Consider the following 115,343-nt stretch of genomic DNA (forward strand, 5'->3'; position numbering starts at 1 on the left):
ATTTAGGCATTTGATTGTAATCGATTGGTAACGGATTTTGGTTAAACATATGTTCAACAGCTATTACACCTTCTTTAGCACCAACATGCGCTAGTTGAAGATGGCCAATAACATCGCCAGCAGCATAAATGTGTGATTCATTTGTTTCCATAAATGGGCTTGTCTCAATTGTCTGACGCTGATTTAGCTTAACTTTTGTATTATTTAGTCCGATATTTTCAACATTTGCCTTTCTCCCTACAGCAACTAAAACTTTTTCAGTACTAAACTTTGAATTCTCAATATTAAAATTGACTTTATCATGCTCAATCTCAATGTTTTCATCTTCTAGAGATACTTGAGTATGTATATGAATGCCATCTTTTTCAAAGCTCTTTTCTAAAGCTTGACTAATTTGTGGGGATTCATTGATGAGCAATCGTTTTGATGCTTCAATAATATGAACCTCAACCCCCATTTCATTTAGAAAAGAAGCGAACTCAACACCAATAACGCCGCCACCAATAATTGTGATTGATTTCGGTAAAGACTCCATATGCATCATATCATCACTGTTTAAGATTAATTGATGATCAAATGGTAGAAATGGCAACTCTGTTGGTCTAGATCCAGTGGCTATTAAAACGTAATCATTAGGAAGTAAATCAGATTCACCATTTTCGTATTCTACAGATACTGTACCATTTTGGGGTGAAAAAATAGAACTGCCTAAGAGCCTACCAATACCGTTATAGACATCTATTTGTTTACTTTTAATCAATGCTTCAAGACCACTATAGATAGATTGAATAGTATAATCTTTCCGTTTGATTACATCAGGGAAATGGACGTGTGCTTCTCCAGTACGAATACCAAACGTCTTTGCATTTTTAATATATCGGTATATTTCAGACGTTTTCAAAAAGGATTTTGTTGGAATGCAGCCTTTATGCAAACAAGTGCCGCCTAATTTGTCTTGTTCAACAAGGGCAACAGTCTTACCTAATTGATGTGCGCGAATAGCTGCTGAATAGCCTGCTATACCGCCTCCTAAGACTACCAAATCATATTTTTCTTTTGCCATAGTTTAACTCCTTGATATTTGATTAAAATGATACGTAAAAAAGTTTATATTCAGAGTGTAAATTAAAAACTTTATTTTTATGAATTATAAAAAGCAAGGTTGGAACATTAAAATATGTCATAAAAATCATACGTATGAAAAGTGATAGCTTCATTTTATTTTCATATTAAAAATGATTTGATTGATTCTTCATTGTTCCAACCGTATTGTGATTAAAATATTTATAGCTTTTGATTTTGTTCAATCATTTCTTTTGCATTTTGTTTTGTTAACTCAGTGACTTTTGCGCCAGAAATCATTCGAGCTACTTCTTCCACGCGTGCATCATCATGTAACGTTTGAACACTTGTTATAGTTCTATCGTTCAATTCTTGTTTAGATATATAGAGGTGATGATTGCTCATTGATGCAACTTGTGGTAGATGAGATATACAGATAACTTGAATCACTTTGGCGATTTCCTTCATTTTTTCTGCCATTTTTTGAGCTGCCTGACCTGATACACCTGAATCAACTTCGTCAAAAAGTATTGCTGTTTGACCTCTAGAGCGAACAAAAATACTTTTTAAAGCGAGCATGATACGAGATAACTCACCGCCGCTTGCAATCTTATTCAAACTTTTTAGTGGTTCACCTTTATTTGGACTTATTAAAAATTCTATTCTTTCAAGTCCATCTTTTTGAGGAGATTCATAAGGCTTAAACGAAATTTCCAAGTTTGCATCTTTCATTTGTAAATATTGAATTTCGGTGACAATATGATCTCTAAGTGTTCGTGCAACTTTCCGTCTTTCTTTTGATAGCTTTTCTCCTTCAAGCTTTAATTGAGTATTTAATTCTTTAATTTCATCTCTTAAATTAGATGTGCTTTCTTCAAAGTTTTCAATTTTATTAATCTCTTCACTGATTTTAGCTTGATAATGAATGAGCTCAGAGATATCTTTCCCATATTTTCGCTTTAAATTGTTGAGCAGGTTCATTCGAGACTCAAGTTCATTTAAATAATTTTCATCAAACTCTGTCTGATTGATTTCTTCATAAATTTGATGTTTGGCATCTTCAAGTAAATAGTAAAATTGATCAACCTCTTCTTTTAATTGTTGAAACTTTTCAGGAACGATATGATTGATTGTTTGTAACTGAGAGCTTAGTTCATATAAACGATCAGGAATAGCATGTTCATCAGTCAAAGTTACATAGGCTGCATTTAAAGAAAGACTTAGGTTTTCAGAATTCTGGATACGTTTGATATCTATTTCAAGTTGCTCAATTTCGCCTTCTTTAAGCTTAGATTCTTTTAATTCATCATATTGAAATCTGAGTAAATCGAGTCGTTGTAATAAAGCTTGATCAGCAGATTCTAGCTCTTTGAGTTCGCTTATTTTCTCTTGATGGGCATTGAATAAGCGTTTGTATTGATCCAAATGTTGTTCGTAGATACCATCAGCATATTTGTCTAGTAATTCAACATGATATTTTTGTTTTAATAAGGATTGCGTTTCGTGTTGACCATGTATGTCTAATAGTTCTTGCATCACTCGGCGTAAATCTTGTAAAGTGATAGTTTGGTTGTTAATGCGACATATGCTTTTACCAGAACTAAAAATTTCACGTTTTACAATTAGAAAGTCTTCATTAACATCTATACCTAAAGTTTCTAAAACTTCGATTGCTTCATTCGCATTATCAATATCAAAAACCCCTTCAATAATTGCTTTTTTTGCACCATGACGAACAAAATCAGAAGAAGCGCGAATGCCTATTAGTTGACCGATTGAATCGATAATAATAGATTTACCAGCACCAGTTTCTCCACTTAAAACAGTCAATCCATCGGTAAATTGAATTTCAAGTTCTTCAATAATAGCGAATTGTTTGATTGATAAACTTTGTAACATCTTTAAATCGCATCCTTACCTTACAACATATTGAAAATTCTAGATTTAATTTCACTAGCAGCTATTTCGTTTTGACAAATAATGAGACAAGTATCATCACCACAAATAGTACCTAAAACCTCTTCCCAATCAATTTGATCTAAAATTGCTCCTATAGACTGAGCGTTGCCGGGTAATGTTTTGAGTACGAGAAGATTATCAGTCCCATCAATTTTGACAAATGAGTCCATTAGATAGCGACCTAATTTTTCTAAAGGATGGTAACGACGATCATTAGGTAAACTATAGATATATTGTCCGCTTGGTGCAGGGACTTTAATAAGTTGAAGTTCTTTTATATCTCGAGATACTGTAGCTTGAGTTACATTCATTTCATAATCATTTAATCTTCGAACAAGATCATCTTGAGTTTCGATTTGTTCATTTGAAATGATTTCTCTAATCTTAATATGTCTAACTGATTTTTTAGGCATAAGGAACACCTCATAACGAATATTTATACAATGATTTTATCACATAATGAATAATTAACCTAATATTGATAAAGAGGAACATGCAAGTAGTTAGAGGTTAAGCAACAAATAAAAGCGATAAAGAAGTATTTTGATATGTAAGCACTTCCCAAATACTTAATATATTTTAGGAAGTGCTGTTGGATTAGTATATGATATTTGAAGTGATCAATTACAATTGTGATTCTTTTGAGTTGATAAATAGCTCGGTCGTATTTGCGATAGCGCCTGAAGCTAATCCTAAATCATCTAATATTTTATTAACATCACCATGTTCAATATATTCATTATTGATTCCAAGGCGTTTAATTCGATTTGTGTATTCATGGTCAGTTAAGTAATTGGCAATTTGACTTCCCAAACCACCATTTAACATACCTTCTTCTACGGTAATGACAGGAAGGTTTGATTGACCAATGCTATCAAGCATTTCAAAGTCCATAGGCTTAATATAACGAGCATTTATAACAGTTGCGTATATCCCTTTTTCTTTGAGGATTTTAGCAGCTTCTTGAATGGATTGAACAGTAGGTCCGTAACTAATCAAGACTACATCTTTACCAGATGATAGTTTTTCCCAAGAACCAATAGGTACATGGGCTCTTTTATCATTGATAGTGACACCTAATCCATTACCTCTTGGATAACGTATAGCTATTGGACCTTGTTCATAATGCATTGCTGTGTAAACTAAATCTTTAGCTTCGTTTTCATCTTTTGGCATCATTACAATCATATTTGGAAATTGTGTAAGAAAGCCTACATCGTATATCCCTTGATGTGTTTCACCGTCTGCTCCAACTAAACCTGAGCGATCCACCCCAAAAATGACATTAAGGTTTTGACGGTCTACATCATGTAAAACTTGATCATAAGCGCGTTGTAAAAATGTTGAATAAATAGCAACATAAGGCTTCATACCTTGAATCGCAAGGCCAGCAGCCATTGTGACTGCGTGTTGCTCAGCTATACCAACATCGAAAAATTGGTCTGGTAGTTCAGATTGAAATTTTGTTAATTTTGATCCTACTGGCATAGCTGGGGTGATAGCTACGATGCGTCTATCATTTTTAGCGTAGGATAATATTTCATCACTCATCAGTTGACTCCAAGACGGTGCATTCGTTTGACCTTTAATTTGTTCACCTGTTTCTAACTTATAAGGTCCGAGTCCATGCCATGTACCAATTTTATCATTTTCGGCAGGACGATAACCTTTCCCTTTTTTAGTAACAACATGAATTAAAACAGGTTTATTAATCGAGTCAGCAGCTTTCAATGCATCTTCAAGTTCTTCAAAACTATGTCCATCAACAGGCCCGATATAGCGGATACCCAGCTCTTCAAAAAACGCACCATCAACAACTAAGTACTTGAGGCTATCCTTGATGCGATCGGCAGATTCACGTAATCGACTGCCTCCAGGTAATTTACTAAGGACATGTTCAGCATCTAACTTTAAACGATTGTACCCTTGATTCATTCTGATGCGGCCTAGCATATTATGCATTGCCCCTACATTAGGTGCAATACTCATTTCATTATCATTAAGTATAATGGTCATATTTGTGCGATCATGACCAATATTATTGAGTGCCTCTAAGGCCATGCCACCTGTCAGAGCACCATCACCAATTACAGGAACAACGTGGTACTGATCTTTTAAGATGTCACGAGCTTTAGCAATTCCCATTGCTGCTGATAATGATGTGGAGCTATGACCAGCCTCCCAGACATCATGTTCTGATTCTTTTAATTTTGGAAATCCACATAATCCTTTGTACTGTCTTAAAGTATTGAATTGAGTGCTACGACCAGTTAAGATTTTATGGATGTAGCTTTGATGCCCCACATCCCAAATAATCTTATCTTTTGGGCTGTTAAAATGTTTGTGTAAAGCGATTGTAAGCTCTACAACACCCAAGTTAGCTCCAATATGCCCCCCCGTAATTGCACACGTTTCAATTAAAAACTTTCGTATATCTTCACTTAGTTCTTTGAGTTCTTCAATAGAAAGTTCTTTTAAGAATGAAGGATTTTGTATATGTTTTATATCCATTTATATCACCCTTAATTAATATGTCGTTATGATTATAACACTTCATTGATATACTTGATACAAATTTATTAGTGATGCCGTTGATGGAATAAATCGAGTAATGCTTTTAAATCATTGGTATGGTATGAAGTTGATAAATCTTTTAAGATTGATTCAGCTTTATTGACATGTTGAGACAACTCTTTTTCAGCATTTTGTTGCCCTAAAAGAGTAACATATGTACCTTTATGATTGGTGATATCACTGCCAACTGGTTTACCAATTTCAGTAGCTTCTCCATAGACATCTAGTAAATCATCTTTAATTTGAAAGATAACTCCTAAATGTTCAGCGAAACGTATCAGTGTTTGTGATAGTTCTTGCGGTATTTGAGCAATAATTGTAGCGGCTTCAACAGCAAAACGTATAAGTGCTCCAGTTTTATGTGAGTGAATTTTTTCTAGTGTTGGTAAGCTTATGGGTTGATTTTCACTTTGCATATCTAAAGTTTGGCCTCCAACCATACCTAAATGTCCGCTTGCTTGACCTAAAAGTTGAACGAGCTTGATTTTCACTTCAGCTGAATTGGTATCATCACTTGCTATGATTTCAAATGCTTTAGTTAACAAAGCATCACCTGATAAGATTGCCAACCACTCGCCAAACACTTTATGGTTTGTCGGTTTTCCTCTTCTCAAATTATCATCATCCATTGCAGGTAAATCGTCGTGTATAAGAGAATAGGTATGAATCATTTCTAATGCTAGCGCAGTTTTCATACCTTTTTCAATAGACTCAGGTTGCAACATTTTTAGAGTAGACAATAACAAAAGTGGTCTAATACGTTTTCCGCCAGCTTCTAATGAATAACGCATGCTTTTCTCTAGATTCGTATTTAATGTGGAGTCCTCAATAGCGTCATTTATCATATGATTGAATGCTTCAAGTATATTATTCAGACTGTGATTCATCACTTTCATCTGCCTCTTTTTCGATTAATTCTGATACTTTTTTTTCGGCATCCTTCAATGTTGATTCACAAGCTTTAGATAACGCCATTCCTTTTTGATACAATTCTAAAGATGCCTCTAATGAAATTTGATCGTTGTCTAATTGGTTGACAATTTGTTCAAGTTCTTGCATCATTTCTTCAAATGTTTTATTTTCTGTCATTTTCTTGCCACCTAACTTTCTCAATAATTGCATCGATAGATCCATCTTTCATTGTAACTTCTATTAAATCATTCGTTTTTAAGTTTTTGACACTCGTAACGACTTCATTATTTTGATGTACTATAGAGTAACCTCTTAACATGGTATTCGTGGGACTCAAATTATTGAGCAATGTTAAATGATGAATAAAAGATTGTCTTTTTTGTTTGAGTCGATTTGATATTGAATGATTAAGAGAATGTTGCAGCTGTTTAACTGTCATTTGCTCGCGCTGAATGGTATTTTTGAAATTTTTATATCGTAAACGTTGTTTGATAGATGTGAGTTGCTGATTATATAATTCTAACTTTCTAGACATCGTCTGATGCAATAATCGATCCAAATCATCTCTCTTTTGTACGTGTTGTTCATATAATAAAGTAGGTTGTTTAAATTTATAATAATTCTGATAATGCTCTAATTTTTGGTAATTCTGCTTTAAATATTGTTTGATAAACCGATTTAAAATGGTTTGAGTTTGACCTAAAGCCTCTAGTAAATCGTGCTGATCAGGTGTGGAGATCATAGCTGCTTGTGTCGGTGTTGCCGCTCGTACATCAGCAACAAAATCACTTAATGTCGTATCCGTTTCGTGTCCCACTGCAGAAATAACAGGTGTTTTACAATTAAATATAGCTCTAACAACGTCTTCCTCATTAAAGTTCCACAAGTCTTCAATTGAACCACCACCACGACCTAATATAATGATATCAACATCTAACTGATCCGCATAAGCCAATTTTTCAATAATATCAAACTTAGCATTTTCACCTTGTACAAGTGTACTAATTTTAATTTGTTCTACTAAAGGATAACGATGATAGAGTGTGTTTTGAATATCACGTATGGCTGCTCCTGTGCTAGCAGTTAATATTGCAATTTTACGTGGGTAGCGAGGAATTACTTTTTTATGAGTTTTATCAAACAAACCTTCTTTTGATAATTTGAGTTTAAGTTGTTCAAACTTTTGATATAAATTCCCTACACCATCAAGCTGCATTTTATTAACATAAATTTGATAATTGCCCCGTCTTTCATATACTGACACACGAGCTTCAATAAAAACTTGATCGCCTTCTTTAGGATCAAACGCAAGTGAATTTGCTTGTGATTTGAACATCATCGCATTAATGACTGTTTCTTCATCTTTAACTGCGAAATAAAGATGACCACTACTATGTCTTTTAAAGTTTGAAAGCTCGCCTTTTATTAAAACAGATTGTAAATGCGGATCTTTATCAAATTTGTATTTTATATATTTTGTTAGTGCAGATACTGTTAAATACTTCTCCATTTTATCACTCAATCTTTATGAATATGACTTAAGACACCATTAACAAAACGGTAATGATCATCATCACTAAATTGCTTTGTCAGTTCAACAGCTTCATTAATAATTACTTTTTGAGGCGTATCACTATTTAAAATTTCGAATGTAGCCATTCTTAAAATGATACGGTCGCTCTTTAGCAATCGACCAATTGTCCAACCATTTAAGTGCGCAGATATTTTTTCATCTAATATAGATTCATGGTCTTTTACACCTGTTACAAGCCAATGTATAAATTCAAAATCAAGGTTTGGATAATCATCTTTAATAAATTCAATCGCTTCTTCAATTGTTAAATCAGAATTTTTCATTTCTAATTGGAACAACGTTTGAAAAGCTTGGCTTCTTGCTAGTTTTCTACTCATAAAAATTCTCCATTCTTTGATTACTAACTTTTAGGTAATCCCATTTCGATATGAGAAATATGGACATTTATTTGTTTTGGTGTTAAAGCAGTCATAGTTTTGATAGCGCTATGAATAGATTCTTGAATTTTTAATGCGGTATCTGAAATTTTAGTACCGTAATTTAAAGAGCAATAAACATTGATGACAAGTTCATTGTTTACTGTTTCAACTTTGACACCTTTACTCAAATTTTTACGTCCTAAGCGCTCTAATGTACTGTTCTTTAAATCAGAAAACATTCCGTGAACACCTTTAACTTCAGACGTAGCGATACTTGCGATTATCGAAATGACTTCAGGCACAATTTCAACATTTCCTAATTTCGGATTATAATTCTCAATTGATTTAACCATAATTACACGCCTCCAAGAGATTAATGTTCTTCTTTCATAATATCATGCATTTCTAAGAATTTTGTGCTAAAAAATCCTTCGTTAAATACTGGGTGATTTAGTACGTTAATGTGAAATGGTATTGTAGTATCTATGCCTAAAACAACAAACTCTCTTAAGGCTCTTAATCCGACTTGAATGGCTTCTTCTCGTGTTTGTTGATGAACAATTAGTTTTGCAACCATTGAATCATAATACGGCGGAATCGAGTAATTTGTATAGCATGCGGAATCAATGCGCACACCAAATCCACCAGGTGTTAAATATTGTGTGATTTTACCTGGAGAAGGCATGAAATTCTTATACGGGTTTTCTGCATTGATACGGAATTCAATTGCATGACCATTGACAGTAATTTCATCTTGAGTATATGGTAAACGTTCTCCCATTGCGACTTTAAGTTGTAATTTTACTAAGTCAACACCTGTTACCATTTCGGTTACAGGATGTTCAACCTGTATGCGTGTATTCATTTCCATAAAATAATACTGGTTATCATTCAAATCGTATATAAATTCAATCGTTCCAGCATTATAATAATTGACAGCTTTTGCTGCTCTTACGGCTGCTTCGCCCATTTCTTTTCTTAATTCTTCCGACATTATAGGAGATGGTGATTCTTCAATTAATTTTTGCATGCGTCTTTGGATTGTACAATCTCTTTCTCCTAAGTGAATGACATTGCCATGTTCATCACCCATCACTTGAATTTCAATGTGTCTAAAGTTTTCAATGAACTTTTCGAGATATAAACCGCCATTTCCAAATGCGGTTTCAGCTTCTTGTTGGGTCATTTTGTATCCATTGATCAGTTCGTCTTCATTGCGAGCTATACGAATACCTTTACCGCCGCCCCCTGCAGTAGCTTTTATGATGACTGGGTAACCAATTGAATTTGCAGTTTCAATGGCTTTATCAATTGTCTCAACTAACCCATCACTACCCGGAACGACAGGCACATTTGCACGTATCATCTCTTCTTTTGCAACATCTTTAATCCCCATTTTTTGAATCGATTTATAGCTAGGACCTATAAACTTTAATTGTACTGCTTCACATAATTCGGCAAAATCTCCATTTTCAGCTAAAAATCCATAACCAGGATGAATACCGTCACATCCGGTTGAAGTTGCGATGGATAAAATATTTGGTATGTTTAAATAAGAATCCTTGGATTGCTTAGGACCAACACAGTACGCTTCATCAGCTAATTGAGTATGTAATGCGTCTTTATCGCCTTCTGAATATATTGCGACTGTTTGAATTCCCAATTCATGACATGCACGAATAATACGGACGGCAATCTCGCCACGGTTAGCTATTAATACTTTTTTCATATTATTTCACCTTAAACAATGCTTGGCCATACTCAACCATTTGTCCATCTTCAACTAATATTTCTACGATTTCGCCAGATACTTCGGCTTGAATTTCATTAAATAACTTCATTGCTTCAAGTATGCAAACTGTTGTGTCTGGTGAGACTTGATCTCCTTCTTTAACATATGCGCTTTCTTCAGGAGATGGTGATTTATAAAAAGTTCCGACCATTGGAGCAGTAATTGTTTTTAAGTTTTCATCAACTGAATTTGTTGTATTTGACTCAGTGCTTTGCGTGTTTTCTACTGAATGTTGTGTTGGTACATGAGTAGTCGATTGTGGTATTGGAGTATGTGTTGTTACAATTTCTTTTTCTTTTTTTAGATTAACAATTGACCCTTTATTTTCAATGTTGATTTCAGTCAAATTAGAGTTGTTTAAAATCTCAATCAACTCTTTTATTTCTTTAAAATTCATATTGGTTACTCCCTTGTAGTTGTTTTATTCTATTTATCCATTTTACTTTACGAAAAGAGCCAATTCAAGCAAAGACTCAAATCTAATATCTTCTTTAAATGAACAAAAAACAGTTGAGTATGAACGTATAACTCAACTGTTTGAATACCTCTATATAAGTTTAAGCACGTGATACATAGCTACCATCTGAAGTGTTGATAACTAAGATGTCACCTTCATTTACAAATAAAGGAACATTTAATGTATATCCAGTTTCTACTGTTGCAGATTTAGTTGCACCAGTTGCTGTATCTCCTTTGATACCTGGCTCAGTTTCAGTCACTTCAAGCTCAACAGTTTTAGGTAATTCGACACCGATAATTTCGCCATCATACATTTGAACTTGAACATCCATATTTGCTTTCAAAAACTTTAATTCATATTCAATATATGATGTTTCTAATTCAATTTGGTCAAATGACGTATTATCCATAAAAATGTGATTGTCACCATCGGCATATAAATATTGCATACGACGATTTTCAATCATAGCCTGCTCAACTTTTTCACCAGCGCGGAATGTTTTTTCTTGAATAGCACCTGTTCTTAAATTACGTAATTTTGATCTTACGAAAGCAGATCCTTTACCAGGTTTAACATGTTGGAATTCTAAAACCTTCCAAATACCATTATCAACTGAAATTGTCAAACCTGTCTTAAAATCATTTACAGAAATCATTAAGCTTCCTCCTCGTGTATCACTCTTCTTTTAAAATAATAAGGTCTTTTGTGGAATTAGTAAAGCGTTGGCCGCCATTTTTTGTAATTAATACATCATCTTCAATTCTAACGCCACCTAAACCTTCAATGTATATGCCAGGTTCTAACGTGACACAGTGATTGATTTCAAGAGTATCTTGTGATTTTGGTGAGAGTGCTGGTTGTTCATGTACATCTAACCCGATGCCATGACCTAATGAGTGACCAAAGTATTGGCCATAGCCCTCTTGATTAATCACATCACGTGCAACTTGATCAATGGCTTTTCCTGAAATACCAGGTTTAATTTGTTGTAAAGCAGCTTCTTGTGCTTTTAACACAATATTATAAATCTCAATCATTTTTGGGTCAGGCTGGCCTACTGCAAATGTACGTGTAATATCTGATGCATAACCATTATAATAAGCACCAAAATCTAATGTGACCATGTCTCCAGACTCAATCACTTTATCGGACGCTACACCATGTGGTAATGCGCCGCGGTAACCAGAAGCCACAATTGTATCGAAAGATGTATCATCAGCTCCTAAATGTAGCATCTTACTTTCAAGGTGAGCTTTCACTTCTTTTTCTGTCATGCCAGGTTTAACAATTGTCAAAATATATTCATATGCAGCATCTACAATATCAGCTGCTTTTTGGATAATGGCTATCTCGTCTTCATCTTTGACTTGTCGTATTGTTTCAATTTCTGTGCCTAATGAAATTAAGTCATGCCGTCCTTTATTTAACTTCAGAAATGAATCATATGAAACTAAATGACCTTCAAACCCAATATTAAATAAGGATTGATCTTTAAACAGTTGTATGAGTTCATCAAATAGATTTTCTTGTTGTTTAATGATATCAAAATATGGCGCTTGTTCAGTTGCCTGTTTAATATATCTGAAATCAGTAATCAATTTTAATGTATCTTGAGTAATCAGCAAGGCGCCACTTGTTCCGGTAAAACCAGATAAATAACGTCTATTATAATCACTTAAAACAACCAAAGCGTCAAGATGTTTATCAGTAAGTATTTTTCGGATTTTAGAGATTCTATGGTTCATAATATATACCTCCATATATTTGTGCTTATTTATATGATACCTTAAAATAAATAGATGTATAATAAAAACAATTGAAATATAGGAGTTATATATGAAAAAAATAATAGCTATTAGCGCGGTTACTACTATATTATTGTCAGCATGTGGTAATCAAAATTTACTTCCGCTTGAGGAAAAAAGTACAGACCTAAGTGATAAGAATCATGAAATCAAACTCGAAAATCAAGAATTAAAGAATGATATTAACAAAAAAGAAAAGCAACTGAAGTCGTTAAATATTGATAAAAAGAACACAGATCAAGCTAAGAAAAACCAAAAAATCTCAGGATACTTAGATGCTTCATCTGAATATTATAATGAGGTAACGAATATCATAAAAGATTATAATCGCATTGATCAAGAAGTAATAAAAAATAAAAAGGATAAAGATATTGTGGAGCGTTTAGATGTATTAATTGAAGATCATAAATCAGCTATCGATAGCTATAAAATGACATTAGACAAAGAGATTATTAAAAAAGATGAACAACTTAAAGCTCAAGATAAAGATATTCAAAAATTACAACAGGATATTAATAAGGCATTCATGAGTATTCAAACTGGATATAAGAAAGAGAAAAAAGAAGAAATTCAAAAAGGTAGAGAAATGCTGATGAATTTACAGATAAAAACAGAAAAAGACAAACAGACTAATTATTAAGGAGTATTGATATGTCGTTATCACAAAAAATTATATTTGGAGTTATCATTATAATTGCTTTATTAGGATTGGTTTTAAATTTAGATTTACTTTTATGGAGTATAATGCGTACTATTATCTCTGTTGGTGTAATGATAGCAATCATTTATGCTATTTACTTCTTTTTCTTTATGACACCGACTCAAAGAAAATATAAAATGACGTTATGGAAAAATAAATTTAAATGGCGTAAGTAGCAAACAAACACAATCGGCACACATTTTGAAACTTTCTAAAGGTGTGTGCCGATGGATTTATTCGTTATGAAACTAAAATTTCAGCTCAGATTATAGGCTTAATAGGTCAAAATTACTTGCGGTATAAAAATTCATCTGAGCGATATTTTTTTTCGAGTTCATGTACCTCTTGTTGTTGTGCTTTAGTTAATTCGAGAGGCTTGAAGTTAATATTTAACCCTTTGGCGAACCCTTTTTTAAATGCATCTTCCATTTCTGATAGTGTAACATGTTTATCAGACAAATCATTGATAGCGATTGCTTTTTCAACAAATGCGTCTTTCATTTTAGATTTCAATCTATCATTTTTATAGATAAACATATCAAATAAATCATCGATATCAATGGACTGTAAAATTGAACCGTGCTGTAAAATAACCCCTTTTTGACGGGTCTGTGCACTTCCGGCAATTTTTTTACCTTCTACTACAAGTTCATACCAACTTGGTGCATCAAAACATACGGAACTTCTAGGCTGTTTAAGTTTTTCTCTTTCTTCTTTAGATCTTGGAATGGCAAAATAGGCATCAAACCCAAGTGATTTAAAACCTTCCAATAAACCATTTGAAATGACGCGGTATGCCTCAGTCACTGTTTTAGGCATTGCAGGGTGCGATTCAGGAACAATTACACTATAAGTTAATTCTTTGTCGTGAAGAACGCCTCGACCACCAGTTTGTCTTCTTACTAATCCGTAGCCCTTTTTTCGAACCATATCAATATCGATTTCTTTTTCTAAACGTTGGAAATAACCTATTGATAAAGTTGGTGGATCCCATGTATAAAAGCGTATGACTGGATCAATTTCCCCTCTAGATACGAAATTTAATAGCGCTTCATCTAATGCCATATTATAATAAGGGTCATGTTGTCCTGTATTAATAAAATGCCACGTTTCAGTCATTTGAAAATCCTCCAAACATTAATGTACATAAAAAATAAAGCTTTAATTTTATTTTTGGCAGCAAAAAAATTTTGATAATTTATCTTATCAGCTTTATAATAATAATATCGGTATTTTAGGGAGGATGCAAGATGACGAACTCATTGATTATTGCTTTAATTATCTTAATTGCCATTATTTTGTGGATGGTTATTCAATACTTTTTAAATAAAAAATCAGTAAATGAATTAAATCAGGCACAATTCCAAGAAGGCTTGAGAAAGGCTCAAGTTATAGATTTGAGAGAGAAAGCCGATTATGATTATGGTCACATCAATGGTGCCCGAAACATTCCAATGACAATGTTTAGACAACGTTATCAAGGACTACGTAAGGATCAGCCTATTTATTTAGTGGATGCTAATGGAATTGTAAGTTATAGAGCAGCGCGTCTGTTAAAAAAGAAAGGTTATAAAGATCTGTATATGCTTAAAGGCGGATATAAAAAGTGGACAGGTAAGATCAAATCGAAAAAATAACCTATAAGTATATTGTAGGAAAGAGACTGTGAGATAAATATCTCAGTAATCGAAAAACTTCGAGGCTTTCGTAAGAATTTGCGAAAAATCTCGAAGTTTTTCCTTTAATGATAGATTTATTAGCATAATGTGCTACTAATATTTTATATTTAATGCCATACTTTTCGTTTTACTTTATTCAGTCCTCGAACCGCCATGCGATTGAATTCCAAAACAGACCCTACATCAACTTTTCTTTACTTATTAGATTCTGTGTGTTTTTAGTTTAGAAAGCTTGGGGGTGTCTCCTCGGAAAGCGAAACCATATCATACAAAGTTATATCATAAAAGGAAGGCTCTCAGTCAAATTGGACTGGTCGCATTAAATTAAGGCGTTATGCAATAATAGATTGCTTAACTTCTTTTTCGTTGTGTGATCATAAAGTCTTGAACATTAATGCCTCTTTTAATACAACATAAATCAGTAAAATTGAGTTGGTAAAACATACTTTATAACTTAGGGGTGTGAATAAATATAACAAATTTGATTGTTTCCTAAGCCGAGACTTCTGAGGCATCTTGCCGTAACCGAAAAACCATTTTAAGATTAGGTAAGTTCAATCTTAAAATGAGTTGAGGTGAGGCGCCTAGAAAAGCGAGGCTTTATGGAACAATCAAATAATGAAATTATTTATACACCAGTCCGATTTACTATAGAACCAAAAGGAAACGCTAAGACGTATTTTTATTAAAATCATCTTAGCGCTATTTGTTTTGGGATTGATGTCCCAGCTTTTTCTTTTTATGTTTTATATTTATTTTTCAGCTTTTAACTGTTCAAACTTTAATATTGGTTTACGTGCAGCGGTAGTTTCATCTAATCGATCAATAATTGTAGTGTGGGGTGCTTCCAATACTTTGTCTGGATTTTCTTCAGCTTCTTGAGCGATTTGTAATAAAGCTTCTATGAAATGATCAAGTGTTTCTTTAGATTCCGTTTCAGTTGGTTCAATCATCATACCTTCGTCAACAATTAATGGGAAATAAACAGTTGGTGGATGCACGCCAAAATCTAACAATCTTTTTGCCATATCGAGCGTACGTACCCCTAATTTTTTCTGCTTAGTACCACTAAGGACGAATTCGTGCTTACAATATTGATCAAAAGGAATAACAAAAGCATCTTTTAGCCTAGCTTTAATATAATTAGCGTTAAGAACAGCTGCTTCAGACACTTCTTTGAGTCCTTTATAACCCATAGTTCTTATATAAGTGTAAGCACGTAGGTAAATACCAAAGTTACCGTAAAACGGCTTAACACGTCCGATTGAATGTTTAATATCATTATCATATTGGAAGCGGTTGCCATTTTTAACTACTAATGGTTTTGGTAAATATTCACGCAACTCTTTTTTTACACCGATAGGTCCAGATCCAGGGCCACCACCACCATGTGGTCCTGTAAATGTTTTGTGTAAATTTAAATGAACTGCATCAAACCCCATATCTCCAGGGCGCACTTTGTCCATGATTGCATTTAAATTGGCACCATCATAATATAATAAGCCACCTGCTTCATGAACTATATCACGAATTTCCATTATATTCGTTTCGAAAATGCCAAGAGTATTTGGATTAGTTAACATTATTGCGGCAGTTTTTTCACTAACAACCTCTTTTAAGTGGTCAATATCTACTTCGCCTTTTTCATTAGATTTAACTGTAACTGATTTGAAGCCAGCAAAAGCAGCAGAAGCTGGGTTTGTTCCGTGTGCTGAGTCAGGAACAATGACTTCATCACGCTCAGTATCGCCGTTATTTAAATGATACGCTTTAAAAATCATTAACGCTGTCCATTCTCCATGGGCACCAGCAGCAGGTTGTAAAGAAATTTCATCCATTCCTGTAATTTCTTTTAATTCCTCTTGCAAACTATAGATGATTTCTAGTGAACCTTGTACTTGTGATTCATCTTGTAACGGATGAGACTCTGCAAAACCATTAATACGTGCTACTTTTTCATTGATTTTAGGGTTATACTTCATTGTACATGAGCCTAACGGATAAAAGCCGGTATCTACACCAAAGTTTTTATTTGAAAGTTCTGTGTAGTGTCTAATTAAGTCTAATTCAGAAACTTCAGGGAATTCCGCTTTATCCTTACGAATAAATTTTGGATCTAATAGTTTATCTGCTACTTTGTTGTCAATTTCTTTGGGTGGTAATGAATATGCAAATCGACCTGCTTTAGAGCGTTCAAAGATTAATGGGCTTGATTTACTTACCATTCAGCTCACCTGCTTTCTTAACAAATGTATCAATTTCTTCTTTCGTGCGTAATTCAGTAACTGCAACTAACATATGTTTGTTGAATGAATCATTAACGACACTTAAATCAAATCCACCAATTATTCCCTCTTCGATTAATGCTTCATTGACTTCGGCGATTGGGCGATCAAATTTTACAACAAATTCATTGTAAGAAACATCTTCATTCACTTCAAATCCATTAGTTTTAAATTGTTCTTTTGCATAGTTTGCATTTTCTAGGTTTTGAATTGCAATATCTTGTAATCCTTGTTTACCAAGTGCAGACATTGCGATTGAAGAAGCTAATGCATTTAAAGCTTGGTTTGAACAAATATTTGATGTTGCTGTCTCGCGACGTATATGTTGTTCTCTGGCTTGTAAAGTTAACACAAAGCCCCGATTACCATGATCATCTTGAGTTTGGCCAACTAAACGACCAGGTATTTTACGCATGAGCTTTTGAGTTGTTGCAAAATAACCACAATGAGGTCCTCCAAACTGAGTCGGTATGCCAAACACTTGTGTATCACCTACAACGATATCTGCGCCAAATTCTCCAGGAGGCGTCAGTAATCCGAGAGATAGTGGGTTTGCATAAACAATAAAAAGTGCTTTTTTATCTTCAATATATGATTGAATCGTTTCTAAATCCTCAATCGAACCAAAGAAGTTAGGATATTGTACAGCAACAGCTGCTGTATCATCATCGATAGCATCTTTCAGTTTGTCTAGGTCTGTTATAGTGCCATTTAATTCAACCTCTACTACTTCATATTGGTCGCGAATCTGAGAATATGTGTGTAAAACTTGAAGCGCCTGATAATGCAATCCTTTAGACACTACAATTTTTTTCTTTTTTGTTTTTGACCACGCTAATAAACAAGCTTCAGCAAAACTCGTCATACCATCATACATAGATGAATTTGCTACATCCATACCCGTTAACTCACAAATCATTGTTTGGAATTCAAAAATGGCTTGTAGTTCACCTTGTGATATTTCAGGTTGATAAGGTGTGTACGCAGTATAAAATTCAGATCTAGATATTAATGCGTCCACCACAGCAGGAGCGTAATGATCGTATACGCCAGCCCCTAAAAAGCTTGTGTGTGTTTCTTTAGTCACATTATTTTGAGCTACTTTATTTAAGCGCTTCAATAATTGAGTTTCAGGTTCTGCATCTGCGATTTTTAAATCTCTATTTAATAAAATGTTTTCAGGTACGTCACTGTAAAGATCGCTAATTGATTTAACACCTATCGTATCTAACATTTCTTTTTCATCTTGTTCAGTTAATGGAATATAACGATGACTCAATGTCTACACCCCTTATTTTTCGATTTGATTTTTCTTAACAATTTTCGCTTTAACTTGTCGTTTTCTAATTTGAATGATAACTTCTTTACCCATTTCAAAAGATTCACGTTTAATAAGTCCTAATGCAATAGATTCACCAGATGATGGTGATTGTGTACCTGAAGTGACTTCACCAATTTCATTTCCATCCAAATCTAAAATAGTGTACCCAGTTCGCGGAATGCCTTTTTCAATTGTACGTAGTCCAATAGTACGTCTAGGGGCACCATTTTCCTTTTGAGATTTAAGTACATTTTTCCCTATAAAATCCTCTTCGATGAGTGGCTTTGCAGCAAATGCAATACCACCTTCATAAGGTGTGATGCTCTCAGTAAGGTCTTGGCCGTGTAATGGCAGTCCAGCCTCTAAGCGTAATGTGTCACGCGCCCCGAGACCGCATGGAGTGACGTCGTATTTAAGGATAGACTCCCAAATATCAATCACGTCATTTTTATGACAATAAATTTCAAATCCGTCTTCACCTGTATAGCCTGATTGAGATAAAATGACATTTTTACCGAAGACTTCTACATTTTTTAAAAATTCAAACATTTTCAATCCACTAACATCAATATCAGTATTTTCTTGAACAATTTCACGTGCTTTTGGCCCTTGAAGCGCAAGTTGTCCATATTCGCTTGAAACATTTTTAACTTCAGCATTAAAATTATTTTTGTTTTTATTAATCCAATCAAAATCTTTTTCAGTATTTGCCGCATTAACTATAAGTAAGTATTTATCATGATTCAACTTATATATAACTAAGTCATCTATAACACCGCCATCTTCATTACACAGCGCTGTATATTGTGCTTTATTATCCGTTAATAAATTGACATCATTTGAGAGTACATATTGGACTAAATCTTTAGCATCTTCACCTTCAACCAAAATTTCTCCCATATGACTCACATCAAATAGCCCGACATTAGTACGAACGGCGTTGTGTTCTTCTTTAATACTTGAAAACTGAACTGGCATTGCCCAACCACCAAATTCAACAATCTTAGCTCCAACATCAACATAATGTTGATACAATGGTGTCTTTTTCAAATCTTGAACCATAGCATACCCTCCTACAATAATAATAAAAAAACAGAGTGTATTTAAAAAATACAACCCTGTTGTGATACCTTCAGGAATGCGTCACAATATTATCCTTTTGCCTGAGAGATTCGTATAAAATACTTGCTCCTTCGGCGATGGATTAACCATACTCTCTAATATTGGTCATTCGCAGTAAATATGTGATTGAGTTCATCAAGTGTTTTTGACAATATAATATTGGATTGTAACTTAATGAATGCGATTTCATTATACCGTGAATAACGCTTGAAATACAAGTTTTTTATAGCGTTATAATCTTGATTGTGTGCATTAGGTCGATTTGAGTCATCCTTTATGCGTTCATATAAAATTTCAAATGGTGCATCAACCCAAACAATGTGAGGGCTTAATGATTTTAGATAAGTAAAGGTATTTTTATTTTCTACGATTCCTCCACCTGTGGCTATAACATCATAGGAATTAATGGTTTCTTTAAGATATTTCAATTCTAAGTTTCTAAAAGTTTCTTCCCCATTTTCTTTAAAAATTTCAGGTATTGATTTGTTTGTTTGATTTACAATATAATCATCTAAATCTACGAATTTTAAATCATGTTGTTCTGAAAAATACGAACCTAATGTAGTTTTACCTGACCCCATAAAACCGATTAAGATTAACGGTAATTTACTTTTCTTCATTGCTATCCCCTTTTTGCATAATTAATTGAATTTCATGATTATAGTAGTCTATCAATGCATCTAAAGATTGTATTTTCATTGTGTATATTACTAGATAAAAGGACATAAAAAAAGTATAAGTACTAAATATTATGAATAACAGAGGGAGTGTAAATCCAGATTTAGAATAATATTTCTTTATCATACCATTTTTCTCCTTCCAAATATTTAAATGACATTATTACGTGTTTATGAGGTAGCTTTTTATAACTTATATGTTTTACTTGATTAAGTACGGTAATATTCCCTTTATTGTTAACTGTTTTAATTAGTTTGAAGTTTTTCTCTTTAAACGTAATAAATTCTGTATTTATTTTAACTGTTATTTCATTTTGTTTAGGAGGTATTGATATAAAATTTGCGGAATGTATTTGTGAAGCAACTTCTTTTGCCATCAACTCTATTGTATAAGTATTATCATCTATGATGAAACTTTTGTAATTTTGAAGTGTATAAATCAGTATTGGGATTAGTATCACTATCAAAGAGTGTATAAAGAGTGCAAAAATAGATTCAATGAGAGTAAAACCATTAGTAATTGTGACAAATCGTATTTTGGTTATGATTATTTTGAATACATATTTTATTTTTTTGAGGATAAACTTCATATGATTGAATGATGGTCCTTTCTGAGGGGATGTCCTGCTTTAAAACATTATAAAGTGTTCTATTTAATTCTAATTCCGACTTAATAGTATTATAACTGTTTTGGATTGTATTTAATGAATAGATAATTGTAAAACATAAAATGCTTACTATAAATAGTGAAAAAGTAGCTTCTAAATATGTGTAACCGTTCTTTAATTTGAATAAGATATTCTATACCTCCCTTGTTCAATATGAAAAATAATATTAAAATGCTTATTTAGATATGTGAAACTTAAAGTGCCAAATTTTTTGATATTACCATTTGAATCAAACGCCAAATAAGTTAAATTTGATTGTGGTAATAAATGAAGAGGATATAAGGTTTCGTAATGCGTTGTGTTTGGATCGCTCATCATCACTTTTATATCATTTTGTTTTTTTCTAAAAACTAATAAAACCGGCTTTTTAGACTTAATGGCTTGGGATTGATAAAATTCAATTTTTGAAGTTAATAGTTTAATCTGATATTCGATTTGATTTTCAGATAGTATGCGAGGGGGATGAGTAATCATTAAAGAAAGTGACAATACAATTATAGATATTACAAAAAGCATTTCTAATAGTGTAAAACCATCATTATGACGCAACAGCTTTTCCGCCTGAGATTGATATAGTTTCACCGGACTTACATGATTTTTGATTTTCTTTTATATAGCCTTCTCTTACTAATTCTTCAATTGAACTTGGTTTAGTGTTATATTTTAATGTATATGCCTCTATTTGACTATCGACAAGTTTAAGCTGTGCATTACAACCTGTTTTTTGAATGTGTTCAGATTGTTTGGCAATATTAGGTATGATAAGAATTAATAAGACACTAATAATTAATAGTACTAATAACATTTCAATGAGTGTAAACGCTTTGTTATTTTGGATTTTATTTTTCCAAAAACTTTTCATAGTATTCATCTCCTAATTTTGTATAGTTTGAATCATTTCAAATATCGGTAGCATCATGACTAAATAAACAGATAAAATTAAAGAACTAATTAATAAAAACATGACAGGTTGAATCCACTTAATATGCTTCATCATAAAACTTTCTATATGATCAATAAGAAAATTACAATAAATATTTAGTTCTATGTCTAGTTTATCTCTTTTCTCCCCTTGTTCAATATAGCTTATGAAGTTAGAGTCAAAACAGTTTAATTTTGAAAGTATAGCCGAAAAAGGAATTCCCTGCTTAATATTTTTTTGCAATTCATAACCGATATATTTAAAGAACGCGTTTTCATTTTGATTTATATATATATGCACAATATCATTTAAAGAGATACCATTAGCTAAAAATAAAACGAATTGATTCGCAATTTGATAAGTCATTATAAGCTTATAGTATTTGTTGAAAAGCGGGATACGTGAAAGGATATAAATTTGATAGTTTATATTTTGTTTAGCAAGCCAATATCTAAATGAAAGTACTGAAATTACAACTGTGATTATAGTGATTACAAAAATGATAGGAAAATTAGAGATAAACTGTTTTAAAATGATTTGTGCTGTAGAAACATTAACTTGCATCGAATCATGCATTTGATCGAATTGAGGCATCACAGTGTAATTTAATACAATGATTAAAATCAAAAAAATTAATAATAAAGTGAGAGGATATTGAATGGTCTTGATTAACTTTTGTTTTAATTTACGATTTTTACTGTAATATACATGACAGCGCTCTAAAGTATCTAATATTGTGCCGTATTTTTCAGCAAAATAAAGTTGCATCAGGATGGTTCGGGGATAATCAAGTTGTTTAAAAACGTCATAACAATTCGCACCTTTTGTGAGTTGATTTTGCACATCATCATATAATGTTTGATCTGCTATTTTCAGTTGTTTGATAATAAAGCTCATCGCCTCCCCTAGTGTGAAACCGTGACTAAGCAATTGTTTCAATCGATCAATAATAATTAAATGATGTTGAATGATTAATTTCCGTGCTCGCTTATTTTTGATATTTTCGTAAAGTTGTTTCATCAATAACGCCTTCTTTTTCTAATGAAGATAGCTTATCTACTAAGCTTATAAATTCATTAGGGAGTTGATAATTATGCGTAAGAAAATATTGTATTTCTGGATGTCTCATCGTTTCGTAAACAAGTTGTCGATCATAACTCTTTGTGGTAACTAATCTTTGATTGATTACAAGATTAACAGCTTGAGTTAAATCTTGCTTTGTAATCCCCATCTCAAGTAACCTAAGAAGAACGCCACTGCAATCTGTAGCGTGGATTGTTGATAAGACGAGATGTCCACTCAAACTCGCTTGTATCACATCTTTGGCAATTTTTGCGTCTCGTATTTCGCCGATTAAGATAACATCTGGATCACATCGTAATATCGCTTTTAATGAGGTTCCATAAGTAATATTTGCTTTTTCATTCACTGAAATTTGAGTAATGCCATTTAAAATCTGTTCCACGGGGTCTTCAATGGTAATGATATTGAGGTTTAAATGCTCTTTTGCATACAACACCATCTGATACATCAATGTACTTTTACCAGCACCTGTTGGACCACTAAATAAAATTAATCCTTGTTTTTTCTCCATAATTTTCTTGATATCATTTGTGGCTTCATTGGAAGATGATTGAAAGTATTGAGGAGTTATACGGATGACACAACTTTCTATGCCTAAATTAAGTGGCAGTGTAGATACGCGTAAAAAATAAAGCGATTGATGTTCATAAATATATCGACCACTTTGAGCTTTGTGACGAGAAGATACATCTAAACCTGCTTGATATTTTAATAGTGTAATCAATTTTCTGTATGTATCTATATTTAATGTGTCATATAAAATCAGTGCATCTTTAACTCTTAATTTCACTTCAACTTGTGAATGAGATGGAATAAAGTGAATGTCTGAAGCATTTTGGCTTAGTGCGTATTGTAAAACGTTATCTAATAATAGTTGCATAAAAAATCACCTCTCACATATAAACACGTAAGAGGCGTCAACATTACTTTGTATTTTCTTTATTTATCCGTGAAGGTAAGGATTCATAAGTTCATTTTCAACAGTCGTTGACGGCCCATGACCAGGGTATAATGGTAGCATGTCGTCAATGGTGAAAATTTTATCTTGTATCGAATCAATCAAAGTTTCATAATCACCTTGATATAAATCTGTTCGGCCGATTCCATTATTAAATAGCGTATCCCCGACAACAGCAAATTCTTCAAAAACATATGTCAAACTACCTGGAGAGTGTCCGGGTGTATGCATTACTTTAAAAGTGAAACTACTTATTTGGTGTGTGCCTTCATCAAGTGTCTTAGCTTCTGCATTACTTTGAATCACAGGTAATCCGTATGATTTAAACTGAGCTGAACCATTTTTTTCAGGAGAGGTTAGAAATGTTAATTCATTATGATGGACATACACATCAACCGGATAAACGTTTAATACGTCATCTAATGCGCCGATATGATCAAAATGTGCGTGGGTTAATAAGATGCCCACTAAAGGTTTGTTAATCGCTTTAATTTTATCAATAATTTTATCGACATCTGCTGATGGATCAACCAATAAAAGTTCATGTTCATTTTCAATAAAATAAGTATTTGTACTCACAGGACCGAGTGTAAGGTATGAAATAATCATGTTAAACCTCCAATTTTAAACATTATTTTAAATGTTTTTCGACAGATTTTAACTTGTCATTCATTTTCCTAGATTTATCCCTTCTATCATCGATTCGGATATTTGTGCATACACGGTCTAAACCTTTATTAAACGGAAGCTCATGAATTACTTGTATGACTTCAAGTAAATCTGTTAAGTCCCCTTCAATTAGAGTGTTCATTGGTGTAAGTTGATAATCAATTTTCCCTTCTTGTTTAAAAGATTCAAGTTTTGTTTGTATTTCTGCAATGTATTGGCTAACACTTGGACCTTCAGTACCTACTGGTATAACGACTACATCTACAATTGCCATTTTAATTACTCCTTGTCTATAATATAAGTTTTAATAAGACCTGCTGCACCAACCATTCCTGCGTCATTACCTAATTCTGCCCGAACAATTTCAGTATTTTCTTGGGCTGGTGTAAAAGTGAGGTGACGATATTCAGTTTTGATGTTTTCAATGAGAATATCACCAGCATCTGACATCCCACCGCCTAGGATAATATATTTTGGATTAGTTGTCACACTAATAATACTTGCCAAATATGCGATGTAATTTGCAACTCTTTCTGTGATAAAAATACAGAATTGATCTCCAGCTTTAGCAGCATCAAAAACAGCTTTTGCTGTAACAGTTTTATTTTTAATCAGTTCTAAAATAGAAGATTTAAATGTTAATTTAGGATAATAAAAATTAACTAAATTAATAACACCAGTTGCAGACGCTACAGTTTCAATACAACCAGACTTTCCGCAATTACATTTAAATCTTTGGTCGTGATCAACTCTAAAATGCCCTAATTCAGCGCCTGAGCCATTATGCCCGTGAACTATTTTACCATTTGATATAATTCCACCGCCTAGTCCAGTACCTAGTGTAATAGCAACTACATCATCGGCATCTTTACCAGCGCCATTAAATTTTTCACCTAAGGCTGCAACATTGGCATCGTTATCTACAATAACTGGAAAATCAACAAAGGTTTTCATAATATTAATGACATTGACTTTATTAGGCCAGTTTAAATTGACCGCTCCATGAATTGTGCCTGTCTCAAAGTCAACAGGTCCTGGGATACCAATGCCCATGCCGATAACATCTTTCATGTTTAAGTCTTGAGTTTCAAACTTTTGTACAAATGCTTCGTATATTTGTCTTAAAATTAATTTTCCTGTTGAGTCCGAAATATCAGTGTCAATAGACCATTTATCGATCATTTCAAGTGATTGATTAAAAATACCAAGTTTACAAGTAGTGCCGCCAACATCAACAGCTAAAATTAAATCTTTGCTCATTTACTTTCCATCCTTCTTTGATTAATTAATAATTTAGATTGAATAAATGTCTCTCTATTTATTAATTTGTGATGATACAGATTTTGTATTTCACTTTCAATCATGGTGAGTCTGTCTTCTTCTTTATCAAAATAAATAATAAATCCATATTTTTTTAAAAGTTGCAATACGTCATAAAAAGTATTGAGTTCAGTTTGCACTTGCATCATCCAATTCTTTTTTTAAATTTTTGTAATTTTTATTATTAGGCTCTACTTTTAAAGCTTTATTGATATGTTTTTTAGCACTTTTTGTATCCGCTAAAGATCGATTCGCTAATGCCATATGATAATTTAAAACGGAAGAGTTCGGAAACACACGTAACCCCTTCTCCCACTCATTCATCGCCTCAGCTTTGGAGTCTTGAGTTGCGATAATCATGCCAGATAAAAAATATGTTTCATCGTCATCATAGTGATGTTTTAAAGTATCTGATACCATATTTCTAGCTTCTCTGTAATGACCTTGATGCATCTCATTTTGAATGATTTGATTATAGATATTTGTACTCTGTGTCAAATATATTTTGATTATCAACCCTAAAGTAACTAAGATTGTTATACCTAATACTAGAAAAAAGTGGCGTTTATGCTTACTTTTTAAATAGCCTAAATATAAAATAAGGAAACCACCCATTACTCCTGCTAAATGTGCAACAATATTAACATTTCTGACTAATAAAGTAATGACGGCCATAATTAAGATGGCTGCGATTGATTGCAATAAAGCTTTCCGCGTGAATCTTTGACTGATAACCATTAAAGCAAAAATCGCACCTAATAAACCAAAAATCGCGCCACTTGCCCCGACGGAAAATCCAGAAGGCAGGAGTGCCAATGACACAATATTACCGAAAATACCTGAAAAGAAATAAACAACTAGCATTTGCCAGTAACCTATATTCGCTTCAACTATTTTTCCGAAAATATAAAGTGAAAACATATTAAAAATCAAATGTTCAAAATCTAAATGTAAAAACATTGAAGTGATAAGACGATACCATTCTCCATGAACAACATTAAAATGAGAAAGTGCCCCAAGATTTATAATTTCAATATCGGTTCGATGAGGTGTAAAGAGTAATATAAATAACCATATTAATATATTAATCGTTATTAGGCTATATGTCACCGGCGTAAATTGATACATTGACTGTTCTATTTTATTTTGATTTAAAACACGTCTTTGATAATGTTTTATACTTTTTTTATCATTATTTGCTATCCAATATTTAACAATTGGATGATGTGTGATTTGATGTAAATCTTTTTTTGAATGAATAGAGTGAAAACGAACTTTGACAGGGTTCATAGTATTAAATGTGACCGGATCAAAAGGCTTATCCGTAATGATATAAATGTCATATTTTAATACTTTGAAACTAAGGTGATTTTGTAATTCTTCGTGGTGTTCAATGATTCGTGATTTATCAAATTCAAGTTCTTGGGTTGTAAATGAACCATATTTAAATATATTGATATGACCTGTTTGAGTATGTGAAAGCCAAACTTCTTTACGTTCTGGATCGTAATGAATACATTTATATTTAAAATATCGAACCCATAAATATGCTGTTTTCCATAATTGCTTTTCTTCAATCATTCGATATCCTCCATTATTATGTGGTTGCAATAATTAATTCTGACACAGGGTAGTCATATTCATCAATAGGTAGATTTTCACATAATTGAATATCATACAGCAAACTTAAAGTTTCTGGTTTGAATGCTGCTAAATATCGATCAAAAAAACCACCGCCATAACCAATACGATAGCCATTTTCTGAAAAAGCGACCCCTGGAACAATAACTAAATCTAAATGATTATTAATGATACTGTTTTGATTAACGTATCGTATTCCTTTTTCATCAACGCCAATTTGGTTCAATGATGTCAGCTTTTGAAAATCCATTGTTTTATGCTGATAATTTGTTCTAGGTACATAGACAGATTTATGTAAGTTAAGTGCGCATTCAATAATTGAATCTGTTTCGACTTCGTGAGGCATTGATAAAACGATACCTATTGAATGAGCTTTTTGAAATTGCTCATGTGCAATGACTTGTTTTTTTAGCCATTGATCGGCTTTTTCTTTTTTTCGAACATCTAAAGTTTTCATTGCGTGAATTTTCCGTGCACGTATTTCTTTTTTAGTCACATGACTCGCCTCCTCACTTACAACTATATTATACAATTCTTAAAAGTTGATGTCATGATATGAGGCGATAAATGTACTTAAATAAAAAAGACTAGAACAATGTGATGTTCTAGTCCAAGATTATTGATTATTTAGTTTCACGATGTAAAGTGTGTTTGTTATCACGTGAACAGAATTTTTTCATTTCAACACGCTCAGGATTATTTCTTTTATTTTTTTTAGAAATATAGTTGCGGTCTCCACATTCTGTGCATGCTAATGTTACATTAACGCGCATATTAACCCTCCTAATCTTCAAAATACGACCTTATTATCATATCATCTAATATGAAAATTGGAAAGTACTATTTTTCATATGATTCATAATGCTTACCAGTATAAAAGTAGTAGATATGCTCAGCTATATTAACAATATGATCACCAATTCTCTCGAGATAACGTGCAACTAAATTTGCTTGTCCAGCGACGAAAGGGTCATTGTCAATAAGATAAGTTGTATTGATGATGTCTTTGTATAAATCATCGATATCGACGTCACGCTCAATAATTTCTTTGACTAATTCAATATCTCTGTTTTTGGTAGCATTGTCTAAGTCTTTAAGCATAAGTAAAGCTAATTTCCCCATCGTTTCGAGTCTCATTATAATATATTGATCTGTCAATTGTGCACGAGTTCGAAGTTTTGCAATATTTGCTGCATTATCGCCCATTCTTTCAAACTCATTAGCTATTTTTAAAGCAGAAATCATTAACCTCAAATCAGTAGCAATGGGTTGTTGACGAGTAATAAGCATAATAACTTTATCGTTAATTTCATATTCTAATTCGTTAATTAATTTGTCCCGCTTAATCAATTTTCTAGCGTGTGTGATTTGGCTATCGGTTAATACTTGAATCGACTGATTAATATTAAAATAAACTCGAAGTCCTAATTTGCGTAAATCTTTGTAAAGTTCGTTAAGCTGATCTTCATATCTTTTTCTAATAATAGGCATTAACCAAATCGTCCTGAAATATAATCTTCAGTTTGTTTATCGCTCGGATTCGAAAATATTTTATCAGTATCATCATATTCATTAACATAGCCATTTAAGAAAAATGCAGTTTTATCAGAAACACGCGCTGCTTGTTGCATATTGTGCGTAACGATGATGATAGAATAATCTTTCTTCAAGTCTTGAACAAGTTCTTCAACTCTTAATGTAGAAATAGGATCTAGAGCAGATGTTGGTTCATCCATTAAGATAACGTCTGGTTCAATAGCTAAACAACGCGCTATGCAAACACGCTGCTGTTGACCACCTGATAATCCATATGCATTTTGGTTTAAACGATCTTTTAATTCATCCCAAATTGCAGCGCCTCTTAAAGACTTTTCAACAATTTCATCTAATATTTTTTTATCTTTAATACCATGAATTTTAGGTCCATATGTGATATTGTCATAAATCGACTTTGGAAATGGATTAGGTTGTTGAAACACCATACCCACATTAGTACGCAATTTTTCAACTGGATATTTCTTATCGAAAATATTTTGATCACGGTATAAAATTTTTCCAGATGTTTTCACTCCAGGTACTAGCTCAACCATTCTATTTAAAGTTTTAACATAAGTTGATTTACCTGATCCAGATGGTCCAATTATGGCAGTAACATTTTTTTCTAAAATATCTAAGTTGACGTTTTTCAAAGAATGTTGCTCGCCATACCAAAGGTCAAGATTTTGTGTTGAATATACAATACGTCTTTCATCATCGGTAAGTACATCTTTTTTTTCATGCTGTTGAGTAGTCGTAAATGGTGTGTTTACATTTTCGTTTTTATTTTCATTTACAGTTTTAGTATTAATCATATTATAAAACTCCCGTCTTAAATACTTTATCTCATGTTATTTGTATATTTATTTCGAATAAAGATTGCAATACCATTTAATATCAATAGAATAATCAGTAAAACGATAATTGCCCCAGAAGATAGTGCTTCGAAATCTACACCAGGTTTACGTGCCCAATCATAAATTTGGAGTGGCAACGTTTGAAAAGAATCGAGAATACTATTAGGTGTGCGTAACAAAATGGTAGGTATGCCAATTGCTACTAATGGTGCTGTTTCGCCTATTGCACGAGAAATTGATAAAATTACCCCAGTAACTATTCCTGGAATAGCAGCTGGAAGTACAACATTTTTAATAGTTTGCCATTTATTTGCACCCAAGCCATATGATGCTTCTTTAACAGATTGAGGAACGGATCTTAAGGCTTCTTGACTAGCGACAATAATGACCGGCAAAATCAGTAATGCAAGCGTTAAAGCAGCAGCAAGAACTGAATTACCAAGGCGTAATAACGCTACAAATATTGTTGCGCCTAATAATCCATAAACAATGGACGGTACAGATGCAAGATTTGATATATTAATTCGGATAAATCGTGTTAATGCATTGTCTTTTGCATATTCTTCAAGGTAAATTGCACTGCCAACACCCAACACGAGTGCTATAGGTATAAGTGTCATCATTAACCAAAGTGTACCTATGAATGCCCCTTTGATACCTGCAGAACTTGCTGATGAAGATGAAAAATGACTAAAAAAGTTTAGATTCATCACAGGAAGTCCTTTTCTTAAAATATCAATCATCAAAATTGCAAGAACAATGAGACCAATTAAAGTACAAGCAAAAAATATACCTTTAAAAACTTTATTTTTAGCCATACGTGCAGAGAGCTTTTTTTCAACAGCAGTTTGATCAATTAATCCCATCCTAATACTCCTCTCTGAAACGTTTTGTTATCCATTGTGAAATAATGTTCATTATTAATGTGAAAATAAACAATGTAAAACCTACTGCATAAATACTATAGTACAAGTCAGAACCATTTGTAGCGTCCCCTTGAGAGACTTGGACAATGTATGCAGTCATTGTTTGAATAGAGTTTGTTAAACTTAAATCAAATGATGGACTAGATCCAGCTGCTAAAGATACAATCATTGTTTCACCAATTGCACGTGAGATAGCTAAAACAATTGAAGCCATAATCCCAGAAGTAGCTGCAGGAATAATGACTTTGATAATCATTTCTAACTTGGTTGAACCTAATCCTAATGCGCCTTCTCTTATTTTATTTGGGACAGATGACATGGCATCTTCACTCATACTAGCAATCATTGGGATTATCATTACGCCGACTACTAATCCTGGACTAATCGCATTAAAACTTGCAATATTTGGGAATATAGCTCTTAAAATAGGTGTTACAAACGTTAATGCAAAAAATCCATAAACAATTGTTGGAATACCTGCTAGAACTTCTAAAATAGGTTTAATGATTTTTCTAACCTTAGTCGAAGCGAATTCACTAAGGTATATAGCGGCTCCTATTCCAACGGGTACTGCAAATATAGTTGCGATGACTGTAATTTTTAAAGTTCCTATAATTAAAGCCCAAATTCCATATTTAGGATCAGATGAAAAAGGATTCCAATCTGTCTCTAAAAAGAACTTATGAATGGGTACACGTGTAAAAAATGTAATTGTTTCAGTTAATAATGTAATCACAATTCCAATTGTTGTTAAAATTGAAATGATTGCAATTAAAAATAAAATAACCGGCATAACTTTATTGCTAATCGATGTGCTTGAATCACTTTGCTTACGAATCATATTGCGTATTTTTTGTTGAGAACTCATTTTTCATACTCCTTTTACATAGAAAAAGTGAGAAGCTATATCAAATTAATTAGGATTGCATCCTGATTTAACACCTTACTCACTTTGGAAAGTCAATATTTAAAACTCCCAAAAGGCTTGTTAAACGATTAATGGTTGAGACAAAAGCGTATTTTCTAAGCGTCTCTGATTTACAGTGCCTTAGAAGTAGGATTCATTAGTCAGAACGTTCACGCTCGACAAAATTGAATAATCATTTTGTGCATCGCTTAGTTCTACACAAATCCTAACCGCTTTTGTCCCAACCTCCTCTACTAGAGTGTTAGTTTAAATGTGTTTGATATGCTTATTTATCGTCACCTGTTAGTTTTTTAAGTTCTTTTATTTGTTCGTCGTATTTTTCATCTTTTAATGCAACATAATCAACAGCAGAAGCAGCTTTTCCTTTATCTTCTAATGTGTAGTTCATGAATTGAGCGAACGCATCATTGTCTTTTAATTTTTGATTATTAGCATAGATGAAAAGTGGTCTACTTAATGGGTATGAACCATCTTGAATTGTTTTTTCATTTGGCTCAACGGCTTTATTATTTTTATCTACAATTTTGACAGCTTTTAAATCATTTTCATTTTCTTTAAAGAAGTTATATGCGAAGAATCCAATACCGTTTTTGTTATCTTTAACAGAGCTAACGATAACATCTGTATTTTGATTCTTTTCTGCTTTAATTTCAGCATCTCCCATTACTTCTTCAGTAAAGAAATCATAAGTACCGTGTGATTGATCGGGTGAGAAAGCTTTAATTTCTTCATCAGGCCATTTTGAGTTGACATCTGACCATTTCTTTGACTCACCTGAATAGATTTTTTTCAAATCATCTAAAGATAATTGATCAACGAAATCGTTATCTTTGTTGACAGCTACTGTCAAGCCATCTTGAGCTATTTGAAATTCAGTATAATCGATATTTTTATCTTCTAACTGTTGTTTCTCTTCATCTTTGATTGGTCGAGAGGCATTTGAGAAATCAGTTTTACCAGCAATAAATTGTTTGAACCCATCACCAGTACCTGATGTAACATTTTCAAGTGTTACTTTGTTAAATTTAGAAGAAAAATCTTCATTTAACTTTTCGATTATAGGAGCTACTGTTGAGGAACCATTTCCTTTCACTGTACCTTCAACATTTGTATTTTCAGAACCTGAGCTATTGTCACTACTCGATTCTTGTCCGGCACCACCACATGCGCCTAAAATTAATGAAGCTCCTAAAACTGTTGTCCCTACTAATTGCCATTTTTTCATTGAAACATCCTCCTAGAATAATAATCACTCGCAATTGATTACACTTCTAGAATACGCATCTTATGTAAATACATAATCAAGCTAATGTAAAGTTTATGTTAATTTAAAAAGCCTTTATACATTAGCAATAAATGAAACGAATCATTCATTACTAAGTATAAAGACTTTTATAAAACTATTTAAAGTAATCGTTAATGATATCGCGACCTAGGTCACCGCCATTCAGCCATGGTTCTGGAACAGGCTGATTTGAGTAAACAATTGAAAAAGAGAGTTCCGGATCGTCAGCAGGAGCGTAACCTACATATGTAGCATTAACTCTAGGTTCTCCATCTTGAAAAACTTCAGCAGTACCTGTTTTACCAGCTGACTTTACTTTTGTGTCATGAAAGCTTTTATATCCAGTACCTTTAATTTCATTGAAAACCATATCAAACCCTTTTTGAACCTGACTAATCTCTTCTGGCGAATTGTTTAAACGGTTAAGTACTTTTCCTTTAATGGCATGTTTTACTGGACCTAATTCATCATTATTTGTTGCTTTACGGATTTCTTTACCTAAATGTGGTTGAATTCTGTAACCATCGTTTGCAATCGTTGATACATATTGAGAGAGTTGTAGTGGTGAATACGTATCATATTGTCCAATTGCTAAGTCTAAGTAGTTTCCAGGATTGCTTGTTAATGGTTCAATTTGACCACTGACTTCATTAGGTAAGTCGATACCAGTTTTGACGCCTAAGCCGACCTGATTTAGCCCTTTTCTTAACTTTTGACCAGCTTCAGAAACATCTTGTGGCAATGCCATGCCTTGGCTAAAGTCAAGTCCTGCAATTTTTAAAGCCGTTTTAAACATATAGACGTTAGATGAATGCATTAAAGCTTCTTTATCATTAATAAGTACGCTACCATCTTGATTGAAATAAGAATGTTTCAAAAGACCACCGCTAAACGTTAACGGCTCATCAACCATTTGTTCTCCAACTTGTATAGCATGGTTTTGATAGCCTGCAAGTAAAACACCACCCTTTACTGATGAACCAACAGCATATTGAGAGGTAAACGTGCCTATATCATAATCAGTTAGAGAACCATCTTTGTCGATTTGTTTTCCGACCATTGCTAATATGTCACCATTATTAGGGTTTTGAATCACCATCATTGCCGAATCCATATCAGTAGCGCCTTCTGAACGCAATTTAGAAATTTGGCGCTCCATGTACTCTTCGGCTTTTTGTTGTAAGTTGATATCAATAGTTAAAACTAAATCATCTCCTCGAGAACCTTGATTGATGACTTCAGAATCAATAATAGCACCAGATTTGTCTGTGGTATAACGCATCTCTTTCTTTTTACCTCGTAATATATTTTCATATTGTAATTCTAGGTAGCTTTTACCAACTCTATCATTTCGTGAATACCCTTTTGATAAATACATTTGAGTTAATTCTTTAGGTAAACCTTCTTCAGGTGTCGAGACAGCGCCTAATATGCCTCTTAAAGTATCACCATATGGATACTTTCGATCCCAATCCATACTTGTGTTAATACCTGGTAATTCTGATAATCGTTGTGATACAGCTGCATATTCTTCATTAGATACATTTTCATTTTTAATCGTTCTTGGACTTAAAGTTGACCCTTGCATCATTTCACGATAAATTGCCAAGACTTGCAAATCGTTTTGCGATAAGCTTTTTAAATCTTTTGAAGTGATTTTATTTAATAATGCTTTATCGTAATCATCTTGAGACAAATCACCGCTATCATATAACTTTTGTTCAGTTTTCATGAGCTGTTCAACTTTATCAGGATTTTTAATAATCCAAAAATCTTTTCGATCGCGCTCTGTAATTTTATTCGTATCCATTTTAATCAAATGAGATAATTTTTGGGCAGTTTCGAGTATTTCGTGCTGATTTGTTTTTCGACTTCTCGTATATGTAATTGATTTTTTAGACGTATTATCGACTATTATATTGCCATTTCGGTCTAATATACGCCCTCTTGGAACGGATTCATTGACTGTTACATTTTCACTTTCGCGTATCATTTGATTGTAGTGAGCCCCTTGAGCTATTTGTAAGTAACCCAACCGTAATACGATAATGACGAAAGATAATATAACAATACCGAATAAAAAGTTGATACGCTTATTCATATGGTTGCGCATTTTTTCATCATTAGTTTTTTCTTTTAATCGTTTTAGCAATACTACCTACCTCTATTCGAACTGATTCTCTGTATAAATGATATATGATATTGTAACGTTTGGCTAATGTTTTGTTAAATACTCTTGCATCTTTATGAATTATTGTCATGCTTTATCGATGGAGAGTCTGTGATAACACAGAATCCCATTTATAATTATGACATTTAAATATAAAAAAAGACAAACCTTTTTGTATGAAAGGTTTGTCTAAAAACTGAGAGATTGAGACAAAAGAAAAGTTGTTGTGTCTCAATTCTGTTTATACCTAATAGCATTATTTAGCTTTATTGTATAATTCATCTACTTTTTCCCAATTTACAACATTCCAGAATTGTGAAATGTAATCAGGACGTTTGTTTTGATATTTTAAATAGTAAGCATGCTCCCAAACATCAAGAGCTAAAATTGGCGTTTTACCTTCAGACAATGGATTGTCTTGGTTAGGTGTTGAAACAATTTCTAATTCACCATTGTTCACAACTAACCATGCCCAGCCTGAACCAAATCGACCAGCAGCCGCATCGCCAAATTCTTTTTTGAATGCGTCTAATGAGCCCCATTTTTCATTGATTTTATCAACTACTTCACCTTTTTCTTCAGAATTAGGTGTTAAAAGTGCCCAGAAGAATGAGTGGTTAAGATGACCGCCACCATTATTACGTACAGCTGTTTTCTTGTCTTCTGGAAGACTATCTACATTGGCAATAAGATCTTCAAGAGATTTATTTTCTAAATCTGAACCTTCTACTGTAGCGTTTAATTTTGTAACATATGTGTTATGGTGTTTGCTATGGTGAATTTCCATAGTTTCTTTATCGATGTGTGGTTCTAATGCATCATAAGCATAAGGTAATTTTGGTAATTCAAAAGCCATAAATAATCATCCTCCTAATATTAATTCCACATTAATTGTACCAACTTTATGCTAGTCCTAACAATAAATATGCTTACAACTCAAGTTGCGCATATACTATTTTTATTACTAGTATATATATTATCTCATTTGCGCTATTTTAAACATGTCAACATGCGAAAACAGATTGTTTTGTATTATAGTGTGTCCTTATTGTATAATAATCAATAGCATTGAAACATTTGCTTTTACAAAAAGTGCATTTTCAATATTAATTCAAGTAATAAAGGAGTCTCTAACATGTCTGAAATTACACATCGTAAAAATACCCGACCTGTTAAAGTTGGTAATATAACGATTGGTGGCGCTGACGAGGTAGTTATTCAAAGTATGACGACTACAAAGACACATGATGTTGAAGCAACTGTAGCTGAAATCAAAAGACTTGAAGAAGCAGGTTGCCAAATTGTACGTGTTGCATGTCCTAATGAAGAAGATGCACATGCGATTAAGGATATTAAAGCTCAAATTAATATTCCACTTGTTGTTGATATCCATTTTAATTATAAATTAGCATTAATTGCTATTGAAAATGGTGCGGATAAAATTCGTATTAATCCGGGTAATATTGGTAGACGTGAAAAAGTAGAAGCTGTAGTAGAAGCTTGTAAGGAAAAAGGTATTCCAATTCGAATCGGCGTTAACGCTGGTTCGCTTGAAAAACATATTTTAAAGAAATATGGTTATCCTACTGCAGATGGAATGGTAGAAAGTGCATTACATCATATCAAAATACTCGAAGATTTAGATTTTCATGATATCATTGTATCAATGAAAGCAAGTGATGTTAATTTAGCGATTGAAGCATACACTAAGGCTGCCAAAGCCTTTGATTATCCGTTACACTTAGGTATTACTGAAAGCGGGACATTATTTAATGGTACAGTCAAATCCTCTGCAGGTTTAGGTGCTATTTTAGCTTTAGGAATTGGTAATACGTGTCGAATTTCGTTATCAGCCGATCCTGTTGAAGAAGTTAAAGTAGCCAAATCACTGTTAAAAGCATTTGGTTTGGCGAGTAATGCTGCTACATTGATTGCTTGCCCTACTTGCGGTCGAATTGAAATTGACTTAATTTCAATTGCGAATGAAGTTGAAGACTATATTGAAAAACTCAAAGTACCTTTAAAAGTGGCAGTATTAGGTTGTGCTGTAAATGGTCCGGGTGAAGCGCGTGAAGCCGATATTGGTATCGCTGGAGCTAGAGGCGAAGGATTACTCTTTATGAAGGGTAAGACTGTTCGCAAAGTACCTGAAGCATCTATGGTAGATGAGTTGAAAATAGAAATTGATAAACTTGCTGCTGAGTGGGAAAATAATAATCATCATTCTAAAGAACAAGAAAAAATTAGATAAATCAAAAACCGATTCTGAAAAAATAGAATCGGTTTTTGATTACTTACAATTTTCACAGATACCGTATACTTCTAGTTTATGTGTTTCGATATCAACGTTTGGTAAATGTTTTTTGATTTCTGGCATCGGGCACATTTCAATCACTTTAGTATCTCCACATGATTTGCAGATAAAATGATGGTGATGATGTGCGGTACATGCTGCTCTAAATTTCATTTCTCCATCCATTTCAGTGCCTTCAATAATACCAAGTGTCTTAAATAAATGTAAATTACGATAAATAGTATCAAAAGAGATGCCTGGATAATGAGTGTTCATTTTTTTTTGGACGGATTTAGCATTAATATATTTATCTTCGCTTATAAATATATCAATCATATCTTTACGTTTATCAGTGTATTTATGCCCGTTGTCTTTTAAAATTTTAATGGCTTCTACTGTTTTCATTCGTAATCGCTCCTTTTATTTGTCTTGACTTAAATTTTTGAAAGAAAAGCGTTAGACATAATAATAAAACTAAAATGACAACAATAACACCACCTGGGGAAATATCTAAGTAAAATGCAGTTACAAGTCCTGAAATAACAGAAAATTCACCAATCAAAATACTCAGCACTATGAATTGTTTAAATCCTTTAGTCCAACGCATTGCTATAGCTACCGGCAATGTTATCAGTGCACTCACTAATAAAATACCAATTACACGCATAGAAGCTGAAATAACAAGTGCAACAACAACAATAAATAGAAATTGAATCCATTTAGGCACACCAATTACTTGACTATATTCAGTATCAAATGAGAGTATAAAAAGCTCTTTATATAAAGAGATAATGAAAGCCAACACAATCACAACAATCATTGTAATTGTCAATAAGTCACTTAAAGATACAGCACTAATTGATCCAAATAACAATCCTACAAGTTCTTGGTTAAACCCATCAGCTAGAGAAATGAAAATGGCACTTAATCCAATGCCAGCACTCATAATAATAGGAATAGCGATTTCCTGATAATTTTTATATGAAGTTCGCAATTTTTCAATTAAAAGCGCACCTACAATTGAAAACAGGATACCTGTCCAAATAGGATTAATCTGACTGAAAAAAGGCGTTAATGTCATCAAAAACATACTAAATGAAATTCCACCTAATGTAACGTGACTTAATGCATCTGCAATAAGCGATAGCCTTCTTACTACTATAAAGGTACCTATTAATGGTGCGATGAGTCCAACTAGTAATCCGCTTATCATTGAGTATCTAATGAATTCAAAATTTAATAATGCATCAATCATATGCAACAATCCCTATCATGCTTATGGTCAACAAATTTGACTGGGTGACCATAAATTTTTGAAATTTCCACTTCATCAAGTGATTTAAATTCAGAAGTTGTACCATGGAAATGGAGGTGTTTATTTAAACATGCCACTTCAGTAGCGGTATCAGCTACAACGCCAATATCATGTGTAACAAGAATAATTGTTACGCCTTCATTTTTGAGGTGTGCTAATGTAGTATAAAATTCTTCAATATGCTTTGCGTCAATCCCGTTTGTAGGTTCGTCCAAAATAAGAACTGACGGATTAGAAACGAGCGCTCTGGCAATTAAAACACGCTGCTGCTGACCTCCTGATAATGAGGATATATTTTTATACTTAAGATTTTTGATATTTAAGCGCTCTAGAACTTGATCGACTTTCATATCGTCTGCACGATTAAACCATCTAAGTATTCTTTTTTTTCGCGTTAAACCGCTTAAAACAACTTCTTTAACTGTTGCTGGAAAGCCTAGAGTAGCAGATGAAGCTTTTTGGGATACGTAACTGATTTTATCTGAGTTGGCTTTTTTACGGTATGATTCGCCTTCCACTAATATTTCACCGGATTGAATTTGCAACAGACCTAACATTAATTTAAGTAGAGTGGATTTACCAGCGCCGTTTGGACCCACTATTGCTAAAAATTCGCCCTTTTTAATCTGTATATTAATGTTCTCAAGCACTTTTTTGTGATCGTAGAAAAAATCAATATTTTTTAATTCGAAAATAGGTTGTGCCATAAGTTCACCTCATTTCAATACTATACATCTATCAGTTTCAAAAGTAAATAGTAACGTTTACGAAGAGATATATGTGTTATCACACTATGTTGCTTTAATCAACAAAACAAGTTTCGAATGATTGATTACAACAAATAGAACTGAGACAAGAATGCCTCAGCCCTAGTATTTTAATTTAGTATCTGCGTTAAGTTTAAACAGTTAAGATGTGATTTTTCATATTCGGATCGAATTGGTTGTTACGCAGCGCTTCAATTTCAAATTGATAAGGCGGCTTTTTATTTTTCTTATCCTCACCTACATACGGTGTTTCTAAAATTTTAGGTATATCTTTAAACTGTTCATGATGTACAATGTAACTTAATGTGTCAAACCCAATGTGGCCAAAGCCAATGTTTTCATGGCGATCCTTACGTGCGCCTAATGGATTTTTACTATCATTAACGTGTACGACTTTAATACGTTCAACCCCAATAATTTTATCAAATGTATTGAGTACGCCATCAAAATCTTCTACGATATTGTAACCTGCATCGTGAATATGACATGTGTCTAAACAAATAGATAAACGTTCATTATGATGAACACCATCAATAATTTGTGCAAGCTCTTCAAATGTTCGTCCAATTTCTGATCCTTTACCAGCCATTGTTTCTAGAGCAATACGTACATCATTGTTATTTGTTAATACCTCATTTAGCCCCTCGATAATACGTTTAATTCCTACATCAGCGCCTGCCCCAACATGTGCACCCGGGTGTAGAACAATGTCTTTTGCGCCTATCGCTTCTGTACGTTCAATTTCATTTTGTAAAAAGTTTACACCTAGTTCAAACACTTCTGGTTTTTGAGTGTTAGCAATATTAATGATATACGGGGCATGGACTACGATATTACTTAAGCCATGCGCTTTCATAACCTCTTGACCAGCTTGTATGTTAAGGTCTTCGATTGCTTTTCGACGTGTGTTTTGGGGTGCTCCTGTGTATATCATAAACGTAGATGCACCGTAGCTGTTAGCTTCAATTGCTGAGCCTTCAAGCATTTTTTTACCGCTCATTGAAACGTGTGATCCAATTAACATCATTTTCATCCTTTCCCTTTTCGGTTAAGTCTATTTTTTCTACGACTGTGTTGTCTTTTTTCTTGTCTTTTTAAATTCTCAAGCTCTTGTTTATATTTCTTTTTATATCCTGGTTTTACTTTTTTCTGTGTATTTTTTTTAACTTTATGTTTTACTTTTTGAGTAATATGGTCATCTTGCTTTTGACGTAAGCGTCTCGTATTGTGAGCTTTGATGGGTTTTAACTCATCGTCTTTAATATCTACAGTGCTAAAGATATATCCTTTTTGTTCTATTTGATGAATTAAACTTTCTTCATCTGGTGTATATAACGTGATAGCAATCCCCTTGTAATTACCTCGTCCTGTTCGTCCAACACGATGCGTAAAGAAGTTAATATCTTTAGGTACATCAAAATTAATAACATGGCTTACCCCTTCAATGTCGATACCACGTGAAGCAAGATCACTTGCTATGACATATTGGTATTCTAAGTTTCGGATACGTTTCATTTGTTGCTTTCTTTCTCGTGGTGATAATCCACCGTGTATCATTCCGAACTGAATCCCGTGTTGTAAAAGCTGCTCTGAAAGTTCATTTGCACTGTCACGACTATTGCAGAAAATAATACCTAAATAAGGATTAAGTATGTTCAAGAGTTTAACTGTTTTATCAATTTTATCCGCGCCTTTTGTTGGGATGAGATAAAATTCAATACTACTTTTATTCATTGAAGTATGATCAATTTTAATAAATTCAGGTTGTTCTAAATATTTATTTAAAAACGGATAGAGTGATTTAGGTATAGTTGCACTAAATACTGCCATATTTGCGTTTTTGTCTAATTTAGATGCAATTTGATCAACTTCTTCAATTAGGCCTAAGTCAATCATTAAATCAGCTTCGTCAATGACTAAATAATGTGCTAAATGAACATGTAGTGCACCTTTCTTGGCTAAGTCATTGATTCGCGTTGGTGTCCCAATAATCAATTGAGGTTGATGAGTTGTTTTTTGTAAATCTTTATCAAAATCATTGCCGCCTATGAATAGACTTACTTTGATGTTTGATTTAAACTCACTTAATTGTAAAGCCGCATGAAATAGTTGCGTTGCTAATTCTCTTGTTGGTGCTACTATAATCGCTTGAGGTTCTTCTATATTAGCATCAAGTTGTTGGAAAAGTGGCAACAAAAATGCATGAGATTTTCCAGTACCTGTTTGTGATTGACCAATGATATTCATTCGTTTCATAATTTTTGGAATGACACGTTGTTGAATATCTGTTGGTTTGTTAAATTTTAATGAAGAAATTGCTTTAATTATTTCGTCATCAAAGCGAAATTGTTCAAATGGATGGTTTGCCATAATTTGGCCTCCTTAAAGGTTCATCTCTATATTATAAATGAATTTAGGTTATAAGAAAATAACTAAAATGTATAGTTTAAGAGTCATTCATCATCATTGATAAGAACTGAATAGTTGTAGCGTACGAAAATAATATTCTTACTAGTCAAGCCTAGTTTAGTATGAATTGCAATTGGAATCAAAATAATACCTCTTAAGAATTGTATATTGATTTAAAACACGCTTTGTAATTGATATAATATACCATTGAAGGAGGTTCGTGAATATTATGGAAATAATTAAAATTACACCTAGGGGTTACTGTTATGGCGTTGTAGATGCAATGGTTATCGCTCGGAACGCTTCATTAGATCCTAATTTACCAAGACCTATATATATATTAGGTATGATTGTGCATAACAAACACGTCACAGATGCTTTTGAGACAGATGGTATTATCACTTTAGACGGGCCTAATCGTCTTGAAATATTAGAGAAGATAGATAAAGGGACTGTTATTTTTACAGCACATGGTGTCTCACCAGAAGTCAAAAGACGTGCTAGAGAAAAAGGTTTAACTTGTATTGATGCAACATGCCCTGATGTTGAAAATACTCACGAACTAATCAGAGAAAAGAAATCTGAAGGATACCATATCATTTATATAGGTAAAAAAGGGCATCCTGAGCCAGAAGGTGCTGTAGGTGTTGCACCCGATGTTGTTCACCTAGTTGAAACTAAAGATGACGTTGAATCATTACCAGAAACATTAAGTCAACATCCACTTATTGTAACGAATCAAACAACGATGTCCCAATGGGATGTTATGCACTTGATGGATGATTTAAAAGATAAATATCCGCATATCGAACAGCATAAAGAAATTTGTCAAGCGACTCAAGTTCGTCAAGAGGCAGTAGCCGATCAAGCTGGTGCCGCAGATTTACTCATTGTAGTAGGAGATCCTAAAAGTAATAATTCTAATAGATTAGCACAAGTATCAAAAGATATTGCGCATACACGTTCATATCGTATTGCTGATATCTCGCAATTAGATTTAACGTGGCTAGATGGTGTAGAAACAGTAGCTGTTACTGCTGGTGCATCAACTCCAACACCAATTGTCAAAGAAGTTATCAATTTCTTTAAAAATTACGACCCAATGAATCCTGAGACACATGTAACACAATCTAGTGTTCCTGTTGACAAGATATTGCCTAAAATAAAAAAAGCAAAACCTGTTAAAATCATGGAATAATTAACTGAAATTAAAGTCATTAAACCCCAAAAGCAGGATTTCTAGTAGAACCTAACACGTTTCAAAAGACGAGTTTGAATATTTTCGGTTCGACTTGAATCCTGCTTAAATGTGAGTATAATTTATTTCAAAATCGCTACATGTATTTAAATGGATCTGTATTAATTTGTGAGGCTCTGATATTATCATAATCTGTCCACTCACTTATTAAGCTAACCAAGCCATCTTTTGCAACATATTCACTGTAATGGTTGATATCAAGTAAATTCATTCCATTTGTTTTTGCATCTAACGCTTCATGATGTTTGATATCCCCTGTAATAAACAAGTCGGCTCCTTGTTTTTGCGCTGAATATTCAAATCCTATCCCTGCTCCACCAATAATTGCTATTTTCTTCACCCGGGAATGTATGTCTCCTGTAAATTTGACACTAGGTATATTTAAAGCAGATTTAACATGCTTAACAAATGTCTCGATAGAGCGCGACTCTGATAATTCCCCTATCATTCCTAAACCAGTATCTGACAAACGATCCATCGGTATCATATCAAAAACAGGCACTTCATATGGATGATATTGATGAATGATTTTAATAACTTTATCAAATTGAGACTTTCCTATCATAAACTCAATTTTAGCTTCTTGTACATTTTCAATTACATTTAGTTGGCCTAATGTTGGATTTGCATTATCAACTGGTTTAAATTGCCCCGTCCCATCAGAATTAAAAAAGCAATATTCATAATTAGATTCTTTCGCAAACCCATTTTGGTCGAGTGCGTCTTTAAAAGTATCTGCGTTTTCTTTAGGAATAAAGACTTGCACTTTATAAAATTGCTCTTTTTGAGGATTTAATACCTTTAAATTTTCAAGTCCTATTTGGTGTGCTAACATTGCATTGACACCATTTGGGTGTACGTCGAGGTTTGTATGTAATGCAATTAAGTTAATGTTGTTTTGAATTAATTTATATATGATTGAGCCATATGCGTCGTCGTTAATAATGGATTTAACCCCTTTAAAGATTAATGGATGATGTGCAACAATTGTATTATATTTGAGATCGATAGCCTCTTCTACCACATCATAAGTACAATCCAAAGCAGTTAAAATACCATTCACTTCATTTGATGAATCACCAATTAATAGTCCAACATTATCCCATGATTCCGCACTATTAAAAGGAACTTTTTTATCCAGTATTTCAAGTAGTTCTCGGATTTTCATTTTATGATAACACCTCTTTGATTTCTTCTTGCTTATATTGTATTTCACTATATCGATTGTGATGCAGCTTTGGATCTAAATTTTGTAATATATTATCTAGCGCTTCATATTCACGTTCCCATTTTTCGTAAAACAAGCTATTTTTATTTTTAAGTAAAAATGGACCAAAACGAAATGCTTTATTGGAAAGTTTCATTTGACCTGGTTCTGCTATTATAATTTCATATATATGATGTCGATCCTTAATTAATACTTCTTCAATAATTTGATAATTATGTTCTTGAAGAAAACGTCTTATCGGTTCAGATTGAATGTTTGATTGTAAAACAAAACGTGGCTTTTGTATCAAATAGGAAAATCCTTCATTTAATATCTTAGTAATCAATGGCCCTCCCATGCCGCAAATTGTTACAGTATCAATCAAATCGTGTTTATTTAAGATTGTAAGTCCGTTACCTAGTCTAACATCTATGTCATTTTGATAACCATATAGTTCAACATTTTTGACTGCAGCATCATAAGGGCCTTTTATAATTTCTCCAGCAATCGCTTTTTGTATTTTACCATTTTGAAGACAATACATTGGTAAATATGCGTGATCAGAGCCAATATCTGCTAAAATATCTCCTTTGACAAATTCACTTACTTTTTTAAGACGTTTATTGATGGGCATCATAATATTTTTCTCCTTAAACTTAACTATAAAAAAGTGGAACAGAAATCCAATATGACAAATGAATTTTCATGTCCCACAATAATAAACTCAAAATAAAAGAATATGAGTCGTTTTTAACGATAACTATATTAAAATTCAATTGTCAAAATGGTAAAAATTGAGCTAATTTCACAACATACTTAATCCATAAAATCTTTTAGGCGCTTACTTCTACTTGGATGTCGTAATTTACGTAATGCTTTTGCTTCGATTTGACGAATTCGTTCACGTGTTACGCCAAAAACTTTACCGACTTCTTCAAGGGTACGCGTACGGCCATCATCCAAACCGAATCGAAGACGTAATACATTTTCTTCGCGGTCTGTCAATGTATCGAGTACATCTTCAAGTTGTTCTTTTAGCAATTCATATGCTGCGTGATCAGAAGGGCTTTGTGCTTCTTGATCTTCAATAAAATCACCAAGATGACTATCATCTTCTTCGCCTATTGGTGTCTCTAAAGACACGGGTTCTTGAGCAATCTTTAGAATTTCACGCACTTTTTCTGGTGGTAAATCCATTTCTTCACCAATTTCTTCTGGAGCAGGATCTCGTCCTAAATCTTGTAATAATTGTCGTTGCACACGAATTAATTTGTTGATTGTTTCAACCATATGCACAGGAATACGTATTGTACGTGCTTGGTCGGCGATTGCACGCGTAATGGCTTGTCGTATCCACCAAGTGGCATAAGTTGAAAATTTAAATCCTTTACTGAAATCAAATTTTTCAACAGCTTTGATTAATCCCATATTACCTTCTTGGATTAAATCTAAAAATAGCATGCCACGACCTACGTATCTTTTAGCAATACTCACGACAAGGCGTAAGTTAGCTTCAGCTAGACGAGATTTAGCAATTTCATCCCCTTGTTCAATACGCTTAGCTAGCTCGATTTCTTCTTGAGCACTTAATAAATCTACACGCCCTATCTCTTTTAAATACATTCTAACCGGATCATTAATTTTAACGCCTGGAGGGGCACTTAAATCATTTGGATTTAATTTATCATCAGTATCTGAACTATCTTTTTCATTAACAAGTTGAATATCATTATCATTAATCATGTCGAAAAATTCATCCATCTGATCTGAATCCATATCAAAGTTTTGTAACTTATCCGCTACCTCTTCATGACTAAGATGACCTTCCTTTTTACCTTTTTCAATAAGTTGTTTTTTTACATCTTCTAATGTAAGTGTCGGATCGATGGTTTCTTTTTTGATTACTTTTACCTGGTTATCTGACATAAAAAGGCCTCCCGAAATTAATCTTGACTCTTTAATTTTGCTCTTTTTTTATTTACTATTTGTTCTAAAAAGTATTTTTGAGATTCGATGTCTCCAATCCGAGTCGCTTCTCTTAACTTGTTATGAAGAGATTCAATTGACTCTGAATAGCGATGTTCTGTCATAATATTAATATAATCAATTATTTCATTTTCAAAGGGTTCTCGATTAAGTGGATAATCTATTAAATAGAATAACACTTCTTTTAATTCGCTCTGATTAATATAAGACATAAATTCACTAACTTCAAATTTCTCGTGTTCGGAATAAAAGTCCCGTAAAATATTAAATATACTTTTAAATTGTGCATTTGTAAAGTCTATTGCTTCGATATTTTCATAATAACTATAAAATAGCTCTTTATCATTAATAAAGTGTTTTAAAAGTGCACACTCTGCTTTTTCATATTTATTCGTCACTATATTCAAGCTATTTTGAACTGAAATAGGTTTAGAATGACTACTAGATTTGGGACTTACCCTATCTATTTCTTTATTTAGACTATCTACACTCATTTTAAACACTTCAGAGGCATCTTGTATGACCTTATTTCTAAGGATATTAGACTTTATTTTTGATGCATCCGTAATAAATGTTTTATAGTTTTTCTCATATTCTAAATCATTATTAAGTATGTCATTTTGATGTTGCTTCAATTTAAAAGTGACAAATGCTTTTTTCTCTCGGTTTGCAAAATTTTTAAATTGCTCTGGACCATACTTTTCAATGTATTCATCGGGATCCATCTTAGAAGGCATTTGCACCACAAAGACATCAAAATGATGTTCTATTAAATTTTGACCTATTTTTAATGTTGCTTCTATACCTGCAAAATCACCATCAAACATTAATGTGATATTACCACACATTTTTTTTAGAAACGTGATATGTGAGTCCGATATTTGTGTTCCCATACTCGCAACGACATTTTGAATTCCAGCGCTGGAAACTTTAATAACGTCCATAAATCCTTCCAGTATAATCACTTCGTCTTGTTGGCGTATGGATTTACGCGCTTTATTCAAATTGTATAAAAGCTTTCTTTTCTGGAAAATAGGTGTTTCTGGGCTATTTAAATATTTAGGCTCTTGATTTGTATATGTCCTTCCAGAAAAACCTACAACTCTTCCTTGAGCGTTAGAAAGTGGAAAAATAATACGGTCTCTAAAGCGGTCATAATAATTAAAATCAACTTCATTTCGAGACAATAATCCTGCTTCATATCCCAAATGAACATCATAACCTTTTTTCTGAATAAAATCTGTCGCAAAGTGTGATGTATTAGGAGCATAACCTATTTTTCTATCATCAATCATTTCGTCAGTAAATCCACGCTCATAAAGATAGTTTAATGCTGCTTCTCCTTCAACCGTTTTTTTCAACATATAATGGTAATAATCCAACAGCATTTCATGCATTTGAATCATAGCTAAATCATCCGAAGCAATATGATGTTCAGATTGTTGTGATGCCGTTTCTATTTTAATATTGATGCGTTCACCTAATGACTTAACTGCTTCAGTAAAGGAAACATTTTCAATTTCTTGAATAAATTGGAAGACGTTGCCCCCTTTTTTACATCCAAAGCAATGGCATATTTGTTTATCTTCGGACACTGTAAACGACGGCGTTTTTTCATCATGAAAAGGACACAAACCGATGTAATTGCGTCCCCTTTTTTCCAATTTAACGTATTCACCTACTACATCTAAAATATCGGTTTTTGATTTAATTTCATTGATTACATTTTGTGGAATACTCATCGCTATCACCATAATTGTGAATTTGTATAATTTTTTTAAACAGTTTAATTATTATACAGTTAATAGGTGCTAAAAAGAATGATTATGCTCAATAATTTGAATAATATTATTTGCCGTTTCTTCAATAGCTTTATCAGTAACATCTAAAACTGGACAACCAATTCGTTCAACAATTTGGTTGAAGTATTGTAACTCTTCTTCAATACGTTTGTCATCCGCATAACGTGCTGAGTGTGATAAACCTAATTGTTCTAATCTAACTTTTCGAATTGCATTTAACTTTTTTGAACTAATTTTAAGTGCGATACATTTTTTCGGGTCAATTTCGAATAGTTTCTCTGGTGGTGTCACCTCAGGAACAATTGGCACATTCATAACTTTATAACGCTTGTGCGCTAAATACTGTGAAATTGGCGTTTTCGAAGTTCGAGATACGCCAATTAATACTATATCTGCTTTAGGCAATCCTTTTGGATCTTTACCATCGTCATATTTTACTGCGAATTCCATCGCTTCAATTTTTTTGAAATAATCTTCGTCTAACTTATGTACGATACCAGGTTCATTGAATGGCTCTAATTCTAAACTTTCTTTTAATAAATTAAGCATAGGTCCCATAATATCTACAGATTTTAATTGATAGCGATGAATACGTTCTTCCATATACTTTCTAATATGTGGACGAACTAAAGTATAGACAATGATACTTTTATTTTCGCGTGCGACAGCAATAACTTCATCAATATTTTGTTCGCTTTCAATATATGGATAGCGTAATATATTTGAAGTATCTTCTGAAACATTGAATTGAGAGATACAAGCTTTAGCAACTAATTCAGCAGTTTCACCAACTGAATCTGAGGCGATAATGATTTTAATATTTGACATGTGTTAACCTCCTACTCATCAAATAAGGATACAAAAAGTTTTGTAATTGTTGTTTTGGAAATACGTCCCGTCACTTCATATTTGCCATTTGATTTTTCTTTAACGATAGGTATAGAGTCGATTTCTTTAGTAATCATTTGTTTTGCAGCATATAAAACCAAGTCATTTTGTTCTAGCAGCACTATATTTGGCATACGTGTCATAATAACATTTATGGGCAATTTATGGATATCTTGTCCTGCCATTGAAGCCCGTAATAAATCTTTTCTTGAACATACTCCAACTAAATCATTATCATCATTCACAATGAATAACGTCCCTACATCTTCAATGAATATTGAACAAATAGCTTCATAAACTGTGACATTATCCTTTAAAATGATTGGGTGTGATTGATAGTCTTTTACAACATATTGTTTCAATTTTTCAGTGAGAAGTTGTGCGGTTGATTTACCTGAATAAAAATAACCCACACGTGGTCTAGCTTCTAAATAACCTGCCATTGTTAAAATTGCTAGATCTGGGCGTAATGTTGCACGTGTTAAATTAAGATGTTGTGCAATCTTTTCACCTGTGATAGGCCCTTGACTTTTGACAATTTCTACTATACGTTCTTGTCTTTGATTGAGTTCTATCTTGATCTCTGCATATTTAAAACCACATCGGTTATGCTAATTAAATAGCAGAACTGCCTCCTCTTCTAAATATTAGCATTATATTTAATACAAATTTGAACCTTTCTATGCTAAATTCAATTAAAATTATTTTCTATGTGCATACCCTACTATTATAACTTGTATTAGAATGCGTTACAATTATGATTTTACTTGCCTTTCATATCATTATGTCCTAAAATTATTATAAAGCGAGTTAAGGATAGTGAAAGCTTAACACATTAATTGGCAATTTAAAGATTATGAATATAAGTGAGTGGATACACTAATTTGGGTGGAACCGCGGATTATAATAATTCGTCCCAAGGCAAAGTTTAATATCTTTGGCTTGGGGCTTTTTATATTTAAGGAGTGGATAATGATGGAAAAAAATATGGATACAATTGTACAATTAGCGAAACACAGAGGATTTGTATTTCCAGGTAGTGAAATTTATGGTGGACTAGCGAATACTTGGGATTATGGTCCATTAGGTGTTGAATTGAAGAATAATATCAAAAAAGCATGGTGGAAAAAATTCATTACGCAATCACCTTACAACGTCGGACTAGATGCTGCTATTTTAATGAATCCTAAGACTTGGGAAGCTTCTGGTCACCTGAGTAACTTCAATGATCCTATGATTGACAATAAAGATAGTAAAATTCGATATCGTGCTGATAAGCTTATTGAGGATTATATGTCAAACGAAAAAGGTGATGAAAACTTTATTGCAGATGGTTTGAGTTTTGATGAAATGAAACGCATCATTGATGAAGAAGGTATTAAATGCCCAGTTAGTGGGACTTCAAACTGGACTGATATTCGCCAATTTAATTTAATGTTTAAAACATTCCAAGGTGTTACAGAAAACTCTACAAATGAAATTTTCTTACGTCCAGAAACTGCACAAGGTATTTTCGTTAACTACAAAAATGTTCAACGCTCAATGCGTAAAAAATTACCATTTGGCATTGGTCAAATTGGTAAATCCTTCCGAAATGAGATTACACCAGGTAATTTTATCTTCCGTACGCGTGAATTTGAACAAATGGAGCTTGAATTTTTCTGTAAACCAGGTACTGAAATTGAATGGCAAAGCTATTGGAAAGATTTTGCTGCAAAATGGTTAAAAGATTTAGGTATAATGGAAGAAAATATGCGCTTACGTGATCATGATGAAGATGAATTGTCACATTATTCAAATGCAACAACTGATATCGAGTACCGATTCCCATTTGGTTGGGGAGAGCTTTGGGGAATTGCAAGTCGTACAGACTATGACTTAAAACAACACAGTGAATATTCAGGTGAGGACTTCAAATATCATGACCCAGAAACGAATGAAAAATATTTACCATACTGTATTGAACCTTCTCTTGGTGCGGATCGTGTCACTTTAGCATTTTTATGTGATGCATATGAAGAAGAAGGTGTAGAAGGCAGTAAAGACGCGCGTACTGTATTACGTTTCCATCCTGCAATTGCACCTTATAAAGCTGCTGTATTACCACTTAGTAAAAAACTTTCTGAAGATGCTATGAAAGTTTATGAGCAACTAAGCAGTGAATTTACAATTGATTTCGATGAATCTCAATCAATTGGTAAACGTTACCGTCGTCAAGATGAGATCGGAACACCGTATTGCATTACATTTGATTTTGATTCATTAGAAGATAATCAAGTTACTGTACGTGATCGCGACTCAATGGAACAAGTTCGTATGCCAATTAATGAACTTTCTACATTCTTATCAGAAAAAACACGCTTCTAATAAAGGCTCTCAGTCAAATTGGACTGGTCGCATTAAATCAGGACCACCCGTAAAACGGGTGGTTTGCTCTTGGGCTATAAGCCCGCTTTACCGGCTAGCGTCTAAAGACGCTGGCTTTTTCATTTCATGCTCAAGCCAAAATGCCATTGTCTCTTTAGCTAGCCTCTAAAGAGGCTTTTGACTAACTTCAATAACCCTTAAAAGGGTCTTCATATTCTCTTACGCTCAACTTATCAATCGCTTTATCGTGTTTTTCTTGATTCTGTATATATTTTTTTATTGTAGCTTCATTTAATCCAACTGTACTTACATAATATCCTTCTGTCCAAAAGTGACGATTTCCAAATTTGTATTTCAAATTTGCATGTCTATCAAATATCATCAAAGCGCTTTTACCTTTTAAATACCCCATAAAGCTTGAAACGCTTATTTTGGGTGGGATGCTCACTAATAGATGTACATGATCTGGCATCATATGTCCTTCTATAATCTCCACACCTTTGTATTTGCACAATAACTTTATAATTTCAATAATTGATGGTCTGTATTGATTGTATATGATTTTTCTTCTATACTTTGGAGTAAATACAATGTGGTATTTACACATCCATTTTGTATGTGCTAAACTCTTGGCTTTATTAGCCATAAAAAATCCCTACTTTCGTTATTAATTTGGCTTGAACACCTTAATTATAACGCTAAGCAGGGATTTTTTTAGTATAACTTTTGTTGCCCACCCGCATAGCAGGTGGTTTATTGTTTCGCACGTTTTACGTGCTCAACTGACTGAAGTCATTAATTAAGGCGTTATGCAATAATGGATTGCTTAACGCCTTTTTTGTTGTGTGGTCATAAAGTCTTGAACATTAATGCCTCTTTTAATACAACATAAATCAGTAAAATTGAGTTGGTAAAACATATTTTATAACTTAGGGGTGTGAATAAATATAGCACATTTGATTGATTCCTAAGCCGAGACTTCTGAGGCATCTTGCCGTAACCGAAAATCCATTTTAAGATTGGGTAAGTTCAACCTTAAAATGAGTTGAGGCGAGGCGCCTAGAAAAGCGAGGCTTTATGGATCAATTAAATAAATGAAATTATTTATACACCAGTCCGATTTACTATAGAACCCTAATAAATCACAAAAAAACTTCGAATCGATAAGTCTTAGATTCGAAGTTTTTTTAATGATTGTTTTATTGTTCGAGTCGCTTAAGTTGATTAATAAGGCGTTGACTTTTAAAAAATATTCCTGCATATTCTCGATATAATAATAAAATAAACTGTGACATCTCTTCTATAATATCTGCATGAATACGTATTTCATTTATCTTATCCAACGGCAATTGTATTAAAGCACTTGTTAAATAAATCGTCTTGTTTGAAAGCGGTAATGCATGTTCGTCACGGTGCTTAACTTCTTTCGAAATAATACCATTGTAGCGAAAGCTATACCCGGCAAATGAAGCGGGATTTGTATTTTCTGTTAGGACACATCGGTTTAACGATACATTAAACCCGAAATAAGGCATACATTTTAACAACACGATATTAGCGATGAGTTGTGCTGAAACACCTTGTTGAATACGGCTAATAGCGAACATAAGTAAATCATACAATGGCTGACTTGTTTCAATGTCTTCCATAGCTTTATCAATTGTTTCTAAACATAGGCTTGCGTAGCTATTTACATAGATATCGGTTCTTAAATCATAATTTAAATCAATCACATCGATTGAATTTAAGGTCCCCATTCCACGCCATTTATTGTAGATAAACAATCCATAAACAAAAAGTTGAGTTGTAGCTTGTAAGCCTGACTTTACTTTTTTAGCGCGCCTTACCATAAGTGGAACTTTAGCACCATGTTCATTTAAAATAGTGATAATTTTATCGGATTCACCATAATCTACTACTTTTATGATGATGCCTTTTTGTTTTACTAGCACATTGTCACCATCCTGAGGTTTTTAATTACTCATCTTCAACATAGCCCATTTGCTTTATAAATTTAGATTTGTTGCGCCAATCTTTTTGAACTTTTACCCACAAATCAAGATAAACTTTTGAGCCAAGAAGATATTCAATATCATGGCGTGCACGTTGACCAATAGTTTTTAATTTCTTGCCACCCTTACCTATGATAATTCCTTTTTGAGAATCACGTTCGACATATATAATTGCTTCAACTGTTACGCGATCTTCGCTTTCTCGAATCATACGTTCAACATTAACGCCTATTGAGTGAGGAATTTCTTCAGTTGTTGTTTCAAGAATTTTTTCGCGTATTAATTCACTCACTACAAATTGCTCAGGATGATCAGATATTTGACCGTCAGGATAGTACTTTGGACCCTCAGGTAGATAATTTTTTAATACTGAGATGAAGTGATCGACATTATGACCTTCTAACGCTGAAATTGGAATGATTTCTGCAAAATCCATATATTTTTTATATGAATCAATAATGGGCATCAATTGATCTGGGTGAATCAAGTCGATTTTATTTAAAACTAAAAATACAGGTGTTTTTAAATGTTTTAACATGTCCATAATGTATTGGTCTCCTCGCCCAATAGGCTCATTGACGTTAACCATAAACATCACGCAATCAATTTCTGAAAGGGTATTTTTAGCTACTTTCATCATATAATCTCCTAATTTATGCTTAGGCTTATGAATACCAGGGGTGTCTAAAAATATTATTTGAGCATCTTTCTCAGTCATAACACCTTGAATTTTATTGCGTGTTGTTTGTGCTTTGTCAGACATAATTGCTATTTTATGACCTATTACACGATTGACAAATGTTGATTTCCCAACATTTGGTCGACCAATAATTGTAACAAATCCTGATTTGTAACTTGTCATGATTTATAAATCCTTTCCTGAAAAGCCGTATGGCAATAATTGATCCACAGTAGATGCTCTCATCTCACCAGTTTGATTTGTCATATATACTGGCATTTCATCGTCGCATAATTCTTTTAAGACTTGACGGCAAGGTCCACATGGTGATGCCAATGAAGGACTATCTACTGTAATAGTAATGGACTCGAAATCTCCAGGTCTGTACCCTTCTGAAATGGCTGCCACTAAAGCAGAACGCTCGGCACATATGCAAGATGGATAGGCAGCATTTTCAACATTTGCACCATGAAATGTTCGACCATCCTTAGTAATTAAATAAGCTCCCACTTTAAATCCACTATAAGGTGCATAAGCTTTTTGTTGTGCTTTTCTAACTTCTTCATAATGTTTATTTGTATACTCCATAAAAGTTCTCCTGATTTATATTATTTTAGGTATAAAGATAATGCAAGCTACTATTATTGCAAAAACAGATGATATTAACACGCTGAATGCTGCAATATCTTTAGCATATTTTGCTAATGGATGATATTTATCTGTAACAAGGTCGACTGTGAATTCAATCGCTGTATTAATTGCTTCTGTAGTCCAAACTAAAAAGGTTGCTAAAATTAAAAACAACCATTCGAATTGATTGACTTGAAAGATAATGGCAAGTATCAAAACGACTAACCCACAAATCAAATGATAGGTGAAATTTGGATCTTTTTTTAAGAGTATTTTACCGCCCTCAAAGGCATATTTAAAACGCTTCATGAGTCTCTCGTTAAACCAAAATCATTGAGAATTATTTTTTGTCGACCGAACATTTCTCGTTCTTCTTCATCATTCATATGATCGTAGCCTAATAAATGCAAAAATCCGTGTAATGCTAAAAAGCCTAATTCACGTTCAAATGAATGATTATATTCATTTGCTTGAGCCTTTGCTACATCAGTACAAATAATAATATCACCTAATACACGAGGCAAATCGACACCTTCAAAAAGCTCTTCTTGCTCTTCAAACGCAAATGAAATAACGTCAGTAACACGGTCTTTATTTCGATACTCTTTATTAATAGCCTGAATTTCTTCCTCGTCAACAAATGTTACAGAGAGTTCAGCATCTTCTGAAATACCTTCTTTTGTTTTAGCAAAGTTAAGTAATTCACGAATATGCTCATACCACTTTGGATCAACATTTTGTGTGTGATCACTAAAGTCAATTGTGAACATACTACTCCTCCTCATATTTAGTAATAATACGACCTACAAGTGGGTGGCGAACAACATCTGTTTCATCGAGTTGCTGAATACTTAACCCTTTAATACCTTTAAGGCGCTGCTCGGCTTCAATTAGACCGCTTTTAATCCCTTTTGGTAAATCGATTTGCGTTTTATCACCAGTCACCACCATTTTAGAGCCAAATCCTAATCGTGTTAAAAACATTTTCATTTGAGCATGTGTGGTATTTTGAGCTTCATCCAAAATAACAAAAGCATCGTCTAAAGTACGTCCGCGCATGTACGCTAGAGGTGCGATTTCAATCACACCTCTCTCAATGAGCCTTGCTGTTTGCTCGGCACCTAATACGGTGTTTAAACCATCATATAGAGGTCTCAAATAAGGGTCTACCTTTTCTTTTAAATCTCCCGGTAGGAACCCTAACGATTCTCCAGCTTCAACAGCTGGTCGTGTTAAAACAATGCGTTTAACTTTGCCTGCACGTAATGTTTTGGCAGCATAAACAACTGCTAAAAATGTTTTACCTGTACCTGCTGGACCAATACCAAAAACCATATCATTTTTTTTCATTGCATGGATATACATACGTTGTCCCATTGTTTTAGCGCGTATTGTTTTACCGAAAGCATCTTTAGTGATTTCTTCTTCATAAAGATCGATTAAATGCTCAATTTGGCCATTTTTAGCCATTTTTATCGCGGCTTGGACATCTTTGACAGTAATTGAAGCTCCTTGTTCAATCACTTTTAATAAATTACGTAAAACGCATTCAGCCTGCGTCACTTCTTCTATTTGAGCCCCTTTAACTGCGACTTCTTGACCTCTCGCGTGTATTACTACATCAAATGCTTCCTCAAGGAGTTTAATATGTTCATCATGGTTTCCTAATAAAGCTTGTGCTTGATGAATATCATCAATCTGAATGATTCCAGGCATAAAGTAGCTCCTTTACAAATAATCTTAAGTTTAATGTATCAAATTTAAAATACGAGTTGCAATTGTTAATAGCCAATGCATCGTTATTATATCATGATTTTAGACTTTATTCTTGAATGGTACGTAAATTGAAAATAGAAAAAGCTAAGACATTAAACGCCTTAGCTTTTCATTTCAAAAGATGCTTGTTATTGATTTCGTGTTAAAGTTGTTTTGGTTTGTTGATGATTTCAGACCAAATGATGCCATTTACGACAGGATCTTTTGAAAATGTTAATGATTCATTTGTGCTTTGATTATTTTGAGGTGTTCTAAGTTGTTGTAACTTCAAACGTTTTGTACGTTCAGATAAATATTTATCATTTAAAATATCATAAGCTCTTTTTTCGATATATTCTTTTTGTTTAACACGTTCTAAATCAATTTCTTTTTCTAAATGAGATAATTGTTCATTTAGTATTTCTTTTAATGGTGTTTCATTTGATGAATCATCCGTCTTTCTACGGGATGCTGTTTGCCTTGTCCATGAGGGCTTTTGTTTCTCGTCAGTTCTTTGCTTTGGAGCATTCGGTTCATAGGGCTGCTTTTTTTCAGATTGCGGCTTTGATGTTTCAGTTTCTTCACTTAAAAGTTCTGCTTCAGCTTCTTTCACTTTTCTTTGTACTTTATCTAAAAAGGTCTCATTTTGATCAGCTTTAGAAGTTGAAGTCGGTTGAGGTTTCTTTTGCTCTTGTCGCTTTTTGTGACTTTTATCATTAACAGCACTAATAATGGAAATAATGACAGTAATGATAAATATAATAGTACCTATACTCATGAAATCACCTCATTTTTATTGATCTGTTTTAGGTGTATTTTCATTAGGTTGTGCACTTTTATTGATTGCTTCTCTCATGCCTGTATCAGCTTCAATATTTTTTAAGTTGTAATAATCTTTAACGCCAATATTACCAGAACGTAATGCTTCGGCCATCGCCAGTGGTACTTCTGCTTCAGCTTCAACAACTTTAGCATGCATTTCTTGAACGCGTGCTTTCATTTCTTGTTCTTGTGCTACTGCCATTGCACGACGTTCTTCAGCTTTAGCTTGAGCGATATTTTTATCTGCAATAGCTTGCTCAGTTTGTAAATCTGCACCGATATTTTTACTAATATCAACGTCAGCTATATCTATTGATAAAATTTCAAAAGCTGTACCTGAGTCTAACCCTTTACTTAGAACAGTTTTTGAAATACTGTCTGGATTTTCAAGGACTTCAGTATGGCGGTCACTTGAACCGATAGTAGATACAATCCCTTCACCTACACGAGCGATGATTGTATCTTCACCCGCACCACCTACTAAACGTGAAATATTCGCACGCACTGTAATTCTTGCTTTTGCTTTGACTTCAATACCATCCATAGCTACACCGGCTATAAACGGTGTTTCGATTACTTTAGGATTAACAGACATTTGCACTGCTTCTAAAACATCACGACCAGCTAAATCGATAGCTGCACTTCGCTCAAATGGAAGATCAATATCTGCACGTTGCGCTGCTATATTCGCATCTACAACACGGTCTACATTACCTCCTGCAAGATAATGCGACTCCAATTGATTCGTTGTAAGCTGAAGCCCTGCTTTATGGGCTTTAATTAAAGGGCCGATAACTTTACGCGGTGAAACGCGACGTAAACGCATCCCTATAAGTGTTCCGATTCCAACTCTCACACCCGCGGCTAATGCAGAAATCCATAAACCAACAGGCACAAATGAGAATAAGATTAATAATGCAATTAATACTAATACAGCAATTACAATAATTGTAATAACGCTTGATGATATCATATTGACACTCCTTATTTTGAATTTTGTTCTCTAACTACAACACGTGTTCCTTCGACTTCAATAATTTTTACTGCGGTATCTTTCATAATAAATGATCCTTCAGAAACCGCATCGATACGTTGATTATCTAAGACAATAATACCAGAAGGACGTAGGTCGGTTAATGTTGTTGCATTTTGACCTACTAAATATGTGTTATCATTGTGTGATGTATAACCAGATTCTTTGCTTGTCGAATCTTTTAAAACCACTTGATCAAACAGACTAATTCTTTTTTTGAAAAATTTCACTAAAATCACCCATTCAATTACTGTTAATATCATAGCGATGATTACATTGAATAACATCATTGAAAGATTGTCACCCATTGTAATCAAACTAAATGTAACAAGTAACAATCCAATAATTCCAAGTATTGCTCCTACTATAAAGAGTTCAATGACTATAAATAAAACACCAATAATAAAAGTTGAAAGCGTCACTAATGAGATACTACCTTGAATGATAAAGCCTAAAAAAATCATTAATAAGGCTATGAAACCAACAATCCCCGCAAAATTGATTCGACGTGAATAAAGTTGGTAAAGAAAGCCTAAAAAAGTGATACAAGTTAGAAATAACGACACCTCTTGTGATGTTAGCCAGTTTGCAATATCGAGAAACAAACTTGACTTTTGGAATACAGAAAAGTGACCGAGTGTATGTATAATTATTATAATAAGCATTTGCACCTCACTTTCATACTTAGTAGTATACATTAAAAAAATAAAATCTAATAGTTGAATTCCTATATTTAAGTAAAATTTAAACTTTTGGGAGTATATTATTTCAAATAATATAAGCAAAAAGGATTAAGACACTATGTTAATAAGATGTGTTTATGAAAAAAGAGATTGAAACCTTTAGACATTTGCTACAGGAAGCCTATTTAGAATCCCATTAGCAAGCTATAGTTTCAATCTCTATATATATTAATCTTAATGTTGAGGGAGTTCAACACAAAATTAATTATCTGAATTTACGCTTACGTGCAGCTTCAGATTTTTTCTTACGTTTAACACTCGGTTTTTCATAAAATTCGCGCTTACGAACTTCTTGAATTGTACCGCTTTTTGAAACTGATCGTTTAAAACGACGTAATGCATCTTCTAATGATTCGTTTTTACGAACTACTGTTTTAGACATCTGTATTTCCCTCCCTCCAAATATCAAGAAAGCTTTAATCTTATTTGCATGATTATTCAACCATGTAAACATTAGTATAAATTAAATCTTTATATTGGTCAATCTACAAAGTTACATTTTTTTAATAAAATTTTAAATTTGAATGATCTAAGCTATCAAACTAATACTTTTTGTTCTGTGTCGTTTGAAGCATGCTGAACAGTGCGTATTAAAGCACCTTTGTTAAGTGGATATCCAGATTTTTTAACTTTTACTTTACAAATCTCGCCAATTAAAGATTCATGACCTTCAAACTCAACCTTCATATAATTATCAGCATAACCGACTAAAACGCCATCGCGAGACCCTTTTTCTTCAGGGATTACTTCTAAAACGCTATTTTCAAAGCGTGATGCATAAGTTTTAGCAAGTTGATTACTTAATTCAATGAGTTTGTGAACACGCTTGTTTTTGATGTTTTCATCAATTTGATTATCCATCCGTGCAGCTGGTGTGCCAATTCTTGGCGAATATGGAAAAACATGTAATTCTGAAAATTGATGTTGTACTATAAAATCATAAGTTTCTTGAAATTCCGCTTCTGTTTCGCCGGGAAATCCTACAATAACATCACTCGTAACGGCTAACCCAGGAAGAGCAGCATGTAGTTTTTGTAACCGCTCTGAAAAGTGTGACATAGAGTATTTACGTCGCATTCTCTTAAGTACAGTATCCGAACCAGATTGTAGAGGGACATGAAGGTGTCTTACCACTTTTTGAGATTGTTTAAGTACTTCGATGACTTCATCTGTTAGTTGACTTGCCTCAATTGACGAGATACGTATTCGCTCAAGACCATCAACTGATTCAAGATCGCGTAAGAGTTGAGCTAAGTTATAGTTTTTTAAATCTTGTCCATAACCACCTGTATGAATACCAGTTAATACTATTTCTTTATAACCGGAATTAACAAGCTGTGTGGCTTGTTCAATCACTTTTTCAGGATCACGTGAGCGCATTAAACCACGAGCCCATGGAATAATACAAAATGTACAGAAATTGTTACAACCTTCTTGAATCTTTAAAGACGCTCTTGTACGGTCTGTAAAATAAGGTACATCTAATTCTTCGTAAGTACGGTTTTTCATTATATTACTTACACCATTGATAGGTTGGCGTTCTTTATTAAACTGTTCAATATATGTAAGTAACTTATGACGGTCTTGAGTTCCAACTACGATATCGACTCCAGGAATTTCCATAATTTCAGCTGAAGATGTTTGTGCATAACATCCAGTGACACAGATGACAGCATCAGGATTTTTGCGAATGGCGCGTCGTATGATTTGACGGCTCTTTTTATCTCCTGTGTTAGTTACCGTGCATGTATTAATAACGAATACGTCTGCATTTTGTTCAAAGTCGACGCGATCGTATGAAGATTCTTTAAATAATTGCCAAATTGCCTCAGTTTCATAATGGTTAACCTTACAACCTAAAGTATGAAAAGCTACTGTTGACATATATTCACCCCATTAAATCTATTTCATAACTTATAGCACTTAATGCATAAAGTGGTGCAGTTTCAGCTCTTAAAATTCTAGGCCCTAATGCAATTTTTATTGCTTTATCACTGAATAAATTAATTTCTTCTGATGAAAAGCCACCTTCAGGACCGAAAATGAGTAGAATATGGGAATCTTTATCTAAATTTTGGATAACTTTTTTAAAATTAGATTTTTCACCATTTTTGGCTGTTTCTTCGTATGCTATAAGTACATAGTCATATTTGTTTATCATATCATAAATAGCATTTAAATTCGAGATATATTTCACTTCCGGAATCATTTGACGATAACTTTGTTCAGCTGCTTCTTTGACTATTTTTTGCCATCTATCAAGTTTCTTATTCACTTTAGATTCTGTTAATTTAACAATTGAACGATCCATATGAGTCGCTATAAAAGATGTAGCACCTAATTCTGTTCCCTTTTGCAAGAGCCACTCATATTTATCTGACTTTATAAGTCCGCTACAAATTGTAATCTCAACAGGTAGTTCTGTATGAATATTTATCAATTCCATTGTCATGATTTCAATTGAATCATCTGTGCTTAATATTTTAGATTTATAAGTACCATTTAAAAAGTTAATAATAATTTCATCATTAACTGACAAACGCATTACATTTTTTATATGATGGATATCTTCTTTTTGAGTGATAAAAAAACGCTGATGACATTCAGCGTTTTCTTTTAAAAAATAACGTTGCATTAGATTTTCACCTTCTGACCTGTAATACATATCCAACCACTGTCGCGTTGAATGTTTTGAATTTGAAACCCAGCTTCTTTCATTTGTGATACGATGTCTGTTTCCCGTTCTTCAATGATACCTGAAGCAATAAATATACCATTAGCATTTAAGTGAGAATATGCATCAGGTATCATTTTTTCGATTATATGTGCCAAAATATTTGCAATAATAACATCATAAGTCTCGACTTCATTTTCTAATAGATTTCCTGTCGATGTTTCAATAGCATGCAAGCAATGATTTTTTTCAAAATTTTCTTTAGCTACTTTTACAGCCATTTCATCTAAGTCGATGGCTTTAATTGATTGTGCGCCTAAAAGAAAAGAAGCAATACTTAATATACCTGACCCAGTACCCACATCAATGACACGATGTTTAGGCTGTATCACTTTTTCTAATGCTTTTAAACACAAACTTGTTGTAGGGTGATCTCCAGTGCCGAAAGCCATACCTGGATCAAGTTCGATATATAAATATTTATCGTCTCTTTCGATTAATTCCCAACTAGGAATGATGAAAAAGCGGCTTGAAGCTTGAAAAGGATGAAAGTAATTTTTCCATTCATTTTCCCAATCTGATTCTTTTATTTCGGTTGCTCGAATAGATAGCACTGTTTTGTCAACAATATCATTATTTAATAAAAGTTGCTCAATTTGATTGTTTAATCCGATATAATATTGTTCTTCATTGAAATAACCTTTAATAATGATATGCTTTTCTGGATAATCGTCTGGGTTCAGGTCAAAAATTTCTCCGAATCGATCTTCTCGTTCTTTATATATTTCATTAGAATCTTCAATCGCAACACCATTGGAACCAAAGTCCTGTAGAATTGATGAGGCTAGCGTTTCGGCATCTTGATTAACAGTAACAGAAAGTTCAATCCAATTCATAGTTTATTCTCCTTTAAAGAAACGTCTAGCTTTATCTTTGAAATTAGAAGATTGCTCACTTATTTCTTCGCCACTTGCACTTGCAAATTCTCTAAGTAAATCTTTTTGTCGGTCATTTAATTTAGTTGGTGTTTCGACAATAATATTAACAAACAAGTCGCCGTAACCATAGCCATGTACATTTTTGACACCTTTACCTTTTAAGCGAAATTGTTTTCCTGACTGTGTGCCGGAAGGAATCGTAAGCATAACATGACTATTTAGTGTTGGGATTTTAACTTCATCTCCTAATGCAGCTTGTGAAAAGCTGATTTTATGTTTATATAGGATGTCATCCCCTTCTCTGATAAATTTATCAGACGGTTTCACACGGAAGATAATAAATAAATCTCCAGACGGTCCACCATTTTCGCCAGGTGATCCTTGATTTGCTAATCTGATTTGTTGATCATTGTCTACACCTTCAGGTACAGTGACTTGCAATTTAACATTTTTCGTTTCTGTTCCTTTACCGTGACATGTTGGGCAAGCTTCTTCAAATTCTTGACCAGACCCATTACATTGAGGGCACACTTTTTCAGTTCTAACTCGACCTAAAATAGTATTTTGTTCAACTGATACATGGCCCGCACCATTACAATATGAGCATGTTTTTTTCTTAGTACCTGGTTTGGCACCATCACCGTCACAAGTGTGACAAGTTACATCTTTTCGTATAGAGATTTCTTTTTCTGTACCAAACACAGCTTCTTCAAATGTAACAGTCATCGTATATTGTAAATCATCGCCGCGTCTAGGTGCGTTGGGATCACGTTGACGTTGAGCGCCACCAAAGAATGAACTGAAAATATCTTCGAAGCCGCCTCCGCCAAAACCTGAAAAGTCCTGACCACCAAAACCTTGCCCGAAGCCACCATTTTGTGCCCCCGCATGACCAAATTGATCATAGTTTGCACGCTTATTATCATCACTTAGCACTTCATATGCTTCGCTAATTTCTTTGAATTTTTCATCTGCGCCTTCTTCTTTATTAATATCTGGATGATACTTTTTTGATAATTTACGATAGGCTTTTTTGATTTCATCTTTAGAAGCACCTTTATTAACACCTAAGACTTCATAATAATCTCTTTTTGCCAATACAATCTCCCCTTTTTATTTTATAAGGATAAAAAGAGGCTGGGACGAATGAATGTCCTAGCCCCTTTTTGAGCGACTTGTCATAGTCAGTTTAAAACGTGTGATACATTATTTTTTATCATCATCGTTAACTTCTTTAAAGTCAGCATCTTCAACTGTATCATCTTGTTGAGAAGCGTCATTACCTTGAGCATTTTGAGCTGCTTGTTGTGCTTGCTCATAAACTTTCATAGATAATTGTTGGATTACTTGTTCTAATTCAGATTTTTTAGTTTTGATGTCTTCAATATCTTCGCCTTCAAGCGCTGATTTTAAAGCATCTTTTTTATCTTGAGCATCTTTTTTATCTTCTTCACTTACATTTTCTCCAAGATCTTCTAATGTTTTATCAACTTGGAAGACTAATTGATCAGCTTCGTTACGTAAATCTACTTCTTCGCGTCGTTTTTTGTCAGCTTCAGCATTTTGTTCTGCATCTTTCACCATGCGATCAATTTCTTCGTCTGAAAGTGATGATGAAGATTCAATTGTAATGTTTTGTTCTTTATTAGTACCTAAATCTTTAGCAGTAACGTTAACGATACCATTTTTATCAATGTCAAATGTAACTTCGATTTGAGGCACACCACGTGGTGCTGGTGGAATATCAGTTAATTGGAAACGACCTAACGTTTTGTTGTCTTGAGCCATTGGACGTTCCCCTTGTAGAACATGGATATCTACTGCTGGTTGATTATCTGCCGCTGTTGAATAAACTTGTGATTTTGAAGTTGGGATTGTTGTGTTTCTTTCAATTAGCGTATTCATGCGTCCACCCATAATTTCAATACCAAGTGATAAAGGTGTTACGTCTAATAGAACAACATCCTTAACGTCACCAGTGATTACGCCACCTTGAATTGCAGCACCCATAGCTACTACTTCGTCAGGGTTTACACCTTTGTTTGGTTCTTTGCCAATTTCTTTTTTAATTGCTTCTTGAACTGCTGGAATACGAGTAGATCCACCAACTAAAATGACTTCATCAATATCAGAGTTAGATAATCCAGCATCTTTCATTGCTTGACGTGTAGGTCCCATAGTTTTTTGAATTAACTCATGAGATAATTCTTCAAATTTTGCACGTGATAACGTTGTTTCTAAATGTAATGGCCCCGCTTCTCCTGCAGATATGAAAGGTAATGAAATTTGTGTTGAAGATACACCAGATAAGTCTTTTTTAGCTTTTTCAGCTGCATCTTTTAGACGTTGAAGCGCCATTTTATCTTTAGATAAATCAACACCATTTTCTGATTTGAATTCATTGACTAAGTGATCAATAATAACTTGGTCAAAGTCATCACCACCAAGTTTATTATCACCAGCAGTAGCTAGTACTTCAAATACACCATCGCCTAATTCTAGGATAGAAACGTCAAATGTACCGCCACCAAGGTCAAATACTAAAACTTTTTCATCTTTATCAGTTTTATCTAATCCGTATGCCAATGCTGCAGCAGTTGGCTCATTTATAATACGTTCTACTTCAAGACCGGCTATCTTACCAGCATCTTTTGTAGCTTGACGTTCACTGTCATTAAAATATGCAGGGACAGTTATAACAGCTTTTTCAACTTTTTCACCTAAATAACTTTCTGCAGTGTTTTTAAGGTTTTGTAAAATCATTGCTGAAATTTCTTGTGGTGTATAATCTTTACCTTCAATATTTTCTTTATGTTGTGTCCCCATATGACGTTTAATTGACTGAATCGTGTTAGGGTTAGTGATTGCTTGACGTTTTGCCACTTCACCTACTTGTGTTTCACCATTTTTAAAAGCAACAACTGATGGAGTTGTTCTTGCACCTTCAGGGTTTTGAATAACTTTTGGTTCATCTCCTTCTAAAACAGCTACACAAGAGTTAGTTGTACCTAAGTCAATTCCAATTACTTTACTCATACTCAAATTCCTCCTAATTTTCAAACATAATTATTTTTACATATATCCATTTATTCGTCAAAAATTATTGGTTTACTTTCACCATTGAAGCGCGTAAAACGCGATCTTTTAATTGATAACCGGGTTGTAATTCTTCTGTAATGGCACCGGATTCAAAATCAGGATTATCGTCTTGAACAACTGCCTGATGATAATTAGGGTCAAATTGTTCACCTTCAGCTTTAATTCGCTCTAAGCCATTATTTTTTAAAGCTTGTAATAGACTTTCATAAACCATTTCAACGCCTTTTTTTAATGATACGAAAGATTCATCATCGCCTTCAATTTTTAAAGCGCGTTCAAAATTATCTAGTGTAGGCAATATATCACTTAAAACGCTTTGAGATTGATATTTTTTTTGAATATCACTTTCGTTTTGAATGCGACGTTTATAATTCTCAAATTCAGCATACAATCGTAAGTACTTTTCCTGTTCTTGTTCAACTTGAGCTTTCAAATTTGATATTTCTTCATCTTTAGGATCTATCTCTTCGTTTTCTTCTTGTTGAGATGGCGTTTTACTTTCTTCATCAGTTTGTTCAACTGTTTGATTCTGATTTTTTTCGTTCTCTAAAATCGCTTCTGACGATTCAACTTGAGATTCATCTTTTGATTGATCTGGGTTGATTGGTTCGTTGTTTTCTGACATTTTCAAACCTCCAATAGACGTTCCATTGATTCTAAAATTTTATGAAATTAGATTTAATAAGTTTATGACACTTTGATAACGCATCGCAGTAGGACCAATTACAGCAATGTAGCCTTTGACATTATCATCAATCTGATAGGGTTTAGTGAGTATAGCTATATCTCGAAAATCCGACTCAATTTCCGATCCAATCTTTATGGATATAGGATCTTCAGAAATATTCCGAATTAAATCAGTAATCTGATTTGATTCAATGTACTTGAGAATAGGTTGAATGGATCTTACAGTAGATTCATCTAGACCTTCTATGAGTTGATTTTTTCCACCTAAATACACACGAGATGATTCTGAAGACTGATATTGCTGGATTAATAAATATACCCTTAACAATAACTGAGTCTCTTCATCACTAAAACCTAATAATCTGTACGCATCAATATGATTTTTTTGACCGTTTCTTAAAAATTCCTGGTAGTTTTGAGATATAAAATTTGAAACCTTCGTTATCGATAAGTCACTAATTGGGACTTGAACAGATACGTGTAATTGCTTAACGTGTCCAGTATCAAATATTAAAACTACTATTAAATGTTTAAGACTAACTTTGATTAATCGTATGTCTAGAATGGTTGCTTTAGAGTGGTCTGGTCCTATCACTAATGTTGTATAGTGCGATTGATTTGAAAATACTCTAGCAAAATATTCCAACGTTGATGAAATGTCAAAATGGTGTTCCATAAACATTCCATACATATCTAAATTATGAGCACTATCTTCATTTAGGGGTTGCTCTAACAATTGTTTGGCATATACACGAAATCCAGATTCAGAAGGTATGCGTCCAGATGATGAATGTGTCTTTTCAATCAACTTCATGCCCTCTAAGAATTTCATTTCATTACGAATTGTTGCTGGGCTGACATTTAAATCATGCCTTTGAATAATTGTGTTAGAGCCAATTGGATGCCCTAATTCAACATAATCTTCAACAATAGCATTTAAAACACTGAATTGTCTCTGAGTAATCATGTTTTCACCTCGTTAGCACTCTTCCCTATCAAGTGCTAACTATAATTTAACAAATTGGTCAAAGTAAGTCAATGTTAAAGCATTGGAAAGTTATATTTTAATAAAAGATTCAAAAACTTCATTTCCAATGACTTTACCTCTCTCAGTCAATGCAATACTTTCACTATTATTGATAATAAGATTTTCACTTGAAAGCTGGTTCAATTCATCGCGATATATCTCCTCAACTTCAAGCCCAAATTTATTCTTAAATCTAGACTTATTTACGCCATTAGTCATACGTAATCCTAAAAACATTTCTTCTTCTATTTGTTCTTTGATAGATATTTTGGATTCAGTTAATCTTGGCAACTGATTGGATTTAATCTTATTGATATAGTGACCAACTGGCTTTACATTTGTATATCTTACGTTGTCTATATAACCACTTGCACCAGCACCAAATCCATAATAATGTTCATTTTTCCAATATACTTGATTATGAACTGACTCATGTCCCTTTTTTGCAAAATTCGAAATTTCATACTGATGTAATTCACTTCTATGAATGCGATCAATTAATAACTTGTACATATTTTCTCCAATATCTTCATCAGGTAAACTCAATTTGCCTTTGCGATATAAATTATAAAATTGAGTTTGAGGTTCGATGATTAAACCATAACTTGAAATATGGTCAATATCTAATTGAAGCGCCTGATTTAAACTATCTTCAAATTGTTGCAAAGATTGACCTGGTAAATCGTACATTAAATCTAAACTTATGGATGGTATTTGGTATTTCCGTGCAATTTTTATGGCATTATAAATATCTTCTGGTTGATGACTTCTTCCTAATGAATTTAATAGATGTGGATCAAAAGTTTGAACGCCTAATGATAAGCGATTGACACCATACTTTTTTAATAAAGCAATTTTAGATTCTGTCAATTCATCCGGATTAGCTTCAAAAGTATATTCATCACGAATATTAAATCGACGCCCAATTGCGTTCAGTAAAGTTTCGAGTTGAACTTCTGAGAGTGCTGTTGGAGTACCTCCTCCAACAAATATTGTATTTAATTGAGTGGTATGAGCGCTTTCCATTTCTTTAATTAAGCAGTTGATATAATCATCCACTGGTTGGTTTTGAATAAAATATTTATTAAAATCACAGTAAGTACAAATTTTGGTACAAAAAGGGATATGGATATATGCACTTTTAATACTCATAAGTCCTCCTTAAAAAACACCCCCATCCACATCGAATCATGTGGAATGGGAGCATATCACTAATCTTCGTCCATTTTCAAAACAGCTAAAAATGCATCTTGTGGTATTTCTACATTGCCGACAGCTTTCATTTTTGCTTTACCAGCTTTTTGTTTCTCTAATAATTTACGTTTACGACTAATGTCTCCACCATAACATTTGGATAGAACATTTTTACCCATTGATTTGATATTTGTTCTTGCAACAATTTTATGCCCGATTGCTGCTTGGACTGGTACTTCAAATTGTTGTCTTGGGATAAGTGTCTTTAATTTCTCAACAAGTACCTTACCACGTTCATATGCAAAGTCTCTATGAACAATAAAACTTAAAGCATCGACCTTTTCGCCATTTAATAAAATATCCATTTTAACTAAATTACTTTCTTTATTTTCGATGAATTCGTAATCAAATGATGCATATCCTTTTGTATTTGATTTTAATTGATCAAAAAAGTCAAATACGACTTCAGATAAAGGCAGCTCATAAACAATATTAACACGAATATCATCAAGATAATCCATATTTATAAACTGTCCACGTTTACGTTGGCAAAGTTCCATTACAGCACCGACATAGTCATTTGGAACCATCATTGTAGCCTTAACATAAGGTTCAAAAACTTTCTCAATTTGATCACGCTCAGGCATTTGCGCTGGATTGTCTACCAAAATTTCATCACCATTACGAAGTTGAACAGTATAAATTACAGATGGTGCTGTTGCGATAAGTTCAATACCAAATTCGCGTTCAATACGTTCCTGAATAATTTCCATATGCAACATACCTAAAAATCCAGTTCGGTATCCAAATCCAAGTGCTTTAGAAGACTCTGGTTCAAATTCGAGAGAAGCATCGTTGAGTTGAAGTTTTTCCAAAGCTTCACGCAAGTCATTGTAATCTTTGTTATCAATAGGAAAAAGTCCACAATAAACCATAGGATTCATTTTTTTATATCCTTTTAAAGGGGTGTCGGCAGGATGATTTGCTAATGTAATCGTATCCCCTACACGTGAATCATCTACATTTTTAATATTTGCGATAATATATCCAACGTCACCAACTGATAATTCGTCAGTTGGCATCTGCTTAGGCGTATTAATTCCTACTTCGTTAACTTCAAACGTTTTGCCCGTTGCCATCATTTTAATTTGGTCACCAGGCTTAACGACACCTTCAACAATTCTAATTGATGAAATAACGCCTCTATAAGGATCATATTCAGAGTCGAATATTAATGCTTTTAATGGTGCGCTAGGATCTCCTTCTGGTGGAGGGACTATTTCAACAATCTTTTCTAAAATTTCTTCAATACCTATATTGGACTTGGCGCTAGCTAATACAGCATCATCTTTATCAAGCCCAATGACTTCCTCTACTTCATTTTTGACACGCTCTGGTTCAGCTGCTGGTAAATCAATTTTATTGATAACAGGTACCAACTCTAAATCATTATCGAGTGCTAAATATACGTTTGCTAAAGTTTGTGCTTCTATGCCTTGAGCTGCATCGACTACAAGAATAGCACCTTCACATGCTGCAAGTGATCGAGACACTTCATATGTAAAATCGACATGTCCTGGTGTATCAATCAAATGAAAAGTATAAGTTTCACCATCTTTAGCATCGTACTTTAATCGTACTGCATTAAGTTTAATTGTAATACCACGTTCTCTTTCCAGATCCATAGAATCTAACAATTGTGCTTGCATCTCACGAGATTCAACTGATTTCGTATTTTCAAGTATTCTATCAGCAAGTGTTGATTTCCCGTGATCGATATGTGCAATGATTGAAAAGTTTCTGATATATTTCAGTCTATTGATTCGTTCTTGATTATCCATATCATTCTACTCACTTTCATTAAGTTCCCAACTTATATAACTATTACATCTTTGATATGATAACGTTTTTAGACTATAAATGCAAATCACTCATTCAAGTCATGTGTTAAATCAAAGTATACATTTTTTGATTATAAAAACAGCATCATTTAGAAATAATCATTGCACATTACTATGACTTTTGATAGAATAAATTTTGTTGTAATCAAATTCATTTTGATGCCAAGAAGACTATAGGAGGTGTCTCACATGCCAAATATTAAATCTGCTATTAAACGTGTAAGAAAAACAGAAACAACTGAACTTAAAAACATTTCTCAAAAAAATGACATGCGTTCAGCTGTGAAACGTGCTAAACAAGCAATTGAATCTAACGCTGATAATAAACAAGAATTAATTAGTCAAGCTGTTAAACGTATTGACAAAGCATCACAAAGTCATTTAATACATTCAAACAAAGCTGACCGAATGAAATCTAAATTAATGTCAGCTAAATAATACTTGAACCTTGAGGAGTCTCAAGGTTCTACTGTCTACAAGGCCATTGCCTTTGTAGACAGTTTTTTTAGGTTCTATAGTAAATCGGACTGGTGTATAAATAATTTCATTTATTTGATTGTTCCATAAAGCCTCGCTTTTCTAGGCGCCTCACCTCAACTCATTTTAAGATTGAACTTACCCAATCTTAAAATGGATTTTCGGTTACGGCAAGATGCCTCAGAAGTCTCGGCTTAGGAAACAATCAAATGTGCTATATTTATTCACACCCCTAAGTTATAAAATATGTTTTACCAACTCAATTTTACTGATTTATGTTGTATTAAAAGAGGCATTAATGTTCAAGACTTTATGAACACACAACAAAAAAGGCGTTAAGCAATCCATTATTGCATAACGCCTTAATTTAATGCGACCAGTCCGATTTACTATAGAACCTTTTTTATAGATGTTGATTCGAAGTATACGCTTCACTATATAGGACGTTACTAATCAGCTGCAAGAAGGTGGTTGACTTTTTACATATTATAATGGTTAAACTAGCAGTTATCGTTTTTCTAAAATGAGCCGCTCTTAGATTCTTTACCGAAGACTATGTTTTTTATACAGATAATATAAATAGTTCTAATATTAAGGCTTTATCTAAATAAGAAGATTTAAGTTTATAATCTGTTTCAGCACACTTATTAATCACTTCTAAAAGTGATTTTAAATGGTATTTTCTAGATTGACTGAGTGCAAGTTTAACGCGATATGGATGAACATTTATCGTTTTGGCAATTTGGGTAGGGCTATACCCTTTTTCACTGAGTATTTTGGTTTGATAGTAAATTCTGTATGTACTTGTAATTAATGCCAATAACTTAATAGGTTCTTCCTTTAATTGAATCAAGTCTTTCATAAGTGAAATGGCTTTTTCTTTTTGCCCTTTTTGAATGTATTCAGTTAATAAAAACACATTTTGTTCTAAACTACGATTCACAATGAGTTCAATATCTTTTTTGGAAATCGTAGGTCGTTCCCCAATATAAAGTAATAGTTTATCGAGTTCTTGTTGAATAATGCGATAGTGAATGCCTGTTAGACCCAAAAAGTATTCAAGTTCTTCTTGATTAATTGCTTTACTTTCTTTTTGCAAATAAGAAGATATCCATGCTTTCATCTCTTCTTCTGACAATTGCTCGATTTTTTTGATATTAGCCACTTTTTTAACCGATTTAACTAATTTTTTTCTTTCGTCTAATTTCAGAGAATGCACCTGAAATATCATTAAAGTGTCGGAATCATAATTTTCAACAAAATTAATGAGTTGTGTCAATGATGTTTTCATCTCTTGAGGTATTTTTTCTCCTGTGAAAATAAATGCATTTTGTACTAGCACAACTTTTTTATCAGAAAATAGAGGTAGTGTCATTGCTTCCTCCATTATTTGATTAATATTTGCTTCATAAAGGTTATATTTAACAAAGTTAAAATCATCTTTTGGAACCTTTTTTAGATATTTTTGGATGAGTTGATCAGTTTCTTTTTCAATCAATTCGGGCACATCGCCATAAATAACGTTAATTTGAGACATTATTTAAATTCCTTTCCAACGTATCATCAATAGCGTTATTATAACATGATTTATCCAACTATATGACTATTTCTCATTTGTTATAAAGTAATGATTATCTTGAAAAATGATAGATATATGGCTATTTTTGGAAGTGTTGTATGTTTTGATATCTAATGAGTTCAACCTTTTTAAAATTTCAGGATGAGGAAGATGATAAACATTGTTTTGTCCAGAAGAAATTAATGCCACTTTAGGATGAATTGTTTTTAAAAATTTTTCAGAACTACTTGTTTTACTACCGTGATGACCTACTTTTAATAATTCAATTGTCGGTAATGAATACTTTGATAAAAGCTGTTTTTCATTTAATTCAGTTGCATCTCCCATAAGTAATGTATCAATATTGTTAAAGCTAGCTAATGTGACAATAGAATGTTCGTTCGGATCATCACTATTTTGAATATCTGTATTGTAAAATTTGAATGTAAATTCACCTAACTGAATTTGGTGTTGATTTAGGTATGATTGAACTTTAATATCTCTTTCATTCGATAGTTGTATGATTGTTTTTAACTTTTCTTTATCAAACTTATTGGGGTTAATGATAATTTGTTTAATTTTAATCGCATCTACTAAATGCTTTAGTTCTCCAATATGGTCTTGATGATCATGCGTAAGGACTAGATAATCAATTGTTCGAATGCCTCTTTTCTTAAACAATGGTAATATTCTTTTTTCTGAAATATTATAAGTTGAGTTAAATGCTTTTAATCTTTCATTTTTACCTCCTGTGTCGATCATTAGTTTTTTACCGTTTTGACTTTCAAATAAAATGCTATCTCCCTGACCAACATCGATAACTGTCATTCGATTAACGTGATGAGTCATAAAAATTGAAGACATGTATATCAAAACGAACATCATAGACAGCGCTAAAAAATAGCGATTATATTTACACAGAAGCATCAATATAAACATGAAGACTACAAATATAAAATAACCTACTTCACCAGCGTGAGGTATAAAAAAGTGTATAGCTGTCATAGGATTAAATATAAATATTAAGCATTGCTCCAGGTGAAATAAAATATAAAATGGGGCTTCAAATAAAAAGAGTAATTGCGGGGCCATCACGCCAAATAAAACAGTACAAAATGCAAAGGGAAGTATCAATGTACAATACAATGGAATAAAAAATACATTTGTAATCAGGCCTAACCATTGAAATTCATTCAAATGATGATATGAGATAGCTAGTGTTCCAATGGTAGAAAGAAAACTAGTAATGAATAGGACTTTAATAAATGATAAGTGTATATAGCACTTTTGTAAAAAGATAAGTAAAAAACAAATTGTAAAAGAGAATTGGAATCCTATATGATAATGCAATTGAGGCTCAAAAAAGCTTAATAGCAAATATGTGACTAATAATAAATGAAGGCTAGCAATGTGAAGCCATTTTGAAAAAACTAAACCTAACATCGTCATGAATACAGCGCGTTCGGCACTTGGAGAATAACCAGTAAAAATTAAGAATACCGGTAAAATGATCAAAAGGGTCAATTTAACTATAAATCTAGGGATAGGCATTCGTTTTAAAAGATTATTCAACAGAAACGTAAATATACCGACGTGTGTACCGCTAATAGCATATAAATGAGAAATACCGAGACTACGTATAATCTCTCTATAATTGTGATCTAAAAATTGAGTTTGGCCTGTAATAAGTGCGATTATAGTTCTCTTGCCATGAATATTTGAATTCATTATGCGTTCAGTTGCGATGTTTTTATAATATTCTATTCGATTCATTAGATTTGGTTTTCTTTTAAAACATTGTGCTGTTTGAAGGGTTTTGATAGTGAAATATGCCGGTGCTCCTTTGATTGATGAAGGCTTGATTTTGCCTTCGACAGTACATGAATAATTTAATATAAAGGAAGCATTAGGCCGATACATACGTTTAAGGTTATAAGAAGACAAAATGAAGTGATTATGGTTAGACGTAATATTAGCGGTGTATTGATTATTTTTGATTAGAGGGAGACTATTGAAGTCAATGTTCATTTTTATACTTATGGGAGATGGGAAATTAATTTGGGGATGCTGTTGGGAGTTGTATTCTTTTAGCATATAAGATTCAACGTTATAACCTAAAATGCTTACAAATACGATTAGTATATAAAATGGAATTGGATATTTTTTAAAAACCATACTGCATGTTAATGTTAAGAATAAAAAACATGCAGTATACAAATGGTGATAAAAAATCTGTCCGATTACATAACTTAAAAGTAAGTAAATCATGCTTCATCTAAAAACATTTGAGCAATATGGTTTGCATCAAAAGGAACTTTTTCAAATTTCACACCAGACTGCTGTAATAATTCAATTGCGTATGGATGATTACGATAGTCTTGTGCATAATATATAGTTTTAATACCCGCTTGAATTATTGATTTAGTACAATTTAAGCACGGAAAATGAGTGACATATATAGTCGCGTTTTCAGTTCGGACACCTTGCTTTGAACATTGTAATAATGCATTCATTTCTGCGTGTATAGTTCGAATACAATGCCCATTTTCAATTAGACAGCCGTCGTCTATACAATGTACTTCACCAGCAACAGAGCCATTATACCCTCCAGCAATTATGCGATTGTCCTTAATAATTGTTGCACCGACAGATAGTCTTTGACACGTTGAGCGTAATGATAGTAAATGTGCTTGCGCCATAAAGTAATCATCCCATTTGATTCGATCCATATGTATCACCTCTAATATTACTTTAATTGAATCAAGTTGATTATAACTAAACTATTAAAACGAAGCGAGTAAATCATCATTAAACTACAAAATACTCTTTTAAATTTTCAAACGTTTTATCGCCAATGCCCTTAACTTCTTTCAATTCATCGATTGATTGAAATTGACCATGTTCTTCTCTATACATCAAAATAGTCTGAGCTTTTGCAGGCCCTATACCTGGTATTTCAGTTAAATCTGATTCTTCTGCTGTATTTAGGTTAATGGGTTGCGTTTTATTTTGACTTTGAGATGAATGATGAGCTGTTGAAGAAGTCGTATCATTCTTTGAAGGTATAATAATCATCTTTTGATCAGTCAATCGTTCTGCGAGATTAACTTGAGTTAAATCAGCATCGGAACGCAATTGTGCTTTGTTAACAAGCTGCTGTACTCTATCGTTAGACTTCATAGTATAAGTATTGGGATTTTTGACAGCACCTTTTATATCAACAATAATTTCGATATTTTTTTGGCTTGCATTTTCTGTTTGTTTTTCATGAGTTGATGTATCTTCTAGCACTGTTTCATCTATTAAGTCTGAAGGTGCTGATGCATTTTCATCAGCTTTAAATTGATTAAATAGTAAAACTGCCACTAAAACAAGTAGAACACTAATGATAATGATAAAGACTTTGTATTTCGATAGAAAGTCGTTTAATAAGTTTAACTGATTAATAAAAAGCACCCCTTTCATACTGATACATGTATAAAAGAGGTGTTTTACTTTATTTTTTTGCTATGAAAAACAAGCGATTGCTTTCTGGATTTTGATTCTCAAAATCAAAATCATAGAAAGTTTTAATATCTTTAAAACCAATCAATTTTAACATTTCTAGGTACTGATCTTTTTCTAAAACCACTTGAAAATGTGTTTCGTCATAGCGTGTATATTGTCCAGAATCGTCATTTTTTATAAAAAACGTTAAATCATGATAAATACTATTGGGTAATTCGCCATGTTCAGCTTTCCAAACTAATGTTAATGATTCTCTATCATCTACGTATAGTTGGTTGTCAAATTGCGTGATAACTTTATACAATGTATGTACATCAAAGATTAAAGTGCCTCCCTCATTTAAATGATGAAATACGTGATTAAATGTATTCATCACCTCTTCTACTTCGGGCACGTAATTTAAAGAATCACATAGTATTGTAATCATATCAAACGATCTATCTAAATGAAGGTCACTCATATCACCAGTTACCCACGTTACATCATTTGATTTTCTCGCAGCTATTTGTAACATTTCTGCACTAAGATCCATACCATATACATTAGGAAAAATATGTGTTAATTGACTAGTCAAAGTCCCTGTGCCACATCCCAAATCTAATATGGATTGATAATTATTTTTGACAGCGATTTCTTTGATTAAGTTCAACCACAAATCATAGGGCTGATCATTTGAAAGGATATCATAAAAATGACTCAAATTTTGATATTGCATTATCTTTGTATAGCCTCTTGATAGCCTAACATTTCTGCATCGCTGTACAATTTTTCGATATTATAATAATAACGTTCATCTTTATGAAAAACGTGAACAACAACATCTACTAAATCAATCAAAATCCAACGCCCTTCATTAAATCCTTCAATTCTTTTAACCTCTATACCCATTTCATGTGCTGCATCTTTAACAGATTTTGCAATAGCTTGGACTTGACGTTCATTATTACCATGACAAATAACAAAGTAATCAGTAACATCTGAAATTTCTTTCATTGTAATAGATACAATATCTTCTGCTTTTTTATCGTCTGCAGCTTTAATGCTTAAAGTTAATAGTTCTTTCGAATTCATTTAATCATCCTTTATTTAGATTCATTTAAATTATAATAATTAAGGCAATCAATTGTTCTCTGATATACCGTAACATCTTTAGAGACAAGATACATAACGGTACGTTTAGATATTTCGTAAATTGTACGATCTAAGCCTTTGCCACTATAGACAAAAGAGCGAATCTCATCGACACCTGGTGTTTTACGTCCAGGTTCGATATAATCAGCGATAAAAACCAGCTTTTCTGTTTTTGTCATATTTTTTCGTCCTGTTGTATGGTTAGCAATGGCTAATAAAATCTCCTTATCTGAAATATGATATTGATGTTCCATAATTGCAGCACATACTGGGCCGTGTAAAATTTCTGTACCGTAACTTAAAAGATTAGAATCAAGTTCGTACTCGGTCACCTTTTGATATAATGAACTTAAATCATCATACTTACAAAAGTCATGTAAAATTCCTGCTAACTCAGCTTTTTGGGCATCACCTTCATATATCTTAGAAAGTTTTACAGCTGTTTCAGCTACACGAATAGAGTGATCGAATCGTTTTTGAGGTAACTTTTGTTCAACAAGTTCTATTGCAAACGCCTTATCCATATAAATCTTCCTCCAAAATATACTTTTCAATATTCAACGGTACCCACATATGGATGGTTTGATGCGATTGTCGTCGTTTTCTAATTTCTGTAGAACTTATTTCCATGTTAGGTATGTTCACATTTAAGATTGAGTCATCAACGATTGTTTTTTCTTGACCTCGATTGACGACAATAAACGTTACAAACGATTTAAGCTCTTCAATCCGATACCACTTATTTAATTGTAAATATTGGTCGGTACCAATCACAAAAAAGAGTTTTGCATTTGGATGCTTCTTATCAATCGTTTTCATCGTATCAAAAGTAAAACTTTCGCCTTTTCTTTCAATCTCATCCAAATATATTGTGCCGAATCCTAAATTTTCAATAACCAGTTCAACCATTTTTATTCGGTGCTTTACGTTGATGGGATTTTCCACTTTTTTTAAAGGCGATATATAACTAGGCACAATATAAAAATAATCTGGTTTAATTTGCGCATTAACTTCACTAATAATCATTTCATGTGCACTATGAATTGGATTAAACTGTCCTCCGTAGACAACTATTTTATCCATTAAGGTAACTCGATTTGTTTGCTTTCTTTAGATTCTCTATATAAAACAATCATAGAACCAATTAACTGCACCAAATGACTATTAGTTTGCACGCTTAACTCATTTGCAAGTTCTTGCTTATCGTCTAAGTTGTTTTGTAAAATATGAATCTTAATTAATTCTCTTTTTTCAAGTGTCTCATCTAATTGTGTAATCATATTTGAGTTAATACCAGACTTCCCAATTTGAAAAATAGGGTCAATATGGTGTGCTTTGCTTCTTAAATATCTTTTTTGTTTACCTGTTAAAACCATAAAAGCCTCCTTATTTATAAATATTTTAAAACTGTATTTTTCATTACATCAATATTTGCCTGTTGATTTGTCCAAATTTTAAAACTTTCGGCTCCCTGATATATAAACATATCAAGACCATTATAAATCTCATTACCATTTTGATATGCTTGCTTTAAAAATTCAGTTTCAAAAGGTGTATATATAATATCACACACTAATATTTCCGGTCGTATGCCTGCCAAATTTAGAATAGTATCATTAGATTGATGCATACCTAGTGGTGTTGTGTTAATAATAATATCATAAGTATTAATATAGTGAGGCACATCATCTAATGACATCGTCTTAACATCAAAATCCCAGTTGTTAAATCTTGAGAGAGTACGGTTGGCTACGGTAATAGGGTTCTGATTTATTAATTTTAAAGCATATGCAATCCCTTTACTAGCACCACCAGCACCTAAGATGAGAATATGTGCTTTCTCTAATTGTGGATACTTGTTTTTTAACCCTTTTACAAATCCACTGCCATCAGTATTATAACCAAACCAACGATTATTCATAATTTTAACGGTATTGACTGCCCCTATTGCTTTCGCTTCAGGTGAAATCTCGTCAAGGTATGGGATAATGCGCTCTTTATGCGGTATCGTGATATTAAAGCCGTTTAAATTTCGCTCAGAAATAATATCTTTAATATGATGAAAATGCTTTGGATTAATATCTAAAGCCTCGTAATTATAATCAAGTTGCAAACTTTTAAAATTTGCATTGTGCATGACAGGTGACAAAGAATGTTTAATAGGATGTCCAATGACTGCAAATTTCAATATATCACCTCCTACATTATCGAAGGTCTTAAAACAACATCAACTGATTTAGGAACTGTTACTGTAACTGTAGCGCCTTCATCTATTGTAATAAACCCAAGTCCTGAGATTATGACATCATTCTTTCCATTTTCAGTTTTAAGTTGAACTTTTTTCAATTCTTCAAAATTAAAATCTTTAGCATTTGAAGGAGGACTCAAAATATGACCTATTTGTTCTTTCCACAGTTGATCCGCTTTTTCTAGCTTTGTACGATGGATTGGTAAATCATTTGAGAAATAACAAATTAATGAGCGACGCCCTCCTTTAATATAGTCAATTCTCGCAAGACCACCCAAAAATAAAGTTTGCGATTCGTTTAATTGAAAAACACGCTGCTTAATTTCTTTTTTAGGTATAATTGTATTTAATTCTTTAGTTGTGACTAAATGTGTCATTTGATGTTCTTGTATAATGCCCGGTGTATCAAAAATAAGGCTTGTGTCATCAAGTGGGATATCAATCATATCTAATGTTGTCCCAGGAACTTTAGATGTTGTTACAACATCCTTTTCCCCAACGCTTTCTTCAATTAGCCTATTGATAAGTGTGGACTTTCCAACGTTTGTCGTTCCAACAATATATACGTCTTCGTTTTGTCTATATTTATCAATTGAAGCCATTAATTCTTTTAAGCCATGACCTTTCATAGCCGATATCAGAACAACATCGTCTGCATATAAGCCATAATTTTTGGCCGATTGTCTAATCCATTCTGTGACACGACGCTTATTTATTTGTTTAGGTAATACGTCTATTTTATTTGCTGCCAGAATGATTTTCTTATTACCAACAATTCTTTTTATAGAATGGATAAAAGATCCTTCAAAGTCAAATACGTCTACTATATTTACGACAATACCTTTTTTGTCTGCTAAATTATTTAAAAGTGTTAAAAAGTCTTCACTTTCCATACCAACATCTTGAACTTCATTATAATTTTTTAATCTAAAACAACGTTGACAGATAACATCTTCTTCATTTAAACGCGATTGCGGAACATATCCAGGTGCGTTTTTGTTTTCGCTTTGTAACACAGCACCACAGCCTATACACTTATGAACTTCAGTCAATGATTATTCCTCCCACTTTATAAAACCTTTACGCTTAAAATAATTTAAAAGTCGACGCTCAATAAGACGGTTGCATTTTGTGGCAAAGCCATCAGAATTTTTAACTGGAACAACCATAATCGTGTATAATCCATTACGATTTCCACCAAATACATCTGTTAACATTTGGTCCCCGATGACAACGACTTCATCATGATTTAATCCCATTTGTGAAGATGCTTTTCTTAATGATTTACCTAAAGGTTTTCGAGCTTTAAAAATATAATCGACATTTAATGATTGACAAAATGATTTAACACGCTTTTCATTATTGTTTGAAACAACAGTTACCTGTATCCCTTTTTCATCTAGAGCTTTAAACCAATTTTTTACCTTTGGTGTAGGTTCAGCCTCATCCCAACCTACAAGTGTATTATCCAAATCAGTAATAACACCCTTTATTCGTCGCTTTTGTAATTCATCAAAATCAATTTCATAAATAGATTTTACATATTGATTTGGTAAAAATAAACGTTTAATCATGCACGTGTTTCCTCCAACTTTCTTTAGTTCATTCATACAATTATAACACAATTTATATTACAAAAATAAAGCTTATAATAAATTAATTAATTCTATAACCATTTGACTTGAAGCTTTAGAGGCAACTTTTAAAAATGCATCGAAAGTCATATTTGCTTCTGCATCTGCTAAATCAGAAATTGCTCGCGTAATGATAAATGGTACTTTAAACTGATAACATGTTTGTGCAATTGCTGCTGCTTCCATTTCTGCTGCAATTGCGGTAGGAAAATGTTGTAATATGAATTGACGTTGTTCATTAGTTCCGATAAAACTATCGCCTGAAACAATCAATCCTTCTTTTACATTTGAATTGGTATTTTTTAACGCTTGCTCAACTTTTTCGTATAAATATGAGTCAGCCTTATAACTTTCAGGCATTCCTGGGATTTGGCCCATATGATAACCAAATGCTCTAGCATCTGCATCATGATAACTGACTTCTGAACTGATTACAACATCACCAAGCGCCATCCCACCTTGTAAAGCCCCAGCAGACCCTGTATTGATAATATAATCTGGATTAAAACAGTGAATTAACAGTGTGGTTGCCATTGCTACATTTACCTTACCAATTCCACTTTGAATTAATACAACATCTTTATTTTCAAGGCTCCCTCTATAAAACAGTGTATGTGCGATTTGTTGCACTTCTAAATTCGTCATACGTTCTTTTAAAATATGAACTTCTTCTTCCATCGCTCCAATAATACCAATCATTTATTTTAACTCCTTTTGTATGTTTTTAATATATAATGAGTCTTTAAATTACGAAATCAGTTGTTATTTTATCATATTCAGTCTTATTAAGTCGTTGATAACTCTAAAAAATACGATAACTTACCTTAACGCGAATTGAAATTAAGCTCAATATAAGATTAAAGTACGTCTTATTAATCATCATAAAGAGCCCAAGCACTATTGGGCATCAACATGTCTTATAGCGCTTGGACTCTTTATTTATATTAATATTATTGATTCCATAATTCTGCTAAACCTTGGAATGAAAAGAAACCTGTAAATAGTGTAACAATTACGGCTACAATTCCAAATATAAGCATCCAAGTTGGGTGATGGTAATCTCCAACAATTCGCTTGTTTTTAGAAGCAATTAATATTGTACCTAATGTAATAGGAAGGATTAATCCATTAAGTGCCCCTGCAATGATTAATAATTTAATAGGTTTCCCGATTGATAAGAAAATCAATGTTGAGATCACGATAAATATTATGACAACATAATTATCAAACTTGTTCAGTTTATGATGCAATGTTTTAATAAAGGTAGTACTAGTGTATGCAGAACCGATCACTGATGACATGGCAGCCGCAAATAAAACAATACCAAAAATATTTTTTCCGATTGGGCCAATAGCATGTTCAAATACCGATGCAGGTGGATTATCTGGGTTTAACGTAACACCGGTTACAACAACACCTAGTACAGCTAAGAATAATAAACCACGCATTACACCAGTTGTCAGTATACCAGTAATTGCTGATCGATTAACAAAAGGTAAGTATTCTTTTCCCTTTATATTAGCATCTAAAATACGGTGCGCACCGGCAAACGTAATATATCCACCAACTGTACCGCCTACTAATGTAATAATAGGTAGTACTAAAGCTGTTGGGTTTTCAGGTAGTATCATATGTTTTGCAGCATCGGCATAAGGTGGGTTAGATTGAAGCATGACATATGCAACGATACCAATCATTAAAATACCTAAAAACATAGTTACAACGTCCATTATTTTTTGACCATTTTTCGATACAAATACTAAAATAGCGATGACAGCTGTTATCGCAGCCCCAATTCTTACATCTAAACTAAAAATAGCATTAAGTCCAAGTCCAGCACCAGCTATATTTCCAATATTAAACGCTAAGCCACCAATTGCTATTAGAATAGAAATAAACGTTCCTAACCCTTTTAAAACATCATTTGCAATTTCTTGACCACGTTGTCCAGTTACAACGAGAACACGCCAAATATTAATTTGAGCCCCGATATCAATAATAATTGATAATAAGATAGCAAAAGCGAAACTAGCTAAGAACTTTTCAGTAAAAACAGCAGTTTGTGTTAAAAATGCTGGACCAATAGCAGATGTTGCCATTAAAAAGACTGATCCTAATAATAAACGTTTATGTGCTTTTGTAAATTTGAATTCACCTGGATTTTCAAGTTTGTTTAAGTTTTTCCCCATTCATTAACCCCCTATTTTGACAATATCAACGTTAACCTCCGAGAGCCTTTTACGAATTTGTTCGACAAATTCTAACGCATGAGCCCCGTCACCGTGCACACAAATGGTGTCAGCAGAAATATCTATATCTTCTCCTGAAATAGCAGTTACTTTATTTTCAGTGACCATTCTAACAACCTGTGCAATGGCCTCATCAGTATCTTCAATAACCGCTCCTTCTTTTTTTCGGCTCACAAGTTGCCCATCTTTTTCGTAGCGACGATCAGCAAATACTTCAGAAGCTGTTTTTAAACCTAATTTTTTAGCTTCATCAATGAGTATAGAATGTGATAATCCAACTAAAACGATTTTTGAATCGACATCCTTAACCGCCTGAGCAATCGCTTGAGCTATTTTTGGATCACGTGCACCCATTTGATACAATGCACCATGAGGTTTAACATGATTCATTTTTACATTTTGGATATCGCAAAAAGCCTTTAAAGCTCCTATTTGATATACAACCATATTATAAATCTCATGTGGTGACATATCTAAATTTCGTCTGCCAAATCCCTGTAAATCATTAAATCCTGGATGAGCACCAATAGCGACACCATTCTCTTTCGCTAATTTAACTGTTTGTGCCATAACGTTTTCGTCACCAGCATGAAAGCCACAAGCAATATTAGCTGAAGTAATAAGTGGTATTATAGCGTCATCATTACCTATTTTATAATTTCCAAAGCTTTCTCCTAAATCACAATTCAAATCAACTTTAGTCATTATGAGCCTCCTTGATAATATCATGACGGTCTAAGAATTTGATGTCTACATCTCTTGCATCACCTTCATAGTATGGTGGATAAGATAAAACAGCATACAGAAAATCAGCAGTTGTAGTAAAACCATCAATAACCATTTCATCAAGTGTAACTTTTAATTTATTGATAGCATGGTTACGATCGTCACCTTTAACAATCACTTTTGCTACTAAAGAATCATAATATGATGACACAGTATAACCGCTATATAACAATGAGTCAACACGAATATTAAAACCTTGTGGCAAATGTAATCTTTCAACGGTACCTGGTGAAGGACGAAAGGCTTGTTCAGGATTTTCAGCATTGATACGTGCCTCGATGACATGACCTTCAAATGGAATCTCTTCTTGTTTAAGTTTTAATTCGCCTTCTTGCATGATTAAGAGTTGTTGTCTCACTAAATCAATGTTAGTTCTCATTTCTGTCACAGTGTGTTCAACTTGTATACGTGCATTCATCTCAATAAAATAATATGCATCTTCAGTTACTAAAAATTCAATTGTTCCTGCACTCCGATAATTTGACGCTTTTGCTACTTTTACCGCATCATTACAAATTTTTTCACGCTTCTCAGGTGTAAGAGCACTACATGGCGATTCTTCAATTAATTTTTGATTTTTACGTTGTACAGAACAGTCCCGCTCGCCTAAATGAATAAAATGGTGTGATCCATCTCCTAATACTTGAACCTCAACATGTTTCGCAACAGGTATAAATGCTTCAACATAAATACGGTCATCGTTAAAGTATTTATTTCCTTCACTTTTCGCTTCTTTAAATGATTGTTCAAGTTGGCTTTCATCTTTAACAATACGAATTCCTTTTCCACCACCGCCACTTGCAGCTTTCAATACGAGTGGATATCCTAGTTCATCTGCTAATTGTTTGACTTCATCAACAGATTCAACTGATGATTTTGATCCAGGAATAATAGGTACCCCTGCTTTATCGACTGTTTGACGTGCTGTGATTTTATCTCCCATTAATTCCATGGTTTCTTTAGTAGGACCAATGAAATAAAGACCTTCGTTTTCTACTTTTTCAGCAAAGACTGGGCTTTCAGATAAAAATCCATAACCAGGGTGAATAGCAGTGGCATGTGTGACTTCGGCAGCTGACAAGATATTACGTATGTTTAAATAACTGTCTAATGGGTTTGCATCGCCTATACACACTGCATAGTCAGCTAACTTTACATGTAAACTATCTTCGTCTCCCACTGCATATACAGCAACTGACTCCATATTCATTTCTCTAAGTGCTCGAATGATTCGAACAGCAATTTCACCTCTATTTGCAATTAGTACACGATTCATATTCTCCCACCTTACTTCAATCTTAAAATAATTTGATTATGTTCAACATTTTCACCATGATCGACAAGGATTTCTACTATTTCCCCGGCTTCATCTGATTTGACTTCGTTCATCACTTTCATCGCTTCTACATAACCAATGATATCGCCTTTGTTAATTTTATCTCCAACTTTGATGACAGGTTTTGTTAATTCTTTTTCATCTTGCAAGTAAAAAGTTCCGATCATTTGAGAGCGTACTTCAGTATACGCTTCATTTTGTTCCGAAGATTGATTAGTTACAATTTCATTATTTTGGGATTGTGTCGTATTAACGTTAACTTCATCATTTGTATAAGTAGATTGTGAAGCAGGCAGGTCTAATTCGAGTTCCATTTCATCATCGCTATATCTAAAATGTTTAGCTCCATAACTTTTTAATAAATTTAAAGTTTGTTCAATTTGTTTTAAATCCATGGTCTACTATCTCCTTTTAATACACTTTTTATTTTTCTTTGAGTTGGACGGATGTGATTTAGATAACGCTTAGGCTTACGTCTTATTTGTGATTTAGCATCTTCTAATTTACGCGCTTTACGTGTTAATATTTCATTTGCTTCATTAAACGTAACCCACTCAAATTTTATGACCTCACCAGGTCGTCGTTGAACAATATCAACTATATCGCAATCAATAACGGTTGCAATTTTTGTATATCCTCCAACAGTTTGCCTATCATTTAAAAGAATAATAGGATTGCCATCGTTGGGTACTTGTATGCTTCCTAATGCCACTGGCTCTGATATAATGTCTGCTGTCTCAATAGGTTTGATAGAATCTCCTTTTAAACGATAACCCATTCGATCAGAGCTTTCAGATACTTTGAACTCGATACGTTCGATTTCTTTAATCGTACGTCTTGAAAAAGATTCAAGTTGTGGGCCATCCATTATACCTATTGGCAACTGTGTTGATGGACTAAAACTAACATAATCTGTCGTTCGTCCAATTAAACTTAAATCAAGTTGTGTAGGTTTGGTTTTTAAAATATCATTTTCTTTTAAAACACGTCCTCGGTAACCACCTACTTTTGTCCTAGTATGTGTGGAATAGCTACCTTCAACTTTTGGAATATCTAGTGGTTCAGCAAAACCTATGTATGCACGCATACCTTTTGTAGCTGTCCCTAAATCTAATACATCACCATTTTCAACTTTAATAACAGTTTGATGTGGGATTTTCTCACCGTTTAATGTTGCCGAAAATATAGCCCCAGTTATTGCAAAGAGATTTTGAGATAGAAACTTTATCTTAGGGCCTATCATAGTTACTTCGATGACTGGTTGACCTTCTGTTTCTAACAATGTGTTTAATATTTCATAACTAGGTCTATCCATGACACCAGCTGGGGAAAAACCTTCTGCTTGATGCCCAAATCGTCCCTCATCTTGAATAGTCGAAAATAACCCCGGTTTAAGAATTTTAATGGTCATCGTCAATCATCACCCATTCATCGTAATCTATTAGTCCTTTTTCGACATATCTTTCAATATGTAAAAATTGTTCTTCATTAATGGGATAAAATTTAATTTTATCTCCAGGTCGATATAATATTTTAGGAGTGCGGTTCAAATCGAATACGTCAATAGGTGTACGACCAATAATTTGCCATCCTCCAGGAGAATCAGCAGGATACACACCTGTTTGATTATTCGCAATGCCCACTGATCCAGCCTTAATTCGTAATCGCGGCTCAGACTTTCGTGGTGTATGAATATGTTCATCAAGTCCGCCTAAAAATGGAAAACCAGGCATAAATCCAATCATATAGACAAGATAATAGCCTTCAGTATGATATCGAATGACATTTTCAACCGATAAATTGTTATGCTCGGCTACAATTTCTAAATCAGGCCCCCATTTACCCCCGTATAAAACTGGAATATTAACAATACGTCGTCTAGTTTGTTCATGCACTCGGTCAAAATTAAAATCATTAAGCTTAAGCTCATCAACTATTGTTTCATAATTGATAGACATTCCATCAAAATAGACTAATATAGCGCGATACGATGGTACAATTTCTTTAACAAATGGATGCTGTAATGAATTGATATAATCGACAACTGCATATACTTCATCGAATATGCGTTCATTAATATTTGCTTCAAAATAAATCATGAATGATTGCTCGCTAATCTGTCTAGAATGCATTTTCATCCCCCTTCCAGAAAACCCTTACAAAAATATTTTAGCATCAAACATCAGCACTGACAATTTGATATTTAACTTCTATTTAAGTTTAGTTATTAAATAAATTAAATTTATATTTAAAGTTAGTTAAATGTAATGATTCTGTATTCATAAATACCTCTAAACCCTTTAGATTAAACACTAGCTTTAAAGCGCTAAAATATGTGGAGATCATTAGATTTGATTCATATTAAATAAGAGGAAGTTAGGGTTTTAAGAGTCGTTCTGTCGAATATAATATGCTTCGACAGAGCACATTTTAGTAAACCACTTATCAGCTCATAAGCACATATTGACACAATAAATATGTCGCACTTAGACAGTCGCTTAGGTTTATAAAATCTTTAACTCTGTTATCCTAACTTCCTCAAAATATTAAAGGGTAAACTTATGAAATTTTTACGATTTTAACATTCATTTCTGCGCCATTTGGTAAAGGTACACGAACTTCATCATTAAGTTGCTTACCAATTAAAGCTTTAGCAATAGGTGATTCGTTTGAAATTTTACCATTAAAAGCATCAGACTCAGCTGATCCAACGATTTGATAACTTTCTTCTTCGTCACCAGGTAATTCAACAAAAGTTACTGTTTTACCGATTTGAACAACGTGATTATCACCGGTATCTTCAATGATTAATGCATGACGTAACATTGTTTCGATACGTTGGATATCTTGTTCGATGAAACCTTGCTCATCTTTAGCTGCATCATACTCTGAGTTCTCTGATAAATCTCCAAAGCTACGCGCGACCTTGATTTTTTCTACAACTTCTGGTCGCTTTACTGTTTTTAATTCTTCTAGTTCTTTTTCTAATTTTTCATAACCCTCTTGAGTCATAGGGTATTGTTTTTGATTTTCCATATTCTTATCATCCTTTAACTTAAATTTGTTTTTGCACGAGTGCTTGAATTTTAGTCGTCATGATATCAATAGCGACTTTGTTACTTCCGCCCTCTGGAATAATTATATCTGCAAACTTTTTTGTCGGTTCGATAAACTGATTGTGCATTGGACGGACCACACTTAAATATTGATCAATGACAGATTCCATTGTTCGACCGCGCTCTTTAGTGTCTCTTAATAGGCGTCTTAAGATTCTTAAATCAGCGTCAGTGTCAACATAAATTTTAACATCCATCATATTTCGAAGTGTTTCATTTTCAAGCGCAAATATGCCTTCTACGATAATAACATCTTTAGGTTCAAAAGCAATTGTTTTATCACTACGCGTATGTTGAGAATAGTTATATGTTGGAACTTCAACAGCAATACCATTTTGCAAATCCTTTAAATTGCTAATTAATAAATCATTATCAAAAGCAAAAGGATGATCATAATTTGTTTCTAACCTTTCTTCAAATGTAAGATGAGATTGATCTTTATAATAATAATCTTGTTCTATTAAAGCGACACTATGGCCTTTGAGTTGATTCATAATTTCATTTGTAACAGATGTTTTACCGGAACCAGAACCACCGGCAATCCCAATTATTGTCGTCGAAGTCAAATTCATACTTCCTTTCTCATCATGTTGTTAGTATAAATAGGATGGTCCACTTTAATTTGTATGATTTGAAGTGGGTGTCGAGCAGCATCTAAACGATTACCTTCTTCATCATAAATGGCTTCAACAACTTGTTTAAATGTTTCTATTTCTGGACCAAAAAATTCTATTTCATCTCCTGGTCTAAAGTGATTTCGTTGTTGGATAGTGGCAATTTTAGAAGATGTATCATAATCCAAAACAAGGCCAACAAAATCATATGGCGCTTTTTTCGAAGATTCATTTCCAAACATTTGTTCTTCATATCCTGGTGTTCCTTCAAAAAATGCGGGTGCAGTGTCTCGATTAGCACATTTATCTAATTCGTGTAACCATTCTGTTTTAATTTTGAAATTTTCAGGATCTGCTGCATAAGCATCAATGACTTTTCGATATACTGATACCACTGTAGCAATATAGTGAATAGACTTCATTCGTCCTTCAATTTTCAACGAATCAATGCCTAAATCCATCATATTAGGTATCGACTCGATTAGTTTTAAGTCACGTGGACTCATAGCAAATGGAGTAGCTTGATTGTCTTTATAATAAATATCTAATTCGCCCTCATTATCAACAGTGAGTAAATCATAGTCCCAACGACAGCTTTGACAACATCCTCCACGATTTGAGTCACGTGCAGTCATATGATTACTTAACGTACAACGACCTGAGTAGGCAATACACATAGCACCATGAATAAATGCTTCAATTTCGATATCAACTTTATCTTTAATTTCTTGCATTTCCATCGCACCAGTTTCTCTTGCTAATACGACTCGGTCTAATCCTTCATTCTTCCAATATTCAACCGCTTTATAATTACTAAGTGATTGCTGTGTTGACAAGTGAATTTCCAATTGAGGTGCCACACGCTTACACGTTTCGATAATCAGTGGATCTGCTACTATAATACCTGTCGCACCTGTTGATTCCAATTGTTTGAGATATGCATCTAAACCGTCAATATTTTCATCATGGGCGATAATATTTGTAGTAATATAAACTTTTGCACCGTAACGATTAGCAAATTCGACACCTTCACGTATTTCATCAATTGTAAAATTATCCGCATTTGAACGTAAACCGTATTCTTGGCCACCTATAAAAACTGCATCAGCACCGTAATGAACTGCGATTTTTAATTTTTCTAGATTACCAGCGGGTGCAAGCAATTCAGGCTTTTTAATTTTTGGCTTTGAATGTGATTGAATTTCATCTAATACCTTCATTTTATCTCTCCTAATTTTTAGTACACCGTTTGCTTAAATAAAAATCCTTCGTCAAATGGACGATGTTCAGGTTGGATTTCTTCTATAGGATCTATTAACATAAATTTTTCATCTTCGTAAGTGTCTGGGTCTTCCTCATATAAATCTATAGCCTCGCGATATTGTTGCGTCACTACATTGATATATTCTTCGCTGTGTAATAGACCGTCAATTTTAAAACTATCGATACCTGCCTCAAAAAGAGGTTCTAATTCTTCAATTAAACAAATATCATTTGGAGACATAATATGGGTACCATTATAATCTTCATATACAGGATATTTATTTTCACGTTCCTCATCGTAAAGTAAGAGCTGTGTATCTTCATTTAAATTTTGACGTTCAATTTTCATTTGTCTCTCTTGAAAGGTGTAATAATTACCTAGTAACATTCGTTTTGACTGGAACATACAAGTCATACCATGAACTTGTACTTCAATTTCCACGTCGCTATTTTCTTTAATGCTAATAATTTCTTCCAAGCTAAGTTCTCTAGCTAAAACAGCTCTTTTTGCCCCTCTTCGCCCCCAATAATTACATTGAAAATGATTTGTAACAAGTGTTTCTGCATTCCAATGTAAAGGAATTGGATTAGCTTGTTCTTGTACTATCATCACAACAGCTGGATCACCGAAAATAATACGATCCACTTGTATTTCATGTAAAAAGCGAATATAATCTTCAACTGCTGGAATATGATAATTATGGAATATGCCATTAACAGCAGCATACGCCTTTTTATCAGCCTCATGAATGAGTGCTACAGCTTTTCGCATATCTTCTTTGTTAAACTCTCCTGCTAATCGCAAACCGAACTTTTCTTCACCAATAATAAAAGCATCAGCACCTTTTTCGATTAAAGTTTCAATGTGTGCTATTGATTTTGGTGTTACAACTAATTCAGTCATTTTAATTCTCCTTTACTGAGATGGCTAATCCATCATCCATGTTTATAAAATTCGTTGTATAATTTTCATTTTGACTCAACCATTTATTAAATTTTTGTATTTTCTTCACCATTTGTTTTACATTTCGACTTCTAACAATAGAAATATCAGAGACAAAGTCATGATATAGTATATTGTCAATAATAATCATACCATTCATACTCAAAAGTGGTTCGTATAACTCAAAGAAACGCTGTGACTGTGCCTTTGCAGCATCAATGAAAATCATATCATACATGACATCATTCACATCTTGAAATGCTTCTAGAGCGTCTTTTTCAATAAGTCTGATTTGCGTTTGATAGCCTAATTGCTCGATATTATTTTTGGCTTCTTGAATCATTTTAGGATCACGTTCAATAGTTGTAACTTTAATACTTGAATCAACTGATGCAAATTGCATACTACTATATCCTATCGCACTACCAATTTCCAAAATATGTTTAGGTTTATGGATACGTATCAATTGTTGAATTAAATCTAACGACAGTTGATGAATAATAGGAACTTGATTTTCTTCTGCGTAACGTCTTAACGCATCTATTTTTGAATTATATTTTTTTAAACCTTTAAAGTAATGGGTATTTTTATTTTCCATATTTAAACTTCCTTTTGTAATAATCAAAAAATAAACCAGTCTGTTGACTGATTTAAATGAAGGGATGAAAAGTTTTATTACGCTTTGATACAATGGGGTATTACAAACGCAAATGATTGCGCTCATGATGTCTTACAATCATTTAAAAAGCGTATAAAATTCGTGACATACGTTTAAATAACTTCTATATATTTTATCATAATCATCAACTGATTTTAAAGAGAAATTCAAATATTTCTTTGGTTAGATGACTCATATAAATACGAGTACAAATATAACAATCTTAAAAAGATGATATATTTGTACTCGTCATGTAAAATAATTATTTGAATTTATGCAACTTAACTTTCTGGATCATCCATATTTGTGTTCACAACTTCTTCAATCATATCCCATTCTTCATCAGTTTCAACGGGCAAAAACTTACCCCCTTCACCTGAATCATCAGCTTGATTAATCATTGGAATCAACTCGATAAAGTCATCATCATCAGCTTGGGCTCCTTCTTCAGCTAAAATGACATAGTCTTTATCAAATTCAGGATGATAAAACTCTAACATTTTTCTATATAACACTTCGTTGCCATTTTCATCAAAAAGTGTTAATAATTGTTCTTCATTATTAATTTCAAATTCGTTATTTTGACTATCTGTCATGATTATTCGCTCCTTAATTTAATGAATCTAAGTAACCTTGTAAAATGAATACAGCGGCCATTTTATCAATAACTTTTTTTCTCTTTGCACGAGATACATCGGCTTCTAGCAATGATTTTTCAGCAGCCATTGTACTTAGCCTTTCATCCCACATGATGACTTCTATATGTGGAAGTGACTCAAGCAATGCTTCTTTATATTTTATTGATGCTTCACCACGAAAACCAATCGAATTATTCATATTTTTCGGTAATCCAATGACAACTGTACCTACATTTTCTTTTTCTATTATATTCATTAAAGCATCTATTCCTAATTGGTTTTCTTCTTCATTAATATGGAGTGTATCTAATCCTTGTGCCGTCCATCCCATTAAATCACTTATGGCAACACCAACTGTTTTACTGCCTACATCTAGACCAATAATCTTTTGTTTAAGCATCAGGGTTTGAACTGTGATGGTTCAAATAATACATCACTAACTCTTTCATAATCTCATCACGATCGATATGTCTAATTTGGTTTCTAGCTTCATTATGACGCGGGATATACGCTGGATCACCTGATAGTAGATATCCTACGATTTGATTTTCAGCATTGTAACCACGTTCTTCCAACGTTTGATATACATTTTTTAATACCATTTCGACATTTTCTTTTGGAATTTCTTCTGAGTTGAATTTCATAGTTTTATCAAAATTTGACATAGATACAACACTCCTTAAATCATAATTTTCGACAAACGACTGGGATTCCATCTTTTCTAAACGTATTACTTTCTACATTTCATTCGTTTTAATGACTTTAGTTTTAGATGTGACTGTGCACTTATGGATTAGAAAACTGTTACATATCTATCTTACAAAATTGTAGTTTGGATTAGATTGATTTAATATAATTTTTAATAAATTGTAATGCCTCTGTTATCTTTTCAGGTTGCGTTCCGCCTCCTTGAGCCAAATCAGGACGGCCGCCTCCTTTACCACCTACTTGAGGTGCTAAGTTTTTAATGATATCTCCGGCTTTAATTTTGTCTGTATAATTTTTAGGAACAGATGCAATCAATCCCACTTTTTCATTATGACGACTTGCTAAAATGATAACTGTATCTTGTAATTTCGATTTGAAATCATCCATTGTTGACCTTAAAGCTTTTGGATTATCTACTTCTATTTCTGAGATTAAAACAGGTAAGTCATTAATCATTATCACTTGATCTTTAATGTCGCCCATTTTCAGTTGATTGATTTCTTTATTTTTTTCATCTAGTTGTTGTTGTAATGCTTTTTCATTGCTTTGTAATTGAATGGTTTTTTCAATAACTTGTGAATCATCTTTTGCTTTCAGTTGAACTTTAACATTTTTGAAAAGTTCTAAATAGTGTTCAAGGTATAAGAATGCTTCTTGACCTGTAACAGCCTCTATTCTTCTAATACCTGCTCCAGTTCCAGATTCACTTACAATTTTAAACAAACCGATTTCAGAAGTGTTAGAAACATGTGTGCCTCCGCATAGTTCAATAGAGAAAGGACGCATATCAACAACTCGTACAACATCACCATACTTTTCGCCAAATAATGCCATTGCTCCTAATGATTTTGCGTCTTCAATTGACATTTCGTGAATTTGGACATGAATATTATTCCAAATTTCTTGATTTACTTTTTGTTCAACAAGCGCAACTTCTTCTTTGGTCATTGGTGCAATATGTGAAAAGTCAAAGCGAAGACGTTTACTTTCAACTAATGAACCAGCTTGATTAACGTGATTACCTAATACTTCTTTTAAAGCTGCATGGAGTAAATGTGTTGCACTATGATTTTTCTTAATAGCCTCTCGTTCTGTTGCATTGACTTTGACGTGACACGGATCATTTGTATGAATTGTACCAAATTTAACATAACCTTTATGCAAGTGCTGACCATTAGGTGCTTTAGTCACTTCAGTTACTTCAATTTCAAATGACTCGCCCTCAACTATGCCATTATCAGCAACTTGACCACCACTCACAGCATAAAATGGTGTTTTATCTAGTATAAAAAATATGGTTTCGCCACTTTCAGCTTGTTGGACACGTTTACCATTTAAAATAATATCAGTCATTTGAGATTGAGATTGCAAAGTATCGTAACCAACGAATTCACTTTTTGTTGTAATGTTTTTAAGGACTTCATTTTGAACTTGCATTGACTGACTGTTCTGACGTGCTTGTCTTGCTCTATCACGTTGTGCTTGCATATGCGTTTCAAAAGATTCCATGTCGATTTTAAGGCCTTCATTTTCAGCGATTTCTTCGGTTAATTCAATCGGGAAACCATATGTGTCATATAACTTGAAGGCATCAGACCCAGCGATTGTATTTTGATTCATTTTTGCTTCAGCTATCATATCATTTAGAATGGATAAACCTTCTTCTAATGTTTCATGGAATCTTTCTTCTTCTGATTGAATGACTTTCGCAATGAAATCTTGTTTTTCTTTAACGTTTGGATAATAGGGTTCCATAATCGTTGCTACAATTTCAACAAGTTTATACATGAATGGTTCATTAATATTAAGGCTTTGGCTAAATCTAACTGCACGTCTAAGTAAGCGGCGTAATACATAACCTCGCCCTTCATTTGCTGGTAAAGCACCGTCCGAAATAGCAAATGCAATAGTTCTAATATGATCTGCAATAACTTTAAAGGCAACATCTAAAGAATCATCAACAAGATACTTTTGGCCAGAAACTTTCTCAACTTCTTCAATAATAGGTATAAACAAATCTGTTTCATAGTTTGTTTTTACATCTTGAGATATTGAGGCCATACGCTCCAGACCCATCCCGGTATCAATATTTTTATTTGGTAGTGGTGTGTAGCTATGATCTTTATTATGATTAAATTCACTAAATACAAGGTTCCATACCTCTAAATATCTTTCATTTTCTCCCCCAGGATACATTTCTTCTTTAGGATCCTTTGTACCATATGATTCCCCACGGTCATAAAAAATTTCGGTATTTGGACCGGATGGCCCTTCACCAATATCCCAGAAGTTCCCCTCTATACGAATAATACGGTCTTCTGTTAAACCAATCATATCATGCCATAATCGATATGCTTCAGTGTCTTCAGGATGAATCGTTACATATAGTTTTGCTGGATCGATAGCCATCCACTTCTCACTCGTTAAAAATTCCCAAGCATATTCGATAGCTTCACGTTTAAAATAATCACCAATTGAAAAATTACCCAACATTTCAAAAAATGTATGATGACGTGCTGTAAAACCAACATTCTCAATATCATTCGTTCGAATTGATTTTTGCGCATTAACAATTCTCGGTTTTTGAGGTATTTCACGTCCGTCAAAATACTTTTTTAAAGTCGCTACACCTGAATTAATCCAAAGTAATGAATTATCATCAATTGGCACTAAAGGTGCAGATGGTTCAACCATATGACCTTTTTCCTTAAAAAAGTCTATATACATTTGTCTAATTTCACTCGCTTTTAATCGCTTCATTTACAGCCACTCCTTTATACAGTTCAAAAAAATAAAAAAACACCCATCCACAAAAGGGACGAATGCTTCGCGGTACCACCCTAGTTATGATTATATCTAATCATCACTCATTAAATATCGACATGGATACATAGTAGCGTTCAATTACACAACTCGTACTTTCTCAGCTTTCTGTACGTCTCTGTATAGTTGCTTAGTAATCTACTCATCTATGTATTTAACTTCATTTAAATTATAAGTAAGAGTCTAAACTTTGTCAATTTCTAAAAAATCATATGGTGTTATCTTTGCCATATTAATCATAGGATCAATCTTAGAAATAGTGTCTTCTGTTAAAACAATAGATTGATGATCATTTGATGTTTCGGATTCACGTATATCATCCGTATCGTTAAAATACTGTCGTAAAAACGTTGCCAAGTACGTTAACCTTGTTTGTCCTTCTGTCGTTAATCCTATGTTAAACGCCTCCGCTTCACCTAAAAAGACAAGCGATTGCTTTGCGCGTGTAAGACCAGTGTAAAGTATGGGTTTTTGTAACATTCGAAAATACTGCTTAACTATAGGCATAATCACAATTGGAAATTCTGATCCTTGTGCTTTATGAATTGATGTGCAATAAGCATGTGTCAGTTCAATTAAATCTGATCGTATGAATGTAATTTCATTTCCTTCAAAATCTACTACGACTACATCTTTATTCAAATCATTTTCTTTTGCCCAAAAAATACCAACAATCTCTCCAATATCTCCATTGAATATATTGTCGTTTGGCCTGTTGACAAGTTGTAACACTTTGTCCCCTTTACGAAACTTTACTTCACCAAAATCAATTTCACGATGTTCATCATCGTGTTTTGGGTTTAATATATTTTGTAAAACTTCATTTAATTTTTTTATCCCAGCACTACCACGGTACATCGGAGCTAACACCTGAATATCTGACATCGTATATCCTTTTTTGACAGCATTTTTTACAACTTTATCAACAACACTAGGAATTTGTTCAGCATGACATGGAATAAACGAGCGATCATGATATCTTTCAGTAATGTCAACGTTAAGTCCTGTTTTCATACGATGTGCTAATTCAATAATGCTCGAACCATCTTGTTGTCTGAAGACTTCAGTTAAGTTAATTCTAGGTAGTACACCTGTATCAATTAAATCTTTAAACACTTGACCAGGACCAACTGATGGGAGTTGATCTTCATCACCTACAAGTATCACTTGAGCATCTATTGGCACAGCTGATAAAAATTGATGAAACAACCATGTATCTACCATTGACATCTCATCAATAATAATAAGCTTTGCACTGATTTCATAATCTAAAATATCGTCTGGCTTTGTTTCTTGACTCCAACCAATAAGGCGGTGAATGGTAGTTGCTTCAAGACCTGTAGATTCATAAAGTCGTTTAGAGGCACGGCCAGTCGGTGCAGCAAGTGCAATCGGAAACTCATCCTCTTCATAATCATTATAATCTAAAGATAAACCGTGTAATTCTGCATATAATTGAACAATCCCTTTAATTACAGTAGTCTTTCCTGTTCCTGGCCCACCTGTTAATAACATGACTTTGTGTTTCATTGCATTTTCTAATGCATCTTTTTGAGAAGGGGCATAGTATACATGATTTTGTTCCTCGATTTGACCAATTTGTAATTGAATGTCCGAATCGTCAAATTTTGAAATCATTTCAACATTGCTCAAAATTTTAAATAAGTTTTGAGTACTTTTTAGTTCAGAATAATAGAGGCTCGGTAACGACACATTTTCTTCAAAGTTGATTAACTTTTTTTCTTCGTATAAGAATGTCAAAGTTTCTTTAATTTGTGTTGTTTCAATCGTTATATTTTGATTTTTGGACAATAACTGTACCGCTTCATTGATAAGAGTTGATTCAGGTAGATATGTATGACCTTGTTTAATACATATTTCTTCAATTAAATAAAGCAATCCAGCTTTCAAACGATCTTGATTCGTTGGTGCTATACCAAGTTGTAATGCAAGTTGATCAGCTTTTTGAAACCCTACACCTCGGATATCAAAAACCAATTGATACGGATTATTTTCAACGATTCGGATGGTGTCAGCTTTATAATATTGATAAATATCCATTGATAACTTTGCACCGAAACCTAGTTCATTTAGGCGAATCATTATTTGTTCGCTTTCCCGATTTTGGGTAATCAGTTCAGCAATTTGTTGTTGCTTTGCTTTAGATAATTTAGGAACATCCGATAGAACAGATTCATCTCTTAATATTTGGGTAATAGCGTCTTCACCAATTGTATTTACGATTGATTCTGCTGTTTTTTTACCTATCCCTTTGAATAAATCGCTTGATAAATAAGCAATAACAGCATCTTTTGTTTGAGGGATTTCCTTTTGAAATGTCTCAGCTTTAAGTTGTTGGCCGTATCGAGGATGTAATACGATATGACCATGAAATATATACGTTTCGTCTTCCACGATGTCTGGAAAAAACCCAACAACCGTAGCCATATCACCGAAATCGCCATTTGACTCAAGAACTTCCACTTTTAAAACAGTGTAAAAGTTTTCGCTATTTTGAAATAAAATAAATTCGATATTCCCTTTGATATATGTGCTATCTAATAATGTTGGGTTTTCCACAATCTTAGCCCTCCTCCTCTTCTTTTATAGCTTTAAAGGTTTTCAGCGCATGTTGACTTAACAAGTGACTAGAATCCATTTGTATCGCACGTTCAAATCCTTTTATAGCTACATCGATATTCTCATTTTGCATATACATCGCTAGTGTTAAATTATATTGTGCATCTGCATGTTGGTCATCATATTCTAAAATTTGATTCAAAATTGGAATGGCTTGATCGAATAATTCAAGTTCGCATAATACTAATGCATATTGAAATTGTAACGCGATATCATCAAACGCTTGATCCAATTCAGATGCACGCATTAAGTATGGTAACGCTTCTTTTTTAGCATTAAGTTGAACAAAAGATAAACCTAACATAAAATTCGTATCTTTAGTATCAAAGCCCTTTTGTTTTGCAATTTGATACAATTTAATGGCTTCTTGAAAGCGTTGCTCATTAAAATAGATATTCGCAAAATTATAATAAATACTGCCGTTTTCAGGTTGCAACGTTATAGCGCGTTGAAAGAAACGTTCAGCTTTTTCAGTCTCATTCGCTTCAGCAAGTAGTATACCCGAGTTGATGTAATTTTCTACTTCTTCGGGGTTGTTTTCAATATTATCAAAACAGGCTTGTAATGCTTTATCGAAATGCCCTTGTTGTATCAATTGATGAATCTTTTCGTGTTCCATTGTTATTATCACCTTATCGTTATTTTAAGTTATATATCGACATACTAATCTATTAAACAATATAACTTAATTGGCCAGAATGCTTATATACATCATCTATTGTTGCACCGCCTAAACAAACTTCACCATCATATAGAACAACTGCCTGCCCTGGTGTGATTGCACGAACTGGTTCGTCAAATACCACGCGTATACTATTTGCGTCTTCTCTTGTAACTGTGACTGGTGTATCTTTTTGACGATATCTAAATTTAGCAGTACATTTCAGAGGAGTTGTCATGTCTATGTCGTTTACAAACGATACATCTGATGCAATTAAATAATCACTGTATAATGCATCATGGTGAAATCCTTGTTCAACATACAATATATTATCTTTTAAATTTTTACCTACAACAAACCAAGGATCGCCGTCTCCACCAATACCTAATCCATGACGTTGTCCAATAGTGTAGTACATCAAACCACTATGTGTTCCTTTAACTTCACCATTTAAAGTCCGCATCTCACCAGACTTTGCAGGTAAATATTGTGAAAGAAATGTTCTAAAATTGCGTTCACCAATAAAACAAATACCTGTTGAATCTTTTTTCTTAGCGGTCGCTAGATTTTGTTCAAGTGCAATTTCTCTCACTTGCTTTTTATCCAAATGACCCAGTGGAAACATGACACGTTCCAGTTGTTGATGTGTCAGTTGATTTAAAAAATAAGTTTGATCTTTATTGTTGTCGACACCGCGCAGCATTTCAACTTTGCCATTTTCATTTCGTCGAACTTGAGCATAATGTCCAGTTGCTACATAGTCAGCGCCGAGCTTTAACGCATGCTCTAAAAATGCCTTGAATTTAATTTCTTTATTACACATGACATCAGGGTTAGGAGTACGTCCTTTTTGATATTCTTCTAAAAAGTAAGTAAAGACTTTATCCCAATATTCTTTTTCAAAATTAACAGCGTAATAAGGAATACCTATTTGGTTACATACAGCAATCACATCATTGTAATCTTCAGTCGCTGTACATACACCATTTTCATCAGTATCATCCCAGTTTTTCATAAATATACCTATGACATCATAGCCTTGCTCTTTTAATAAATGTGCAGTAACAGAACTATCTACGCCCCCTGACATTCCCACTACTACACGCGTTTGTTTTTGTGTCACGTATGTTCCTCCTTAAATTTTAAATAAATTTTTTGAATTTCAATCACAATTTGCTTAATATCTTCAATAGTCATTACTTCATTTAAACTAATACGAATGGATTGTGTAACTCGGTTGCTCTTTTTGTACATTGCCGCTAATACATGCGAAGGGACGGTTGAACCTGCTGTACATGCTGATCCTGATGAAACATAGATACCTGATAAATCTAATAAAGTAAGTAATGTCTCAACATCTATAAAAGGAAAATATAAATTTATAATATGATTCGTACTGTCTACCATTGATCCATTTAATTCAAATGGTACTGAACGTTCTTGGAGGCCCACGATTAACTGCTCTTTTAATAATGCAAGATGAACATTATGGCGGTCCCTATTTTTTTCAGCGCATTCTAGTGCTTTTGAGAGACCAACAATTTGCGCAACATTTTCCGTACCTGCACGTCGTTTGCTTTCTTGTTCGCCACCATGTTGGAGAAATTGCATATGCGTTCCTTTCTTGATATATAACGCTCCAATACCTTTAGGTCCTCCAAATTTATGTGCTGTTAAGCTTAAAGCATCAACACCAAATTCGTTGACGTCTATTTCTAAATGCCCGATTGCTTGAACAGCGTCCATATGAAAATATGCCGAACTTTGGCTCATGATATGTTGGATATCATAAATATGCTGAACTGTACCTACCTCGTTATTGACAAGCATAATGGATACAAGTATCGTATCCTCTCTTAATGATTGTTTAAGTTGTTCTATATCAATCAGCCCATTCTCATCAACATCAAGGTACGTCACTTCAAATCCTTGCTTTTCAAGATGTTCAAAAACATGCAAGACAGAATGATGTTCAATTTTTGTCGTAATTAAATGCTTGCCTCTATCTTGATGGGCTAGTGCAATGCCTTTAATAGCAGTATTGTTAGACTCTGTGGCACCACTTGTAAAAATAATTTCATTAGGATTTGCATTTAAATACTTTGCCACTATACGTCTTGATTCATCTACAAAGCGTCTTGCATCACGGCCTTGCGAGTGAATAGAAGACGGATTACCATAATGATTTTTATAAATGTCCATCATTGCTTCGATAACTTCTGGTTTGACTGGCGTTGTTGCTGCATAATCTGCATAAACACTCATAATATATGACAGTCCTTTCTCATATTCAATGTTCCTATTTTAGCATTAGTTTTTTTAAAATTCTAGTCTATTGTTTGATGGGAAGTCCTAGTATATATGATAAAAATTGTATCAATATTTATTAAATTATGATTTCAGATGAAGTTTTTCTTATGGAAAGTGAGACAAAAAATGATACGTTACATGATAAACCGTTCGTTTAATTCAGAATACAATACGTGATATAGTATAGATAGCATGAAATTAATGATGTATGAAAGGAGCAGTATGTATTGACGACACATCTTAAATATTCAGCACTTAACCTTGTTCCAATCCGCGAAGGTTACAGTGATATGGATGCAATTGACCAACATATTATATTGGCAAAACACTTAGAAAAATGTGGTTACGAGCGTTTATGGATTGCAGAACATCATAATGCACCTAACCTTGTAAGCTCTGCAACGTCACTTTTAATCCAACATACTTTAGCCCATACAAAAACAATGCGCATCGGTTCAGGCGGAATTATGTTGCCTAATCATGCGCCATTAATAGTAGCTGAACAATTTGGTACACTTCATAAAATATATGGAAACCGTGTTGACTTAGGTTTGGGTCGTGCTCCAGGTACTGATATGGCAACTGCTAGTGCCCTAAGACGCAATCAACATGATGGTGTATATCAATTTCCAGAAGAAGTACGACAACTCTTACAGTATTTTGGACCTGAAACAAATCAAGGCTATGTTAAAGCGATACCTGCAGTTGGAACAGACGTCCCCATTTATATACTAGGTTCCTCAACTGACTCTGCTCACGTTGCAGCCAGCGAGGGGTTACCTTATGTTTTTGCAGGACATTTTGCACCTGATCAAATGAAAGAAGCTCTTGAAATATATCGAGAACGCTTCGAACCATCTCGTCATCTTGAACAACCTTATATCATCGTTTGTTTAAATACAATTGTTGCAGAAACTGATGCCATTGCTCACCACTTAGCGACAACCCAAGTTCAAGTTTTTGCAAACATCTTAAACGGTAGAATGCGCAAAATACAACCTCCAGTTGAAGATTTATCAACTATCTTGTCACCTCGTATTTTAACAATGTCTCAACAGCGTGTCGCACAATCACTTATAGGTAGCGATGAAACCGTGAAAGAAAAAATTAAAAATTTTCTAATAGAATACGGTAATATTAATGAGATTATGGCTGTAAGCTACATTTACGACGAATCAGCACAACATCAATCCTATGCGCGATTTAAACACATAATGGACGATTTAAATCAGGCGAAACATATAACTTCATAAATACAATTCACTATTTAAAAATCCTCAAAATTCATTATTCATGAACTTTGAGGATTTAATGTTTAAATGGATGAAAAGGCGTTTAGGATTTGAACATCATTTTTGCAACTGAAAGACCGTTTATAGGCTCCTCAGAAGAAAATGTTGTTATATACTAACCTCTGTAATATCAATTCTTATTTTTTATCTCCAGTAAACTTATCAAGAGCATCTTTTGCTTTATCTAAAATGCTACCATCTTCTTTTTTACTATCCTTGTTTTGAGAATCTTGATATTTATCATAGGCGTCTTTTGCTTTGTTTAAATATTCTTCGCCTTGCTTCTTATCCATTATTTATCCTCCTTATTACCTTTGAATTTATCAATAAATTCATTTGCTTTATTTTTTGCGTTTTCAACAACTTCTTTTGCCTTACCTGAAGCTTTATCCTCTTTACCTTCATTTTCTAATTGCTTATTATCAGTAACATTGCCTACTGTTTCTTTTACGTTACCTTTTGCTTGTTCGAATTTGTTTTCATTTTCTGCCATGTTGAAAAACCTCCTTGAATACTAATTTCTTTAATAGTATTCCACGGGTTATTATTTTTAAACATGCATATTAAAATTCTTCATATATAGCAGGGTCTTGATTTTTTCTGCGTCCATTTTTTTGTGTTAACTGATCTATTGTATTTAAATCATCTTGTGATAATTCAAAGTCAAAAATTGAAATGTTTTCAATTTGTCTTGCTGGTGAGGTTGCTTTAGGAATTGGCATGATGCCATTTTGTATATGCCACTTCAAAATGACTTGAGCTACTGTTTTTTCATGTTTTTCTGCTATTTCTGCCAGTACTTGCTCTTGCATAACACCATTATCTCGACCTAATGGACTCCATGCTTGCGTCAAAATACCTTTTTTCATGTGAAATGAAATCATATCTTTTTGATTAAAGTAAGGGTGGCATTCTATTTGATTAACGACTGGTAAAACACCTGTTTCTTTTTCAAGTGCTTCAATATGCTCTGGCAAAAAGTTACAAACCCCTATCGATTTTATGAGGCCCGCTTTTTGAGCAGCTATCATTGCTTTCCATGCTTCAACATATTTTCCTTGTTTAGGGTTTGGCCAATGAATTAAATACAAATCGATATAATCTAGTCCCAGTCGATAAAGCGATTCTTGAATCGTTACAAATACGTCATCATATGCTTGATAACGACCAGGAAGCTTGGATGTTACAAAAAGTTCACAACGCGGGACGTGGCTCATTTTTATTGCTTGTCCTACAGCACCTTCGTTCTCATAATTATATGCGGTATCTAAAACCCGATATCCAATGCGAATGGCCTCACTCATTGCATGTGCACCCATAGTACCATTCAATTTGTATGTTCCAAAGCCTAATTGATCAATATTTTGATTATTATTTAATTTATATGTATCCATCGTAAACCTCCTCTTATTTAATATAGTTTAAACAATCTGGAAAGCAAAAAATAATGAATATGACGACGTTGAACCAGTGAATAGTGTTTACTACTGATGTCGCACTGTTTGGAAGAAGGATTTTAGACAGCTTACGCTAAACTTAGATAAAGAACATATAACCTTCGAGCTTATCACTTTGTTCTTTATAATCTGCTAAGGATTGTAAAGTCGTTTGGTCTAACACATCTTTGACAGCGTCTCTCATTTGTAACCAGAGTTTTTGTTGTGCTGGCGGTTCTGATTCGATACGTTCAACAATGGTTAATGGTCCTTCTAATAAACGTATAATATCACCTGCTGTTATCTCTTCGGCTGGCATTTTTAATTCATAACCACCTTTTGCACCTCTCACACTGCGAATAAGTCCAGCATTTCTTAAAGGCCCAACGAGTTGCTCTAAGTATAAATCGCTTAAATTATTTTCTTCAGCTATTGTTTTTAATGATACGCAGCCTGTCCCTTTTCTTTTAGCCAATGCAATCATCAAAGTTAGACCGTATCTTCCTTTAGTAGAAATTTTCATATTTTAACCTCACCTTACATAATCCGATTTACTTAAAATTTAACAGTATTTATATTATTATAATACCAATATAGCTACACTACAAAGCATAACATATTTTATATTAATATTATGTAAGGATTGGAGTAATTTTAAATGACTGTAGAGCCTTTAGCTTCACGAATGAGACCGCAAAATATTGATGAAATAATAGGTCAAGATCATTTAGTAGGTCCACGTGGTATTATTAGACGCATGGTTAATGCTAAGAGACTTTCCTCTATCATTTTATATGGTCCTCCTGGAATTGGTAAAACAAGTATTGCACAAGCAATAGCAGGTAGTACAAAATATAAATTCCGTAAACTCAATGCTGTGACACATACTAAAAAGGATTTGCACTATATTGTTGAAGAAAGTAAAATGTCAGGCCAAATTATATTATTACTAGATGAAATACATCGATTAGACAAAGCAAAGCAAGACTTTTTATTACCCCATTTAGAAAATGGTCAAATTGTCCTTATCGGAGCAACAACATCTAATCCTTATCACGCCATTAACCCTGCTATAAGATCAAGGGCGCAAATTTTTGAGCTTTATCCATTAAATAGTGATGAGATTAAGCAAGCACTAACTCAAGCACTTAACGATGACGAAAAAGGACTTAAAAATTTTGCAGCTACAGTTGAAGATGATGCTATTGAATATTTCGCCACGCAAAGTCAAGGCGATGTTCGAAGCGCATTGAACGCATTAGAGTTGGCGGTGTTAAGTGCAAATGATTCTCCTATTCGCATTACATTTGAAGATGCAAAAGATTGTCTTCAACGTGGCGCTTTTATAAGTGATAAAGATGGTGATATGCATTATGATGTGATGAGTGCATTTCAAAAATCGATACGTGGCAGTGATGTAGATGCAGCACTACATTATTTAGGCCGTTTAATTCAAGCTGGTGACCTTCCAACAATAACAAGACGATTGCTCGTTATAAGCTATGAGGATATTGGCTTAGCATCACCAGGAGCAGGTCAACGTACTTTAGCAGCCATTGAAGCAGCTGAACGACTAGGGTTTCCAGAAGCACGTATCCCTCTAAGCCAAGCTGTTATAGAATTGTGTTTATCTCCAAAATCCAACTCTGCAATACGTTCAATTGATAGTGCACTATCTGATATTAGAAACGGTCAAATAGGTCAAATCCCTGATCATTTAAAAGACGGTCATTATCAAGGTGCTAAGGCGCTTGGACGCGCTATTGGCTATCGATATCCGCATGATTACGAAAATGGACATGTCATACAACAATATTTACCAGATCAACTCCAAAATCGACGTTACTACGAAGCAAAAACAACATCTAAAATTGAAAAGCAATTTGGTGAAATATACCAAAACTTAAAAAATAAAAAGTAAAAATATAAAAAGCATTAGAATATCTCAATAGTTAATGACTATTGCATAGATACTTAATGCTTTTTAGCTTTTATTTATCTTTAATACGTTGAACATGAATATTTTTAAGTATGTCATTGCACACATAACTTGCGCATATTAATCCGACAACACTAGGCACGTATGCGTTGGATGAAGGTGGCATTTGTGCTTTTCTATTTTGTCCTTTTGCATCCCCTACTTTTTCTTTAACATCTTCTCGAATCACAATTGGACTTTCATCTGAAAAAACAACAGGAATCCCTTTTTTAATCCCTTTTTGTTTAAGTTTTTGACGAATAATACGTGCGATTGGATCGGTGTGTGTCTTAGAGATATCATCTATTTTGAAGCGAGTTGGATCAATTTTATTAGCTGCGCCCATACTTGAAATAATTTTAATCCCCTTTTTTAAACATTGTTCCATTAAATGCACTTTATAAATAATTGTATCGCTAGCATCCACAATATAATCAATGCTGTAATGATCAAATAGTTGTTCGTAGGTTTCTTCGGTATAAAACATATGTAGTGGTGTTACTTTACATTCAGGATTGATTAATTTAATACGTTCTTCCATCAGCGAGACTTTACTTTGACCTACCGTGGAAGTCAAAGCGTGAAGCTGACGATTCACATTCGTAATATCAACGTCATCTTTATCAATCAAAATAATATGACCAATATTTGTTCGTGCTAGTGCTTCGGCAGCAAATGAACCGACACCTCCAACGCCTAACACAACTACTGTAGTATTTTTGAGTTGGCTTAATCCTTCTTCTCCAATTGCAAGCTCATTTCTTGAGAATTGATGTTTCATCTATTGAACTCCTTTTTAATACATTCATAAATCTCACTTGTTCTAAAATCACAAAAATTCAACTGGCTATCGCTATTGCTTATACTGTTATATCATTTAGCACAGTTTAACTTATATTTTGATTTAATTTCAAAAAAATACGCAAGACATAATGTCTTGCGTACCGATAGAATCCGTTGTGCCGTAGTTTAAAGTGCTTGATCATTTTGGCCTGCTATATACAGGTGGGTGTCCTGTTTCTTGCTTTGCACGTCCTTCTACAAAGGCGTGTGCGCTACAAGAAAACCTATTGGACTCCCTGATCAAAGAGTGTTAGGTCAAAATACATAAAGCGAACTTACGAACACTACAGACGACTATCTTATGTTTATATCATAACACAAGATTTAAAGATGGCAAACTAAAAATACTTTGCTCATCCTTTACTTATAGCATTATTTCTTAATACGTAAAGACAACTCATCTAATTGACGATCAGATACAGTGCTTGGTGCATTTGTTAATAAGTCTGTTGCAGATGCTGTTTTTGGGAACGCAATCGTATCGCGTAAGTTTGTTTGTCCTGTAAGCAACATCACTAAACGGTCTAATCCAAGTGCAATACCTCCATGGGGTGGTGCACCATACTTAAAGGCATCTAATAAAAATCCAAATTGCTCTCGTGCTTCTTCTTGACTAAAGCCTAATGCTTTAAACATTTTTTCTTGTAATTCACCATCATGAATACGTATTGAACCTCCACCAAGTTCATAGCCATTTAATACGATATCATATGCTTGCGCTTGTGCTGTTTCAGGTGCCGTTTCTAATTTTTCAATATCATCTACTTTAGGTGAAGTAAATGGATGATGCGCGGCTACATAGCGATGTGCTTCATCATCATATTCAAGTAAAGGCCAATCAGTGATCCATAAGAAATTTAATTTGTTCGTATCAATTAAGCCTCTGTCTTTACCAAGTTTATTACGTAAAGCACCTAAACTTTGCGCCACTACTTCTTTACTATCCGCTACAAATAAAACTAAGTCACCTGCTTTTGCAGAAGTAAGACGTGTTAATTCAGAAACATGCGGTTCTTCAAAAAATCGTGCTATCGGCCCAGTTAATCCGTCTTCAACAACTTTGACCCATGCCAAACCTTTAGCGCCATAAATATTAACAAATTCAGTTAAACCATCAATATCTTTACGTGTATAATCATTAGCAGCATTTTCAACTACTAAAGCTTTAATCTCGCCACCGTTTTCAATAGCATTTTTGAAAACTTTGAAATCCATTATTTCACCAAGTTTTGAAACATTTAAAAGTTCCATACCAAAACGCGTATCCGGCTTATCACTACCGTAACGTTCTATAGCTTCATGATACGTCATACGTGGAAATGATTCTTCTATCTTAATCCCTTTCACATCTGACACAACTTTTTTAAGCATTTTTTCGCCTAGCGCCATGACATCTTCTTGTTCAACAAAACTCATTTCAATATCGACTTGTGTGAATTCCGGTTGGCGGTCTGCACGCAAATCTTCATCTCTAAAACACTTAACAATTTGGTAATATTTATCAAATCCACTAATCATTAACAGTTGTTTGAATAACTGTGGCGATTGAGGAAGTGCGTAAAATTCACCTTCATGCACACGCGAAGGAACTAGATAATCACGTGCTCCTTCAGGCGTTGATTTTGTAAGAATAGGTGTTTCAACATCATAAAACCCAGCATCATCTAAATAACGACGAATCGATTGCGTTGTTTGGTGTCTCATTTTAAATGTTTGCGCGAACTCTTCTCGACGTAAATCTAAATAACGATATTTTAATCGAATATTTTCATCAACTGTTAAATTTTCTTCATTAATGGAAAATGGAGGTGTTTCAGATTTATTAATAATCTCAATCGATTTCGCTTGCACTTCAACTTGACCTGTTCTAATTTTAGGATTAACTGTTTCATCATCTCGTTTTGTTACAGTACCTGTAATTTCAACGACATATTCTGATCGAATACGTTCGGCTGTTTGTAAGGCTTCTTTTGAAAACTCAGGGTTAAATACAACTTGAACATATCCTTCTCGGTCACGAACATCAACGAAAATCAGTCCGCCTAGGTCTCGACGGTTATGAACCCAACCTTTTAATGTAATCTCTTGTCCTAAATAGTCTTCTGTTACTAATCCACAATACGTTGTTCTTTTCCTCATTACTTACTCTCCTCCAAAATATAACTGGATATACCATCAAGAGAAACTTTTGTTGCTTCCCCTGTTTCCATGTTCTTAATGTCGACTTGCTTTTGTTCTAATTCTTGATCACCTAGTACAATAGTGAATTTTGCATTTAAACGATCGGCCTGCTTCATCTGGCCTTTTAATTTACGTGATAAATAATCTTTATCCACTTTGATACCATTATGACGTAAATGATTAAGCAATTGAACTGCATATTGATCAGCAACATCTCCCATAGTTGCTATAAATAAATCAATCGTATTATCGACTGGTAGTTCAATTCCTTCTTCCTCTAGTGCTAAAAGCAAACGTTCGATACTTAATGCAAAACCAATACCGGTTTGTTTAGGTCCGTCTAACAGTTCTAAAAGACCGTTATAACGACCTCCACCACATAAAGTTGTAATAGCACCATCATAAGATTCATTATCCATCATTAATTCAAAGGCCGTATGCGTATAATAATCTAAACCTCTTACTAAACTTGGGTCAACCACATAGTTGATATTCAAACGATCTAAATGCGATTTAACCGCTTCAAAGTAGTCTTTTGAATAGTCATTTAAATAATCTGTTATAGATGGTGCTGTTTTCATCTCTGGTTTATCTTTGTCAACTTTACAATCTAGTATTCTCATAGGATTGGTCTCTATACGATTTTGACAATCTTGACAATAGGTATGAATGACTGGTTTGAAGTGTTTTCTTAACGCTTCTTGATATTCAACACGTGATTCGACATCACCAACACTATTAATCACAAGTTTGAGTTTTTTTAATCCAAATGATTCATAGATATGCATGACCATAGCTAGAATTTCTGCATCAATTGATGGGTCTTCTGCACCGATAGCTTCTACCCCAAACTGATTAAATTGACGATAACGCCCCTTTTGCTTACGCTCATATCTAAACATGGGTCCATTATAATATAATTTAACCGGCTGATTAGGTAAGCCTTGCATTTTGTTTTCGATATAACTTCTAACAACTGCTGCAGTTCCTTCAGGACGTAACGTAATACTGCGATCACCTTTATCTTTAAATGTATACATCTCTTTTTGTACAACATCTGTTGAATCTCCTACACCACGAGCAAAAAGATCAGTACTTTCAAAAATAGGTGTACGGATTTCTTGATAGTTGTATAGTTCCATTAACTGTTTCAGCTGGTCCTCAATATAATGCCATTTGGGGGATTCACTTGGCAAAATATCTTGTGTTCCTCTAGGTATGTGTATCATTATAAACACCTCTTTTTATTCATTCAGTTCAAAATAAAAACGTCCCTTGTATGCCATTTTCACATACAAGGGACGTTAACTTAGGACGTGTTGCCACCCTCATTTAAGATAGACTTAAGTTGTCTATCTATACTCTAAGCTAGTAACGTTAGCTAATCGATACTACTTTTAATAGCATCCCTCTTCTTGTGTTCAATCAATATAGATCGAAGATTTATCTTTCAGCCAGTGGATAAATTCTCTTTTATTCATCGCTCTATACAAAGTTCAAGAATACAAACGGTTTTATATATAAAATTCAGTATTAATCATAACTGTTTTTTTTGTTACTTTCAAGGTATTAACTTAAAAAATATGTTTCAAGACCATCAACGATTGCATTTTCAACAATAGTTCGATAGTTTTTATCTCGTATCATGACCTCATCTGTTGGATTGCTGATGTAGCCTAATTCAACTAGTACAGCAGGTAACTCTGTTTGTCGTAACACTTGAAAATTCTCTTGTCTTGAGCCTCTATTGGAGAGTAACGCTTTTTTTTGAATGCTAGCGTTTAATGTGTCTGCCAAACGTTCTTGCTGTTCATGATACCAATATACAGTCGCCCCGTTCGCATTAGATGATTCTAAAGCGTCATTATGAATACTTATGAAAACATCACCCTCACCTTGACGGTCTTTTAATTTCACATATGTATCATCAGTACGGGTCATCTTAACTTTAGCACCTTTTTTTTCGAGAAGCTTTTTTAATTCAAGTCCAGTTTTGAGTGTCATATTCTTTTCAAGTGTTTTTTTACCCGTCCGGCTAGCAGCGCCTTGATCTCCACCCCCATGCCCTGGATCAAGTATAACAACTTTTCCTTTGAGTGGTTCAGCATTAGGGTCAACATCTTTTGGAATATCAAGGGAAGTATGCCACCCAGCTATCCATCCTTTTTTCTTTTCGTCTGGGGATATCACTTCCAACCATTTTCCATCTTTCGAAACAATTTTAAATGATTCACCTTTTCGAACTTGATAGATTTCTGGATAAGCCGCATTTGGACCGGTACGTAACTCTGATTCTTCAATTATCTGTAATTTTTTCTCTTTTTGATTACTTAACAATGCAATTGAGCAAATCACAATTCCCAAAATGGCTATCATAAATAGTAGTACATAAAACTTATGAATATTAATTCTTTTGGATTTTAACCACTTTTCAAACTGTTTCATATCACTTGACCGTCTTCACTTTCATAAATTACAGTTACTGGACCATCATTTTCAATATCTATCACCATATCTGTTCCAAACTCCCCTGTCTTGACAGGAATATCATGTGATCTCAAGTAAGTATTAAACTGTTCATACAACTGATTTGCTTCCTTAGGTGACATTGCTTCTGTAAAGCTTGGACGATTACCCTTTTTGACATTAGCATAAAGCGTAAATTGTGATATCGATAAAATTTCGCCTTGTATTTGTTGAATATTATGATTCAATTTGCCATTCTCATCTTCAAATAAGCGAGCATTCACTATTTTTCGCGCTAAAACGTGTGCGTCTTGTAATGTATCAAATTTGGAAATACCAACTAGTAGACAGAATCCTTGATGAATCGAATGATGTATATTTTCATTCGTCACTGCTGCAGATTTTACTCTTTGAACAATAATTTTCATGAATATTCACTCCTAATTCCAAACTCGAGAAACTGTGTAGATATCGCCTAATTGTTTGATTTTATCTGCAACTTTATAAACTTCATGTACATTTTTTACCATTATACTTAAGTTAATGACAGCATTTTTATCGATATCTGATTTGCCAGACACTTTTACCAGTTGGCTTGAAGTGCTTGTGACAGCTTGAAGTACTTCATTAAGTAAACCATTTCGATCATATGCTGTAACTTCTAAATCAACTTGATACTTTTGTGAAGCATCTTTAGATTTAACCCACTCGACATCAATCAGACGATCGGTTTCATTTTTAATATTAGGACAATCAGTTCGATGGACTTTAATCCCGTGCCCTTTTGTAATATAACCCACAATTTGATCTCCTGGAATCGGGTTGCAACACTTTGATAGTTTGATTAGAACATTATCTAACCCTTCTACGTAAACACCTGAATCTGTTGTGATGTGATCTTTGATTGGCACCGATTTTGTGACTTCTTGTGCTTGATTTAGGGCTTTTTGCTTGTTTTCAATACGTATAGGTTCAGTTAATTTATTGACAATCTGATTGGATGTCACACCACCAAAACCAACTGCAGCATATAAATCATCTTCGTTTGCAAAATTATATTTGTCATTGACTACCTTCAAGTTACGTTCTGTTAACACTTCATCTGGTTTAAATCCTTGTTCTTTCAATTCAGCTTCAACCATAAATTTGCCTTTTTCAATATTTGATGATCGATCTTGCTTTTTGAAAAAACTTTTGATTTTGCTTTTTGCGCTGGAAGATTTGACGATTTTGAGCCAATCACGACTAGGACCATATGAATGTTTGCTCGTTCTGATTTCGACTATATCACCTGTTTGCAAAACATAGTCAATCGGTACAATTTTACCATTTACTTTAGCACCTATCATTTTATTACCGACTTCACTATGAATAGCATAAGCGAAATCAATAGGTACCGCACCATAAGGCAGCTCGATGACATCGCTCGCTGGTGTAAATGCATATACTTTGTCACTTTGTAAGTCAAATTTTAATGATTCTATAAATTCTTGCGCATCCGATGAAGTGTGATCTGTTTCAGCAATATCTTTGAGCCAGTTTAATTTTTGATTGTAAGATGTTTGATCTGTATTCAGTTGCTTACCTTCCTTATAAGCCCAATGCGCTGCGACACCGTGTTCAGCAATTTCATGCATTTCATGTGTTCTAATTTGTATTTCTAAAGGATCTCCATTTGGGCCTACAACGGTTGTATGTAATGATTGATACATATTTTGTTTCGGCATCGCAATATAATCTTTAAAACGCCCAGGCATAGGTTTCCACAATGTATGGACCAACCCTAAAACAGCATAACAGTCTTTAATTGAATTAACGATAATTCGAACGGCTAATAAGTCGAAAATTTGATCAAACTGTTTTTTTTGCTTCATCATTTTTCGATATATACTGTAAATATGTTTTGGACGGCCACTGATTTCGCCTTCTATATGCATGATATCCAACTCTTTTTGGATATTTTGAATAGCATTTTTGATGTATGCTTCACGTTCGCTTCTTTTTTTCTTCATAAGATTTACAATACGGAAATACTGAATATTATCAATATATCGTAAAGCAATATCTTCAAGCTCCCATTTAATCGTGTTAATACCTAGTCTATGTGCAAGTGGTGCATAGATTTCAAGTGTTTCCTTTGAAATTCGAATCTGTTTTTCTCTAGGCATAGCACGTAACGTTCTCATATTATGTAATCGATCAGCTAATTTAACTAAAATAACACGAACATCTTTAGCAATCGCTATAAATAATTTTCTATGGTTTTCTGCTTGTTGTTCCTCTTTCGAGCGATATTTGACCTTTTTTAACTTGGTTACACCGTCTACAATCGTTGCAATTTCAACATTGAACATTTCAGCAACATCATCGAACGTGTACGGTGTATCTTCTATCACGTCATGTAAAAATCCCGCTACTATTGTCGGGCCATCAAGGTGCATTTCTGTCAATATACCAGCAACTTGTATGGGATGCATAATGTATGGTAAACCGTTTTTTCGAAATTGCCCTTCATGTGCTTTATAAGCAATGTGGTAACTTTTCAAAACGAACTCATACTGCTCTTTACTCAGGTATGTTTTGGCTTTATATAGGACTTCATCAGCACTGTATGGATATTCGTTGTTCATTAGGACACCCCCACATTTTAAATAATATCTTTATCATACTACATGATAGTTGAGAATTGAACCATTAAAAGTTATGTATTCAATAAAATCAAAAGTAAAGTGTTTCACATTTAAATTTTGATATTGAAATAAATTAAAGAACACGTGAAAATATATTTCTATCAACTCACAACCTCAAGTTATGCGTCTAAACATATTTTAACGTGTTCATATCTTTTACTTAGGCATCATACGAAATAAGTGATAAAACATCGTAATCTTTAATTTTTTCAATACCTCCTAAGTATGCAAGTTCAATGATAAAAGTAATCCCAGCCACAATACCACCTTGTTTTTCGACAAGATGAATAGCTGCTTCAATTGTGCCTCCTGTGGCAAGTAAATCATCTGTAATTAAGACACGTTGCCCCGGCTTAATTGCGTCTTTATGCATCGTCAAAACATTACTTCCATATTCTAATTTGTAT

General features: G+C 33.5%; 120 protein-coding genes, 1 other RNA gene and 1 riboswitch (2 of these 122 running past the window's edge). Of the genes, 9 read left to right on the plus strand and 112 right to left on the minus strand.

Annotated features, from left to right (window positions below; genetic code table 11):
• From lpdA to C7J90_RS09200, 13 genes are all read right to left on the minus strand, one after another.
• Positions 1–1,063, minus strand: the 5' portion of a protein-coding gene (gene lpdA, locus C7J90_RS09140; protein ID WP_103210200.1) for a dihydrolipoyl dehydrogenase. 359 nt of this gene lie to the left of the window's left edge; only the first 1,063 of its 1,422 coding nucleotides appear in the window; it begins with the start codon at positions 1,061–1,063; the stop codon falls past the left edge of the window.
• A 221-nt stretch (positions 1,064–1,284) separates the two neighbouring features.
• The gene (recN, locus tag C7J90_RS09145) at positions 1,285–2,961 is read right to left on the minus strand and encodes a DNA repair protein RecN (RefSeq protein WP_103210202.1); all 1,677 of its coding nucleotides are present in this window, start codon (positions 2,959–2,961) and stop codon (positions 1,285–1,287) included.
• A 20-nt stretch (positions 2,962–2,981) separates the two neighbouring features.
• A complete protein-coding gene (gene ahrC, locus C7J90_RS09150; protein ID WP_103210203.1) occupies positions 2,982–3,434 on the minus strand; it encodes a transcriptional regulator AhrC/ArgR in 453 nt (150 codons plus the stop codon).
• Positions 3,435–3,645: 211 nt separating this feature from the next.
• Complete coding sequence (gene dxs / locus C7J90_RS09155) at positions 3,646–5,532, minus strand: 1-deoxy-D-xylulose-5-phosphate synthase (protein WP_103210205.1); 1,887 nt, start codon at positions 5,530–5,532, stop codon at positions 3,646–3,648.
• Positions 5,533–5,600: 68 nt separating this feature from the next.
• Positions 5,601–6,482 carry a polyprenyl synthetase family protein gene (locus C7J90_RS09160; protein ID WP_103210207.1) on the minus strand — a complete coding sequence of 294 codons (882 nt, stop codon included), beginning with the start codon at positions 6,480–6,482 and terminating at the stop codon, positions 5,601–5,603.
• Positions 6,463–6,684, minus strand: a complete 222-nt coding sequence (locus tag C7J90_RS09165; protein ID WP_103210209.1) for an exodeoxyribonuclease VII small subunit — start codon at positions 6,682–6,684, stop codon at positions 6,463–6,465. The genes C7J90_RS09160 and C7J90_RS09165 overlap by 20 nt, the downstream gene beginning before the upstream one ends.
• Positions 6,671–8,017 carry an exodeoxyribonuclease VII large subunit gene (gene xseA / locus C7J90_RS09170; RefSeq protein WP_103210211.1) on the minus strand — a complete coding sequence of 449 codons (1,347 nt, stop codon included), beginning with the start codon at positions 8,015–8,017 and terminating at the stop codon, positions 6,671–6,673. Before xseA ends, C7J90_RS09165 begins: the two co-directional genes overlap by 14 nt.
• An 8-nt stretch (positions 8,018–8,025) precedes the next feature.
• On the minus strand, positions 8,026–8,418 hold the full coding sequence (nusB, locus tag C7J90_RS09175) for a transcription antitermination factor NusB (protein WP_103210213.1): 393 nt from the start codon (positions 8,416–8,418) through the stop codon (positions 8,026–8,028).
• 23 nt (positions 8,419–8,441) lie between these two features.
• Positions 8,442–8,813 carry an Asp23/Gls24 family envelope stress response protein gene (locus C7J90_RS09180; RefSeq protein WP_103210215.1) on the minus strand — a complete coding sequence of 124 codons (372 nt, stop codon included), beginning with the start codon at positions 8,811–8,813 and terminating at the stop codon, positions 8,442–8,444.
• 20 nt (positions 8,814–8,833) lie between these two features.
• The gene (gene accC / locus C7J90_RS09185) at positions 8,834–10,189 is read right to left on the minus strand and encodes an acetyl-CoA carboxylase biotin carboxylase subunit (RefSeq protein WP_103210217.1); all 1,356 of its coding nucleotides are present in this window, start codon (positions 10,187–10,189) and stop codon (positions 8,834–8,836) included.
• A gap of 1 nt (position 10,190) precedes the next feature.
• On the minus strand, positions 10,191–10,649 hold the full coding sequence (gene accB, locus C7J90_RS09190; protein WP_103210219.1) for an acetyl-CoA carboxylase biotin carboxyl carrier protein: 459 nt from the start codon (positions 10,647–10,649) through the stop codon (positions 10,191–10,193).
• 160 nt (positions 10,650–10,809) lie between these two features.
• Positions 10,810–11,367 (minus strand): elongation factor P, encoded by a 558-nt coding sequence (gene efp, locus C7J90_RS09195; RefSeq protein ID WP_103210222.1) that lies wholly within the window; start codon positions 11,365–11,367, stop codon positions 10,810–10,812.
• Between the two features lie 19 nt (positions 11,368–11,386).
• Positions 11,387–12,457, minus strand: a complete 1,071-nt coding sequence (locus C7J90_RS09200) for a M24 family metallopeptidase (protein WP_103210224.1) — start codon at positions 12,455–12,457, stop codon at positions 11,387–11,389.
• Between the two features lie 91 nt (positions 12,458–12,548).
• On the opposite strand from C7J90_RS09200, the gene C7J90_RS09205 reads away from it, so the two are divergent.
• Together C7J90_RS09205 and C7J90_RS09210 are read left to right on the plus strand one after the other, a co-directional pair.
• Positions 12,549–13,157: a hypothetical protein gene (locus C7J90_RS09205; protein ID WP_103210226.1), complete on the plus strand. Its 609-nt coding sequence runs from the start codon at positions 12,549–12,551 to the stop codon at positions 13,155–13,157.
• Between the two features lie 11 nt (positions 13,158–13,168).
• Entirely contained in the window at positions 13,169–13,393 is a 225-nt protein-coding gene (locus tag C7J90_RS09210; protein WP_103210228.1) for an SA1362 family protein, read from the plus strand.
• 112 nt (positions 13,394–13,505) lie between these two features.
• Here the strand turns inward: C7J90_RS09210 and C7J90_RS09215 are convergent, their stop codons facing one another.
• Positions 13,506–14,336 carry a lipoate--protein ligase family protein gene (locus C7J90_RS09215; protein WP_103210230.1) on the minus strand — a complete coding sequence of 277 codons (831 nt, stop codon included), beginning with the start codon at positions 14,334–14,336 and terminating at the stop codon, positions 13,506–13,508.
• Between the two features lie 131 nt (positions 14,337–14,467).
• Between C7J90_RS09215 and C7J90_RS09220 the strand changes: the two genes are divergently transcribed.
• Positions 14,468–14,854 (plus strand): rhodanese-like domain-containing protein, encoded by a 387-nt coding sequence (locus C7J90_RS09220; RefSeq protein WP_103210231.1) that lies wholly within the window; start codon positions 14,468–14,470, stop codon positions 14,852–14,854.
• A 794-nt stretch (positions 14,855–15,648) separates the two neighbouring features.
• Here C7J90_RS09220 and gcvPB read toward each other — a convergent pair.
• The 23 genes from gcvPB to C7J90_RS09340 all read right to left on the minus strand — a co-directional run bounded on the left by gcvPB (position 15,649) and on the right by C7J90_RS09340 (position 36,120).
• Positions 15,649–17,121, minus strand: a complete 1,473-nt coding sequence (gene gcvPB, locus C7J90_RS09225) for an aminomethyl-transferring glycine dehydrogenase subunit GcvPB (RefSeq protein WP_103210233.1) — start codon at positions 17,119–17,121, stop codon at positions 15,649–15,651.
• The gene (gcvPA, locus tag C7J90_RS09230; protein ID WP_103210235.1) at positions 17,111–18,460 is read right to left on the minus strand and encodes an aminomethyl-transferring glycine dehydrogenase subunit GcvPA; all 1,350 of its coding nucleotides are present in this window, start codon (positions 18,458–18,460) and stop codon (positions 17,111–17,113) included. The genes gcvPB and gcvPA overlap by 11 nt, the downstream gene beginning before the upstream one ends.
• A 12-nt stretch (positions 18,461–18,472) precedes the next feature.
• Positions 18,473–19,564: a glycine cleavage system aminomethyltransferase GcvT gene (gene gcvT / locus C7J90_RS09235; protein WP_103210237.1), complete on the minus strand. Its 1,092-nt coding sequence runs from the start codon at positions 19,562–19,564 to the stop codon at positions 18,473–18,475.
• A gap of 79 nt (positions 19,565–19,643) precedes the next feature.
• A riboswitch (glycine riboswitch) is annotated at positions 19,644–19,733 on the minus strand.
• Positions 19,720–20,244: a shikimate kinase gene (locus C7J90_RS09240; protein WP_103210239.1), complete on the minus strand. Its 525-nt coding sequence runs from the start codon at positions 20,242–20,244 to the stop codon at positions 19,720–19,722. (Overlaps the previous riboswitch by 14 nt.)
• Positions 20,245–20,405: 161 nt before the next feature.
• The gene (locus C7J90_RS12255) at positions 20,406–20,891 is read right to left on the minus strand and encodes a competence type IV pilus minor pilin ComGF (protein ID WP_103210243.1); all 486 of its coding nucleotides are present in this window, start codon (positions 20,889–20,891) and stop codon (positions 20,406–20,408) included.
• A gap of 192 nt (positions 20,892–21,083) precedes the next feature.
• On the minus strand, positions 21,084–21,518 hold the full coding sequence (comGD, locus tag C7J90_RS09255; RefSeq protein WP_232332062.1) for a competence type IV pilus minor pilin ComGD: 435 nt from the start codon (positions 21,516–21,518) through the stop codon (positions 21,084–21,086).
• Positions 21,508–21,831, minus strand: coding sequence for a competence type IV pilus major pilin ComGC (comGC, locus tag C7J90_RS09260; RefSeq protein WP_103210245.1), 324 nt, complete (start codon positions 21,829–21,831; stop codon positions 21,508–21,510). Before comGC ends, comGD begins: the two co-directional genes overlap by 11 nt.
• Positions 21,832–21,843: 12 nt before the next feature.
• Positions 21,844–22,911, minus strand: coding sequence for a competence type IV pilus assembly protein ComGB (comGB, locus tag C7J90_RS09265; RefSeq protein WP_103210247.1), 1,068 nt, complete (start codon positions 22,909–22,911; stop codon positions 21,844–21,846).
• Positions 22,880–23,854: a competence type IV pilus ATPase ComGA gene (comGA, locus tag C7J90_RS09270; RefSeq protein WP_103210249.1), complete on the minus strand. Its 975-nt coding sequence runs from the start codon at positions 23,852–23,854 to the stop codon at positions 22,880–22,882. The genes comGB and comGA overlap by 32 nt, the downstream gene beginning before the upstream one ends.
• 63 nt (positions 23,855–23,917) lie before the next feature.
• Positions 23,918–24,541 carry an MBL fold metallo-hydrolase gene (locus tag C7J90_RS09275; RefSeq protein ID WP_103210250.1) on the minus strand — a complete coding sequence of 208 codons (624 nt, stop codon included), beginning with the start codon at positions 24,539–24,541 and terminating at the stop codon, positions 23,918–23,920.
• A 22-nt stretch (positions 24,542–24,563) separates the two neighbouring features.
• On the minus strand, positions 24,564–24,875 hold the full coding sequence (locus C7J90_RS09280; RefSeq protein WP_103210252.1) for an MTH1187 family thiamine-binding protein: 312 nt from the start codon (positions 24,873–24,875) through the stop codon (positions 24,564–24,566).
• A gap of 5 nt (positions 24,876–24,880) precedes the next feature.
• Positions 24,881–25,861 (minus strand): ROK family glucokinase, encoded by a 981-nt coding sequence (locus C7J90_RS09285; protein ID WP_103210254.1) that lies wholly within the window; start codon positions 25,859–25,861, stop codon positions 24,881–24,883.
• Complete coding sequence (locus C7J90_RS09290; protein ID WP_103210261.1) at positions 25,858–26,061, minus strand: YqgQ family protein; 204 nt, start codon at positions 26,059–26,061, stop codon at positions 25,858–25,860. The genes C7J90_RS09285 and C7J90_RS09290 overlap by 4 nt, the downstream gene beginning before the upstream one ends.
• Complete coding sequence (locus tag C7J90_RS09295; protein ID WP_106465137.1) at positions 26,051–27,502, minus strand: rhomboid family protein; 1,452 nt, start codon at positions 27,500–27,502, stop codon at positions 26,051–26,053. The genes C7J90_RS09290 and C7J90_RS09295 overlap by 11 nt, the downstream gene beginning before the upstream one ends.
• A gap of 16 nt (positions 27,503–27,518) precedes the next feature.
• Entirely contained in the window at positions 27,519–28,058 is a 540-nt protein-coding gene (locus C7J90_RS09300) for a 5-formyltetrahydrofolate cyclo-ligase (RefSeq protein ID WP_103209202.1), read from the minus strand.
• 127 nt (positions 28,059–28,185) lie between these two features.
• Complete coding sequence (rpmG, locus tag C7J90_RS09305; RefSeq protein WP_103209204.1) at positions 28,186–28,335, minus strand: 50S ribosomal protein L33; 150 nt, start codon at positions 28,333–28,335, stop codon at positions 28,186–28,188.
• Positions 28,336–28,402: 67 nt separating this feature from the next.
• Positions 28,403–29,053 (minus strand): phosphate signaling complex protein PhoU, encoded by a 651-nt coding sequence (phoU, locus tag C7J90_RS09310; protein WP_103209205.1) that lies wholly within the window; start codon positions 29,051–29,053, stop codon positions 28,403–28,405.
• Entirely contained in the window at positions 29,053–29,913 is an 861-nt protein-coding gene (pstB, locus tag C7J90_RS09315) for a phosphate ABC transporter ATP-binding protein PstB (RefSeq protein WP_103209207.1), read from the minus strand. The genes phoU and pstB overlap by 1 nt, the downstream gene beginning before the upstream one ends.
• 26 nt (positions 29,914–29,939) lie before the next feature.
• Positions 29,940–30,821 (minus strand): phosphate ABC transporter permease PstA, encoded by an 882-nt coding sequence (pstA, locus tag C7J90_RS09320; RefSeq protein WP_103209208.1) that lies wholly within the window; start codon positions 30,819–30,821, stop codon positions 29,940–29,942.
• Position 30,822: 1 nt separating this feature from the next.
• Positions 30,823–31,722 carry a phosphate ABC transporter permease subunit PstC gene (gene pstC / locus C7J90_RS09325; RefSeq protein WP_416060879.1) on the minus strand — a complete coding sequence of 300 codons (900 nt, stop codon included), beginning with the start codon at positions 31,720–31,722 and terminating at the stop codon, positions 30,823–30,825.
• A 352-nt stretch (positions 31,723–32,074) separates the two neighbouring features.
• Positions 32,075–33,034 (minus strand): PstS family phosphate ABC transporter substrate-binding protein, encoded by a 960-nt coding sequence (locus C7J90_RS09330; protein ID WP_103209212.1) that lies wholly within the window; start codon positions 33,032–33,034, stop codon positions 32,075–32,077.
• A 175-nt stretch (positions 33,035–33,209) separates the two neighbouring features.
• On the minus strand, positions 33,210–35,246 hold the full coding sequence (locus tag C7J90_RS09335) for a peptidoglycan D,D-transpeptidase FtsI family protein (protein WP_103209213.1): 2,037 nt from the start codon (positions 35,244–35,246) through the stop codon (positions 33,210–33,212).
• A 274-nt stretch (positions 35,247–35,520) separates the two neighbouring features.
• Positions 35,521–36,120, minus strand: coding sequence for a superoxide dismutase (locus C7J90_RS09340; RefSeq protein ID WP_103209215.1), 600 nt, complete (start codon positions 36,118–36,120; stop codon positions 35,521–35,523).
• A 279-nt stretch (positions 36,121–36,399) separates the two neighbouring features.
• On the opposite strand from C7J90_RS09340, the gene ispG reads away from it, so the two are divergent.
• Positions 36,400–37,515, plus strand: coding sequence for a flavodoxin-dependent (E)-4-hydroxy-3-methylbut-2-enyl-diphosphate synthase (ispG, locus tag C7J90_RS09345; RefSeq protein WP_103209216.1), 1,116 nt, complete (start codon positions 36,400–36,402; stop codon positions 37,513–37,515).
• Positions 37,516–37,554: 39 nt separating this feature from the next.
• Here ispG and C7J90_RS09350 read toward each other — a convergent pair whose 3' ends face one another.
• The 5 genes from C7J90_RS09350 to C7J90_RS09370 all read right to left on the minus strand — a co-directional run bounded on the left by C7J90_RS09350 (position 37,555) and on the right by C7J90_RS09370 (position 42,009).
• The gene (locus C7J90_RS09350) at positions 37,555–37,962 is read right to left on the minus strand and encodes a Fur family transcriptional regulator (RefSeq protein ID WP_103209218.1); all 408 of its coding nucleotides are present in this window, start codon (positions 37,960–37,962) and stop codon (positions 37,555–37,557) included.
• Positions 37,940–38,812: a metal ABC transporter permease gene (locus tag C7J90_RS09355; RefSeq protein WP_103209220.1), complete on the minus strand. Its 873-nt coding sequence runs from the start codon at positions 38,810–38,812 to the stop codon at positions 37,940–37,942. Before C7J90_RS09355 ends, C7J90_RS09350 begins: the two co-directional genes overlap by 23 nt.
• Positions 38,809–39,579: a metal ABC transporter ATP-binding protein gene (locus C7J90_RS09360; RefSeq protein ID WP_103209221.1), complete on the minus strand. Its 771-nt coding sequence runs from the start codon at positions 39,577–39,579 to the stop codon at positions 38,809–38,811. The genes C7J90_RS09355 and C7J90_RS09360 overlap by 4 nt, the downstream gene beginning before the upstream one ends.
• A gap of 193 nt (positions 39,580–39,772) precedes the next feature.
• Positions 39,773–40,663, minus strand: a complete 891-nt coding sequence (locus C7J90_RS09365) for a deoxyribonuclease IV (protein ID WP_103209223.1) — start codon at positions 40,661–40,663, stop codon at positions 39,773–39,775.
• Positions 40,664–40,668: 5 nt separating this feature from the next.
• Entirely contained in the window at positions 40,669–42,009 is a 1,341-nt protein-coding gene (locus tag C7J90_RS09370; protein WP_103209224.1) for a DEAD/DEAH box helicase, read from the minus strand.
• A gap of 268 nt (positions 42,010–42,277) precedes the next feature.
• Between C7J90_RS09370 and C7J90_RS09375 the strand changes: the two genes are divergently transcribed.
• Complete coding sequence (locus C7J90_RS09375) at positions 42,278–43,246, plus strand: 4-hydroxy-3-methylbut-2-enyl diphosphate reductase (protein WP_103209226.1); 969 nt, start codon at positions 42,278–42,280, stop codon at positions 43,244–43,246.
• Positions 43,247–43,382: 136 nt separating this feature from the next.
• On the opposite strand, the gene C7J90_RS09380 is transcribed toward C7J90_RS09375, so the two are convergent.
• The 6 genes from C7J90_RS09380 to ccpN all read right to left on the minus strand — a co-directional run bounded on the left by C7J90_RS09380 (position 43,383) and on the right by ccpN (position 49,764).
• Positions 43,383–44,474 carry a Nif3-like dinuclear metal center hexameric protein gene (locus C7J90_RS09380; RefSeq protein WP_103209227.1) on the minus strand — a complete coding sequence of 364 codons (1,092 nt, stop codon included), beginning with the start codon at positions 44,472–44,474 and terminating at the stop codon, positions 43,383–43,385.
• A gap of 1 nt (position 44,475) precedes the next feature.
• Complete coding sequence (locus C7J90_RS09385) at positions 44,476–45,150, minus strand: tRNA (adenine(22)-N(1))-methyltransferase (protein ID WP_103209229.1); 675 nt, start codon at positions 45,148–45,150, stop codon at positions 44,476–44,478.
• Between the two features lie 179 nt (positions 45,151–45,329).
• Positions 45,330–46,439: an RNA polymerase sigma factor RpoD gene (gene rpoD / locus C7J90_RS09390; protein WP_103209231.1), complete on the minus strand. Its 1,110-nt coding sequence runs from the start codon at positions 46,437–46,439 to the stop codon at positions 45,330–45,332.
• Between the two features lie 17 nt (positions 46,440–46,456).
• Positions 46,457–48,241 carry a DNA primase gene (gene dnaG, locus C7J90_RS09395; protein ID WP_106465138.1) on the minus strand — a complete coding sequence of 595 codons (1,785 nt, stop codon included), beginning with the start codon at positions 48,239–48,241 and terminating at the stop codon, positions 46,457–46,459.
• Positions 48,242–48,310: 69 nt separating this feature from the next.
• Complete coding sequence (locus C7J90_RS09400; protein ID WP_106465139.1) at positions 48,311–49,129, minus strand: pyruvate, water dikinase regulatory protein; 819 nt, start codon at positions 49,127–49,129, stop codon at positions 48,311–48,313.
• An 11-nt stretch (positions 49,130–49,140) separates the two neighbouring features.
• Positions 49,141–49,764 carry a transcriptional regulator CcpN gene (gene ccpN / locus C7J90_RS09405; RefSeq protein ID WP_103210458.1) on the minus strand — a complete coding sequence of 208 codons (624 nt, stop codon included), beginning with the start codon at positions 49,762–49,764 and terminating at the stop codon, positions 49,141–49,143.
• 400 nt (positions 49,765–50,164) lie between these two features.
• Here ccpN and C7J90_RS09410 point away from each other — a divergent pair, with 400 nt between their 5' ends.
• A complete protein-coding gene (locus C7J90_RS09410; RefSeq protein ID WP_103210460.1) occupies positions 50,165–51,556 on the plus strand; it encodes a glycine--tRNA ligase in 1,392 nt (463 codons plus the stop codon).
• Positions 51,557–51,743: 187 nt separating this feature from the next.
• Here C7J90_RS09410 and tnpA read toward each other — a convergent pair whose 3' ends face one another.
• The 20 genes from tnpA to lepA all read right to left on the minus strand — a co-directional run bounded on the left by tnpA (position 51,744) and on the right by lepA (position 70,690).
• Positions 51,744–52,202: an IS200/IS605 family transposase gene (gene tnpA, locus C7J90_RS09415; protein WP_106465105.1), complete on the minus strand. Its 459-nt coding sequence runs from the start codon at positions 52,200–52,202 to the stop codon at positions 51,744–51,746.
• A gap of 553 nt (positions 52,203–52,755) precedes the next feature.
• Positions 52,756–53,508, minus strand: a complete 753-nt coding sequence (gene recO, locus C7J90_RS09420) for a DNA repair protein RecO (protein ID WP_103208092.1) — start codon at positions 53,506–53,508, stop codon at positions 52,756–52,758.
• Between the two features lie 25 nt (positions 53,509–53,533).
• Entirely contained in the window at positions 53,534–54,430 is an 897-nt protein-coding gene (gene era / locus C7J90_RS09425; RefSeq protein WP_103208090.1) for a GTPase Era, read from the minus strand.
• A 3-nt stretch (positions 54,431–54,433) separates the two neighbouring features.
• Positions 54,434–54,835, minus strand: coding sequence for a cytidine deaminase (gene cdd, locus C7J90_RS09430; protein ID WP_103208089.1), 402 nt, complete (start codon positions 54,833–54,835; stop codon positions 54,434–54,436).
• Positions 54,836–54,850: 15 nt separating this feature from the next.
• Complete coding sequence (locus tag C7J90_RS09435; RefSeq protein ID WP_103208087.1) at positions 54,851–55,186, minus strand: diacylglycerol kinase family protein; 336 nt, start codon at positions 55,184–55,186, stop codon at positions 54,851–54,853.
• Positions 55,183–55,647: an rRNA maturation RNase YbeY gene (ybeY, locus tag C7J90_RS09440; protein ID WP_103208085.1), complete on the minus strand. Its 465-nt coding sequence runs from the start codon at positions 55,645–55,647 to the stop codon at positions 55,183–55,185. The genes C7J90_RS09435 and ybeY overlap by 4 nt, the downstream gene beginning before the upstream one ends.
• Before the next feature lies 1 nt (position 55,648).
• Entirely contained in the window at positions 55,649–56,593 is a 945-nt protein-coding gene (locus C7J90_RS09445; protein ID WP_103208084.1) for a PhoH family protein, read from the minus strand.
• Between the two features lie 202 nt (positions 56,594–56,795).
• Positions 56,796–57,410 (minus strand): hypothetical protein, encoded by a 615-nt coding sequence (locus tag C7J90_RS09450; RefSeq protein WP_103208082.1) that lies wholly within the window; start codon positions 57,408–57,410, stop codon positions 56,796–56,798.
• Between the two features lie 15 nt (positions 57,411–57,425).
• Positions 57,426–58,427 (minus strand): flotillin-like protein FloA, encoded by a 1,002-nt coding sequence (gene floA / locus C7J90_RS09455; protein WP_103208081.1) that lies wholly within the window; start codon positions 58,425–58,427, stop codon positions 57,426–57,428.
• An 11-nt stretch (positions 58,428–58,438) separates the two neighbouring features.
• Positions 58,439–59,152: an NfeD family protein gene (locus C7J90_RS09460; RefSeq protein ID WP_103208093.1), complete on the minus strand. Its 714-nt coding sequence runs from the start codon at positions 59,150–59,152 to the stop codon at positions 58,439–58,441.
• Positions 59,153–59,435: 283 nt separating this feature from the next.
• Positions 59,436–59,612, minus strand: coding sequence for a 30S ribosomal protein S21 (rpsU, locus tag C7J90_RS09465; protein ID WP_002471046.1), 177 nt, complete (start codon positions 59,610–59,612; stop codon positions 59,436–59,438).
• A gap of 155 nt (positions 59,613–59,767) precedes the next feature.
• Positions 59,768–61,114, minus strand: coding sequence for a tRNA (N(6)-L-threonylcarbamoyladenosine(37)-C(2))-methylthiotransferase MtaB (mtaB, locus tag C7J90_RS09470; RefSeq protein ID WP_103209485.1), 1,347 nt, complete (start codon positions 61,112–61,114; stop codon positions 59,768–59,770).
• Between the two features lie 4 nt (positions 61,115–61,118).
• Positions 61,119–61,865 (minus strand): 16S rRNA (uracil(1498)-N(3))-methyltransferase, encoded by a 747-nt coding sequence (locus tag C7J90_RS09475; RefSeq protein WP_103209487.1) that lies wholly within the window; start codon positions 61,863–61,865, stop codon positions 61,119–61,121.
• Positions 61,865–62,800: a 50S ribosomal protein L11 methyltransferase gene (gene prmA / locus C7J90_RS09480; RefSeq protein ID WP_103209488.1), complete on the minus strand. Its 936-nt coding sequence runs from the start codon at positions 62,798–62,800 to the stop codon at positions 61,865–61,867. Before prmA ends, C7J90_RS09475 begins: the two co-directional genes overlap by 1 nt.
• 3 nt (positions 62,801–62,803) lie before the next feature.
• A complete protein-coding gene (gene dnaJ / locus C7J90_RS09485; RefSeq protein ID WP_103209490.1) occupies positions 62,804–63,940 on the minus strand; it encodes a molecular chaperone DnaJ in 1,137 nt (378 codons plus the stop codon).
• Between the two features lie 108 nt (positions 63,941–64,048).
• Positions 64,049–65,878: a molecular chaperone DnaK gene (dnaK, locus tag C7J90_RS09490; RefSeq protein ID WP_103209491.1), complete on the minus strand. Its 1,830-nt coding sequence runs from the start codon at positions 65,876–65,878 to the stop codon at positions 64,049–64,051.
• Between the two features lie 64 nt (positions 65,879–65,942).
• Positions 65,943–66,566 (minus strand): nucleotide exchange factor GrpE, encoded by a 624-nt coding sequence (grpE, locus tag C7J90_RS09495; protein ID WP_103209493.1) that lies wholly within the window; start codon positions 66,564–66,566, stop codon positions 65,943–65,945.
• A gap of 39 nt (positions 66,567–66,605) precedes the next feature.
• The gene (gene hrcA, locus C7J90_RS09500) at positions 66,606–67,595 is read right to left on the minus strand and encodes a heat-inducible transcriptional repressor HrcA (protein ID WP_103209495.1); all 990 of its coding nucleotides are present in this window, start codon (positions 67,593–67,595) and stop codon (positions 66,606–66,608) included.
• A 90-nt stretch (positions 67,596–67,685) separates the two neighbouring features.
• A complete protein-coding gene (hemW, locus tag C7J90_RS09505; RefSeq protein ID WP_103209497.1) occupies positions 67,686–68,807 on the minus strand; it encodes a radical SAM family heme chaperone HemW in 1,122 nt (373 codons plus the stop codon).
• A gap of 59 nt (positions 68,808–68,866) precedes the next feature.
• Positions 68,867–70,690 carry a translation elongation factor 4 gene (gene lepA / locus C7J90_RS09510; RefSeq protein ID WP_103209498.1) on the minus strand — a complete coding sequence of 608 codons (1,824 nt, stop codon included), beginning with the start codon at positions 70,688–70,690 and terminating at the stop codon, positions 68,867–68,869.
• A 249-nt stretch (positions 70,691–70,939) separates the two neighbouring features.
• On the opposite strand from lepA, the gene rpsT reads away from it, so the two are divergent.
• A complete protein-coding gene (gene rpsT, locus C7J90_RS09515) occupies positions 70,940–71,188 on the plus strand; it encodes a 30S ribosomal protein S20 (protein ID WP_103209500.1) in 249 nt (82 codons plus the stop codon).
• A gap of 601 nt (positions 71,189–71,789) precedes the next feature.
• Here rpsT and holA read toward each other — a convergent pair.
• The 32 genes from holA to C7J90_RS09675 all read right to left on the minus strand — a co-directional run bounded on the left by holA (position 71,790) and on the right by C7J90_RS09675 (position 102,005).
• Positions 71,790–72,767, minus strand: a complete 978-nt coding sequence (holA, locus tag C7J90_RS09520; RefSeq protein WP_416060878.1) for a DNA polymerase III subunit delta — start codon at positions 72,765–72,767, stop codon at positions 71,790–71,792.
• A gap of 63 nt (positions 72,768–72,830) precedes the next feature.
• Positions 72,831–74,558, minus strand: coding sequence for a DNA internalization-related competence protein ComEC/Rec2 (locus C7J90_RS09525; protein ID WP_158701921.1), 1,728 nt, complete (start codon positions 74,556–74,558; stop codon positions 72,831–72,833).
• Positions 74,559–75,049: 491 nt separating this feature from the next.
• On the minus strand, positions 75,050–75,514 hold the full coding sequence (locus C7J90_RS09530; RefSeq protein ID WP_103209950.1) for a ComE operon protein 2: 465 nt from the start codon (positions 75,512–75,514) through the stop codon (positions 75,050–75,052).
• Positions 75,515–75,593: 79 nt separating this feature from the next.
• Positions 75,594–76,250 carry a helix-hairpin-helix domain-containing protein gene (locus C7J90_RS09535; RefSeq protein WP_103209952.1) on the minus strand — a complete coding sequence of 219 codons (657 nt, stop codon included), beginning with the start codon at positions 76,248–76,250 and terminating at the stop codon, positions 75,594–75,596.
• Between the two features lie 31 nt (positions 76,251–76,281).
• Complete coding sequence (locus C7J90_RS09540; protein WP_103209953.1) at positions 76,282–77,007, minus strand: class I SAM-dependent DNA methyltransferase; 726 nt, start codon at positions 77,005–77,007, stop codon at positions 76,282–76,284.
• Positions 77,007–77,363, minus strand: a complete 357-nt coding sequence (gene rsfS, locus C7J90_RS09545) for a ribosome silencing factor (protein ID WP_103209955.1) — start codon at positions 77,361–77,363, stop codon at positions 77,007–77,009. The genes C7J90_RS09540 and rsfS overlap by 1 nt, the downstream gene beginning before the upstream one ends.
• A gap of 11 nt (positions 77,364–77,374) precedes the next feature.
• On the minus strand, positions 77,375–77,947 hold the full coding sequence (gene yqeK / locus C7J90_RS09550; RefSeq protein ID WP_103209956.1) for a bis(5'-nucleosyl)-tetraphosphatase (symmetrical) YqeK: 573 nt from the start codon (positions 77,945–77,947) through the stop codon (positions 77,375–77,377).
• The gene (gene nadD, locus C7J90_RS09555; RefSeq protein WP_103209958.1) at positions 77,940–78,506 is read right to left on the minus strand and encodes a nicotinate (nicotinamide) nucleotide adenylyltransferase; all 567 of its coding nucleotides are present in this window, start codon (positions 78,504–78,506) and stop codon (positions 77,940–77,942) included. Before nadD ends, yqeK begins: the two co-directional genes overlap by 8 nt.
• A complete protein-coding gene (gene yhbY / locus C7J90_RS09560; protein ID WP_103209960.1) occupies positions 78,506–78,799 on the minus strand; it encodes a ribosome assembly RNA-binding protein YhbY in 294 nt (97 codons plus the stop codon). Before yhbY ends, nadD begins: the two co-directional genes overlap by 1 nt.
• 14 nt (positions 78,800–78,813) lie before the next feature.
• Entirely contained in the window at positions 78,814–79,611 is a 798-nt protein-coding gene (gene aroE, locus C7J90_RS09565; RefSeq protein ID WP_103209961.1) for a shikimate dehydrogenase, read from the minus strand.
• 11 nt (positions 79,612–79,622) lie between these two features.
• Entirely contained in the window at positions 79,623–80,723 is a 1,101-nt protein-coding gene (yqeH, locus tag C7J90_RS09570; protein WP_103209963.1) for a ribosome biogenesis GTPase YqeH, read from the minus strand.
• Between the two features lie 3 nt (positions 80,724–80,726).
• Entirely contained in the window at positions 80,727–81,245 is a 519-nt protein-coding gene (locus C7J90_RS09575; RefSeq protein ID WP_103209999.1) for a YqeG family HAD IIIA-type phosphatase, read from the minus strand.
• A gap of 72 nt (positions 81,246–81,317) precedes the next feature.
• Positions 81,318–82,004, minus strand: coding sequence for a 5'-methylthioadenosine/adenosylhomocysteine nucleosidase (locus C7J90_RS09580; protein ID WP_106465140.1), 687 nt, complete (start codon positions 82,002–82,004; stop codon positions 81,318–81,320).
• A 251-nt stretch (positions 82,005–82,255) separates the two neighbouring features.
• Positions 82,256–83,494 carry an NRAMP family divalent metal transporter gene (locus C7J90_RS09585; protein WP_103209964.1) on the minus strand — a complete coding sequence of 413 codons (1,239 nt, stop codon included), beginning with the start codon at positions 83,492–83,494 and terminating at the stop codon, positions 82,256–82,258.
• Positions 83,495–83,497: 3 nt separating this feature from the next.
• Positions 83,498–84,259: a 5-oxoprolinase subunit PxpA gene (gene pxpA / locus C7J90_RS09590; RefSeq protein WP_103209966.1), complete on the minus strand. Its 762-nt coding sequence runs from the start codon at positions 84,257–84,259 to the stop codon at positions 83,498–83,500.
• Positions 84,252–85,616 carry an acetyl-CoA carboxylase biotin carboxylase subunit gene (locus C7J90_RS09595; protein ID WP_103209968.1) on the minus strand — a complete coding sequence of 455 codons (1,365 nt, stop codon included), beginning with the start codon at positions 85,614–85,616 and terminating at the stop codon, positions 84,252–84,254. Before C7J90_RS09595 ends, pxpA begins: the two co-directional genes overlap by 8 nt.
• Positions 85,617–85,627: 11 nt before the next feature.
• On the minus strand, positions 85,628–86,071 hold the full coding sequence (locus C7J90_RS09600) for an acetyl-CoA carboxylase biotin carboxyl carrier protein (protein ID WP_103209969.1): 444 nt from the start codon (positions 86,069–86,071) through the stop codon (positions 85,628–85,630).
• Positions 86,062–87,087, minus strand: a complete 1,026-nt coding sequence (locus tag C7J90_RS09605) for a 5-oxoprolinase subunit C family protein (RefSeq protein ID WP_103209971.1) — start codon at positions 87,085–87,087, stop codon at positions 86,062–86,064. The genes C7J90_RS09600 and C7J90_RS09605 overlap by 10 nt, the downstream gene beginning before the upstream one ends.
• Entirely contained in the window at positions 87,077–87,808 is a 732-nt protein-coding gene (gene pxpB / locus C7J90_RS09610) for a 5-oxoprolinase subunit PxpB (protein WP_103209973.1), read from the minus strand. Before pxpB ends, C7J90_RS09605 begins: the two co-directional genes overlap by 11 nt.
• 427 nt (positions 87,809–88,235) lie before the next feature.
• Entirely contained in the window at positions 88,236–88,712 is a 477-nt protein-coding gene (gene greA / locus C7J90_RS09615) for a transcription elongation factor GreA (protein WP_103209974.1), read from the minus strand.
• Between the two features lie 19 nt (positions 88,713–88,731).
• The gene (gene udk / locus C7J90_RS09620) at positions 88,732–89,358 is read right to left on the minus strand and encodes a uridine kinase (RefSeq protein WP_103210002.1); all 627 of its coding nucleotides are present in this window, start codon (positions 89,356–89,358) and stop codon (positions 88,732–88,734) included.
• 2 nt (positions 89,359–89,360) lie between these two features.
• Positions 89,361–90,626, minus strand: coding sequence for a peptidase U32 family protein (locus tag C7J90_RS09625; protein ID WP_103209976.1), 1,266 nt, complete (start codon positions 90,624–90,626; stop codon positions 89,361–89,363).
• 17 nt (positions 90,627–90,643) lie between these two features.
• Complete coding sequence (locus tag C7J90_RS09630) at positions 90,644–91,573, minus strand: peptidase U32 family protein (RefSeq protein ID WP_103209977.1); 930 nt, start codon at positions 91,571–91,573, stop codon at positions 90,644–90,646.
• A gap of 1 nt (position 91,574) precedes the next feature.
• Positions 91,575–92,210, minus strand: coding sequence for an O-methyltransferase (locus C7J90_RS09635; RefSeq protein ID WP_103209979.1), 636 nt, complete (start codon positions 92,208–92,210; stop codon positions 91,575–91,577).
• A gap of 341 nt (positions 92,211–92,551) precedes the next feature.
• Positions 92,552–92,866 (minus strand): DUF1292 domain-containing protein, encoded by a 315-nt coding sequence (locus C7J90_RS09640; RefSeq protein ID WP_103209980.1) that lies wholly within the window; start codon positions 92,864–92,866, stop codon positions 92,552–92,554.
• 13 nt (positions 92,867–92,879) lie between these two features.
• Complete coding sequence (gene ruvX / locus C7J90_RS09645) at positions 92,880–93,308, minus strand: Holliday junction resolvase RuvX (RefSeq protein ID WP_103209982.1); 429 nt, start codon at positions 93,306–93,308, stop codon at positions 92,880–92,882.
• Positions 93,301–93,573, minus strand: a complete 273-nt coding sequence (locus C7J90_RS09650; RefSeq protein ID WP_103209984.1) for an IreB family regulatory phosphoprotein — start codon at positions 93,571–93,573, stop codon at positions 93,301–93,303. Before C7J90_RS09650 ends, ruvX begins: the two co-directional genes overlap by 8 nt.
• A 172-nt stretch (positions 93,574–93,745) precedes the next feature.
• Positions 93,746–96,376: an alanine--tRNA ligase gene (gene alaS / locus C7J90_RS09655; protein WP_103209986.1), complete on the minus strand. Its 2,631-nt coding sequence runs from the start codon at positions 96,374–96,376 to the stop codon at positions 93,746–93,748.
• 246 nt (positions 96,377–96,622) lie between these two features.
• On the minus strand, positions 96,623–99,019 hold the full coding sequence (gene recD2 / locus C7J90_RS09660; protein ID WP_103209987.1) for an SF1B family DNA helicase RecD2: 2,397 nt from the start codon (positions 99,017–99,019) through the stop codon (positions 96,623–96,625).
• 4 nt (positions 99,020–99,023) lie between these two features.
• Positions 99,024–99,698 (minus strand): tetratricopeptide repeat protein, encoded by a 675-nt coding sequence (locus C7J90_RS09665; RefSeq protein ID WP_103209989.1) that lies wholly within the window; start codon positions 99,696–99,698, stop codon positions 99,024–99,026.
• 52 nt (positions 99,699–99,750) lie between these two features.
• Positions 99,751–100,863, minus strand: coding sequence for a tRNA 2-thiouridine(34) synthase MnmA (gene mnmA / locus C7J90_RS09670; protein ID WP_103209990.1), 1,113 nt, complete (start codon positions 100,861–100,863; stop codon positions 99,751–99,753).
• Positions 100,860–102,005 carry a cysteine desulfurase family protein gene (locus C7J90_RS09675; RefSeq protein WP_103209992.1) on the minus strand — a complete coding sequence of 382 codons (1,146 nt, stop codon included), beginning with the start codon at positions 102,003–102,005 and terminating at the stop codon, positions 100,860–100,862. Before C7J90_RS09675 ends, mnmA begins: the two co-directional genes overlap by 4 nt.
• Positions 102,006–102,340: 335 nt before the next feature.
• On the opposite strand from C7J90_RS09675, the gene C7J90_RS09680 reads away from it, so the two are divergent.
• A complete protein-coding gene (locus C7J90_RS09680; RefSeq protein WP_232618955.1) occupies positions 102,341–103,303 on the plus strand; it encodes an LLM class flavin-dependent oxidoreductase in 963 nt (320 codons plus the stop codon).
• A 176-nt stretch (positions 103,304–103,479) separates the two neighbouring features.
• Here the strand turns inward: C7J90_RS09680 and C7J90_RS11995 are convergent, their stop codons facing one another.
• The 4 genes from C7J90_RS11995 to cymR form a co-directional block, all read right to left on the minus strand.
• The gene (locus tag C7J90_RS11995) at positions 103,480–103,635 is read right to left on the minus strand and encodes a hypothetical protein (protein WP_167388997.1); all 156 of its coding nucleotides are present in this window, start codon (positions 103,633–103,635) and stop codon (positions 103,480–103,482) included.
• Positions 103,635–103,835: a CsbD family protein gene (locus tag C7J90_RS09685; RefSeq protein ID WP_103209995.1), complete on the minus strand. Its 201-nt coding sequence runs from the start codon at positions 103,833–103,835 to the stop codon at positions 103,635–103,637. The genes C7J90_RS11995 and C7J90_RS09685 overlap by 1 nt, the downstream gene beginning before the upstream one ends.
• Positions 103,836–103,905: 70 nt before the next feature.
• Entirely contained in the window at positions 103,906–104,736 is an 831-nt protein-coding gene (locus C7J90_RS09690; protein WP_103209996.1) for an aldo/keto reductase, read from the minus strand.
• 142 nt (positions 104,737–104,878) lie between these two features.
• A complete protein-coding gene (gene cymR, locus C7J90_RS09695) occupies positions 104,879–105,301 on the minus strand; it encodes a cysteine metabolism transcriptional regulator CymR (RefSeq protein WP_103209998.1) in 423 nt (140 codons plus the stop codon).
• A gap of 135 nt (positions 105,302–105,436) precedes the next feature.
• On the opposite strand from cymR, the gene C7J90_RS09700 reads away from it, so the two are divergent.
• On the plus strand, positions 105,437–106,699 hold the full coding sequence (locus tag C7J90_RS09700) for a replication-associated recombination protein A (RefSeq protein WP_103210013.1): 1,263 nt from the start codon (positions 105,437–105,439) through the stop codon (positions 106,697–106,699).
• 70 nt (positions 106,700–106,769) lie between these two features.
• Here C7J90_RS09700 and C7J90_RS09705 read toward each other — a convergent pair whose 3' ends face one another.
• The 8 genes from C7J90_RS09705 to C7J90_RS09740 form a co-directional block, all read right to left on the minus strand.
• The gene (locus tag C7J90_RS09705) at positions 106,770–107,537 is read right to left on the minus strand and encodes a tRNA threonylcarbamoyladenosine dehydratase (protein WP_103210015.1); all 768 of its coding nucleotides are present in this window, start codon (positions 107,535–107,537) and stop codon (positions 106,770–106,772) included.
• A 166-nt stretch (positions 107,538–107,703) separates the two neighbouring features.
• Positions 107,704–107,895: non-coding RNA, 6S RNA (gene ssrS / locus C7J90_RS09710), on the minus strand.
• Between the two features lie 76 nt (positions 107,896–107,971).
• A complete protein-coding gene (gene aspS / locus C7J90_RS09715; protein WP_103210017.1) occupies positions 107,972–109,738 on the minus strand; it encodes an aspartate--tRNA ligase in 1,767 nt (588 codons plus the stop codon).
• Positions 109,738–111,009, minus strand: coding sequence for a histidine--tRNA ligase (gene hisS, locus C7J90_RS09720; protein WP_103210018.1), 1,272 nt, complete (start codon positions 111,007–111,009; stop codon positions 109,738–109,740). The genes aspS and hisS overlap by 1 nt, the downstream gene beginning before the upstream one ends.
• 340 nt (positions 111,010–111,349) lie before the next feature.
• On the minus strand, positions 111,350–112,225 hold the full coding sequence (locus C7J90_RS09725; protein ID WP_103210020.1) for an N-acetylmuramoyl-L-alanine amidase family protein: 876 nt from the start codon (positions 112,223–112,225) through the stop codon (positions 111,350–111,352).
• Positions 112,222–112,674, minus strand: coding sequence for a D-aminoacyl-tRNA deacylase (dtd, locus tag C7J90_RS09730; protein WP_103210022.1), 453 nt, complete (start codon positions 112,672–112,674; stop codon positions 112,222–112,224). The genes C7J90_RS09725 and dtd overlap by 4 nt, the downstream gene beginning before the upstream one ends.
• A gap of 12 nt (positions 112,675–112,686) precedes the next feature.
• Positions 112,687–114,876, minus strand: coding sequence for a RelA/SpoT family protein (locus C7J90_RS09735; protein WP_103210023.1), 2,190 nt, complete (start codon positions 114,874–114,876; stop codon positions 112,687–112,689).
• A 220-nt stretch (positions 114,877–115,096) separates the two neighbouring features.
• Positions 115,097–115,343, minus strand: the 3' portion of a protein-coding gene (locus tag C7J90_RS09740; RefSeq protein ID WP_103210025.1) for an adenine phosphoribosyltransferase. It continues 272 nt past the right edge of the window; the window shows 247 of its 519 coding nt (coding positions 273–519); the start codon falls outside the window, past its right edge — the gene reads right to left on this strand; the stop codon is at positions 115,097–115,099.

The organism is Staphylococcus felis (assembly GCF_003012915.1).
GTDB classification, from domain to species: Bacteria; Bacillota; Bacilli; order Staphylococcales; family Staphylococcaceae; genus Staphylococcus; species Staphylococcus felis.

Excerpts from the sequence above, each read along its gene's own strand:
- C7J90_RS09525 (WP_158701921.1), bottom strand. The coding sequence starts at position 74,558 with ATGAATCGAATAGAATATTATAAAAACATCGCAACTGAACGCATAATG.
- C7J90_RS09445 (WP_103208084.1), bottom strand. The coding sequence starts at position 56,593 with ATGCCTGGAATCATTCAGATTGATGATATTCATCAAGCACAAGCTTTA.
- dxs (WP_103210205.1), bottom strand. The coding sequence starts at position 5,532 with ATGGATATAAAACATATACAAAATCCTTCATTCTTAAAAGAACTTTCT.
- alaS (WP_103209986.1), bottom strand. The coding sequence starts at position 96,376 with ATGAAGCGATTAAAAGCGAGTGAAATTAGACAAATGTATATAGACTTT.
- C7J90_RS09580 (WP_106465140.1), bottom strand. The coding sequence starts at position 82,004 with ATGATTGGTATTATTGGAGCGATGGAAGAAGAAGTTCATATTTTAAAA.
- C7J90_RS09400 (WP_106465139.1), bottom strand. The coding sequence starts at position 49,129 with ATGTCAAATATTAAAATCATTATCGCCTCAGATTCAGTTGGTGAAACT.
- accC (WP_103210217.1), bottom strand. The coding sequence starts at position 10,189 with ATGAAAAAAGTATTAATAGCTAACCGTGGCGAGATTGCCGTCCGTATT.
- C7J90_RS09635 (WP_103209979.1), bottom strand. The coding sequence starts at position 92,210 with ATGGAAAATAAAAATACCCATTACTTTAAAGGTTTAAAAAAATATAAT.
- C7J90_RS09435 (WP_103208087.1), bottom strand. The coding sequence starts at position 55,186 with ATGAAGCGTTTTAAATATGCCTTTGAGGGCGGTAAAATACTCTTAAAA.
- tnpA (WP_106465105.1), bottom strand. The coding sequence starts at position 52,202 with ATGGCTAATAAAGCCAAGAGTTTAGCACATACAAAATGGATGTGTAAA.
- C7J90_RS09275 (WP_103210250.1), bottom strand. The coding sequence starts at position 24,541 with ATGATTATTTCATACCTTACACTCGGTCCTGTGAGTACAAATACTTAT.
- C7J90_RS09625 (WP_103209976.1), bottom strand. The coding sequence starts at position 90,626 with ATGAAGGTATTAGATGAAATTCAATCACATTCAAAGCCAAAAATTAAA.
- rpsT (WP_103209500.1), top strand. The coding sequence starts at position 70,940 with ATGCCAAATATTAAATCTGCTATTAAACGTGTAAGAAAAACAGAAACA.
- nusB (WP_103210213.1), bottom strand. The coding sequence starts at position 8,418 with ATGAGTAGAAAACTAGCAAGAAGCCAAGCTTTTCAAACGTTGTTCCAA.
- C7J90_RS09530 (WP_103209950.1), bottom strand. The coding sequence starts at position 75,514 with ATGGATCGAATCAAATGGGATGATTACTTTATGGCGCAAGCACATTTA.
- C7J90_RS09240 (WP_103210239.1), bottom strand. The coding sequence starts at position 20,244 with ATGAAGAAAAGTAAATTACCGTTAATCTTAATCGGTTTTATGGGGTCA.
- C7J90_RS09630 (WP_103209977.1), bottom strand. The coding sequence starts at position 91,573 with ATGACTGAATTAGTTGTAACACCAAAATCAATAGCACACATTGAAACT.
- aspS (WP_103210017.1), bottom strand. The coding sequence starts at position 109,738 with ATGAGGAAAAGAACAACGTATTGTGGATTAGTAACAGAAGACTATTTA.
- C7J90_RS09410 (WP_103210460.1), top strand. The coding sequence starts at position 50,165 with ATGGAAAAAAATATGGATACAATTGTACAATTAGCGAAACACAGAGGA.
- C7J90_RS09680 (WP_232618955.1), top strand. The coding sequence starts at position 102,341 with ATGGATGCAATTGACCAACATATTATATTGGCAAAACACTTAGAAAAA.
- C7J90_RS09220 (WP_103210231.1), top strand. The coding sequence starts at position 14,468 with ATGACGAACTCATTGATTATTGCTTTAATTATCTTAATTGCCATTATT.
- rpsU (WP_002471046.1), bottom strand. The coding sequence starts at position 59,612 with ATGTCTAAAACAGTAGTTCGTAAAAACGAATCATTAGAAGATGCATTA.
- C7J90_RS09355 (WP_103209220.1), bottom strand. The coding sequence starts at position 38,812 with ATGATTGATGCATTATTAAATTTTGAATTCATTAGATACTCAATGATA.
- mtaB (WP_103209485.1), bottom strand. The coding sequence starts at position 61,114 with ATGTCAACAGTAGCTTTTCATACTTTAGGTTGTAAGGTTAACCATTAT.
- C7J90_RS09160 (WP_103210207.1), bottom strand. The coding sequence starts at position 6,482 with ATGAATCACAGTCTGAATAATATACTTGAAGCATTCAATCATATGATA.
- nadD (WP_103209958.1), bottom strand. The coding sequence starts at position 78,506 with ATGGATAAAATAGTTGTCTACGGAGGACAGTTTAATCCAATTCATAGT.
- greA (WP_103209974.1), bottom strand. The coding sequence starts at position 88,712 with ATGGAAAATCAAAAACAATACCCTATGACTCAAGAGGGTTATGAAAAA.
- C7J90_RS09370 (WP_103209224.1), bottom strand. The coding sequence starts at position 42,009 with ATGGCAAACCATCCATTTGAACAATTTCGCTTTGATGACGAAATAATT.
- xseA (WP_103210211.1), bottom strand. The coding sequence starts at position 8,017 with ATGGAGAAGTATTTAACAGTATCTGCACTAACAAAATATATAAAATAC.
- recN (WP_103210202.1), bottom strand. The coding sequence starts at position 2,961 with ATGTTACAAAGTTTATCAATCAAACAATTCGCTATTATTGAAGAACTT.
- comGA (WP_103210249.1), bottom strand. The coding sequence starts at position 23,854 with ATGCAACTATTATTAGATAACGTTTTACAATACGCACTAAGCCAAAAT.
- C7J90_RS09585 (WP_103209964.1), bottom strand. The coding sequence starts at position 83,494 with ATGGGGAAAAACTTAAACAAACTTGAAAATCCAGGTGAATTCAAATTT.
- comGB (WP_103210247.1), bottom strand. The coding sequence starts at position 22,911 with ATGAAACAACTTTACGAAAATATCAAAAATAAGCGAGCACGGAAATTA.
- prmA (WP_103209488.1), bottom strand. The coding sequence starts at position 62,800 with ATGAATTGGATTGAACTTTCTGTTACTGTTAATCAAGATGCCGAAACG.
- C7J90_RS09165 (WP_103210209.1), bottom strand. The coding sequence starts at position 6,684 with ATGACAGAAAATAAAACATTTGAAGAAATGATGCAAGAACTTGAACAA.
- C7J90_RS09180 (WP_103210215.1), bottom strand. The coding sequence starts at position 8,813 with ATGGTTAAATCAATTGAGAATTATAATCCGAAATTAGGAAATGTTGAA.
- cymR (WP_103209998.1), bottom strand. The coding sequence starts at position 105,301 with ATGAAAATTTCTACTAAAGGAAGATACGGTCTAACTTTGATGATTGCA.
- C7J90_RS09595 (WP_103209968.1), bottom strand. The coding sequence starts at position 85,616 with ATGAATCGTGTACTAATTGCAAATAGAGGTGAAATTGCTGTTCGAATC.
- lepA (WP_103209498.1), bottom strand. The coding sequence starts at position 70,690 with ATGGATAATCAAGAACGAATCAATAGACTGAAATATATCAGAAACTTT.
- C7J90_RS09535 (WP_103209952.1), bottom strand. The coding sequence starts at position 76,250 with ATGAAAGGGGTGCTTTTTATTAATCAGTTAAACTTATTAAACGACTTT.
- C7J90_RS09200 (WP_103210224.1), bottom strand. The coding sequence starts at position 12,457 with ATGAACCATAGAATCTCTAAAATCCGAAAAATACTTACTGATAAACAT.
- yqeK (WP_103209956.1), bottom strand. The coding sequence starts at position 77,947 with ATGGATAAGGCGTTTGCAATAGAACTTGTTGAACAAAAGTTACCTCAA.
- C7J90_RS09385 (WP_103209229.1), bottom strand. The coding sequence starts at position 45,150 with ATGATGCCCATCAATAAACGTCTTAAAAAAGTAAGTGAATTTGTCAAA.
- yhbY (WP_103209960.1), bottom strand. The coding sequence starts at position 78,799 with ATGGTTTTAACAGGTAAACAAAAAAGATATTTAAGAAGCAAAGCACAC.
- comGC (WP_103210245.1), bottom strand. The coding sequence starts at position 21,831 with ATGAAAAGTTTTTGGAAAAATAAAATCCAAAATAACAAAGCGTTTACA.
- C7J90_RS09690 (WP_103209996.1), bottom strand. The coding sequence starts at position 104,736 with ATGGATACATATAAATTAAATAATAATCAAAATATTGATCAATTAGGC.
- ispG (WP_103209216.1), top strand. The coding sequence starts at position 36,400 with ATGTCTGAAATTACACATCGTAAAAATACCCGACCTGTTAAAGTTGGT.
- C7J90_RS09605 (WP_103209971.1), bottom strand. The coding sequence starts at position 87,087 with ATGACCATTAAAATTCTTAAACCGGGGTTATTTTCGACTATTCAAGAT.
- rpmG (WP_103209204.1), bottom strand. The coding sequence starts at position 28,335 with ATGCGCGTTAATGTAACATTAGCATGCACAGAATGTGGAGACCGCAAC.
- C7J90_RS09365 (WP_103209223.1), bottom strand. The coding sequence starts at position 40,663 with ATGTTAATTGGATCACACGTTTCAATGAGCGGTAAAAAAATGCTTGAA.
- C7J90_RS09295 (WP_106465137.1), bottom strand. The coding sequence starts at position 27,502 with ATGATTGAAGAAAAGCAATTATGGAAAACAGCATATTTATGGGTTCGA.
- C7J90_RS09330 (WP_103209212.1), bottom strand. The coding sequence starts at position 33,034 with ATGAAAAAATGGCAATTAGTAGGGACAACAGTTTTAGGAGCTTCATTA.
- ruvX (WP_103209982.1), bottom strand. The coding sequence starts at position 93,308 with ATGCTTAAACAAAAGATTATTGGTCTAGATGTAGGCAGTAAAACAGTT.
- ahrC (WP_103210203.1), bottom strand. The coding sequence starts at position 3,434 with ATGCCTAAAAAATCAGTTAGACATATTAAGATTAGAGAAATCATTTCA.
- rpoD (WP_103209231.1), bottom strand. The coding sequence starts at position 46,439 with ATGTCAGATAACCAGGTAAAAGTAATCAAAAAAGAAACCATCGATCCG.
- C7J90_RS09210 (WP_103210228.1), top strand. The coding sequence starts at position 13,169 with ATGTCGTTATCACAAAAAATTATATTTGGAGTTATCATTATAATTGCT.
- pxpA (WP_103209966.1), bottom strand. The coding sequence starts at position 84,259 with ATGACTAAAGTTGATTTGAATTGTGATTTAGGAGAAAGCTTTGGAAAT.
- pstB (WP_103209207.1), bottom strand. The coding sequence starts at position 29,913 with ATGATTAATACTAAAACTGTAAATGAAAATAAAAACGAAAATGTAAAC.
- hrcA (WP_103209495.1), bottom strand. The coding sequence starts at position 67,595 with ATGATTACTCAGAGACAATTCAGTGTTTTAAATGCTATTGTTGAAGAT.
- C7J90_RS09475 (WP_103209487.1), bottom strand. The coding sequence starts at position 61,865 with ATGCAACGTTATTTTTTAAAAGAAAACGCTGAATGTCATCAGCGTTTT.
- C7J90_RS09360 (WP_103209221.1), bottom strand. The coding sequence starts at position 39,579 with ATGGCACAACCTATTTTCGAATTAAAAAATATTGATTTTTTCTACGAT.
- pstC (WP_416060879.1), bottom strand. The coding sequence starts at position 31,722 with ATGATTCGTAAGCAAAGTGATTCAAGCACATCGATTAGCAATAAAGTT.
- C7J90_RS12255 (WP_103210243.1), bottom strand. The coding sequence starts at position 20,891 with ATGAAGTTTATCCTCAAAAAAATAAAATATGTATTCAAAATAATCATA.
- C7J90_RS09450 (WP_103208082.1), bottom strand. The coding sequence starts at position 57,410 with ATGAGTATAGGTACTATTATATTTATCATTACTGTCATTATTTCCATT.
- C7J90_RS09665 (WP_103209989.1), bottom strand. The coding sequence starts at position 99,698 with ATGGAACACGAAAAGATTCATCAATTGATACAACAAGGGCATTTCGAT.
- C7J90_RS09705 (WP_103210015.1), bottom strand. The coding sequence starts at position 107,537 with ATGAAACATCAATTCTCAAGAAATGAGCTTGCAATTGGAGAAGAAGGA.
- phoU (WP_103209205.1), bottom strand. The coding sequence starts at position 29,053 with ATGCCTATTATTAGAAAAAGATATGAAGATCAGCTTAACGAACTTTAC.
- C7J90_RS09215 (WP_103210230.1), bottom strand. The coding sequence starts at position 14,336 with ATGACTGAAACGTGGCATTTTATTAATACAGGACAACATGACCCTTAT.
- cdd (WP_103208089.1), bottom strand. The coding sequence starts at position 54,835 with ATGGAGTATACAAATAAACATTATGAAGAAGTTAGAAAAGCACAACAA.
- dnaK (WP_103209491.1), bottom strand. The coding sequence starts at position 65,878 with ATGAGTAAAGTAATTGGAATTGACTTAGGTACAACTAACTCTTGTGTA.
- dnaG (WP_106465138.1), bottom strand. The coding sequence starts at position 48,241 with ATGAGTATTCCACAAAATGTAATCAATGAAATTAAATCAAAAACCGAT.
- C7J90_RS09650 (WP_103209984.1), bottom strand. The coding sequence starts at position 93,573 with ATGTCAAATTTTGATAAAACTATGAAATTCAACTCAGAAGAAATTCCA.
- C7J90_RS09700 (WP_103210013.1), top strand. The coding sequence starts at position 105,437 with ATGACTGTAGAGCCTTTAGCTTCACGAATGAGACCGCAAAATATTGAT.
- C7J90_RS09380 (WP_103209227.1), bottom strand. The coding sequence starts at position 44,474 with ATGAAAATCCGAGAACTACTTGAAATACTGGATAAAAAAGTTCCTTTT.
- hemW (WP_103209497.1), bottom strand. The coding sequence starts at position 68,807 with ATGAGTATTAAAAGTGCATATATCCATATCCCTTTTTGTACCAAAATT.
- pxpB (WP_103209973.1), bottom strand. The coding sequence starts at position 87,808 with ATGCATTCTAGACAGATTAGCGAGCAATCATTCATGATTTATTTTGAA.
- ybeY (WP_103208085.1), bottom strand. The coding sequence starts at position 55,647 with ATGTTCACAATTGACTTTAGTGATCACACACAAAATGTTGATCCAAAG.
- C7J90_RS09600 (WP_103209969.1), bottom strand. The coding sequence starts at position 86,071 with ATGGATTTAAAACAAATTGAACAAACTTTAAATTTATTAAAAAGTTAT.
- C7J90_RS09350 (WP_103209218.1), bottom strand. The coding sequence starts at position 37,962 with ATGAAAACAGTAGAAGCCATTAAAATTTTAAAAGACAACGGGCATAAA.
- C7J90_RS09735 (WP_103210023.1), bottom strand. The coding sequence starts at position 114,876 with ATGAACAACGAATATCCATACAGTGCTGATGAAGTCCTATATAAAGCC.
- C7J90_RS09375 (WP_103209226.1), top strand. The coding sequence starts at position 42,278 with ATGGAAATAATTAAAATTACACCTAGGGGTTACTGTTATGGCGTTGTA.
- pstA (WP_103209208.1), bottom strand. The coding sequence starts at position 30,821 with ATGGGATTAATTGATCAAACTGCTGTTGAAAAAAAGCTCTCTGCACGT.
- C7J90_RS09640 (WP_103209980.1), bottom strand. The coding sequence starts at position 92,866 with ATGACAGATAGTCAAAATAACGAATTTGAAATTAATAATGAAGAACAA.
- hisS (WP_103210018.1), bottom strand. The coding sequence starts at position 111,009 with ATGATACACATACCTAGAGGAACACAAGATATTTTGCCAAGTGAATCC.
- C7J90_RS09460 (WP_103208093.1), bottom strand. The coding sequence starts at position 59,152 with ATGCTTATTATAATAATTATACATACACTCGGTCACTTTTCTGTATTC.
- C7J90_RS09575 (WP_103209999.1), bottom strand. The coding sequence starts at position 81,245 with ATGATTAAACGTTTATTTTTACCAAATCAATATGTAAAATCTATTTAT.
- grpE (WP_103209493.1), bottom strand. The coding sequence starts at position 66,566 with ATGTCAGAAAACAACGAACCAATCAACCCAGATCAATCAAAAGATGAA.
- era (WP_103208090.1), bottom strand. The coding sequence starts at position 54,430 with ATGACAAGTTACAAATCAGGATTTGTTACAATTATTGGTCGACCAAAT.
- C7J90_RS09205 (WP_103210226.1), top strand. The coding sequence starts at position 12,549 with ATGAAAAAAATAATAGCTATTAGCGCGGTTACTACTATATTATTGTCA.
- C7J90_RS09675 (WP_103209992.1), bottom strand. The coding sequence starts at position 102,005 with ATGAGTGTTTATGCAGATTATGCAGCAACAACGCCAGTCAAACCAGAA.
- C7J90_RS09540 (WP_103209953.1), bottom strand. The coding sequence starts at position 77,007 with ATGCAATATCAAAATTTGAGTCATTTTTATGATATCCTTTCAAATGAT.
- dtd (WP_103210022.1), bottom strand. The coding sequence starts at position 112,674 with ATGAAAATTATTGTTCAAAGAGTAAAATCTGCAGCAGTGACGAATGAA.
- C7J90_RS09685 (WP_103209995.1), bottom strand. The coding sequence starts at position 103,835 with ATGGCAGAAAATGAAAACAAATTCGAACAAGCAAAAGGTAACGTAAAA.
- accB (WP_103210219.1), bottom strand. The coding sequence starts at position 10,649 with ATGAATTTTAAAGAAATAAAAGAGTTGATTGAGATTTTAAACAACTCT.
- C7J90_RS09285 (WP_103210254.1), bottom strand. The coding sequence starts at position 25,861 with ATGAGCAAAGATTTAATTTTAGCTGTTGATGTTGGCGGCACTACTTGT.
- C7J90_RS09340 (WP_103209215.1), bottom strand. The coding sequence starts at position 36,120 with ATGGCTTTTGAATTACCAAAATTACCTTATGCTTATGATGCATTAGAA.
- C7J90_RS11995 (WP_167388997.1), bottom strand. The coding sequence starts at position 103,635 with ATGGATAAGAAGCAAGGCGAAGAATATTTAAACAAAGCAAAAGACGCC.
- efp (WP_103210222.1), bottom strand. The coding sequence starts at position 11,367 with ATGATTTCTGTAAATGATTTTAAGACAGGTTTGACAATTTCAGTTGAT.
- C7J90_RS09725 (WP_103210020.1), bottom strand. The coding sequence starts at position 112,225 with ATGAAACAGTTTGAAAAGTGGTTAAAATCCAAAAGAATTAATATTCAT.
- C7J90_RS09280 (WP_103210252.1), bottom strand. The coding sequence starts at position 24,875 with ATGGCAATTGTAGATGTAGTCGTTATACCAGTAGGTACTGAAGGTCCA.
- gcvPB (WP_103210233.1), bottom strand. The coding sequence starts at position 17,121 with ATGGTAAGTAAATCAAGCCCATTAATCTTTGAACGCTCTAAAGCAGGT.
- rsfS (WP_103209955.1), bottom strand. The coding sequence starts at position 77,363 with ATGAATTCGAAAGAACTATTAACTTTAAGCATTAAAGCTGCAGACGAT.
- floA (WP_103208081.1), bottom strand. The coding sequence starts at position 58,427 with ATGATATCATCAAGCGTTATTACAATTATTGTAATTGCTGTATTAGTA.
- gcvT (WP_103210237.1), bottom strand. The coding sequence starts at position 19,564 with ATGGTTCAAGATTTGAAAAAGACACCATTGTATCAACATTATGTTGAT.